Annotated in this window: 91 protein-coding genes, 2 tRNA genes and 1 pseudogene (1 of these 94 running past the window's edge); 29 read left to right on the top strand and 65 right to left on the bottom strand. The window is 43.4% G+C overall.

What is annotated here, in order from left to right; genetic code table 11:
- The 5 genes from NTX44_12745 to NTX44_12725 form a co-directional block, all read right to left on the bottom strand.
- Positions 1-1,396, bottom strand: partial view of a PAS domain S-box protein gene (locus tag NTX44_12745; protein MCX6122468.1) — the 5' portion only. Its footprint begins 20 nt before the window's first position; only the first 1,396 of its 1,416 coding nucleotides appear in the window; its start codon is at positions 1,394-1,396; its stop codon lies beyond the left edge, outside the window.
- A gap of 452 nt (positions 1,397-1,848) precedes the next feature.
- A complete protein-coding gene (locus NTX44_12740; protein ID MCX6122467.1) occupies positions 1,849-3,390 on the bottom strand; it encodes a sulfatase-like hydrolase/transferase in 1,542 nt (513 codons plus the stop codon).
- Complete coding sequence (locus NTX44_12735) at positions 3,359-4,744, bottom strand: class I SAM-dependent methyltransferase (protein ID MCX6122466.1); 1,386 nt, start codon at positions 4,742-4,744, stop codon at positions 3,359-3,361. Before NTX44_12735 ends, NTX44_12740 begins: the two co-directional genes overlap by 32 nt.
- The gene (locus tag NTX44_12730) at positions 4,741-4,950 is read right to left on the bottom strand and encodes a hypothetical protein (protein MCX6122465.1); all 210 of its coding nucleotides are present in this window, start codon (positions 4,948-4,950) and stop codon (positions 4,741-4,743) included. The genes NTX44_12735 and NTX44_12730 overlap by 4 nt, the downstream gene beginning before the upstream one ends.
- A 376-nt stretch (positions 4,951-5,326) precedes the next feature.
- Positions 5,327-6,313: a PDZ domain-containing protein gene (locus NTX44_12725; protein MCX6122464.1), complete on the bottom strand. Its 987-nt coding sequence runs from the start codon at positions 6,311-6,313 to the stop codon at positions 5,327-5,329.
- Positions 6,314-6,524: 211 nt separating this feature from the next.
- On the opposite strand from NTX44_12725, the gene NTX44_12720 reads away from it, so the two are divergent.
- A complete protein-coding gene (locus NTX44_12720) occupies positions 6,525-8,030 on the top strand; it encodes a glycosyltransferase family 39 protein (protein ID MCX6122463.1) in 1,506 nt (501 codons plus the stop codon).
- Between the two features lie 94 nt (positions 8,031-8,124).
- Here the strand turns inward: NTX44_12720 and NTX44_12715 are convergent, their stop codons facing one another.
- The 12 genes from NTX44_12715 to NTX44_12660 all read right to left on the bottom strand — a co-directional run bounded on the left by NTX44_12715 (position 8,125) and on the right by NTX44_12660 (position 23,549).
- Positions 8,125-9,738: a glycosyltransferase family 39 protein gene (locus NTX44_12715; protein ID MCX6122462.1), complete on the bottom strand. Its 1,614-nt coding sequence runs from the start codon at positions 9,736-9,738 to the stop codon at positions 8,125-8,127.
- A 194-nt stretch (positions 9,739-9,932) separates the two neighbouring features.
- Positions 9,933-10,649 carry a glycosyltransferase family 2 protein gene (locus NTX44_12710; GenBank protein ID MCX6122461.1) on the bottom strand — a complete coding sequence of 239 codons (717 nt, stop codon included), beginning with the start codon at positions 10,647-10,649 and terminating at the stop codon, positions 9,933-9,935.
- A 224-nt stretch (positions 10,650-10,873) separates the two neighbouring features.
- Positions 10,874-11,287 carry a hypothetical protein gene (locus tag NTX44_12705; GenBank protein ID MCX6122460.1) on the bottom strand — a complete coding sequence of 138 codons (414 nt, stop codon included), beginning with the start codon at positions 11,285-11,287 and terminating at the stop codon, positions 10,874-10,876.
- A gap of 293 nt (positions 11,288-11,580) precedes the next feature.
- Positions 11,581-11,979: a hypothetical protein gene (locus tag NTX44_12700; GenBank protein ID MCX6122459.1), complete on the bottom strand. Its 399-nt coding sequence runs from the start codon at positions 11,977-11,979 to the stop codon at positions 11,581-11,583.
- Between the two features lie 295 nt (positions 11,980-12,274).
- The gene (locus NTX44_12695) at positions 12,275-13,333 is read right to left on the bottom strand and encodes a glycoside hydrolase family 5 protein (GenBank protein ID MCX6122458.1); all 1,059 of its coding nucleotides are present in this window, start codon (positions 13,331-13,333) and stop codon (positions 12,275-12,277) included.
- Positions 13,334-13,402: 69 nt separating this feature from the next.
- Positions 13,403-16,288 (bottom strand): DUF4982 domain-containing protein, encoded by a 2,886-nt coding sequence (locus tag NTX44_12690; protein MCX6122457.1) that lies wholly within the window; start codon positions 16,286-16,288, stop codon positions 13,403-13,405.
- A 62-nt stretch (positions 16,289-16,350) separates the two neighbouring features.
- On the bottom strand, positions 16,351-17,439 hold the full coding sequence (locus tag NTX44_12685) for a cellulase family glycosylhydrolase (GenBank protein MCX6122456.1): 1,089 nt from the start codon (positions 17,437-17,439) through the stop codon (positions 16,351-16,353).
- Positions 17,440-17,809: 370 nt separating this feature from the next.
- Positions 17,810-18,364, bottom strand: a complete 555-nt coding sequence (locus NTX44_12680; GenBank protein MCX6122455.1) for an RNA polymerase sigma-70 factor — start codon at positions 18,362-18,364, stop codon at positions 17,810-17,812.
- A 539-nt stretch (positions 18,365-18,903) separates the two neighbouring features.
- Positions 18,904-20,247: a hypothetical protein gene (locus NTX44_12675; GenBank protein ID MCX6122454.1), complete on the bottom strand. Its 1,344-nt coding sequence runs from the start codon at positions 20,245-20,247 to the stop codon at positions 18,904-18,906.
- A 612-nt stretch (positions 20,248-20,859) separates the two neighbouring features.
- Entirely contained in the window at positions 20,860-21,336 is a 477-nt protein-coding gene (locus NTX44_12670) for a GNAT family N-acetyltransferase (GenBank protein MCX6122453.1), read from the bottom strand.
- A gap of 227 nt (positions 21,337-21,563) precedes the next feature.
- A complete protein-coding gene (gene lysA / locus NTX44_12665) occupies positions 21,564-22,832 on the bottom strand; it encodes a diaminopimelate decarboxylase (protein ID MCX6122452.1) in 1,269 nt (422 codons plus the stop codon).
- A gap of 42 nt (positions 22,833-22,874) precedes the next feature.
- Positions 22,875-23,549 (bottom strand): site-2 protease family protein, encoded by a 675-nt coding sequence (locus NTX44_12660; protein MCX6122451.1) that lies wholly within the window; start codon positions 23,547-23,549, stop codon positions 22,875-22,877.
- Between the two features lie 206 nt (positions 23,550-23,755).
- Between NTX44_12660 and NTX44_12655 the strand changes: the two genes are divergently transcribed.
- The 5 genes and pseudogenes from NTX44_12655 (at position 23,756) to clpX (ending at position 29,121) form a co-directional block, all read left to right on the top strand.
- On the top strand, positions 23,756-25,669 hold the full coding sequence (locus NTX44_12655; protein ID MCX6122450.1) for a tetratricopeptide repeat protein: 1,914 nt from the start codon (positions 23,756-23,758) through the stop codon (positions 25,667-25,669).
- Between the two features lie 141 nt (positions 25,670-25,810).
- A tRNA-Leu gene (locus NTX44_12650) sits at positions 25,811-25,892 on the top strand.
- A 33-nt stretch (positions 25,893-25,925) separates the two neighbouring features.
- Positions 25,926-27,191, top strand: a complete 1,266-nt coding sequence (tig, locus tag NTX44_12645; GenBank protein ID MCX6122449.1) for a trigger factor — start codon at positions 25,926-25,928, stop codon at positions 27,189-27,191.
- 23 nt (positions 27,192-27,214) lie between these two features.
- Entirely contained in the window at positions 27,215-27,841 is a 627-nt protein-coding gene (clpP, locus tag NTX44_12640; GenBank protein ID MCX6122448.1) for an ATP-dependent Clp endopeptidase proteolytic subunit ClpP, read from the top strand.
- Between the two features lie 41 nt (positions 27,842-27,882).
- A pseudogene (gene clpX, locus NTX44_12635) lies at positions 27,883-29,121 on the top strand (ATP-dependent Clp protease ATP-binding subunit ClpX).
- Positions 29,122-29,307: 186 nt separating this feature from the next.
- Here clpX and NTX44_12630 read toward each other — a convergent pair.
- The 14 genes from NTX44_12630 to NTX44_12565 form a co-directional block, all read right to left on the bottom strand.
- A complete protein-coding gene (locus tag NTX44_12630; GenBank protein MCX6122447.1) occupies positions 29,308-31,860 on the bottom strand; it encodes a putative LPS assembly protein LptD in 2,553 nt (850 codons plus the stop codon).
- Between the two features lie 112 nt (positions 31,861-31,972).
- On the bottom strand, positions 31,973-32,566 hold the full coding sequence (locus tag NTX44_12625; protein MCX6122446.1) for a hypothetical protein: 594 nt from the start codon (positions 32,564-32,566) through the stop codon (positions 31,973-31,975).
- Positions 32,567-32,661: 95 nt separating this feature from the next.
- The gene (locus NTX44_12620) at positions 32,662-33,963 is read right to left on the bottom strand and encodes an anion transporter (GenBank protein ID MCX6122445.1); all 1,302 of its coding nucleotides are present in this window, start codon (positions 33,961-33,963) and stop codon (positions 32,662-32,664) included.
- The gene (locus tag NTX44_12615; GenBank protein ID MCX6122444.1) at positions 33,950-36,115 is read right to left on the bottom strand and encodes a VWA domain-containing protein; all 2,166 of its coding nucleotides are present in this window, start codon (positions 36,113-36,115) and stop codon (positions 33,950-33,952) included. Before NTX44_12615 ends, NTX44_12620 begins: the two co-directional genes overlap by 14 nt.
- Before the next feature lie 9 nt (positions 36,116-36,124).
- On the bottom strand, positions 36,125-38,206 hold the full coding sequence (locus tag NTX44_12610) for a S8 family serine peptidase (protein MCX6122443.1): 2,082 nt from the start codon (positions 38,204-38,206) through the stop codon (positions 36,125-36,127).
- Positions 38,207-38,247: 41 nt separating this feature from the next.
- The gene (locus tag NTX44_12605) at positions 38,248-40,386 is read right to left on the bottom strand and encodes a S8 family peptidase (protein ID MCX6122442.1); all 2,139 of its coding nucleotides are present in this window, start codon (positions 40,384-40,386) and stop codon (positions 38,248-38,250) included.
- Positions 40,387-40,410: 24 nt separating this feature from the next.
- The gene (locus NTX44_12600) at positions 40,411-41,415 is read right to left on the bottom strand and encodes an AAA family ATPase (GenBank protein MCX6122441.1); all 1,005 of its coding nucleotides are present in this window, start codon (positions 41,413-41,415) and stop codon (positions 40,411-40,413) included.
- 38 nt (positions 41,416-41,453) lie between these two features.
- Entirely contained in the window at positions 41,454-42,728 is a 1,275-nt protein-coding gene (locus tag NTX44_12595) for a peptidylprolyl isomerase (protein ID MCX6122440.1), read from the bottom strand.
- Between the two features lie 8 nt (positions 42,729-42,736).
- Entirely contained in the window at positions 42,737-43,585 is an 849-nt protein-coding gene (locus NTX44_12590) for a peptidyl-prolyl cis-trans isomerase (GenBank protein MCX6122439.1), read from the bottom strand.
- On the bottom strand, positions 43,572-45,566 hold the full coding sequence (locus tag NTX44_12585) for a peptidylprolyl isomerase (protein ID MCX6122438.1): 1,995 nt from the start codon (positions 45,564-45,566) through the stop codon (positions 43,572-43,574). Before NTX44_12585 ends, NTX44_12590 begins: the two co-directional genes overlap by 14 nt.
- 215 nt (positions 45,567-45,781) lie before the next feature.
- Positions 45,782-46,672, bottom strand: coding sequence for a DUF4340 domain-containing protein (locus NTX44_12580; GenBank protein ID MCX6122437.1), 891 nt, complete (start codon positions 46,670-46,672; stop codon positions 45,782-45,784).
- Between the two features lie 35 nt (positions 46,673-46,707).
- On the bottom strand, positions 46,708-48,270 hold the full coding sequence (locus NTX44_12575; protein MCX6122436.1) for a GldG family protein: 1,563 nt from the start codon (positions 48,268-48,270) through the stop codon (positions 46,708-46,710).
- Between the two features lie 105 nt (positions 48,271-48,375).
- Positions 48,376-49,125 (bottom strand): ABC transporter permease, encoded by a 750-nt coding sequence (locus NTX44_12570; protein MCX6122435.1) that lies wholly within the window; start codon positions 49,123-49,125, stop codon positions 48,376-48,378.
- Positions 49,126-49,271: 146 nt separating this feature from the next.
- Positions 49,272-50,219: an ATP-binding cassette domain-containing protein gene (locus tag NTX44_12565; protein MCX6122434.1), complete on the bottom strand. Its 948-nt coding sequence runs from the start codon at positions 50,217-50,219 to the stop codon at positions 49,272-49,274.
- Positions 50,220-50,782: 563 nt separating this feature from the next.
- Here NTX44_12565 and NTX44_12560 point away from each other — a divergent pair.
- The 13 genes from NTX44_12560 to NTX44_12500 all read left to right on the top strand — a co-directional run bounded on the left by NTX44_12560 (position 50,783) and on the right by NTX44_12500 (position 65,475).
- The gene (locus NTX44_12560) at positions 50,783-52,177 is read left to right on the top strand and encodes an Ig-like domain-containing protein (GenBank protein ID MCX6122433.1); all 1,395 of its coding nucleotides are present in this window, start codon (positions 50,783-50,785) and stop codon (positions 52,175-52,177) included.
- 57 nt (positions 52,178-52,234) lie between these two features.
- Complete coding sequence (locus NTX44_12555) at positions 52,235-53,623, top strand: hypothetical protein (GenBank protein MCX6122432.1); 1,389 nt, start codon at positions 52,235-52,237, stop codon at positions 53,621-53,623.
- A 240-nt stretch (positions 53,624-53,863) separates the two neighbouring features.
- Positions 53,864-55,111 carry a hypothetical protein gene (locus tag NTX44_12550; protein MCX6122431.1) on the top strand — a complete coding sequence of 416 codons (1,248 nt, stop codon included), beginning with the start codon at positions 53,864-53,866 and terminating at the stop codon, positions 55,109-55,111.
- Between the two features lie 369 nt (positions 55,112-55,480).
- Complete coding sequence (locus tag NTX44_12545; GenBank protein MCX6122430.1) at positions 55,481-56,968, top strand: SUMF1/EgtB/PvdO family nonheme iron enzyme; 1,488 nt, start codon at positions 55,481-55,483, stop codon at positions 56,966-56,968.
- 164 nt (positions 56,969-57,132) lie between these two features.
- Entirely contained in the window at positions 57,133-57,528 is a 396-nt protein-coding gene (locus NTX44_12540; GenBank protein ID MCX6122429.1) for a hypothetical protein, read from the top strand.
- A 320-nt stretch (positions 57,529-57,848) separates the two neighbouring features.
- Positions 57,849-58,283, top strand: coding sequence for a hypothetical protein (locus NTX44_12535; protein ID MCX6122428.1), 435 nt, complete (start codon positions 57,849-57,851; stop codon positions 58,281-58,283).
- A gap of 273 nt (positions 58,284-58,556) precedes the next feature.
- Positions 58,557-59,039 (top strand): GNAT family N-acetyltransferase, encoded by a 483-nt coding sequence (locus NTX44_12530; protein MCX6122427.1) that lies wholly within the window; start codon positions 58,557-58,559, stop codon positions 59,037-59,039.
- An 88-nt stretch (positions 59,040-59,127) separates the two neighbouring features.
- Positions 59,128-60,027, top strand: a complete 900-nt coding sequence (locus tag NTX44_12525) for a hypothetical protein (GenBank protein MCX6122426.1) — start codon at positions 59,128-59,130, stop codon at positions 60,025-60,027.
- 17 nt (positions 60,028-60,044) lie between these two features.
- The gene (locus tag NTX44_12520; protein MCX6122425.1) at positions 60,045-60,998 is read left to right on the top strand and encodes an alpha/beta hydrolase; all 954 of its coding nucleotides are present in this window, start codon (positions 60,045-60,047) and stop codon (positions 60,996-60,998) included.
- A 113-nt stretch (positions 60,999-61,111) separates the two neighbouring features.
- Entirely contained in the window at positions 61,112-62,131 is a 1,020-nt protein-coding gene (locus NTX44_12515; GenBank protein ID MCX6122424.1) for an NAD-dependent epimerase/dehydratase family protein, read from the top strand.
- Positions 62,128-62,850: a type II CAAX endopeptidase family protein gene (locus NTX44_12510; protein MCX6122423.1), complete on the top strand. Its 723-nt coding sequence runs from the start codon at positions 62,128-62,130 to the stop codon at positions 62,848-62,850. The genes NTX44_12515 and NTX44_12510 overlap by 4 nt, the downstream gene beginning before the upstream one ends.
- 101 nt (positions 62,851-62,951) lie before the next feature.
- Complete coding sequence (locus NTX44_12505; protein MCX6122422.1) at positions 62,952-63,863, top strand: phosphatase PAP2 family protein; 912 nt, start codon at positions 62,952-62,954, stop codon at positions 63,861-63,863.
- Between the two features lie 88 nt (positions 63,864-63,951).
- Positions 63,952-65,475 carry a hypothetical protein gene (locus tag NTX44_12500; protein MCX6122421.1) on the top strand — a complete coding sequence of 508 codons (1,524 nt, stop codon included), beginning with the start codon at positions 63,952-63,954 and terminating at the stop codon, positions 65,473-65,475.
- A gap of 143 nt (positions 65,476-65,618) precedes the next feature.
- Here NTX44_12500 and hpnE read toward each other — a convergent pair whose 3' ends face one another.
- Entirely contained in the window at positions 65,619-66,995 is a 1,377-nt protein-coding gene (gene hpnE / locus NTX44_12495; protein MCX6122420.1) for a hydroxysqualene dehydroxylase HpnE, read from the bottom strand.
- A gap of 167 nt (positions 66,996-67,162) precedes the next feature.
- Here hpnE and NTX44_12490 point away from each other — a divergent pair, with 167 nt between their 5' ends.
- The 8 genes from NTX44_12490 to cydB all read left to right on the top strand — a co-directional run bounded on the left by NTX44_12490 (position 67,163) and on the right by cydB (position 78,904).
- Positions 67,163-70,027, top strand: a complete 2,865-nt coding sequence (locus NTX44_12490) for an AAA domain-containing protein (protein MCX6122419.1) — start codon at positions 67,163-67,165, stop codon at positions 70,025-70,027.
- Between the two features lie 118 nt (positions 70,028-70,145).
- Entirely contained in the window at positions 70,146-71,468 is a 1,323-nt protein-coding gene (locus NTX44_12485; GenBank protein MCX6122418.1) for a hemolysin family protein, read from the top strand.
- Positions 71,469-71,734: 266 nt separating this feature from the next.
- Entirely contained in the window at positions 71,735-72,361 is a 627-nt protein-coding gene (locus NTX44_12480; protein MCX6122417.1) for an endonuclease III, read from the top strand.
- A 122-nt stretch (positions 72,362-72,483) separates the two neighbouring features.
- Positions 72,484-74,964, top strand: coding sequence for an AAA family ATPase (locus tag NTX44_12475; protein MCX6122416.1), 2,481 nt, complete (start codon positions 72,484-72,486; stop codon positions 74,962-74,964).
- A gap of 38 nt (positions 74,965-75,002) precedes the next feature.
- Positions 75,003-76,004 carry a potassium channel protein gene (locus NTX44_12470; GenBank protein MCX6122415.1) on the top strand — a complete coding sequence of 334 codons (1,002 nt, stop codon included), beginning with the start codon at positions 75,003-75,005 and terminating at the stop codon, positions 76,002-76,004.
- Positions 76,005-76,065: 61 nt separating this feature from the next.
- Positions 76,066-76,437 (top strand): cupin, encoded by a 372-nt coding sequence (locus NTX44_12465; protein MCX6122414.1) that lies wholly within the window; start codon positions 76,066-76,068, stop codon positions 76,435-76,437.
- Between the two features lie 118 nt (positions 76,438-76,555).
- Positions 76,556-77,875: a cytochrome ubiquinol oxidase subunit I gene (locus NTX44_12460; GenBank protein MCX6122413.1), complete on the top strand. Its 1,320-nt coding sequence runs from the start codon at positions 76,556-76,558 to the stop codon at positions 77,873-77,875.
- Between the two features lie 12 nt (positions 77,876-77,887).
- A complete protein-coding gene (cydB, locus tag NTX44_12455) occupies positions 77,888-78,904 on the top strand; it encodes a cytochrome d ubiquinol oxidase subunit II (GenBank protein MCX6122412.1) in 1,017 nt (338 codons plus the stop codon).
- Positions 78,905-78,978: 74 nt separating this feature from the next.
- Here the strand turns inward: cydB and NTX44_12450 are convergent, their stop codons facing one another.
- The 7 genes from NTX44_12450 to NTX44_12420 all read right to left on the bottom strand — a co-directional run bounded on the left by NTX44_12450 (position 78,979) and on the right by NTX44_12420 (position 87,630).
- Complete coding sequence (locus NTX44_12450; GenBank protein ID MCX6122411.1) at positions 78,979-79,668, bottom strand: response regulator; 690 nt, start codon at positions 79,666-79,668, stop codon at positions 78,979-78,981.
- Positions 79,665-82,334 carry a sensor histidine kinase KdpD gene (locus NTX44_12445; GenBank protein ID MCX6122410.1) on the bottom strand — a complete coding sequence of 890 codons (2,670 nt, stop codon included), beginning with the start codon at positions 82,332-82,334 and terminating at the stop codon, positions 79,665-79,667. Before NTX44_12445 ends, NTX44_12450 begins: the two co-directional genes overlap by 4 nt.
- 119 nt (positions 82,335-82,453) lie before the next feature.
- Complete coding sequence (locus NTX44_12440) at positions 82,454-82,636, bottom strand: hypothetical protein (GenBank protein MCX6122409.1); 183 nt, start codon at positions 82,634-82,636, stop codon at positions 82,454-82,456.
- Between the two features lie 26 nt (positions 82,637-82,662).
- The gene (gene kdpB, locus NTX44_12435) at positions 82,663-84,765 is read right to left on the bottom strand and encodes a potassium-transporting ATPase subunit KdpB (GenBank protein MCX6122408.1); all 2,103 of its coding nucleotides are present in this window, start codon (positions 84,763-84,765) and stop codon (positions 82,663-82,665) included.
- A 30-nt stretch (positions 84,766-84,795) separates the two neighbouring features.
- Entirely contained in the window at positions 84,796-86,538 is a 1,743-nt protein-coding gene (gene kdpA, locus NTX44_12430; protein ID MCX6122407.1) for a potassium-transporting ATPase subunit KdpA, read from the bottom strand.
- A 198-nt stretch (positions 86,539-86,736) separates the two neighbouring features.
- Positions 86,737-87,330 (bottom strand): potassium-transporting ATPase subunit KdpC, encoded by a 594-nt coding sequence (gene kdpC, locus NTX44_12425; protein MCX6122406.1) that lies wholly within the window; start codon positions 87,328-87,330, stop codon positions 86,737-86,739.
- Positions 87,331-87,360: 30 nt separating this feature from the next.
- Positions 87,361-87,630: a hypothetical protein gene (locus tag NTX44_12420; GenBank protein ID MCX6122405.1), complete on the bottom strand. Its 270-nt coding sequence runs from the start codon at positions 87,628-87,630 to the stop codon at positions 87,361-87,363.
- Positions 87,631-87,994: 364 nt separating this feature from the next.
- On the opposite strand from NTX44_12420, the gene NTX44_12415 reads away from it, so the two are divergent.
- Positions 87,995-90,046, top strand: coding sequence for an APC family permease (locus tag NTX44_12415; GenBank protein ID MCX6122404.1), 2,052 nt, complete (start codon positions 87,995-87,997; stop codon positions 90,044-90,046).
- 71 nt (positions 90,047-90,117) lie between these two features.
- Here NTX44_12415 and NTX44_12410 read toward each other — a convergent pair whose 3' ends face one another.
- The 16 genes from NTX44_12410 to NTX44_12335 form a co-directional block, all read right to left on the bottom strand.
- Complete coding sequence (locus NTX44_12410) at positions 90,118-91,044, bottom strand: prolyl oligopeptidase family serine peptidase (protein MCX6122403.1); 927 nt, start codon at positions 91,042-91,044, stop codon at positions 90,118-90,120.
- A 35-nt stretch (positions 91,045-91,079) separates the two neighbouring features.
- On the bottom strand, positions 91,080-91,493 hold the full coding sequence (locus tag NTX44_12405) for a TerB family tellurite resistance protein (protein ID MCX6122402.1): 414 nt from the start codon (positions 91,491-91,493) through the stop codon (positions 91,080-91,082).
- 80 nt (positions 91,494-91,573) lie between these two features.
- On the bottom strand, positions 91,574-92,455 hold the full coding sequence (gene cyoE, locus NTX44_12400) for a heme o synthase (GenBank protein MCX6122401.1): 882 nt from the start codon (positions 92,453-92,455) through the stop codon (positions 91,574-91,576).
- Between the two features lies 1 nt (position 92,456).
- Positions 92,457-93,824: a hypothetical protein gene (locus NTX44_12395; protein ID MCX6122400.1), complete on the bottom strand. Its 1,368-nt coding sequence runs from the start codon at positions 93,822-93,824 to the stop codon at positions 92,457-92,459.
- Positions 93,825-93,828: 4 nt separating this feature from the next.
- On the bottom strand, positions 93,829-94,488 hold the full coding sequence (gene coxB, locus NTX44_12390; protein MCX6122399.1) for a cytochrome c oxidase subunit II: 660 nt from the start codon (positions 94,486-94,488) through the stop codon (positions 93,829-93,831).
- A gap of 14 nt (positions 94,489-94,502) precedes the next feature.
- On the bottom strand, positions 94,503-94,832 hold the full coding sequence (locus NTX44_12385; protein ID MCX6122398.1) for a cytochrome C oxidase subunit IV family protein: 330 nt from the start codon (positions 94,830-94,832) through the stop codon (positions 94,503-94,505).
- A 24-nt stretch (positions 94,833-94,856) separates the two neighbouring features.
- Positions 94,857-95,471 carry a cytochrome c oxidase subunit 3 family protein gene (locus tag NTX44_12380; GenBank protein ID MCX6122397.1) on the bottom strand — a complete coding sequence of 205 codons (615 nt, stop codon included), beginning with the start codon at positions 95,469-95,471 and terminating at the stop codon, positions 94,857-94,859.
- On the bottom strand, positions 95,468-97,105 hold the full coding sequence (locus NTX44_12375) for a cbb3-type cytochrome c oxidase subunit I (protein ID MCX6122396.1): 1,638 nt from the start codon (positions 97,103-97,105) through the stop codon (positions 95,468-95,470). The genes NTX44_12380 and NTX44_12375 overlap by 4 nt, the downstream gene beginning before the upstream one ends.
- Positions 97,106-97,112: 7 nt before the next feature.
- Positions 97,113-97,880, bottom strand: a complete 768-nt coding sequence (locus NTX44_12370; protein MCX6122395.1) for an SCO family protein — start codon at positions 97,878-97,880, stop codon at positions 97,113-97,115.
- Between the two features lie 12 nt (positions 97,881-97,892).
- Complete coding sequence (locus NTX44_12365) at positions 97,893-98,828, bottom strand: cytochrome c (protein MCX6122394.1); 936 nt, start codon at positions 98,826-98,828, stop codon at positions 97,893-97,895.
- Positions 98,829-98,847: 19 nt separating this feature from the next.
- Positions 98,848-100,032, bottom strand: coding sequence for a quinol:cytochrome C oxidoreductase (locus tag NTX44_12360; protein ID MCX6122393.1), 1,185 nt, complete (start codon positions 100,030-100,032; stop codon positions 98,848-98,850).
- Positions 100,029-101,168 carry a DUF3341 domain-containing protein gene (locus NTX44_12355; protein MCX6122392.1) on the bottom strand — a complete coding sequence of 380 codons (1,140 nt, stop codon included), beginning with the start codon at positions 101,166-101,168 and terminating at the stop codon, positions 100,029-100,031. The genes NTX44_12360 and NTX44_12355 overlap by 4 nt, the downstream gene beginning before the upstream one ends.
- A 13-nt stretch (positions 101,169-101,181) precedes the next feature.
- The gene (gene nrfD / locus NTX44_12350; protein MCX6122391.1) at positions 101,182-102,552 is read right to left on the bottom strand and encodes a polysulfide reductase NrfD; all 1,371 of its coding nucleotides are present in this window, start codon (positions 102,550-102,552) and stop codon (positions 101,182-101,184) included.
- Positions 102,549-105,584, bottom strand: coding sequence for a 4Fe-4S dicluster domain-containing protein (locus NTX44_12345; protein MCX6122390.1), 3,036 nt, complete (start codon positions 105,582-105,584; stop codon positions 102,549-102,551). Before NTX44_12345 ends, nrfD begins: the two co-directional genes overlap by 4 nt.
- The gene (locus NTX44_12340; protein MCX6122389.1) at positions 105,574-105,813 is read right to left on the bottom strand and encodes a hypothetical protein; all 240 of its coding nucleotides are present in this window, start codon (positions 105,811-105,813) and stop codon (positions 105,574-105,576) included. The genes NTX44_12345 and NTX44_12340 overlap by 11 nt, the downstream gene beginning before the upstream one ends.
- Positions 105,797-106,366: a cytochrome c3 family protein gene (locus NTX44_12335; GenBank protein ID MCX6122388.1), complete on the bottom strand. Its 570-nt coding sequence runs from the start codon at positions 106,364-106,366 to the stop codon at positions 105,797-105,799. The genes NTX44_12340 and NTX44_12335 overlap by 17 nt, the downstream gene beginning before the upstream one ends.
- 295 nt (positions 106,367-106,661) lie before the next feature.
- Between NTX44_12335 and NTX44_12330 the strand changes: the two genes are divergently transcribed.
- Positions 106,662-106,736, top strand: a tRNA-Val gene (locus NTX44_12330).
- 139 nt (positions 106,737-106,875) lie between these two features.
- Here the strand turns inward: NTX44_12330 and NTX44_12325 are convergent.
- The 10 genes from NTX44_12325 to NTX44_12280 form a co-directional block, all read right to left on the bottom strand.
- Positions 106,876-107,364: an asparaginase domain-containing protein gene (locus NTX44_12325; GenBank protein MCX6122387.1), complete on the bottom strand. Its 489-nt coding sequence runs from the start codon at positions 107,362-107,364 to the stop codon at positions 106,876-106,878.
- 34 nt (positions 107,365-107,398) lie between these two features.
- Positions 107,399-108,763, bottom strand: a complete 1,365-nt coding sequence (locus NTX44_12320; GenBank protein ID MCX6122386.1) for an ATP-binding protein — start codon at positions 108,761-108,763, stop codon at positions 107,399-107,401.
- Positions 108,764-108,895: 132 nt separating this feature from the next.
- Positions 108,896-110,866 carry a PAS domain S-box protein gene (locus NTX44_12315; protein ID MCX6122385.1) on the bottom strand — a complete coding sequence of 657 codons (1,971 nt, stop codon included), beginning with the start codon at positions 110,864-110,866 and terminating at the stop codon, positions 108,896-108,898.
- Positions 110,867-110,972: 106 nt separating this feature from the next.
- Positions 110,973-112,082: an ATP-dependent 6-phosphofructokinase gene (locus NTX44_12310; GenBank protein ID MCX6122384.1), complete on the bottom strand. Its 1,110-nt coding sequence runs from the start codon at positions 112,080-112,082 to the stop codon at positions 110,973-110,975.
- A gap of 196 nt (positions 112,083-112,278) precedes the next feature.
- On the bottom strand, positions 112,279-112,857 hold the full coding sequence (locus tag NTX44_12305) for a YceI family protein (protein MCX6122383.1): 579 nt from the start codon (positions 112,855-112,857) through the stop codon (positions 112,279-112,281).
- Between the two features lie 63 nt (positions 112,858-112,920).
- Positions 112,921-113,217 (bottom strand): hypothetical protein, encoded by a 297-nt coding sequence (locus NTX44_12300; protein ID MCX6122382.1) that lies wholly within the window; start codon positions 113,215-113,217, stop codon positions 112,921-112,923.
- A 55-nt stretch (positions 113,218-113,272) separates the two neighbouring features.
- Positions 113,273-113,644, bottom strand: coding sequence for a DoxX family protein (locus NTX44_12295; GenBank protein MCX6122381.1), 372 nt, complete (start codon positions 113,642-113,644; stop codon positions 113,273-113,275).
- A 36-nt stretch (positions 113,645-113,680) separates the two neighbouring features.
- Positions 113,681-114,295 carry an NAD(P)H-dependent oxidoreductase gene (locus NTX44_12290; GenBank protein ID MCX6122380.1) on the bottom strand — a complete coding sequence of 205 codons (615 nt, stop codon included), beginning with the start codon at positions 114,293-114,295 and terminating at the stop codon, positions 113,681-113,683.
- A complete protein-coding gene (locus NTX44_12285; protein MCX6122379.1) occupies positions 114,292-114,756 on the bottom strand; it encodes a MarR family transcriptional regulator in 465 nt (154 codons plus the stop codon). Before NTX44_12285 ends, NTX44_12290 begins: the two co-directional genes overlap by 4 nt.
- 174 nt (positions 114,757-114,930) lie before the next feature.
- A complete protein-coding gene (locus NTX44_12280) occupies positions 114,931-115,302 on the bottom strand; it encodes a hypothetical protein (GenBank protein MCX6122378.1) in 372 nt (123 codons plus the stop codon).
- Positions 115,303-115,343 lie beyond the last annotated feature (41 nt).

Below are 115,343 nucleotides of genomic sequence, written 5' to 3'. Positions count from 1 at the left end.
ACGAGACGGTGAAGGTGCTCCCCTTTTCGGGAATACTTTCAACAAACACATCGCCGCCAAAACTTTTAACGATACCATAACTCACCCACAACCCCAGCCCTGTGCCTTGGCCGGTAGTTTTTGTTGTGTAAAACGGTTCGAAGATTTTTTCCAATGCTGAAGATTCAATTCCTTTTCCTGTGTCATGCACGATCACTTCAACCGCATGTTCATTTTTACGGCTATGTACAGTGATCGTACCGCGGCGTTCATCCAACGAATCCACGGCGTTCATTAAAATGTTGATAAAGACCTGAACGATTTGATCTGGCACTGCGGCAATCTCCGGAAGGTGTTCATCCAAATCGAGTGCGAAGGTAATATCCTTTACTTTTTTTCCGTACTGAACGATATTCAGCGCTTCTTTAACAATTCGATTGATATTCGTCGGCTTCACCACGTGTGTAGAGGGACGCGAGAAATCCACTAGTTCGCGTATGATGCGGGTAATACGGTTCACTTGACTGTTGATGAGCTCTAATTTCTCTTTGGCAAATTCATCCGTGCTCGTACGTTGAATAACTTGCACGAGTGATGAAATAGCAGTGAGCGGGTTGCCGACTTCGTGCGCAATACCTGCTGCGAGTGTACCGATACTTTCCAAGCGCTGTGAACGGACAAGCTGTTGCTCCAAAATAATTTGTTCCGTGATGTCACGATGCGCGCCAAGATATCCCACGATCTTGCCCTGGGAATCGACGATCGGCGAAATGACAAGCTCTGTGAAAAACGGACTCCCATCTTTCCGTCGGTTTTCGATCTTCCCTACCCAGACTTTACCAGAAATAATGTGCTTCCACACTCCAGACCAAAATTCTTTGCTGTGCTTACTGCTGTTTAAAATATTTGGGTTCTTCCCAATCAATTCTGTATTGTTATAACCAGTCACTTTTTCAAAAGCTGGATTGACATAAATCATTGTTCCATTTGCATCGCTAATCTGAATGGGGTTAATGGTATTGTGGATGACGTTAGAGAAACGCAGCAAATCAAGTTCTTTCCGCTTTTCTTCTGTTACATCGCGCATCACTAGAACCCAGTACTTCGTTTGGCCCGAATGCAGCACGCGGACTGTTCCCGTGACATCGATGATCGATCCGTCACGATTACGAAATTGAGTTTCCAAATTCAGTTGGTCGGCAAACGGAAGCAGGCCTCTAAAACTATTCCGTTTATCTTCCGGGAGTATATCGAAGATATATTTCGGATGCGAGGGTCGAACAACCACTCCTAGTTTGTCGGCGGCAGTTTTGTTGGCATCGAGAATCCTGTTTTCATCATCCAGGATGAGCACCATCTCGGGCAGCAAATCAACAACACGCCCATATTGAGAGAAAAGAAAAGACGCTTCAGACATAGTTCACAATGCAAGGTACGTCAAGGTTCGATGATTGGCAAGGTGCCTGGCAAACAAAAGAAATCCGGCGTCCGCTTCTGGCACGCCTGGCATTTTTCACGAAGATGATGTAAAATAAATAAACTACAATTTCACCTGTTTGGACATTGGTAGTGTAAACAGTATACCCGCTTTTATAATTCCCGGTCGATCTCTTAAGCTTTCGTTATACTTGATCTATTTCGAGTTTAGATTCGTCCATCTCTCGACACATTTCTGCATCACGATACGAGGACAATAATTCCTTTCTTTCATTGTTCCTTCTTTACAGTCGGACGGACATAATCCATACCATGAATAATGGGAGCGGTCCGAATTTCTTCGATCTTACCAAGTTCATATTGTTTCTTTAATTCCACATACATCGTATAAATGACTGATTATTTATTTATGATTTTTGCAGTTACGATCCTTCAATCTTCTGTTTTAATAAGTGGACATACATTTGCAGAGCTATCTTTTACCATGCTGAGATCGATCCCCCACAAATCACGAAACAATATTCGGAACGTATTCACAGAACTCATGCCATTATAGAACTTTCCCTTTGAATATTTGGGCCAAAGCACGGCATTCAATATCCCGAAGGACGACCTCCGTCGGAGATCTGTTCCGCCCTTCTGCAAATATCTCGGCCCATGATCTGCTTGAAGTATCACCAGGGTGTTCGACCTTTGATGAGGAGACAAACCATCGAGACCCTTATGCAATAAATCGAGGACGGTGCTGTCAGTATATTTTACTTGAGACAAGAAGGCTTGATCATCTTCAAGTTCGAAATACTGTTCTTTGTTCTGGGAGGATTTTTGTTCCAATGGCAGATATGGACCATGAGGCATAATTAAATGAGCATAGACAAAGATTCGCTGATCATTTTTTGGATTAGGGTTCATAAAAGCATACAGCCTGTTAACAATTTCCCAGTTATAAAATCCTAGAGACGTGGCATGCTGATTGCCAAATTGGGAAAGCAATGCGCCCAGAGCACTCGAACTAACAATTTCTCCGCTATATGTAACTATTTCTCCTCGATCCGCATAAAATAATTTTTTAATAGCAGCACCCGTAAATGAGAGAATATGAGTTTCGTACCCTTGCTCTCGAAAGAAGGTCAAGACCGGCGATTGTCTTATCCTTTGTCCCAATAAGAACCATTGTTGGACAGTGAGACTTTGGTGCCCGTTTATTGGCAGCATCGCACCATACGTTGTTGCTGCAATACTAAACGGTGTATAATTGTAATTCGAGATACATGAGTCGTACACGGTAAACCCAAGTGATTCGAGTCCGCTCCGGAATGTCGTATCTTTATATCCCCATACTTCATCCAATACTAATGAGCTTGGATATTCATCGAGTATGATCCAAAATATTCGTTGCGGAATTGCTGTTTGGTTCACAGCAGTATTTGATTGATGAATATCGAATAGATCAGAATCGAATTTATACTTTGGCGATTGCAGTACATCGATAAACGGAACAACGGAAAGAACGAACGTCGTAAAGAGCAGGATCTTGAGATTCTTTGCCTTCTGATTCATTATTCCCAGAACCCACATCATTCCAACGGTGCAAAAAGCCATTGTTACAATAAACATTGTATGCTGCGCGTTATACAGATGCAGCATCACCCATCGTTTAGCAAATTGTTCCCATGTTGCGAATATTGCCGAATACTCGAAAAAGATATAGGTAACACAGATGAGTATCAACGCTACTTTTGATTCGTCATCGAACAATTTTAATCTTGAAAGAAGAATGCCTGCCGGGATCATGAACAATAAGTATCCGGCATACAGAAGCAATCCTTCCTGCATCTGTTCAAAGGGCAATAATGCAAGAACACTTTTTCGGATACAAGAGAGGACTATGACGAAAAGACTTGGCCATACCCAACGCAGTGTTTTTTTAAGGAAACCGGCGCTACTCATCTTTACCGACATCTTTTTTTTCAAAGAGATAAATCATACGATCGGTCGGTTCAACTTTCCATCTGTTTTTAACAGTAAATAGATTTGCGAATACTTTCAACAATTCTTCCTGGGTATACCAGCTAAATTGATTCACACGTGAACGAAAGAGTTCTTCAAATTTAGCATCAGTATCTGGAATGAACTCATAAAATACATATTTCGTGGTTTTTGCACAGAGATCTGTGAGCATGGGAAATGTAATATTCGCCTGCCCTAATAAATGATGGGAAATTCCTAACATGAGAATGACATCAGGATTTATTCTCTCTAAGAACGAACTCCTTTCACAACTCATCCATCCCAGAGAAGGTGAAGGATTGAGAATGTCTATTACTAAGGGTATGAGATTGGTAATCTTCTCTTTTTTCGTCAGACTGTATAAAAACTCAATCGAAGAAGGATCACGATCAAGTGCGATTACTATTTCTGAATGCGCAGATGCAATTTTTGAAAATATCCCTGTGTTAGAACCGACATCAACTACTGCCTGCGGTTTGATCTCGGCCAATGCTTTTTCCATAATTTCAATTTTATTTTTCAGGTAGAGAGGATGTACACAATCGCCAGAGTAATAACTTGTCCAATTCAAAAATGATTTACTCTTCGGAAGCGAACGGACGGCATTTTGAAGACTGAATATCAATCGTGCTTGATTGGCTGGATTTGAGACACTCCCTGCAACGGGGTTTGCTTTATCGGATCTTTGAGACCTGGCATGTAGATGGAGATGAACAAACAAGGATGGTCTCAGCCATGTTCGGCACGGCAGCATGGTGCTTGCCAAAGGAAGCGGCATTCCATTATGATATTCTCGCCCAATTCGTCCGATATCATGATCTATAAATGCCATTAGCGCTAGAGGGGCAAGGAAACTTTCACAAAACTGTTTGTACGCAACCCAGATATTTTTATCGTCAAGAAAAAAAGACAACGTATCGATGAGCTGAGGTTTTCCATGCACAAATTGGATATTAAATGGAGTAGCATCCTTGAGGCTGAATCCATATGAAAGCGAGATTTCTTGAATTCTTAATATGGAGAGCGCTGCGTCCCTCAACTGCTCATACGACCATTCATACGGATAGCTTATATGTTTTACTTGAAACGGTTTTATGATGAGAGGATGATTGGGAATGGTAATAGGAAATCCCTTTTCCTCCATATGGGGTATAAGCAATTCTTCTTTAACGAGCTTCTCATACAAGCCGCTTGAAATTACTTTCGTGTAGGCAGCTATATAACACTCGTTGATAGCTCGATAGATTGAACCCTCGAATTCAAAAATAAATCCATCAATGTCTCGAAATGAAGCGGGATTTTTTTTAAGACCATTCATTTGGGAATATCTTTCCCAAAAAGTTTATTCCAAACTCGAACAATAAATAAACGGATCTTTTGAAAATAAAAGACAATAAATGCGAATATGATTAATAAGAATTGAAAAATGAAGCTCATTGAGCCCGGATCATTATACTGTGCTTTCAATGCATCCGGCAAGAGAATTACAAGGATTCCTAAAAGCAGAATAATTTTTAATTTCATTCTATCACCTTTTGAGAAATAATTCATTATGTCATTCCCCTCGTAAATCCTCATTCTGTAAAAATGTATGGATAATTCAGGAGTTTTCAAACCTCAAGAGAGCAATCACGCTGCCACCAATTAATGCAACGCGGTTTCGTGGAAGATTTTCTCTCGTATTATTTCATCAACGGAGAAGTAACCTTCCTCTAATATTCATGTCAGGGTTCTTCGTTCCTTTCGACCGTTTTATAGTATATTGAGAACTCTCGTTTAAAAAATCACGTCTGGGTTTATTGATTGAAACAACACCTGATGGACAATAAAAAATCCGGCAACCATGATTGGTTTACCGGATTATTATGACGGTTAAATATATAATAAGGTGATTATGATTTTACAAATCGAGACAGTGATAATAACAACCGCAGTTCATATTTCTGAATCTTAAGGGTATTTTATTAATGTCCTTGAGCGACTCTCTCAGATCGATTTGTACTTGATCCAAATGAGGCCGAAGGTCATCCATATCCAAATGCATTTCCGCTTCATCGCATGGATCCGTCCGGAACATCCGCATGTGTGGTTTTTGGAAAAAGAATTTATGGGGAACAATTTGATCTTCCTCCATTTCGACGCTTAATACTTTCTTCACACCCTTTCGCATAACCTCAAAGTCTACTTTATCACCTTCATCATATTTACGAAGTTCCCTTTGAACTTTCTCCACTGCATCTATTGTTTTCGTACCAATCCGGATAATAATATCACCCGCCTTGAAGCCAGCTTTCTCGGCAGTACTTTCGCGTTCTACTTTCTCTACCAACACTCCTTCGTTATTCGGTACACCGAAATACCCGCCGAGTTGCTCATTGAGCGTAAGAAGCTGCAATCCAAGGATATTATTACCGAAAAATACGCGCATATCCGGTATATTGGGCATACCCCCGAACATTTGATGTTTTGATACTTTTTCACTGCCGACCGTCAATGTAAGTGTTTTCTTTTGACTATCACGGATAATAACAATATCAACTTTCGTTCCCGGCAAAGTTCGGTGAACTATTTTTACTAATTCATCTGCGTCAAACAGTTTTTTGCCATTATACTCTACCACAATATCACCTTCCTGAATACCAGCTGAATCGGCAGGGCTGTCTTTAATAACGTCTTTCACAAGGACACCTTCTGCGGAGTCGAGCTTTGCTTTTTGTGCAGTTTTTTCATTCACATCCTGAATCGTAACTCCAATCCACCCGGTGCTTTTTGTCTTCTCTTTCTTGTGGGTCTCACCCGTAAGTTTTCCGCCTGCACTCAATATCGTACCTATTGACAGGAAGAGCACTATCGCAAGACACCATATCATTTGTATCGTTGTTTTCATGGCTGCCTTTCCTTGTATTAAATTGTCGAATCTCAGTGAGTTCAATTCTATAGACGATACCGGGGAGAGATAGTTCCAAATGACGAAGGGATGTACTTAAGGATAAAAAAAAGAGACAATGGTAGGCAACATTGCTATGCGGAAACCTTTTCCCTTCCCACTTGTATACTTTCTTTATTTACCTTAATATCTTCTATCACACTAAAGCGATATGATACCTGACTGGAAAAAATATACAATAAATTATTTTGTACCTTTATTAATTCTTATTGTATCAGCGTTTGTTTTTTTACCTAACCTTGGCAGACATTTCCTTTGGCAGGACGAAGCTCAGACGGCATTAATATCCAGATCCATACTTACCAGTGGAATCCCGTATTGCCATGATGACAAAAATTCTTTCTCGCAAGAATTAGGTGCGGAAAGCGGTACCGGAGGTGTTTATAAATGGCATCCATGGATACCGTTTTATATCCATGCCGCCTTCTTTCAATTATTCGGTCAATCAGATTTTGCAGCTCGCTTGCCGGATGCCCTCTTTGGCATAGGAACAGTACTCTTATGTTTCTGGACGGTCCGCTCAACGGGAAAGGGAATACGGGCATCACTCATAGCCGCCGGTATATTGATGCTGATGGTTCCTTTCCTGCTTTTGTCCCGCCAATGTCGTTATTACAGTATGGTAGCTTTCTTTTCGATGGGATGTATATTGACATATTTTTTATTCCTGAAGTCTAAAAAATATGCAAGGCTCCTTCTGGTCTCTTCTACAGTCATTCTTTTTCACATCCAGATGATCTATGGCGCTATCTTTCTCGCAACCGTGTTGATTCATGTAACTCTCATAGGAAAGGAATATTTCAAACGCATGGTGGTTCCCATGGTCGGTGTTCTCTGTTTTGTCTTACCATGGATATGCTATACCTCTGAAATATCATACCAATCGCGTTACAGTCAATTTCTTTTTAATCCCTTTTTCATTAAAAGATTCTTTTTTGATTTTATCGTTCAATTGGAAATGTATGTCATTCCTCTCTATTTCATAATTTTTCTATTGGTCATAGTGATTTGGCATAGAAAGAGTACATATACTTTTTTAAGTACTACGATGGTATACATGACTTTTTATTTTTTATATGCGGCAATGCTAGTATGTATTCTTTCTCTTACGGCTCCGAATTCGTTTTTTAGATATCTCGCACCTGTCTTACCTCTGTGTGCCATAGCGGTTGCTGAAATTATCGAACTAGGATTTCAAGTACATCCCGTTGTGGGAAGTATTGGTTTGGTTCTATTCTTTTTACATCAACCAATGTTAAATTATTATTTTGAACTCACTCATGATTTCAAGGGACCTATGGAGGGATTGGTCGGCCATTTACGTCACCATGCACAACCCTCTGATACTGTTGCGATTACCTATGGCGATATGCCCATCAAGTGGTATACTGGTTTGCATGTTATCGGAGGGTTGACCGGAGAAAATTTGGAGAAGGCCAGCCATGCTCGTTGGGTGATTTTCAGAAAACACGCCATTTGTGAAAAAGATGAAATGGTTGCAGAATATCTTTCTGCCAAACTATCTTTGTCAAAATATCGTAAACTTATTATCGATGCACCTGACACTCCGTATGAGAATCGAGAAGACCCTCAAGAACATTTGTACCGAACAGCAACAGAAGAAGATCGCGTGATCATATATGAAAGAATACCGTAACTGTTAAAGCATGAGGCATCGAGAAGTGTAGGAATGTATGATAAAGGATATTTATGTTCTTTCGAATTACCATGAAGATAGAATAAAAGCTTATTCAATCTTTTTGTAGTTCGTAAATCGAGATCCAAAACAAATGTGTTGGTTTCTTTGTTATAAGCGTTGGATCTGTAACGAGTATTGTGTCCTCACTACTGGAATATTCAAAACGAGCAACCTGGGTGTAATGTAACTTCGCAAAATTATAGAACCATCTATTTATTTCCTTTTCTCCATTCGATATTGTATACCATTCGGGTATGACTTGTGGAAAGATAAGAAGTTTAGGAGTTGCTGATTCGACTTGACGGATCATTTCAGAGCGAAATTGTTCAGCAAAAGGTTGGTCTTCGACAAGAGCGTATGTATAAATAAACGATGTCACCGACCGGCGCTGAGAATAGAATAAGAACTGCGGCTCGCTTCCGATAATTGCTATTCGATCGTCTTTTGATGTTTTTTCCTTTATAAGTTCTCCGATCATAGAAGAATAAAGGAATGGATTTTGACCATACCGTGTCGTGGTCACTTGAGCAGGTGAAAATTGAACAAGAACATCCCAATGGGCAGCAAGGGTGCCAAGAATTGCTATTGTAACAATAAAAATGGGTGGGAAATAGCGTATGATGAATGACGAGGCAGGTGAAAAAACACGGAAAATGAAACGAACTCCAATTCCAAAGAGCAGGGCTACGGCTGGCAGTATTAAAATGAAATAATGCGGCCTGAAATAAAAGCCTACGGAAAGAGCAATGATACTCGCAATGATCATTCCCATAACGATCAGATACGATTGTTTGTCGGGAACGTAAATAAATAAAGCTATAAGTCCAATACCGGCTATTATCCAAATGAGTGTTGTGTGTTGCCAAAGAGGGAGAAAGGATGAAAAAAAATAGTATGTAATATACGTCGTTGGTACAAGCGAAGTGTACTCCTTGGCGTAGGCAAATGTCCAAAGATAGAAATTATGAAAAACTCCTGCATACGCGAGATAGAAAAAGCATAAGAGCAATGGAATAATAACTCCCGAAAAATAAACCACAAGGTACTTCCAGTATTGGTTTTTATCGAGTGCTTTGTTTTGCCACAATGAAATAAGCAATGCCGCAAATCCAAGGAGACCAAAAAATGCGCCGTGTTGTTTCACAAGAGCAGCACAACCAAACAGAAGAGCACCGAATAAAATATAATCTATTCGGTTCTTCCGTAGTCCCACAAGTAATAGAAGATTTGCACCTATGATGAAAGGCAAAATAAAATGTTCTGCGTTTGCCCAAAATCCTTGAACGTGGTAGCTCATACTCAATAACGCAAAAGCACCAGCTGCAGCCGCTGCAACCCAATCATCATACGCTGTGCGCGCAAAAATGTAAAGAAGTATAATCGATAATACATTGACAATGAGCAGACAAAAATGGATAGCCGTATGTGTCTCACCAAAAAGCCATAATATTCCCGCATAGAAAAAGTAGATGCCGGGGAATTTCATATTGTACGCTTCGGAGTAAGGTGGGGTCCCATCGAGAATAAGTTGACCTATATAGGCATATTCGCCTTCATCGCGCTCGAGGGGAACATCAAGTAATCGCATTCGCAGAATAATTGTGGAAAGAACAATGAAAAAGAGAAAGAGTAAAGGAAGATAAATATTGAGTGTTTTCGATTTCATATTGAATGCTGCCAGTGCTTTACAATTCAATTATCTGAAATTACTCAGCGAATTATCCATTCTCTTCATTTCATCGTGAGACCACAAAACTCAATCACCCTCAAAAGCCTTTGCCATTCCCCCAAAACAATGTGATAGTCTGACCCTGGATTCATTTTGACTTCGTTGAGATGGGAGTGATAAAATATGAGAAATTAAAATATTCTTCTGAGTAAGTATTTTAATGCGGTTCCAACGGTTCCGATTCCATATCGCATACTACGAAAGAAATTAATGCTGGAAGCTTCTGGAAAATACCGAACAGGTACAGGAATCTCTCCCATGCGAAAACCGTGCTCCACAATTTGAAATAATACCTGGCTATCGAAAACAAAATCATCTGAATTTTTCAAATAATCGATTGATTCCAATACTTGACGGCTGTAGGCTCTCATGCCCGTATGCCATTCAGAAAGATTTTGTCCGGTTATGATATTTTCAAAAAGTGTCAAGAGTCGGTTTGAGAAGTACTTATAGCGCGGCATTCCTCCGGCTAAGGATTCCTTTCTTGTACGTATGCGAGTGCCAAGCATAACGTCGAAATAGCCGTTTTGGATAAAGTCGACAAAATAAGGGATGAGCTTCGGATCATATTGATAATCAGGGTGAAGCATAACAACGATATCTGCATTTCGACGAAGGGCTAATTGGTAGCATGTTTTTTGATTTGCACCATAGCCTAGATTTTTTGTGTGCTGCTCGATAATGAGATTAAATTTCCGTGCGATCTCCACTGTATGATCATTACTCATATCGTCGACGAGAATAATTTCATCGACGACAGAGAGCGGAATATCGCGAACAGTGAGTTCTAATGTTTTTTCGGCCTGATAGGCTGGTAAGACGACAATAACTTTGGATTTTGGTTTCACAAGAGATATATACAATAAAGTTTTTAAAAGAAAAAGTGTTTCCCCTCATTATGCGGGTAACGGCATTGTGCGGGATAGCCAAAAAAGAAAAATACACGTATGAATAAGTAAAACAGATAAAAGACGGTTCTTTGACGCACAGAACAAAAAAAATTATCCCCAATTTCTTATCTGGATGATAAGGAATATATACGAAACAACTTTGCCATAGTCTGGCTTGAAACTTAATTGAAGTCTGGACCAACAATAACCCAACCGGGAGCCACAGGTTTACCATCAACGCCGATTGTTAAAGAAACTGAATTGCCTGGATAGGAAGTAGATTTACCTGTAATAGTACAGGTAGTTGGTGTAGTGACAGCCTTGTATATGCCATTTTCATTAGTCGTCAATAACGCCGGTATCGTATATGCGACACCGCCCTTACTATTATCATAAGCGTATGAACCGCCTCCCATGGACGCAGGACGAAGATAGTGTTGATATGCGCTTGCCGCAAAAATATTAAGAACATCATGGATGATTGCATCTTTGTTCGACTCAATGCTGTTTGCGCTAAACAAACTCAATCCAACAGCCAGTGCAATTCCAATAAGGGCCAATCCAAGTATGATTAGCAATAACTGTTGTTGTCCCATGATAAATTCTCTAGTGAATTGCTATAAGCCATATCAAAAATATATTGTCGTTCCATCACAGTAGGCAATAGTCTAACGGGATCGGAACCTATCTAATGTCTTGCACCTATATGCTGATCCCGATAGAATCGGGACAGCTTGACTGCTTAATCTGTTTTTAAAATATGTTATTGTCGACAACCAAATTACTGTATGGTTCAACTTTTTTAACTTCTAAAAATAAATCCCAACCACTTGCAAAAAGATGGTTGGGATATATTGAAAAACGACTGTTCTATAATCAGAATTATAGCTTACCAACCAGTAGCTTTTATTCCAACATGTCCTTGGTTATCTACTGTCGCTGTGACATCTGCACCAGTTACTGAACTTGATTTACCTGTAATAGTACACGCGGTTGCTGTATTCTTTACTGTGTATGTTCCATTTTCGTTAGTCTGCATTCTGGTTGGTATTGAATACGCAGCGGCACCAGCGGCGCCTGTACCATCGTAAGAGTTTGCGCCACCACCCATAGAGGCAGGACGAATATAGTGTTGATATGCGTTTGCGGCAATATTGTTTAAATCATTGATAATTGCATCGTGATTCGACTGAACACTTTGCGCGCTGAATAGGCTCAATCCTACGGCAATTGCGATACCAACGATGATAACGCCAAGGATGATGAGTAATAATTGTTGTTGTCCCATGATAAATCCTCCAATAAAATGTTGATTATAAAGTTAATTAAATTAATTAGGTTAATTATTCGTTTCTTTGTTCAACGATTATACTATCCCAAGTATTGTACCAACCGGGCAAGATCGAATAGTGTTTACATTACCCTCGTTTTCTGCGTAAAAAGCTTCAACGGTTTCTTGAAGGAGTGGAACAATTTACCATACACAGTCAAGATGACACAGCACGGAATTACCTTTATCAACAATCAATCCGGTCTATAAATATGGATTTTTCCGAGAAATCAGGATGCATTTAATGAATACATTATTTAGCGAAAGAATGAATGACTTCGAAAAGCGGATTATTGAGACTACGAATCCGACTCCGGATCATTTTCCCGGAAACACTCAAGTCAGAATTTTCCCACGATCCATTTGGATGAACACCCGGGACGAACGCAGCAGAAGTCTCGTTTTTATCTATGACCGACCAATTGCAAGTGCTTAACTTATACTGATCAATAAATGAGAACCATTTTGTTGTTTCCGCAGTATCGATTGTACCGTTTCCATTAGCTTCACTTATACCGTATTCAGTGATAACTATCGGTGCTCCTTTTTGTAATGCAGCTACCACCTTGTCCCTTAAATTTTGTTTGTGCCATCGATCGCTGCTATAAAAATGAAATGCATAGGCAATATTCATGTCGATAATCGGCTGATCTGCAGCAACATCGACATCCTGCGACCAATGCGGTGATCCCACAATAATGAGATGAGCAGAATCATATTGACGAATAATCTTAATTACTTCTTCCGCATATGGTTTGACAACGTCATTCCATGATACTTTGAGTGGTTCATTATATATTTCGTAGATAATATTTGGAGCGCTTCCATATTTTTGTGCAATTCTGCGGAAAAATCCTTTCGCTTGCTGCAGATGATTTTCCGCGCTATGATCATGCCAATCAACAACGACATATATCCCGAGGTTTATACATGCATCAATCACTGTTGTTACTTTTGAGAATTCTTTTTCCGGATTCGCAAGGTACCCATCTGATTGAATACCGCAGACGGCTCTTAGAATTGTACACTTCCAATCATCCCGCAGCCACCGAATACAATCTGCATTGTAGAACCGGCCTCCCCATTGACTCCAGAACAAACTCATCCCATGAAGTGCAACAGGATTATCATTTTTATCGACAATCCTATTTCCTTTAACATGAACGACACCAAAATAATCGACGACCGTTTGTTTTCCTTTATCGGTTTGCAGCGTAACAACATCTTGCGCTTTCGAATAAAAGCTCATCACCGCCACCATCATAAACAGTGATATCATGCTTGCACTATCGTTCATGCAACGAACTCTCATTGATCATTCATTTACTTGTTCATGTTGCGAAATTACTATCGCACGATCTTTCATTATCCATCTCTTGGCTCATTTGGCAGGTACTGCCGGACGACACTCCACACGGTGAGTTTGAATTCTCAGATCGCCTTGCGATAAACCGTCGGATGAAGCTGTCATAACAATTTCACCGGCTTCTTTTGTCGACTGCACAATCACCTGTGCCAAACCATTAAAGACTTTACGCTTCCATGCTTGCGGCGGCTGAGAAACTTGAATAATTCCGGGATCGGTATTCAGGTTGTCGTACTGAAATCTTTTTTTCAATGGAACCGCAACGGCAGCATAGATATTTTTCCCATTGCGCAGTATTGCATGATCGAGTTTATATTCCTGCACTAGATCATCACGTTTCATATTCTTCGCAACGAGATGACCGTTCAAATATATGGATTGTTCTTCGCCAAGACTTTTCGGCCAGAGTGAAATCGTGGTTTCATCTGTGACTGTCTTCAGCAAGAAATTCCCGCGAATAATAACAGCTTTCATTGAGTCAACTGCTTGTATATTATATTCACCCTGCTCACCCAAAGCCGACGCCCAAGCGGAATCGTTGCATTCCCAATCTGTTTCTCCATAGTGATCCTTTTTATCGATAGTTTTTGCTTTGAGATCTGCAATGGGAATCTGAAAAACATGTTCAACGTATGTATCAGGCTCATGAGAAGATGGATCACCATTACCGGCACCGATAATCCGTCCCGGCCCGGAGAGTTGAAAGAGTATCTCATTGCATGCTGTCGGTACTATTCGTCCTTCTGAATCATTCACTTGTATCGTAACAACGGAAATATCTTCGCCATCAGCTTTCACCGTCGAACGATCAGGGTTCATTTTGATTTGTGCCGGTTCTTTTGTTGTGGCGATTTGATCTGTAACAACATCTTTCCCGTTCTTATATCCCCGTGCACGAAGGATTCCCGGTTCGTAAACAACCGGCCATTCAAGGTGGGAGTTCTTCTGCATGAGCTTGCGTCCCAAACTTCTTGCATTGAGAAAGAGTTCCACTTCTTCACAACTGCTATATGCCCAGACTTGTATCGTATCTCCTTCTTTCCCATTCCAATTCCAATGAGGAACAATGTGCAGCACCGGTTCGTCTGTCCACCATGATTTGAGAAAGTAAAACATGTCTTTCGGAAAACCGCAAAGATCAAGAATACCAGACTGCGAACTCACCTGAGGCCATCCGTATGGATGAGGTTCACCGCGGTAATCAAAACCCGTCCAGAAAAACAATCCAGAGAGAAAAGGACGCGCGGCATAGAATTTTAGTCCTTCTTCAACACCATGCCCCGGTGGCTTTCTATCAACAGGCGCTAAATGTGCATGCAGTGAATCATCAATATACACTCCTCGTGTACTTCTTGATGTCGTTTCCTCCGTACCCATGCTCGGCTGATGAGGAAAGCGTTCATGTTGCTTGTCAATATCCCCATTAAAAATGTAATTGAATCCCATAACATCCTGGACGGTGGAGATGCCGTGTTCTCCCCAACCGCTGTGTGCATACGTGACGCGGCGTGTCGGATCGATCTTCCGTACAAACGCTTGCATCGTAGAAGCAATGCGCGCACCGGTTGTATTCCCTTCAATAGCCCATTCTTCATTTCCGATTGACCAGATAAACACACTTGGATGATTTCTATCTCGCATAATCATTCGTTTCAACAGATCGAGATGCTCAGCGTTTGTTCCCATCAAACGATTCTCATCGATGACCAGCATACCGAGCCGGTCGCATGCATCTAAAAGTTCAGGTGTCGGGGGGTTGTGAGAACAGCGGTACGCGTTCGCTCCCATCTCCTTCAACCGCTTGATACGAAACTCCTGAAGTGCATCTGGGATTGCAGTACCCACTCCGGCATGATCCTGATGGTTATTCGTGCCTTTCAGGAGAATATGTTTCCCATTTAAGAAAAAACCTTCCTTCGAGTCAAACCGAAGCGTGCGCACACCAAATATTGTCTTGCATTGGTCAACAAGAGAATCTGCTGAATACACAGAAGTAATAAGCGAGTAAAGATACGGTGTCTCAATCGACCACAAATGAGGATGTGGAAGTTGGATGAGGGTTGAATATTCGTTTGTCTCGCCGGGTCCTGCAACAATATGTTTCTTCGTTCCATGCACTATGGCTGAACCGTTGTTATCTACAATAATCTGCTCTATAGTACATTGTGCTTTTTGGGATCCATCATTTGTGATCAATGCACGGGCTGTTATCTCGGCAGAATATTTTTTAACCTCCGACGATACAAAAATACCATGCGGTGCTATGTGGAGCGGAGCTGTTTTTTCCAACCAGACGTGACGATAGATTCCCGCTCCTTCATAAAACCATCCTTCTTCCATCGTTGCATCAACGCGCACTGCAACGACATTTTCACCGCCATAGTTCACATAGTCGGTAATATCATACCGAAATCCGTTATATCCGCTATGTTCCTCGCCCAGATAGAATCCATTGAGCCACACCACGGAGTTACGATAAACTCCATCAAATTCGATACCGATCCGTTTCCCAAGGTCAGATGCCGGGATGGAAAACGTTTTTCGATACCAACCGATACTTGTCTCCGGATAATTACGACCAACCGTTTTGAATCCATGGCTGGAACTTGCTTTTGCATCGAAGGGAAGTTCCACGGCCCAATCGTGCGGAAGATTCAGCAATCGCCATGCACGATCGTCAAAACCCCTCGCCGCTGCTCCATCTCCAAAACCTGTTTTTGTGACATAAGAAAAATATCCGGTATTATAATTGAAGTCTTTCTTGACATCATATGCATGTCCAAACGCGAATCGCCATCCAAAATCCATGAGCAGCCGGTCGCGTACTCCTCCTGCATTCGATGGAACAGATTTCTGCTGCGCCATAAGAAACGAAAGCGTTGAAATGAGAACTATGAACATGCATTTCAATGAAAAGTGAAGGAGGTGCGAAAAACAATTTTTGCAAAGCTCAAGAAACATTTTTATTTCTTCGCCTCGATATTTTTAGAAAGTGCCTGCTCGAAAAATTTTCCGCTTTCGGTCAACTTGAATGTATCCCACGATTGCAATAAATTTGGCGTCCACAACGGATCAAAGACCCAGCACACCCAGCTCATTCCTTTGCCTTCGAGATAAAAAATAATTTCTTTCCCATATTCACCATTATCGGCGATACCAAGATTGCCAAGGCCGAAGCTAAATTCTGTCGCAATCACCGGATAACGTTCTGCTGCAAATCCAAAATCCTCTTCCCATTTTGGAACGTACGGCTTACTTCTTTTATAGGGATACGGATGTGTGACATATCCAATACCCTCTGCGTCGATGGGTTCTATATGAAGCGGTGTAAGATCATACGCCCAATCAAAACCAGCAACGAGCGGAATCCGTTCATCGTCATAGGCGCGAATAAGGTGAATCATATTCTCATTGATCTTTTTCCATTCACTCCACGACATACTGCCGAGCTGTCCATGAAAGAGTGTCGGTTCATTGAACAGTTCGTAGAATGCTACCGTGTTATTGCCTTTGAAATGCAGGGCGATGGTGCGCCAAAATTCGTAGGTCTCCTGACGCGTGGTGATGTATTCCGGATTTTGGAACAATTCCATCCCGAGGTTGCCGATACAATGCCAATCGATGATGACATACATTCCAAGTTCCGTGCTCCAAGCAACCGCCTGGTCAAGAAGTTGAAGATATTTTACAGGTGTGCGCATACGCCATGAAACAGGATGGACGGGAAGACGAATCAGTGTTGCCCCGAACTCTTTTGCCTTAACAAACAAATTTTTATTCCACTGTCCCTCCTGTTCGATCTTATCCGGATCGGCAATTGCCACTCCTCGAAAGAGCATGGTATCTCCCAGAGAATTGACAAATTTGTTCCCTTTTACTTTTATCAGAGGGAGTTTTTTTGCATTCGGATTGTTGACAGGTTGATGTTCCGGATCAGAATTATTGATCCAATCAAATAGATTCTTTTGCTTCTTGTCGTGTTGCGCACCGGCAATGTTGATCGAAAGCATCAATGCAGTGATCATAGATAGAATTAGAATATTTTTCTTCATCACAGCTCCACGTTTGAGAATGAGAGATGAAAGGCATTTTTCGCACCGTAATAAACAAAGATCTTGCCAATAAAACCATATTTCATGGGTCTAATTATCCACCTCTTTTAATCACTCGAAAATTTCAATGTCCCCCCAATATAATGAGCGATACCTTTACCTCATATATATTTCAGCGTATTGTATCATTGTACGCACTCTTTGTCTTTTTTTGTTTCCAAACGGACCGCATGAAATAGAAAATCATATTTCCCGTGAAGTACCAGGCTACTTTTAGAGAGAACAACATCTGTTTCATTCAGAATCATTTTATCAGAAGCTGTCGAAGAGTACATTATTAAAGCAATGATAGCATGAGCTTGATGTGCGGTTATTGATAACGCGGTTTTTGATCTATTAAAAATTTGACGGCAGCTACCATTTGGTTTTGTACGGTATGGATGGAAATTGAGAGAATCTCTGCAATTTCTTTATAGCTCAAACCATCGAAGCGATTCATACTGAAAATAATTCGTCTTTTCTCCGGCAGTTGTTGAAGTAAATTGTCAATGGCATTTTTCGATTCTTCGTAGACAATGAATTTGTCTGCACGCAAATCGGATGTTATATTTTCCTTAACGACAGTTTCGATGCCCTCTAAATGAATTTTGTTTTTCTTGAGATAGTTTAACGATTGGTTCTTCACTGCAGTGTACAGGTACATTTTCAGGTTGGTTGATAATTCAATCTTTTCCTTCTTGAGCCATATATTGAGAAACACATCCGAAACAGCTTCTTCAGCAAGAGTTGCATTCTTAACAAATTTGCACGCGAAGTGACATAATGCAGAATAATGTCTTTCGAATAGAATTTTTAACGCCTGCGCATCATTACTCTTGATGCGTTGAAACAATTCCTCATCATTTATTAATATATGGCTTCGCATTTAAAAGACGATTCGTTTTGGGCTGTAAGAATATGTTCCAGACCTAGTATAAGAATTATTCCCGATAATCGAGATAATTATTTAAATAATGAACAATATCCACTATTAATAGTACCACTCCAATGATTCTCAAAAATTTTATTTGGGATGAGAATCTCTGCCTTCACAATGTGAGTCGTCAATGGTTTTTTTATATCCACTGTAATACACGAAATAAATAGTATCCTTAAATGAATCTTCATTTCCTTTTTAACAATACTTCCAGTTGCAATCCTCATAGGATGGAAAGAACCGGCATCGCTGATCCCGATCTTTATAATGACACTCTTGTTAAGTTCCGGGTTGGGATACGGTATTGAGAGGTATGGCAATTGACGTTATACAAAATTGATAGTTTAATAAGCAATATTCTGAGTGTGTACTCAGCTTGTTCACAATAACACTTCAGAAATACTTTTTGACTTTAACACTTTGGACAAAAAGAACTACTACCTGTCCTGCTATTCTGAATCAGATTTTTTTTGCAAGTGGCTAAAAATCTACCACACGTACGTTCCTACCGCTCCGCCGGATAAGTACGAGGTTATTGTTTTAGTGCCTGTGAGGATCTTAAACGCCTGAGGAATTTGGTTGTCGTTCAAAACGATCAGAACATTTTTCCCTTCTGGAGTTTTGAATGCAACGTTCTGTAATCCATCCGGAATTGTCGAAGCAATTCGTACGGAACCCGGACGGACAAATTTTGATGCGTGAGCAATAATGTAATACGCAGGATTGCGAATAACGGCACTGCCGACGATGGTGATCGCACCAAGACATTGCGTACACCCGCCATTCGTATGTGGCTGCAGATTTAAATCGGATGCGAGATTCCACTCCAGCACAGTGCGGCACCAGTTGCGTGTTCCACCGATCGTCAACGTTTTGATGTGCCAACTCAGGTTACTGGCAAAGTTGCCGGGGGCGCCGATCCATTGTTCGGTGAAATATAGATTTTTGTCAGGGTGCGCGTTATGCACCGTGGAAAGATCCGTAATGCTTCCTCCATACAAATGAAATGCCGAGCCATCCACATATTTTCTCGCATTAAGATCGTTCAGGATTGCGATTGGGTAATCCGTACGATCGGCATTGTGATCATAGATGATAATTTTTGTATCGATAGTGTTTGCCGCGAATGCAGGACCTAGATTATTTTTGATGAACGTCGCTTGCTCTGCCGCCGACATAAGCATACTGGGATTGTTTCCCCCGTAGAGCGGCTCATTCTGAATTGTAATCGCATCGATCCGAATTCCTTCTGCTTTCATTCCCTGAATATATTTTACAAAATACTGAGCATAGGCGCTGTAATATTGCGGCTTCAGACTTCCGCCGATGGAATTGTTATTCGTCTTCATCCATGTTGGTGCCGACCACGGTGATCCAAGAATTTTGATGTCGGGATTGATCGCGAGAATCTGCTTCAACACCGGAATTAGATCGGTGCGTTCAGGATCAAGGCTGAAATGCGCCATTGTTGTATCGGTTTGTCCGGTGGAAAGATCGTTATAAGAAAAAACATGATCGCTGAGATCTGAAGCGCCAATGCTGATACGCAGGTAACTAATACCGATGTTGTTGCCATCAGTCGCAAATAACTCCCTCAACAACGCATCTCTTGAGGCATCGTCCATGTGGTGAAGAAGGGTTGCACTTCCACCGGTAAGCGCACATCCGAAGCCTTCGACCGTTTGAAATGTCTGGGTTTCATCCACTTCGATAGTTGCAAAAGTACTCGCGGTGATGGTTTGGCCATCATTTTGTTTTTGAAACAATACGGATTTATCCGGATTGGTGAGCCAGAATTCTGTCGATGAGGCGGGGGGAGGGTTGTTTTTCACAGAATTACTAGAATCTGCACTGCAAGAGAGCAACGTTGTTATACTCAAGAAAAAATAAAGAGATTGCAATACATATCTGGAGTTCGTTTTCATGAGATATAATTTCGATAAATACAATAATTTTTGGATGATCACTGCTGATTATAATATGTATATATGGAATAATAGCAACATATACTACTGGTAAATATATTTCTATGTTGCTCGGTTATCGTTTGAATCTGGCTTGCAAATCTGTATCTCGGATCCCACAACATTGACAAGAAGTCGTTTAGGTGGAATAAATTCTTCCGAATGTTTCACCTTCAGTATACTCATTATTAAAATCGATAAAATGTTTTCCGAAAATATTAACGCCTTTTCATAATTACTCTTGATCTGTCAAAATAATTCCTTGTTGGCAATATGTTTGTTTTCTTGCATCTAAGATTGCAGATCTTTTTTAAATGACATTCACTTCGACAAAGCTTGTTCAACTGGTAAAAATATGTACTATAACAGAAGTAACATTCAAATTCCGTAGCGGGCTCTTTTCACATAATCCATTATTTAAAAGATAGATTCCCGATACTCCCGACAAGCTGGGATGGGAATCCAACATAGCCCGTTACTTTAGATTCGCTCGTAAAGCGGCAAGGAAAATTCTTTAGCAACGGAGGCGGCTAACTTCTTTCCTTCATTACTCAATGCCCAATAAAAAAGACAAGTAATGGGATGCTCCTTCTGAATGGACTTAATTGCTTTGATCATCAAGCTTTTTGCCAATCCCCTGCCACGATACTCCGGCAGAACGAGTGCCGAGCATAAGTATATGGAATCATACTTTACTCGTAAAGGATTTTTTTTTAACAATTCCCGTTCGGTTATTTTGCTCGTAATAAATTGTTCCATCAATGTATGCGTCGTTGGAATGACCAGAATCCAGGCAATCGGTCCCTTGCTTGTGCTCTTCTCTGTCATCGTATTCGGATGAATTCTTTTGAGCCTGAGCATAACTTTTCTATCGATAGAAATTTGCGAGGGATCTTTTTTTGTCGCGAAAAAATCTTCTGCAAGCTGCATCATTCTGACGAGATTATTTTTGGGCATGGTGTTCATGATCGTATAAACAAAGTAAGAAAGAGTTATGAACAACTCAAAACAGAATGAGCAGTTTTGTGTGTCACAGTTGCTGGCATGAAGAACGATAATGATAGTAACTACTTCAACAGCATAGAATTTAATTTCTGCAGGTTATGCTTTCTCGTTTTTGGACTCACGGGCGGAAACACGTATCGCTAAAAACAAACGGAATAATTCTCGTGTTACAATAACGATTATTCCAACTCTCCCATCAACTGCCGAGGACGGATGACGCGAACACGGTCTCCATTCACAAGAATTTCTGCCGGACGCAGCCGGCCATTGTAATTAGAGCTTAACGTAAAACCATATGCGCCAGTGGTAAGTACCGCAAGATAATCCTCGGCATTGCTTTTCGCGAGCAATCGATCCCGGGCAAAAAAATCGGTGCTTTCACAGATCGGACCTACAACGTCCACCTTTTCGGTTTCGTATGTATTGATGGACAGAGGAACAATTTGATGGTACGCTTGATAGAGGCTGGGTCTCAGTAAATCATTCATGCCGCCATCAACAATAACAAATTTCTTATTCGTATTTTCTTTAATGGAAATGATGCGCGTGATCAAAACGCCGGCATCAGCAATAATTGAACGGCCTGGTTCAATCCAGAGAGAACAGCCCGTTGTTTGCAGAATGGGCAGCACTGCCACAAGAAATTCCGCCGGGGTTGGCACATTGTTGTTCGATGTTTCCTCTTGTGGGAGCGCCTCATGTGAAACGGCATTGATGTATTGAACGCCAAAACCGCCGCCGAAATCAATGTGCGTAAGGTTGATACCAGTCTCACGCAGTTTCCCGATCAACCCGACAATATAGTTTGCTGTTGCGACAAACGGTTCCACTTTCGTGATTTGTGAACCGATATGCGTGTGAATGCCGACCAATTCCAAGGATGACAACGTTGCGGCATACGTGTACACTTCTATCGCCTTTGATGCTTCAATGCCGAACTTCGACGATTGCAAACCTGTCGTGATATACGGATGACTTTGTGCGTCAATATCTGGATTAATGCGCAATGAGATGCGGGCTTTCTTTCCCATCCGAAGCGCTACACGTGAAATGGTGTGCAGTTCAGACACCGACTCAACATTGAAAGAAAATATATTCTGTTGTAACGCAAATTCGATTTCATCTTCTCGCTTCCCAACACCTGCAAAAACAATCTTGTCTGGAGAAAATCCGGCTTTTAACGCCAGATACAACTCACCCGCAGAGACTACATCCGCCCCGGCACCTTCCTTGACAAGTAATTGTAAAATATGATGGTTGGCGTTTGCCTTCAGTGCATAGCACACGTGGTGGCTGATGTCCCCCATCGCGCTCTTGAGAGAACGATATTTTTCTATAAGTTGGTTCTTACTGTACACATACAGCGGCGTGCCGTACTCTTCTGCCAATTCACTCAACGGAATATCTTCACAATAGAGGATATTTTCTTTATAGGCGATGTACTTCATGTGTCAAGTTCAATCTTCACTGGATCATCGAGTGTCAACAACTTAAATTGTGAATAAAAATTTGTTGATAAAAATTTCATACGGAATACGCACTGTCATGACGACCGTGAGAATAAAATTCCGAAACGGATCTAACCGCATCAACATAATAACAAGAAGTATTCCGAAGAATCCTATTTGCCGATACCGTTCGCCTATTTCAGCCGGCAGTATCGCTGACAAAACATGCGAACCGTCAAGCGGCGGCACTGGAATTAAATTAAAAACCGCCAGAAAAATATTTAATGTAATTCCAGCCGCAAACATATGAATCAAAAACGATGCAATTTCACGTTGAAAACTATTTTCAATCAGTTCTAACGGGCCGAAAAAGCGTTCCGAAAGGATGTATAATACTGCGCAACAAAACGCCACGAGCAAGTTGGAAAACGGCCCAATAGTAGATACCAAGATGTCATCGCGGCGAAAATTGCGGAAGTTTGCCGGATTGATCGGTACCGGTTTTGCCCACGCAATAAAGACAGAACCAGCAGCGAGATATGAAAGGAGCGGAATAGCGATGGAACCAATCGGGTCAATGTGGGGAATTGGATTGAGCGTCAATCTACCGGAATCACGCGCAGTAGAATCACCAAGATGCAGTGCCATCCAGCCGTGTGCTACCTCGTGCACAACGATGGAAAATAAAAGAATCGGTAATATGTAGAGAGAATCCAATGAAGCGCCCTTTCAAATACAATCCGTCCCGCAACAAGGCGGGACGGGCATAAATCGTTTTCTCCACGTATTTTATATGTACCTAAAAATGTGGAGGAATTCAAGGAGTTAACCATTTGAATCGTTGCATCTACAGTTCTGTTTTTCTATATTCTTTTCGTAAGAGTTTAGATTTTTCTATTCACTTAGACTGCCCGAGGTTTCAAATGAATACCAGGTTCTTCTACTTGCTCACTGGTCTCTTTTGTATTGCAGCACTTCTCAATGCACAAGTTCCATCTGTTCAATTGAAGATAAAAGAAAAGTCCGGTTTCTTGGGGATGGGCGGACCACGCACCGTAAGGATAGATTTATCAAACGAGAGCCGGCAGCAGCCTCTCACCAGTGACAACGTGAACAGCGGACAGTATTTCTACTTTCTAGTAACGCCCGTAGAAGATTGGCAACTCGATCAGGATTTTGTAAAAGATCAACTTGCCAAGGTGAACATTTATCAGAACGAGAATAAAATACTTATTGCATGGAAGGGAGAGTTAATCACAGGAGATAAAATTTCAATCCTTATCGGATTTCCAAAGACAGTAAAACTGAATCAGCTCTTTCTTTTTCAATGTCCTGTTGATGAAGCGATGAGTCAAGCAGAATTTAAAGTTCCGACCGAGCTTTGGCCCGGCTATACACTGATAACGAATCTCTCTATGCAGGCTGAGGCTGCCGCATCAGCAAAACAATACAAACCGGCGATTGGAATCTTTGAACAAATTTTAAGCAACAACAATCTGCAGATCTTTCCTCAATATGATGAATCAAAAAATAAGCGTACGAAATGTTTCGATGGACTCTGCACCGAGACCTCGACGTCGTTTAATTCAGTTGCCACAAATGCACAATTGGATTTGAAGTCACGGATTGCGCAGGTCGATGGTTTCAAGCCCTCATTCAAATTCCTTCTCGATTCTTTACCGCGGACAGAGTGGAATATTGGTTCACTCGATCCAACGGTGGCGCCAATTTTAGATCAATGCCGAAATGCAATTTCTCGAATCGCGGAAATTCGCGATTCACTTCAACGTGTGCTGGACGATCAAAACGTGCGATGGATTATCGAAGGATCGTCGACGAGTAAAAACGGCTACCTGTACGCTGCAATGATCGAAGCGTTGGCATCAGCATTTTCATCGCTCAACTTTGCCGACACTGTTGCTACAGATTTGAAAGTAAAAATTCCAGAGGATCTTCAGGCACGGCTGGCGAAATATAATATCACAGAATCATATGAAACATTCATACGAATTTGTAATGAACGATACCAGACACATCTTCCTATCTTCCAGATTGATTTTCTTCCGAATTTGAAAAAAGACACAGTTTCTTTTTCATTGCCCTACTATTCCATGCTGAAGGCGGTGAATGATTATTACTACGGCAATTTCACCAGCGCGAAGGAAGAAATTTTCCGCATCTTCCGTATATGCTTTGAACCGGAGATCAATAGCCGATTTGATATGATGCGGGTGGTTATTGCCAACCGCGAACAGAACATTTCCCAAGAGGTGATGAAAATGCTCGACGAAGCGGCGCAATTTGAAAGAGCAAAAGATCTTCAGAATGCCCTGGATAAATACCGACAAGTCACACTCATCGCACCTAACTTTGCCTATGGGCATTTCACTGTTGGGAAGTACTACACTCGCACCGGTGAGCCAATTCGCGCCATTTATTCTTACCAACGAGCATATCAGATTGATACACTCTACTTGAGCGCCTATCGCGAGAGTTATAATCTTTACATGAGGCAAAGCAACTTCAAAGAAATTATAAGTTTTCTGACAACAGCAATCGCAAAAGGAAATGATTATTGGGAAATCAATTTTGACCTTGGCATTGCTTATCTCGGTGACGCTGATCCAGCACGTGCTATTCAAAGTTTTGAACATGCGCTTGCACTGAATCCGAAGAGTTATAAAACCAATATTTTACTGGGTAAAGCGCACCAAGATGTGAAAAATTACCAGAAGGCGCGTGAGTATTTTAACAACGCTATTGGTCTCGATCCCACGAAACAAGAGGCGGTCGATTTCCTCACAAAACTCAATGACCTTCAGCGAACCGGCAAGTAGTTCTTAATTTTGGAGGTGTGATACAAAAAGGGATTCATAATGAATCCCTTTTTGCTTTTCACTCAATCGGTTCTTATATTTATAAACGCCCAATTTCAAGCGTTTTGAAGAACGTCCAGCGTATTGGGCATTTTTCGCAACGGGCACGTGGCGAAACTGGCAGACGCGCTAGCCTTAGGAGCTAGTGGAGCAATCCGTGTGGGTTCAAGTCCCTCCGTGCCTACGGATTCATATCAGTATGTAAAGGAAGTCGGACGTGGAAGTTACTGTTGAGTCGTTGTCAGATGTCTTGCGTGCGGCGGAAATTACAGCTACACCGGAAGACCTCGCACCTCATTTCAACAAAGCATATTTGGAATATCGCAAGAAGATTGAAATTCGCGGATTCCGAAAAGGCAAAGCGCCGATTGATATAGTCAAGAAATTGTACGGTGATCTCATAGAGAATGATTCTCTTCATGAAATTGCAACGGAATTTTATCGGCAGGCTGTGAAAGAGAAAGAGTTAAAACCAATCGGCGAACCCATCCTTGTTGATATGGATTACAAACATGGTGAAAGCTTTCGATGTAAAATCCAATTCGACGTCCGGCCTCAGATTACGATCAAAGATTACAAGGGCATTGAAGTAGAAAAGATCGTTCACACGATCACAAAGGATGAAGTGGGAAAAGAACTCGTCCGCCTCCAGCGAGCCAATGCAACACTGGAAGAAGTAGAAGCCGTCGCTTCTCCAGAACACATCGTCACAGTTACTTTGCAGGACTTGGATGAAACGGGAGCACCGCTGATTGGTATGAAGAGTGAAAATATTCGTTTTTATCTCGCCGACGACCAGCTTGAACAACCGTTTAAGGATGCATTAAAAGACGCCAAGAAAAACGGCGAGTACTCTGTGCAGTTTGAGCACAAACATGATGAACATACACATACCGTCAACACGCAAATCATCGTCAAGAAAATAGAAAAGGTAACGTTACCGACTTTAGACGATGCTTTTGTCGCCAAAGTCACGAAAAACAAATTCACGACAGTCGAGACATTGCGCACGAATATCAGAGAAGAGATTATCACTTACTGGAAAGAAAAAAGCGAGCGGCAAGTCATCAATTCGCTGACAGCGGAAATCATCCGTCGTCATGAGTTCCAGGTGCCGGAATCGCTCATTCGTAGCGTGTTGGAAGGATTGTTGGAAGAAGTCAAGAATGAATATCCGGATAAACGCCTGCCATCCGAATTTAACGAAGATAAGTTTAAAGAAGAGAACCGCGCATACGCAATCTATCAAGCAAAATGGGCTCTCTTGCGTGAAGAATTAATCAAGACAGAGAACGTTGCTGTTTCAGATGAAGATTTAGAAAAGCTGGCAGAAGAGGAATCGGCCAAAATTAAAATTCCAAAAGATCGCCTTATCAACTATTACAAATCTTCCGAGCAAATCAAAGACCGGTTGATCGGCGATAAATTATTAAAACTTCTTGTGGAGTCCGCGAAGATCAAGGAAGTTCCAGAAAAAGTATAAGCAAGCAGAAGGAAGAATTCATTATGAACTATCCGGAAATTTATAATCAACTCGTTCCAATTGTCGTGGAACAAACCGGCCGCGGTGAGCGGTCGTTCGACATTTTTTCGCGGCTCTTAAAAGAACGCATTGTATTTCTCGGTACTCCCATCGATGACACAGTTGCCAGTTTGACAATTGCCCAACTGTTATTTCTTGAATCGGATGATCCGGATAAGGATATCCATCTGTACATCAACAGTCCTGGCGGGAGTGTGTCCGCCGGACTTGCCATTTATGATACGATGCAGTATATTCGACCAGATGTTTCCACAATTTGTATCGGCATGGCGGCAAGTATGGCGGCTGTGCTGTTGGCAGGCGGAATGAAAGGAAAACGTACGGCGCTGCCCAACGCACGGGTGATGATTCATCAACCGTGGGGAGGCGTGCAAGGTACTGCATCGGATATCAGCATTCAGGCAGAGGAAATTCTTAAAACGAAAAAGCGTATAAATGAAATTCTTGCCGTACATACAGAACGTCCATTGGCTGATATTGAAAAAGATACAGATCGTGACTATTACTTAGCCGCCAGTGAAGCGAAAGAATACGGAATAATCGACAATATCCTTGTGAAGCGGACGGCTGAAATAAAGAAAGAGAAATAATCGTTCACCTAATACGGCAGTGGTACGAAGCCGAAAATTATATGGCACAAAAACCTAGGCAGGGCGAAAAAATAGCGTGTTCCTTTTGCGGACGCACTCCAGAAGAGGTCAACAGCATCATCGCGGGACCGGATGTCTACATCTGCGATCTCTGTGTTGCCAGTTCCGTTGATATCATCAAAAATAATATGGCGGCAATTAATGCTCGGCGGTTTGGCTTCCGTCGTTCGCTGACACCTGTTGATATCAAGAAGGCACTCGACGAATTTGTGGTAGGTCAGGATTTAGCCAAGCGCACGCTTGCAGTTGCCGTGTACAATCATTACAAACGAATCGACGCCAGCGATCAGATGGCAAATCTTGATGAAGTGGAAATCGAGAAGAGCAACATTTTGCTTGTAGGCCCGACCGGAACCGGCAAGACTCTGCTGGCACAAACACTTGCCCGTATTCTTGATGTACCATTCGCCATCGCGGATGCGACAACACTGACGGAAGCCGGCTATGTAGGGGATGATGTTGAAACGATTCTTGTCTACCTCCTGCAGAACTCTGATTACAATGTTGAGAAAGCCGAACGCGGCATCGTTTATATCGACGAGATAGATAAGATTGCACGCAAAGGCGACAGCGCGTCTATCACGCGCGATGTCTCCGGCGAAGGCGTACAGCAAGCGCTGCTGAAGATTCTTGAAGGCACCATTGCGGGCGTTCCACCGAAAGGCGGACGCAAGCATCCCGAACAGAGTCTTATCAACATCAATACAAAAAATATTCTTTTTATTTGCGGCGGTGCGTTTGACGGATTAGAAAAAATTATCGAGCATCGCATCAGTCAAAATCCTGTCGGGTTTGGTGCCGATTTGAAAGGTAAAAAAAGCAGGTCGCGGGAAAAATTACTGCAACAGGTAGAACCGGGCGATTTGCTCAAGTACGGACTTATTCCAGAATTTGTAGGCCGCTTACCTATCACCGCTACACTTGATCCGCTTGACGAGGCGGCGCTTCTCAATATTCTTACTCAACCGCGTAACGCCATTGTGAAGCAGTACCAAAAACTTTTTGCGCTGGAAGGTGTAGAGTTAGAAATAGAAGAAAATGCTCTCAAGTCCGTGGTCGATAAAGCGATGGAACGCGGTACAGGCGCTCGCGCTCTTCGTTCCATCATCGAATCGGTGATGCTCGATGTCATGTATCACTTACCCTCTCGAGAAAATGTCTCAAAGTGCATCATCACCAAAGATACAATCGTCAAAGCGAAGGATCCGGTATATTTATACGAAGAGCGGAAATCTGCATAACAATAATAGGCTCTCGAAATCTTCCAGTACGTTATCAGTGAGTCAAACAAATGCCCGCAGGATATTCTCTAACGGGCATGTTGTTTATTGCAAGAAATAATTTTCTTAAGATTATTTTTTTACGATGCGGGGATCCCCGTTCCGCTAACACAATGAATCTTTATATCATTGAAAAGTACCGCGATTACTGTTTTGTTTCGTTACTTTTAAATCCTGAAGCTGCGGTGCTTTCACTTTCAATTCAAATCTGTACCCTTCAAGTGTTCCCATCGGGAACCATGAAAAAGACATTGTCCAGCAATGGAGATCTCGTGTGACGCTGACAGATGAAAAGTAATGCTGTTTCGCGACAAAATTGTACCAGCCGCTCGTAGAAATCTGCCACTTCTCTGTAAGATTAAACGAAAGACTTGCACTCAGTTGGGAAGTGCGAGAATAGTAATTCGGATCTGGCTGCGATTGTGAAAAGTTGTAACCGAGTGTGACATTCCAAGGAATGCTGAAATCGGCATCTTCCCTGTCATAAATGGAATAGTATATCTTTTTCTGACTTGGCTGTGTTGATCCCTCGCCTGATGCCGCCGCCTGTTCTTGCTTTACTTTATCCGGAATACCTGCCTCACTTGGCTTCTGCTTCTTATCACCCTTAAATGATGTGGATAAGCTGAGCGAGAAGGCTGTTAAGTCGCCGAACCTGCCTTGTTCTTTCAAAAGAAACTTGTTCACGCGAGCGCCATGTCCGTTGTTGGCTGACGGATCAAAGGCATAGAGATTATAATTTGCACTTCCACTAATGCCGAGGTACTGTCCAATATCTGTTCGGTAGTTAATATTGACATCGGTGAAATTCATTGAGTCCGCTGCAAAATTATAACTCACACCTCCGCTAATATTTAATAATTGGATTTTATCTTCTGTTTTCGCGCTGTCGTTCTTTTGATATTTCATCTCGAAGTTGTTTCCGACACCGAAGGAACCGGTCATCGAATACTTCTGCATGTTGTCGCCGTAGATTTGCTTATTATAAAACAAACCGAATGTTGGCGTCACCGTCTGGCGGAACGCTGTAACACCAAACATATTCGGCTGGAACATCCCAAAGAATCGTGTGCTCACATTAACACCGGTGTTGAGGTTTCCATTAATAATCCGATCCCGAGTGCTGTTATAGACACGCAGACTGTCGCCCGTGTCGATTGCCGGCGTCGTTGTCTGCGTCCACGTCCTCGTATCACTCATCGAGAAAGAAGGCGACACCGTAAAATAGCCGAGCTTGGGAGATATACTCAGCGAAAAACTTTGGGAGAGTGCTTGCGTGTGAGTATTGGTAAAATCGTTCATGGAGCTGAGCCCCACTTGTGTTGTATCCAGCTTGGCTGAAATTGTTGATGGGCTTTTATGAAGAGTATTGTTAAAGTTTGCACTGTAATTAAATCCTAAAAGCTCGACAAAACTCAAATCGGCTTCTGGCATCGTTGAAAGTCCGCGTGTTTTCGTTTTCTTGCGAAATGGAAAGACCGTTCCTTGAGTAAAAGCAATCGAGGGAAGAACTTCGCCGGTCTCATCAGTAACCAGGTTTTGATCACGCGACAGGTTGATCGATAACCATCTGTTAGAAGATTCCCAGCTCTTTGAATAGGCGGCATACGAGTACATATTCTGCTGAAGAATTTCACTGAGATTGAAGCTATTGTTCTTGAAAAAGTTTCCGTCCATAAAAGTGAAATTCACACTGAGATTTGATGACGGAGTAATTTGCTGGCCGTGTGTAATATTGACATAATACTCGCGCGTTTTGCTGTAGCCTGGATCGCTGGGTTCGCCCTCTGGAGAGCTTGTGATCCGGGCTGTGATACTGCCGCCAAATTTGTACCGAAGTGCATAGCGTATGTTTGTTTGATTTTGCCATCGTCCCCGCGAGTAGAGATCGAATATCGTTGCCAGATCCCAATAATCGCTGGCAGCCCAATAATATCCTAAATGGCTTAGGTACCATCCAAACCGATTGTCGTTGCCGTATGCCGGGGCGATTAAACCGGACGACCGTCCGCCGTGCGCCGGGAAAACTCCGAATGGTAAAGCAAAGACGGGAACATCAGCAACATATAAATATATGGGCTCCGCCACAACTTTATCACGCACAAATACTTTCATCTTTGGACTGCCAAAATAAAAATGAGGATTTTTTAAATCGCACGTAGTATAAATGCCGTCTGCGACACAAAGTACGTCGGGGTCAACTTTTTTAATCTGATCACCGACGTAGTACCCATTATCCATCTGCGTGTTGCCAATAGTAATCTTTCCTTTCCGCGTGCGGAAATTATATTTCACTTGATCGCCTTTGTACTCTTCACCGCCATCGCGCATAATCGGCTTGCCAATGACAGAATCGGCTTTCGCCGTATCCGGTACACCATGTGCAATCAGAGTAGCATTATCCCAATTCACGTTCACACGTTCAGCCTTCAAACCGGTAGTTTGGTACTGCATCTCGCTCTTACCGAACAAATTCATATAACGCGTACGGAGAGAATAAATAATAGAATCTTTCGCGGAATAATTTATAACAGTGTCAACGCCTGCGCTTGCACTACGTTTTGTAGTGTCTTGAACAGACGTCTGTATCTTCATTGTATCGGCTGACACTTTTTGAGCGTGTGCCTGTTCAACAACAAGAAGAATAAGAAAGAATAATAATGAATGAACCCGAGTCATAGTAAAATTAAGATAGAAAAAAATGCAGAGAAGTGCATTGGATGGTGTATCGTTGGTTGCATCGTATTCTTCATCAACAGAGATGATTGATAACTATGATGGCTATCGCCATTCACCAAGCTCCGAGTTGAGCGCACACCATCACGCCATAGAACTGCTTTTCAAAATTTAAGCTTGCATACGTATACACACCAAGTCCGGCGTACGCAGTGAAACGCCAGAACCATTGCGCTTCAACCGGTACACTGATGCTTGTATTCGTCGTAATATCGGTTTGAGTCTCGTATGCTGCGCGCACCAATCCAAGGCCGGCACCAACAGAGACATAACCGTAATCCATTTGCCAAATGGGTCCGTAAAGAATTCCATAGTCTGCCATTTTGTAGATTGTATATGACTGATCAACCTTTTGCACGGTTGGATTATTATTTGTCACGCCAAGCATTCGTGCACTCATAATGCTTCGGTCAAATTGATAACAGTATACCATACCGCCATTCATCGCAAAAGTTTTGCCAACTAAAGCCGGGCCAGCGCCGAGATTTACCCACCATGGATGGTGCTGACGAACGGGTTGAGAGTTCAGATTGTCAAAATAGAGCGAAGACCCCGCGTTTATTTCAGTAGTGATTTGTGATTGTACTTGACCAATCGGAAATAAAATAATAATCCCGCAGAGCAATCCCACAGAGCATACCTGATTCATGAATTCCCTTTTTCGCTTAATCGTTCACTTACATAGTACACAATATAGGAAAAAGTCCGTACGACGGCACGTGTTCTTCTCCTCAAAAGACGAATTCAGAGTACGGATAGAAACAGCCAGTATACTGCAGTATTCAGCATGGTCAATGGAATACCGATTTTTGCAAAATCCCAGAATGTAATTGTATGGTGAGATTTCTTTTCGGCATTTTGAATAATTATTATATTACTTGCCGCGCCAAGAATAAAAAGATTACCAGCAATTGTACTGCCTGCTGCCAGCGCCATGAACCCCTTTGTCATTGTACCTGCATGTATGAGCATTGGCTGATATAGTGCCACCAGGGGCACGTTCGAAATGAGCTGGCTGAACACAATGCTTACGCTTAATATCATCCCTGTCGAGGTAACGTCTTGTTTGCTTTCTGCAAGAATATGTTGAAAGAATCCAGATTTCCAAACCGAATCCATCAGCACAAACATCGATGCGAAAAATAGTAGCGTATGCCAATCAATCTTTCTCATGATGATCCACCGCTGCTTACTTCCTATGAGAATTGGCAATGCAGAAGCCAGTGCGATGTAGGTTAAGCGAAATTCAATGTCGAATCGAAGAACGACTGACAGTATTTTCAGTGCAATCAACATTGCAACAATTTGAAATGAAAATTTTGATAGAAACGCAAGTTCTTGATTCCGAATCGGTTCCTGCGAATATTTGAGCGGTACATCATGAAAGTCGCTTCTGTAGAAAAGCTTGAGCAAGATATACGCAATACATAAGTTAAGAACTGTAGGAATGAACAGCCATCGGAAAAACGTACCAAACGGATCACCAATTTTTCCGTTGAGCGCAATAAGCAGGTTTTGCGGATTACCGATTGGGCTTACAACACTTCCGATCGTGACAGAGAACGCAAGCGCCAACAGCAGAAGTTTCGGCGACATTTCATGTTTTCGGGCAAGGAGAAGCACCACTGGTGTTCCGATGATGGCAAGTGTATCGTTCATGAGAAGAGCGGAAGCACCGCCGAAACCAAATATAATAAACAGTATGAGAGAATCAACAGAGTGCGCTCGTTTGAAATATTTGTACGCCGCATGCGCGAGATATCCGCTTTCTTCCAGCGCCTGTCCGATAATAAACATTCCAAACAAAAAAATCATCACGTCAAAGTTCATCGCACGGAGAGCGTCGAATGGAGCAATCTGTCCGGTAAGAAGCACTATTCCAGATCCCAACGTCATTACTTGCCAGATCTGAAGCCGGATGTTTCCAATTTGCCGAATTGCGATAAGAACAAAAACCACTGCAAGCGTAAAGACCGAAATATTCATGAAGTAAACGATAATTGCATTTTTGCGTTCTGAGGTATTCTCTCTCTCATAACATTCCATTCCGTTTTCTCAAAAACCATTCGAGCGCAAAGACTAAGATAACAAGTGCAAGCATCCATCGGGAATTCCAGATTTCAATTTCTGCCGACTTGCTTACATCATGCGATTTGAAATTTGGCATCGTTGTCACATCATGATCAAGCGACCCTAAATTATTGCTCTCGTAATACCGTCCGCCTGTCTGTGCGGCAATCTGTTGAAGCAATGGTTTATTCATTCGTGTCTCAAGAAATTCTGCGTTTTGACCGCCGACAGAGAATGTGCCTTGATCACTGCCAATTGCCGCCCCGTTCACCATCACTGTTGCTGTAAATTTATATTCGCCTTCCTGCAAAGATTCAAACGCACCCTGATATTGACCGCTGCCAAGTGCGTCCAATACTATCGAACTTGTCTCACTTTCATGCCTGACGCGCACTTCTATCTGAGCTTCATCCAGCGGCTGAAAATTGTCATCATACACTTGAGCCATGAACTCAACCGCATCCTGCGTTGTGTAACTATGCTTTGATGATTGCACTCGAATCCTGCGCGAATCTTCCTGTGTTGTCAACCAGCGAATTGCGTTGCTGATAAAATGCTCAAGCATCAGTTCTGCTCCGCTTCCAGCATCTGACAACATGTTCCAACGCCATACACCATACCCGAGCACTGCGAGAGATTTCCTTTTGTTCACATTCCTTACTACAATAAATGGGTCAGTCAGCGGCATCGATTGTAATCGAACAGTGGCAAGCACCTCCGATTCGATCTTCGAACGGAAGTTCCCTTGTTGGCGGAACACAGGTGGAAGTTTGGACCAGAACCCAACGGTGTTGATAGTATTGCCAATTTTCAGGATCGGGTTATTCCGCTGCGTTTCTGGAATCGCGGCAAAGATTTGAAGCTCATTGCTTATAGCGCTTTCTACACTAAACGGTAAGAGCGGATCCAGTGTGTGCAGTTTTCCAAGTTCAATTGTTCTGCTCAAGAGTATGAAAAACGGTTTCCCTGCATCCGCAGCATCTAAAATCGCTTGCAAACTGCGCGGAAGACTGTGCTCTGTCGGGAATCCAACAAGCACAATACAATCAACCGTTTTCAGCGCTTCGGCATTCAAAGTGTTTTCATGAAATTGTCCATCGTTCTCCTCAATGAACGGCATGAGTTCGACATTCTTGTCACTCGCCATTGCACGCCGGATAAACGCTTCATCCTGACTTGGTGCACCGGCAATCAATGCCACGCGCAACTTGTTCTTTAAAACCTTGACGAAGAAATTCATACGATTATTTTGCGGCGTGAGTTCTCCCGGAAGACTCGAAACCTCTGCCGTAAATTTCTGCATCCCCTCTTTTTCCGTTATGAACGAGAGCGGAACAAGATAATCACGTGTACCACTTTCTAATGTCAACGACTTCTCATCAAGCAGTGTTGCACCGTCACGAAGTGATACCTGCACTCGCTCGCCGCCGAATCCAGAGCTGTGCACCGTTACATTGACAGGTAATTTGATTCCAGCGTATGTAATCTCATTCGTCAGCGTTTTTCGGATGAGAAGATCTCTCTGCTCGATTGTATCGCCAACACCAACGGTGAACACCGGCACACCCAATGCTTCTGCTTCATACAATGGATTCATCCCAATGGTTGAATTGCCATCTGTGATTAACACAACGGCTTGCAGGTTGGATGATACAGAAGTCTGTTTTTTCGATTTCAAGGCTTCAGCTATATCGGTCCCTTCACCTTTAAATGTCAACGAATCATCGGTAATAGCTGCGAGACTTCTGGCTTTTACATCGAAGAGCGAATATATCAATCTTCCATCTTGGCTGATGTGTTTCCAAACATCATACCCTAGAATTGATTTTACTGTTTCATCACGCCGCCCTGTACGGTCTGTTATTGCCATGCTCTGAGAATTATCCACCAGTATCGCAACAATGGGCTTATCGACAGAACGAGTAACGAGTGAAAGCAGCGGCTCGCCAAGAAGAAGAAATAATAAAAACAATCCGATACTACGGAGAGAAATGAGACCGTACCGTTTTGCAGATGAGACAGGCGGCACCGTACTACGATACACAAATAACGACAACAGAATGGAACACACAGCGGCAAGCAGAAGTAAAACAAAACGGAAGAGAATGGAAAGATGAAGCTCCGGCATTTGCAGTACTTACTTGAGATACAATATTTTGATCGAACGTATCGCGTTCGGTGTTTTCAGGCGAGCAAAATATATTCCAGATGCAACTTGGCGTCCATCATTATCTGTTCCATCCCAATGTTTCGTTCCTTGTGTACTTACTGCACCTTGAAAAATATTTTTAACACGCTGACCAAGAAGATTAAAGACTTCCAATTCTACATTCGTTGGTTCAGGTACTTCAAACATAATGAGAGTGGAACTGTTAAATGGATTGGGATAATTCTGATAAAGTTTGTACTGAGTAGGTACTACTTCTCCATTTGGAATAGGAAATCTTTCGATCAAACTATCTGGTGTCGGCTCAAGAGAAAAATAATCGGTTGGAGCACCCGATGGCGCCCTCCAAGTAACACCTGATTGATCCCGTGCGGTGACATATCCGACAGCTGTAGAATTCAGTTCAGTGAAAGGAAGTGTCATGAAATACTCGTCATTACTTGTTGCCGGAATGAACTTTGCAAGTTTGAACGTTGCGTCCCATGGTTGTTTGAAATAGAGGAAGACAGAATCCATACGAACAGAACCATTCTGTTTGATCCAAATAGTGATTTGATAGGAAGAATCGGTTTTCGTCACCATTGGTCTGTTGCTGAATACCGGGCCCAAGGACAATGCAGCAGCATTCACATCCACAAAACCACTGCCGTAATAATTATTTGGATACGTGGCAGTTTCAGATGTCCCATCTTTTCTCTGACTTGTCGTTCTCATCAACGCATCCCGCACTTGCATATTCGTCATTTGGGGATGAGCAGAAAGTATTAACGCCGCTGCACCGGCAATTAATGGCGTCGCACAAGAAGTACCTGAAGCATAATAATACCCAGTCGTGGTTGACCCGTCAGCCCAATACACTCCCATGCCTTGTGCAACGAGTTCCGGTTTGATTCGGCCATCAGCAGTCGGGCCACATCCGCTGAACACCGCAAGTTCACCATCCGATGATGTTGCACCTACCGAGATGATACTGTCAGCGTCGGCAGGAGATTCGAGTGTCGTATCTGCCCGTTGCGACTGGTTACTATATCCACTGATATATCCTGAATTTCCCATTGCTGTAACAACGAGCACACCTTTTCGTGCTGCAATCACTGCAGCCCGAGCAACTTTTGTTGTTCTTCCGTTCATATCGGTATTTGTATAGGTCGGCGTTGATACGAACTTCTTATACCCGAGGGAAGACGATGTAATATCAGCACCAAGACGTTCTGCCCATTCGAGAGCCGCTATGTACGTATCTTCTTCGCTGTTGAAATCGGCCGTGGTTCCGCTACTGTCCATTTCAGTCTTTGCAAGAAGAAACGCAGCACCGAACGCAGCACCTATCATATGCCCGTTATCAAATCCGCCGATAGCGGACAACGTGCCTGCACCGTGATCTCCTTGACCTGGACTTGTCGTGACTTCCCATGGTTGGAGCGAAACATCATCGATGTTATGAATAAAGTCATGTGTCGCAATCACTTGTACGTTTTTTAATGCCGCATGCAATCTGTAATTATTGAATCCATCATCCAGCATACCGATAAGAACACCAGTACCATTTACACCAAGAGCATGAAGATCAACAGCTTTCATATTGGTGAGTTGTGTTGCTGATGACCCATAGTTTATTCTCTGTACTCCCGATAATTTCTCAAGGGGGAGCAGCGGCATTGATGATGGCAGCGGTTGTAAGTGTTGAAATTGCACCACGTGTTCTATTTGAGAAACCACAGGCAAGGCATTGAGCATTTGGCATTGCTGCAGTGACGCTTCGACCGACACAGCGTTCAACCATCGTGATACTGTTCGTATCTTGACTCCCGTTTGTTTGATTTGAGATAGGACAGCTTCCGAAATTGGAACATCAAGTTCATCAATCAGCCTAACAGGAGGAAGAGATTTCGCGCGCCGATTGAGCGCACGTTCTGTAATACCTAATGATTGGGCAGTCTTTTGGGATTGCAAATTCGACATTGGTGACTTCGGCGTCCGGAGAATAATCCAATATGACCTGGTTTGATTTATCTGCGCTTCTCCATGACAGAATAAAAGCGAGACAGTCATAATTGCAATCCTGATGTGCTGGGAAGAGATCATCGGATTTATTACTTCAACAAAATCAATTTTGTTGAAAGTATGTTTGATTTCGTTTTCAAGCGCGCGATATACATTCCTGCTGCTACCGACATGCCGCGTTCATCGACTCCATTCCACCGGTACTGCTGGGTTCCTGATTGGAGAACACCGCGGAAAAGTGTCCTTATCAATTGCCCCATAATATTAAACACCGCAATCTCCGCTTCTTCGCTATTCGGCATATCAACAAGAAGTGTTGTGGAAGGATTAAAAGGATTCGGAAAATTACGGAGAACATATTTTGAGGGAATACCATTCGGTGTTTGCGATACGACCTTTGATGTATCGTTTTTGGGATTTAGACTAAATAATTCATCAGGAGCGTCAAATGGATTTTTTCGAGTCGATCCAGAATTATCCCGCGCAGAAAAATATCCTATCGAGGTCGAATCGATCTCTGCCTTCATCACAAAAGCGTCATATTCATCGGTAGTTCCGGTTGCTCTCAGCGCAACACGTTGGTATGTTCCTGCTGATGCTTTCTTATAAAATAAAAACAAAGAGTCCGCTATGAGTGATGTCTTTGATTTAATTTTTGTTGAAACAATATATGCGGTATCATTTGCAGTGATCGTTGGACGATTACTAAAAACCAGTCCCCAATATAAAACGGCATCAAGCGCATTGACATATCCCGAACCATAGTAATTATTTGGATATGAGAGCGAACCAATTCTACTATCATTCATAATATCTCGTTGTGCAGTGTTCATGAGCGCTTCCCGCACTTGCATCGGCGTCAAATCCGGATGGGCAGAAAGAACAAGCGCAGCTGCACCTGCGGTTAATGGTGTAGAAAAGGAAGTGCCGGCTCCGACAGAAATAGCGTTCGTTGATCCGCTTGCAAAATAGACGGACGAGCCTTGATTTACTACCTCCGGTTTTATGCGGCCATCGGCAGTGGGACCGGTCGAACTAAAGCTTGTCAGCATACCAGACGCATCGGTCGCTCCCACCGATACAATGCTGTCTGCATCCGCTGGAGTCAAAATCGATCCAGTTCCGGGTTTGGAACCCCATACAATTTTAACAACAGTACCATTGATATTGCGCTGGATAATTGTATCGGTTTTCGTCCAACCTTCATTTCCCATCGCCGACAATAACAGAACTCCTTTACGCGCCGCGATTAATCCGGCAAGAGATGTTGTACCCGTACGCCCATCCTTCATCTGATAGACAATATCACCGGCATTATAAATTCCAGCTGGATCAAAATCATCATAGCCGAGCGATGTTGAAATGATATCGACGCCGAGACGTTCCATCCACTCGAGGGCTTCGACGTAATTATCTTCTTCGAGTGTAATTTCGACGCTGTCGATTTCCGTTTTTGCGAGAAGAACAGAAACACCATAGGCAGCACCGATCATGTTTCCGTTTTGAAAGCCTGCCGCGATCGAAAGGGTTGCCTCTCCGTGATTTCCTTGACTGGAAAATTCTCCTGGCGCGATTGAAGTATTGCTGTCGCGTTGGACAAAATCATACTCAGCTACAACAGGAAGATTTTTCAATGCAGCATGTGTGGTGTGGTAATTAAAACCATCATCGTCCATACCAAGCAGAACACCCGTACCATTAATTCCGAGTGCATGGACATCAACAACTTTTGACCGTGTATGCTGGGTAAGCGAAGGACCATAGTTTATTCCATCGACATTTGTCTTCTGGAATGGCTGCTGCTCGTAATTCGTTTCCGGGTTCGAACGCTTCTGCACCATAACCTGCATGACCGATGCAACAAATGGTTGAGCTCTTAGAAGAGATACCTGTGACGGTGCTGCTTCGACTGAGGCAGCATTCAACCAACGCGATAGACTGTGAACAGTAACACCAAGCGTACGGAGCTGGTTCAGATATTCTTGCGCAACGGGGAGATCAAGTTGGTCAATAAGACGATGTGGAGAAATCACTTTTGCCCGGCGCTTGAGTGCCCGTTCGGAGATACCAAGAAGAGCGGGAGTGGCTGATTGAAGATTGATTGCTCCTTTATCGCGGAAGAACACCCACGTGCGCTGCAAAGAAGAGGACTGTGCACCAGCAACATCTGAAAGCAACAGTATCACACAGAATGCTATCTGCATTTGATTTTTTATCTGTGTTTTCACTTTGTTTCGCAATCAACTCTTCAGTTAAGACTTTGCATCTTGAACTAATTTTTCTACAATCTGGATTGCCGAAACACCTTCTGCCTCTGCATTGAAACTTGTCACAAGACGATGACGCAGCACGGGTCCGGCAATCGCTTTGACATCTTCGATGTCTGGTGTGAAACGTCCATGAAGAATTGCGCGCGATTTAGCGCCAAGAATTAAATATTGCGATGCGCGCGGACCGGCACCCCATCGAATCCAATTTTTAATGTATGCAGGTGCCTCTGACGAGGATGGCCGCGTGCGGTCTGCTAACCGAACGGCAAATTGAATGACGTTGTCTGCAACCGGCACACCGCGCACAAGATTTTGAAACTCAACGATATCGCCGGCAGAAAGAACGTGATCTACCGACGCATCATATCTGCTTGTTGTCGTTTTAACAATTTGAACTTCTTCCGCAAACGACGGATAGTCCAGCCAGAGATTGAGCATAAACCGATCGAGCTGGGCTTCAGGCAACGGGTACGTTCCTTCTTGTTCAATCGGATTTTGCGTGGCGAGAACGAAAAACGGTTCATCCAGCACGTACATTTCTCCGGCAGCCGTTACGTGATGTTCCTGCATTGCTTCTAACAGAGCGGCTTGTGTCTTTGGCGGTGTGCGGTTGATTTCATCGGCAAGAATAATGTTTGCAAACACCGGTCCATGGATAAATTTAAATGCCTTTGTCCTGGTGGAAACATTCTCTTCAATAATTTCCGTCCCGGTTATATCGCTCGGCATTAAATCGGGTGTGAATTGAATACGGCTGAATTTTAATTCCAGCGCCTGTGCCAACGTTTTAATGAGAAGTGTTTTCGCTAACCCCGGTACGCCGATGAGCAGGCAATGCCCGCGAGAGAGGAGTGTGATAAAGAGATGCTCAATGATTGTGTCTTGACCGACAATCACTTTGCCGATTTCTGTCCGCAGGTCTGCGTACGCCTTTGTGAGCCGTTTGATAGATCCAACATCGTCAGCTGGTTTTATTTTCGTTGCCACATGTTCACCACTATTTCCTATTGTATGTGCACTGCAGATCAGAGACGGATATCGACATAAATAGTTTTCTTCAGTTCATCGATCCATTCTGCATTTTGTTTATTGCGCTTCATGTAGAGCGCCAGCTGTTGGATGCGCTTGAAGTCGTCCTGCAAATTAATCGCATGCGGTGCCGTTCGTTTACGCATCCAAACAATATGGAAGCCGTACGAGGATCCTACCACCGTACGAAGCGGTTCACTGATTTCTCCTGCATTCATTTCTTTAATTTGTCCGGCAAAATCCGGTTGGAGCTGGTCAGCGGTCAGTGTACCTAAATCGCCGCCGATGGTTTTCGTGTCCTCATCCTCAGAATATTTGCTCGCTAATTCTGCAAATGATTTGCCATTGAGCGCTTGCTGCCGAACAGCCCGTAGTGTGTCGACTGCCGCAGAATCACTTGCGGGCCCCTTATCGATCTTCATAAGAATATGGCGTGCATGTACCGATTCACCGCGCCTGCCGAGCAATTGGATGATGTGAAACCCAAATTGGGTTTTCACAATGCGCGAAACATCGCCTTCCTTCATCGCAAACGCAGTTTCTTCAAATTCACGAACAAATACTCCGCGTTTTTCCCAGCCGAGGTCGCCGCCGCTCGCGGCAGAACCCGGGTCCGTTGAATATCGTTTAGCAAAGTCTGCAAAATCTCCGCCTGCTTTTATACTGTCAAGAATAGATTGCATAACCTGCCGCGTTTTTGCTTCTACCGCCGTGTCAGGTTTCGGTACAATGTAAATATGGCTCAATTCGAATTCTTCCGGAACCTGCGGTAAACTATCTTTAAACGATACAAAAAAATCTTCTACTTCGCGGGGCGTTACCGATAATGCGGCTTCGCGCTGCTGGCGAATCTTCTGTACCAGAAGCTGGTTTTTAATTTCGGTTCGATACTCACGTTTTATGCGGGCGATGGATTTCCCGTACATCTGCTCTACACGCTGTTCGGACCCAACCTGCCGGACGAAGTTTGCTATCTGCTGATCAAGCGCACGCGTTACTTCGTCTTCTGTCACTTCGATACTATCAATCAACGCTTGGGCAAGAACGAGTTTATCTGAAACCAATCCTTCGAGCACTTGCATGCGCAACCCGGGTTGGTTCGGATCCATACGATTTTGCACTGCAAGGAATGTAACGCGCTCGTTCAACTCCGATTCGGTAATAATCTCTTTGTCTACAACCGCTACAATCCGATCGACCAGTGTTTGAGCCGGCAGAATAGCAGGAATCAGGAGAGAAAGAGACACTAAGAATTTGCAAACTTGCTTCATACGTTTTCCTATTCTTCTGTTTTTGCCTTTCCTGAATCGGATGCCAAGTTGATAAATACTTGAATTGCATGTTTTGAGCGAAGGTTCTGAACGAGTTGATCATACATCTGCCGCCGCCGTTCTACAGTCAGCCGTCCGCGGATTTCTTGTTCTACGAATGGTACATCTGCTGTCTGTCCTTGCTTGATAAATTTCCATACAACAATAATATAATAACCATTATCAGTGCTTATGGGAAACGAAAGCTCGCGGTTTGTCGATTTTGATGCGACGCGCCATAACTCTGCCGGTATCAGCGTTGCTTCAGTCCGGTACGATGAATCTACACGCAGTACGACCGATTGCGCATGTTGATTGATTGCAGAATTCCATTGCGTTCCTTTCAGCACAAGATTGCGAAATTGTGTTGCAGCATCTCGGTTCTTAAAAAGTGCAAAGCTGACTAATGCCATGTCGTGCATAACGTTAAATTCTTTACTATGTGCGTCATAATATTGACGAACATCCTGCATAGTAAAATTCGATGTCTGCTGGGAGTACACTTCTTTCTCTAAGAGTGCATTGATTGCCAATTGTCTCCGCACATCCTCTACTTTTTGATTCATCTCCTCCGTACGATCGAGACCGCGATCTATCGCCTCACGATACAGCGATTCTTCTGTGAGCCACCGTTGTATGTACTGCTGAATTTGTGCTTGCGATGGCTCACGCGTTGTATCAATATGTGCACGGATTTCTTCTAAGGCCAGCGTTTGCTTGTCGATGCTGGCGACAGGTGTTTTATCCGGTTCATTCTTGGAACAACCGATCGCCGTGAGAGCAAGAAGAACAGTGAAAAGATACTTATTGGGATTCAACCCGTTTCCTTTTAAACGCTTCTGACAATGCTTCTTTATTAATGGTCACCGGAAACTTTTTCTTGAGAGCAACGGTCCAATCCTGTTCGCGCTGTTTGGACGCTGCTTCTTGATACCCGCTTGCAACTTCCGGTGTTGCATCTTCAAAACTCTTCACATGCGCGCTGTCTATGGCAAGCGTTTTAACAATTGACCAGCCCGATTTATATCTAAATGGTTCGGACACGCTGTCCATGGCCATTGTTGAGGCTTTACGCGATAAATCGTTTGCTGCAAAGGGCTGAAAGCCCCACACACCTTTTTTCTCCTGATACCCTGTACGATTTGTGTATTCTTGCGCGACATCCAGAAAGTTTTCACCATACTGCACCTTCCAGTATGCCGCCTTTGCTAAGCTATCCGATACAGTATATATTTCGGCAAAGTTGACACGTTCCGGCCAGCGATATTCTTCTTTATGCGCATTGTAATATTCTTTCAGCAGTGAATCATTCACCATCACTTTCTTCCATACTTCGTCTTGTTCAATACGATAGAGAAGAATTCCTTCTTTATAGTCCTTAAGAAGATTTGCCAGCAACGGATATTTGTCCACGGCATGCCGTGCATGTTCATCGAGCGCCACAATATCAAGCATTTTATTCGTGAGCAGCCAAATATTATCAGGCGTTAACACATAGCTCTTGAAATCGTTCGTCGCGAGAACCTTGTCTGCAAAATCATTTACCGTGAACGAACGTTCTGTGCTGTGGATAAGTGTCATTTTCAAAATTTCGAGTGAAAGTGTATCTTTCCATCCTTCATTGCCGGATAGCTTGGTTGTATCCAACGATGAAATTAGTTTGCGTGCGACCGAAGAATCAATACTCACATGGTACTGCGCTTTCAATCTCCGCACATAGTTATCGTAATCGTATTGGTACCGTAATTGTTTGTACTGTTCCTTCAAGTCATTTTGCATATCCGCAAACGATGGTAATCCCTTTTTCTCTGTACATTTGAAAATGTGATACCCGTAGTTGAAACGGATCGGTTCGGAAATTGAATCGACATTTAACTTAAAAAATACATCTGCAACATTTTGCGGAACCCGACCGCGTTCATAGAAACCGATGTCGCCCTGGTTGGGTACGCTTCGCGGATCCTGGCTGTACTTGTGTAACATATCTATAAAACTTGCCCCGCTTTTAAGTTTGCGGTAGATCATCCAAACGGTATCACGTACTGCGGCGGTATCCGTCAACCCTTGATTAAAACGCACAAGGAGATGAGTGATGCGCACCGAACCGGAGTTCGGCTGGCGACCCGTTACTTTAATGACATGATACCCGTACTGTGTTCGAACCGGAGTTTTAGTATACTCACCAGGCATCATTGAATAACACGCATCTTCGAACTCCGGCACCATTTTGCCGCCGGAAAAGAACCCTACGTCACCGTAATTGGTTTTCACGGTTGGATCTTCCGAATATCGAATTGCAAGCGAATCAAAAGGGACAGTTGGGATTTGTTCGATAACATTCTTTGCGCGTATATATGCCATTAGTGTGTCATCAGGCTTTGCATTAGGTTTAAGGCGAAAGATTATATGACTGGCGCGCACCTCATCTTTTTTCTTGTCATACATTCGCCGCACACCCTGGTCTATAATTTCTTTCTCAATCATATAAGACTGAGCCACAGAAGTGTTATAGGTTTCCATTTCACTAATAACAGCAGAATCTTTCTCAAGCCCCTGAGCATATGCTTCTTTTACTTTTAGCTTGAAATTGACAAGCAAGTCAAGAAACCGTTCCCGGTCTTCTTTCGTTGAGACAGTGCTCGTGTCCCAGCCGCCGTTGTTTTTGGCATAGTTATCTTCAAAGTAGTTCAGTGTGAGTTTTTCATCGCCAATGGTGGCAATTGTTGGATTCGATGCCCCGCATCCAAACAACAAGAGAATAGGAATCAGGCTGATTCCGAAAATGAGTTTATGCGTCATAGTTCTCGTAACCTTTGATTTTAAGATGATAGGAACTGTTGCTAATTAAAAAAGTAATCAAAAATGCCTCCGCAAGCAAGGAATTGTGCAGGTGAAACAAAAATCAGAAAGCCCTCCTTATCGAAGGGCTTTTTCATTTTGGTCTGCTTATTCTCTTCCGCTGTCCGCTCTGGGTATTCTGTCATCTGTACCTTTACCTCATACCTTGTTACTTTCTACTTTTTATTTGATTCTACAATTTCCTTCTTCCGTTTTAAAATTTGGCTTGCTTTCCATTGTTCCAACACGAACCATTGCGGTGAATTAGAAGATTGAATGTAATACTTGTTTAATGCTTTGTCGAACGAGAAGCGAAGTTGAACTCCAGCATACGCTATCATTGCCGTCACTTTTGGCGACACAGTGCTGTCAATAAAATCATCCGCTTGAAGATGGGAGAGCGAAGAGACAATACCTTCTACCACAGACTGCTGTGCCTTATCTTTTCCGGCAAACCATGCACTGTCACTCAACGTTATGGTAAATGCCGTGTCACCGTACTGGTACCGTATTTCCTTAATGTTTTCTTTCGGTGTTGTCAAGATCGTTTTATCGCGCCAATCTTTTACCTGACGATTGAACATATAACTCGATGCACCTTCAACGAGGAATACATCGTTAGAGTTCAGTTTGCGCGCGTACGATTCTGAATAACTTGCAGCCATCTTACCGAGAATGAACGCCGCCTTCTCAATACCTTTTTCGTACAGTGTCACTTGCGTTCCGGTTTGATCAACTTGAAATACGGATTGCTTTTCCGGTTTATTGGAAATAATACTTTTCACCTCAAGATTTTTTATCTGGTGAATGAGTTGGCCGATATTTGCTTGATCGGCTTTATAATTAATCGGTTGAGCAACAAACCACTCGGCACCGCGCTTTTCCAGCACAAGGGCAGAAGCTGACGTCTTAATTTCAACTTTATCCACCAAAAGTGAATCAACCGTGAACAGCAGTCCCGTGCTGGCTGAATCTGCGCTGCGTTCTCCGGGTTTTTGCAGAACAAGATATGCGATGATGAAGAGGCAAACGAATAGGCCGACGAGAATATATATGTTCTTTTTCATTTTAATCTACCTTCTACACTTTTCAAATCTCAAGTCTATACCTGAGCTTCAAAGGAACGTTTCAGTGCCACACGCCGTCTCCACCGCAATAAACCATACGCGATAACGAGTAATGGCGGTACAAGCAAGTCGCCATACTTCAACAGTTTTTTTGTTCCATCTGAAATTTGCTCAAGGGGAGGCTGTGCAACATTCTTTGAACGAATCGTAATCAAGCCGGCATCATCTGCAAGATAATCTATGATGTTGATAAAGAACGTCAGATTGCCGCGGCTGCTCGCGAAGTCATCCCTCATGAAATCGCCATCACCTACTACCACGATACGCGTTTCCGGACTCTTCGTCGCTTGCGGAACAAGGGTGCTGCTCGCTCCGCCTTTCGCGGAGAAATAACTCTTGAATGATCCGCTCACGACTGCTGCCATGGGAATATTTGATTCTGACAACTCATCCTGTGTATAACGATGGAGCGGATCAATCATCAAGAAACCTGTTTGTCTGCCGCTATGTTTGGAGGAACGCAAGAGCACTTCCGCCTTCAATCCTTTGTTCACCGCCAAACTTGTGTCGAGCGAACTTACAAAGTAAAGAATCAATCCCTGCAAATCTTTGACAATAGGATTTGAGCGATCCACATTTGCTACATTCGGCAGATAGGGGAATGGAATCTGACTCTGCATCTGAAACTGTCCCTGCTGCTGCATCACGGTCACATTGGCGCACTGAGCATCACGGACTAAATCACTGTTGATACGGATGCCGTAATTCTCCAGCATATCTTCCAGCCCAAGCTCAACCGGCTGCGTGTAACGCTGCTGGAGCGACGCATTCACTTTGTTCAGCAGGAACGCGACCTTACCGCCGCGCATGAGATATTGATCGATTTGATATTTTGCTGTGTCTGAAAATTTTGTCTGCGGTGCAATAACCAGCAGTGCTGCTAAATCCTGGGGAACCGTTGCGGTGTTTGAACTGAGGTCAACTGGGACCACTTCGTATTGCGCGCTCACCTCTTGATTTGCTTTTTGCATGCTCTTCAGTTCCGGTTCTTGATGTCCGATAGTATAGCCGATGCGCTTCTTCGCTTGCATCGTCAGACGTTTGATGGCAGCGCTGATGTCATATTCCAACGAACCAAGATTTTGCACAACCGGCAGTAATTCCTTTTTGTCTTCGTACATCAGAACGAGACCGAGGAACGCGCGCTTCACTTCAAATTTATCTTCCTTCACGATCTGCACTTCGACCGGAGGAATACCTGCTTGCTGCGCTTCGCGTTCATTTTTCTCTCCTTCCGGATTGATGAACTCAAAATGCAGATTGCCTTTGGCGTATGCTTTGTACTCATTCAAAATGTCGAGCACTTGCCGCCTGTTATTATTGTACGGAGACGGCAAATCTTCTGTGAAGTACGCTTTCACTGTAATACGATCATCAAGATTGCGCACAAGATTTTTGCTCGCATCCGAGAGCGTATAAACGCCTGCCTTCGTGAGATCTAACCGGCTGAACAGCCGCACAGAAATGAAATTCAAGAGAATGAGGATGCCTAACACCAACAACACCCGGAACATAGTTTGAGCTTTTTTTGTATTCATAGTCATCAATGCAAAATGGATAAATTCAAAATGAAAAAGTCAATAATTCTGGAAATACATATTTCTCACATCGACCATCGAACATTACACGATAGAACATTCCCTTCACCACTTTCTTCGTTCTAGAGAGATCACTGAAAGATAGAGCGTGAAGCCGAGCACGGAGCCGAAGTACACAATATCCCGCGAGTCGATGACGCCGCGTGCAATATTGGAAAAGTGAAAATCAATACCAAGATATTCGACCACGCTTGTCATAAAATCCGGTACGAAAATGAGCACCTTATCCATCATATAGAATACAAACATCAGCAGCAGACCGACAATGAACGCAACTATTTGATTCTCCGTTAAACTCGAAGCCAGCAGACCGATCGCCACATAGACACCCGCCATAAATAGTAAGCCAAGGTAGCCGCCAATAACAGGGCCGTTGTCGATGTCGCCGAGAAAGACGACCGTGATATAATAGATGAGCGTAGGGAGAAGTGCAAAACCGATGAGCGCCCATGCAGCAAGAAACTTACCTGCAACTATTTCCCAATCGTGCAGCGGTTTGGTTGTCAGCAATTCGATGGTGCCAGCCTTTTTTTCCTCCGCCAGGAGGCGCATGGTTACCGCAGGAACCACAAACAGAAATACAAGCGGGATCAATTCAAACATCATGCGGAGCGATGCCACGTTGATAAGAAACATGCTGCTCGTGTACATCCAGCCGACAATGGCGAGGAACACGACAATGACGACATATGCTACTGCCGAGTTGAAATAGGAACGCAATTCTTTTTTAAAGATTGTTCCCACATTGGAAAGCTTGCCGAGATGCGTTGGTAATTCTTTGATGTCAAATTTCATAAATGATTTCCCAGATTACACAGATTGAACGCAGATTACTAATTTCGCTGATAATTTTTTCACTCTTCATTAGTCACTGATCACTCTTCGCTGTATATTGCCGGCTGCTTGCTCCACTCCTGACACCTCAGATACTTTATACTCAACTACTCTGAAGTCGTTAGTTTATGGAAGACTTCTTCCAGACTCGTCGCCTTACGCGACATTTCCATCAATACCCATCCTTCAGATACTGCACGCCTGAAAATTTGTTCGCGAATGTCAAATCCTTTTTCTGTGAGAATGGAGAACTTGTGCACATCGCCTTCCTGCCCGACATACTCTACCGACTCTACATGCAAGATTTCTTTGAACTTTGGATACATCGCCGTCATTGCATTTGTCGTGTTGGCTTTTAATTCCAATGAAATCTTTTCGGAGCCGCGGAAATCTTGCTGCAATTGCTCCAGCGTCCCATCGGCAACGATTGTTCCTTCATTAATGATGATGACGCGGTCGCAGGTTGCCTGTACTTCTGAAAGTATATGCGTGGAAAGCACAACTGTTTTTGCGCGGCCAAGCTGGCGGATAAGATTACGTATCTCCACAATTTGATTCGGGTCAAGACCGCTGGTCGGCTCATCAAGAATGAGCACCTCGGGATCGTGAATCATCGCCTGCGCAAGTCCCACACGCTGGCGAAATCCTTTCGACAACTCGCCGATGTCTTTGTGCCTCACATCGGCAATGCCGCACACATCGATCATTTCCTTCAACCGGCTTCTCAACAGAGCATCTTTCAATCCATGCAGGCGTGCGGAGTAGTCTAAATATTCCACAACATTCATATCAAAGTAGAGTGGATTCATCTCAGGCAGGTACCCGATTTTTTTCCGCACGTCAAACGAATGTTCGGCGATATCCAAACCTTCCACTTCAACCTTACCGGATGTAGGCGGCATGTAACAGGTGATGATTTTCATCGTCGTGGTTTTGCCGGCACCATTGGGACCAAGAAAGCCAAGAATTTCGCCTGTTTTCACATCGAACGAAATATCGTTCACCGCTTTTTCGGTGCCGTAGAGTTTTGTCAAATTTCGAACTGCAATAGCCATAGGTTTCTTACAAGTTAGTGAATGTTCGCCTTTCAGAGCGGAACAATTTTATGAAAAATGAACCACATTTCCAAGCACTGATTTACAAATTCGTAACGGACTTCCGCATGAACCATTGCAGAGAAGTCAAATGCACGAATGATGGTAGACGCAGCATGGGTTCCCAATGTTCCAACATTGAGAACAGATTTTTAGCATTTTTTTTTATTGGCTGACTCGATGCAAAATTCACTTTATCGTACTTTCGCTTCGCGAAATCCTTTAATAAATCGTGCATACTCTGTTACGTCTATTACTGTTATCATACCAATGCCGTATTTAGCCCGATTTTATTACAGGTGTCTTGCTTTGTATTTACAGAAGGAAGCAGCAGCGGGCTCTTTTTACTTGTTGAATTTGAATTATGAACGCCGTAATAGGTGTAGAAGGTTCATTAATCGTTTTATATACGTAGGAATAATTCTTTGACGAGAGAAGTTGACCTTCGGTATAGGATTGAGTACAATACCGTCAGAAAATTTCCCGCAGAAATCAAATTCACGATCAACAAAGGAGAGAAAGCCATGAAACGGCTCTTCGTTTACCTTGCAGTTATCGTATGTTCATTTGGATGCCAGGATAAAATTGTTGAGTATAACTACGATAGCGAAAAAATCTATCACAATGATTTACTCCATGGTGATTTGCTCGGCCGTGTTCTGCAAAAGGAGAGCAGTGCTATGGCGATTGTTTCCCAGCTCAGCCCGGTGGATTCGATAGCAATCAATCCTGTGGATGGATCTTTTACGTTCCGTGATCTTCGCGCCGGAAATTACACACTCACGATCCGCACAGACCAATACCGGATTTACGAGCGTCAGAATGTTGTTATCACGGGTGGTGCGATCATGTATCTGGGGGATGTCGATCTTTCAAAAGTGCCGGAATTGGTCTCAACCTATTACCCGAATGATAAAGACGAGATTGTCTATGACTGGCGCTATGGCCGCATCTCGATTTCCATTACCTTTACCCAGCCTATGGATCGGGCAAGTGTTGAACAGGCGTTTTCAACGTTACCGGCAACGGATGGTGTTTTCGTTTGGGGTCAGTATACTTGGGCGCCGTATACGACTATGTATGCGGACAATGCATCGGGCGTTCGCTCTGAGAAAGGGGCTACGATTACTACCTACAGCAAGGTGTCCTCGTTTACATATGTGATCGCAAAAAAGGATTGCTTCGCCGACACAAATTACTCGGTTACCCTGTCAACCGCGGCAAAAGATACCGCGGGCAATCATGTACGATTCCCCTTAACATTTAATTTTAGAACTGTTCAATCTTATACAACGATTTATGGGATTCAATCAACGCCTATGTATGGTGACGAGGAAGTAGATCCTCTCTCCAATTCGGGTATCCGAATTACCTTCCCTCGAAGAATGGAACCAACATCAACCGAATCTGCAACCATTGTCTCTCCGAATATGAATAAATTATTCCTCTGGCCGGAAGAGAATGTTCTCCTGATCTATCCCGGCGGGCCATTCCTGACAGATACAACTATATCCGTGCATATCGGCGGCAATGCACTTGACAAGGACGGTATTGCGTTAGGAAAAGATTACGACATGTGGTTCCGGACCGCTGCCTTTGCAATAACCAATGTCAGTCCGCAGAATGCGCAGCTCTTTGTATCACCAACTCAGACAATTAGTATAACCTTCAATAGTTATGTAAAGCTAGCGTCAGTACAGTCACAATCCGCAATCCAGATATCTCCACCAGTAGCGGGGAGTTTTTCATATTACAACCCATACTCCTCGTACGATTATCCTCAAACGATAATATTTACGCCTTCATCAGGAATGGCGAGTAATACAAAGTACACTGTCACTGTTTCAACAAATGTCCGGGATATGTACGATGTACCATTGAAAAAACCGTATGTGTTTTCATTTGTCACACGACCATAACTATGAATACCTGTCTCTACGTACATCACGATATTCGGCGGCAGAAAGAGAAAATATATGATATATAAATTGGCGGTGGTATGTGTGGCATGCTTATTATACTATCCTGTATCTCAAGCAAGTGACACGACTGTGGCGATTCAAGGAGGGTATGCAAGAACCCTCGCGTTAGGCGGTGGTCCCGCAAATTACTTTCTTAACGATTATACGGATTTGTATATCAATCCAGCATATATCGAGCAATACTCCAATCTTGTTTCTGTTGAGTTGGGTACGGGATTCGCCAGCGGCTCCGGTTTTTCATCGACCAACCAATTTTATGGAGTGAGTTTTGCACTTGAAAACGTCACATTGGGACTGACTGTTGGAAAACGCGAGGGTCCTATGTTTTCGGAGAACTCCTATGGATATCAAACCGGCGGATACTATTCTGCGTGTGACTACATGAAATCTGCCCTCGATTCATACTTGCAAAATATTCTTGTTCAATCTTCCAGTGAACCGTTAACGCCGCTCCAGCTCATCGCCGGGTTTACACTTGGTCATGCGTCAATCGGGATCGCTCTCTATGAATCCAGCTGGAGCAGAGATGACGATGGAACAGGAACTGTTTCTCAGGGGAGAAAATGTTCTGCCGCTCTCAGCCAGTACGGAATCAAAGCCGGTGTACTCTATCCTCTCAACGAAACTACTACACTCGATCTTGCCGGATGTTTTCGATTGAACAGTGCTTCCTCCGACTATTCAGATAATAACACAAATGCTCCGGTTGTGGAATCTTCGTTTTCTGCGACAGGATATGAATTGTCTCTCGTCGGAAGAGTATTCTATAAGATTTCACCGAGACTCTCGATTGTTCCAATAGCCCGGACAGAATATTTTTTCTATGAGCCGGAAGTAACCAGCAAGCCGCAGTCTAATTATTTGCTGCCGCTGCCGAATAGTTATTCAAAATGGGAATGTGAACTCGGGGCAGGGCTTCAATCTCGATGGGAAAACGGACTGGCGGTGATGGGGTTAAGTATTCAATATATTACTCTCAAGAATGATGTAGCAAGCTACAATGGAATAATTCACCAAACAACAAGGTATACGCGATCATGGTTTGACCTTCCCAAGATCAATGCCGGAGTTGAATTTGCGGCTGCAAAGTGGTTATTGATACGTGCAGGTTTCTTTAAACGGATTTCCATGCAACGAACACGAATAGAACCACCTTCCCCCCTGCCGTCCATCGAATCCAACATTACCGTGGAACCGGGATTTGTGCCATCGTTTGGACTTTCATCATCGAAACAAGCAGTTTCTCTCGGAGTTGGCATCGTCATCAACCAATTTGTACTCAACGGATATTTGGCAGAGCAAATCCTGGGAAAAGGGATATATCTGTTGAGCGGAATACAGCAAAATATTTTTGGTGTTGTCTCTCTGAATTATCATTTTTGATTGGATAACGATTGCTGCGATATTCTCGAAACGCTTGGATTGACATCAGCAAATTTTCAGTGATTGGCTATTCTTACATAGATTATTATTAAAAAGTTAGATTCCCGATTGAAACATTCGGGAATGACAAAGGTGGCTCATTGGTTTTCTACTCATCGGCTCCTGCCTTCTCTTAAGAGCTTTTTCTTTGTGTCTCAGATGGCTTTTATCTACATTTGATTAAATACTTCGCCATTGTAGATGCCAAATAAACAGAAACGATATCAAGCAACTCCACCGAAGAAAACAATACCCCGCATAAAGTATTTTATAATTACCGCACTTGGTCTGTTCGCATTACTCGCAGCGGTTTATCTTCTTACGAGAGATAAATTCTTCGGAACGAAGAATGAATCTCCGTCCATTGTTCAACACGCACCACCGCAAGGATCTCGTACTCCCGATCTCCTTCATCGTACAATACAGCGCGCCTATGCGATTGACATCCTCTTCCATCAAGTGTATAATGCGGAATGGGAAGGAGCGTACGGTGCTATCGGAGATGCCCATCTTTATGCTGCGACCGGCGATCAAAATCTGCTGGCGCTCTACACCGACACATACCGGCTTCTCGATATGAAGAATGGAACATGGGTGGACGACCGTGCTTGGGTCTGTTTAGCAGAAATGTACTGGTGGGATATGTCCGGGAGGAAGAATATTCAATGGGTGGATGATGCAAAAAAAAGATATTTAGAAGCGAAACGCGAAGGACGGCTTTCCAATCACGAGGGCTTTTGGAGCTGGTATAATTATACTCCCGGCGCACAAGGCAATTTTAGAATATTCACAAACAGCAATATGAACCAAATGGCGGCCGTGGCATGCTGGCTCTTTGAAGCAACACACGAGCGGCAATTTTTTACGGATGCTATGCTGGTATGGAACGGCGATGCGAAGTACCCGGGAGTGGAGAAAAAATTTTATCGCGGTCATGGAATATGGAAAGGGGACGAAGGAAAGGCAGCATTCGGCAGGCAGTTTCCTTGGGAAGGTGCAGGCATGTGCTCAATCGGGGCGGCAATGTTCCGGATGACCGGCGATAAAAAATATAAAGAGATCGCCGCAGCAACAGCACATCGCATTATGGATCCGGCGAACGGCTGGGTCGATTCGCAGGATTTTTATCAACTGCGGATGGATGGAAACGGCGCTTTCGTTCATTTCATATTAGATGCGTATCAAATTGCTCCGGACCGTCTTCCCGATATTCCGTACAAAATTGAAAAGATGCTGGAACACGTATGGACAAACCATCACGGCAATGCATTGATCACGCTCCATCGCCCGATAGACGACGGCATCAGAAACGGATGGAATCCGAGTGGCGGTGAAGATGGTTACAAGGTGAATGAAGTTGGGACGGTACACGCGCAATCAGAAGCAGTGCGCGCGTTTGGTGTGTTCGCGTATGTATTACATGAGATGAAAGGAACTCCGCGGAAATAGCAGAAAAATAAATAACCAGGAACAAGCAGCAAATTGTGATGGCGCTCAATGGCGATCTATTATTCCTTGACAAAGTCGATGGTCTACTGTAAATTTATATCGAGTGGTTGATTTCGGGAGCACGGGAGTTACAACAGAACCACTACATCTCTAAAAAGGCAATACTAAGGAAAATAGTTTCGCACGTTATTAACAATTCGTGCATATTGAAGGCAAAAGACTAGTTCAATCAACCCCATCATCGCATATCCTGAACTCTGAGAGGAAGATAAGCATTATCGAAACATTGTGCGTTATTGGTTTGATTGTTTGTTATAAACAGTTCAATAAAGCGGCAAATATTCATCGTCTCTATTAAGGAGAAATCCTATGAAACTCATTCAACATACTTCCATATACATGAGAGAATTAACGATGACTATGTTCAAAGTGTACCTCCCGTTCTTCATACTTTTTGTGTTTGTCTCATGCAAGGATAATTCAACTCAGCCGACGGAGACAGAAAATCCAGTTGTTGCCGTTGTATCACCTGCGAATGGATCAGAGATAAAAGCTGATACTGTCTATAAAATTATTGTTGATGCTACAGATAGTAAAGGCATCACAAAAGTAGAGTTTTATATTGATGGACAATTTGCAGGTGTTGATCGTTCTTCACCTTATGAATACGATTGGAACACAACGGGCTTAAGCGGAGAACATACTGTTATGGCAAAAGGAACCGATCAGAATGGCCAAAGCGGTTCTTCGTCAGTGGTCAACATAAAAATCAAGGTTATCACAAACAATGCACCTACTGTACCTGCCAATCCGTTTCCAACAGATAATGCAAATTCAGTTTCCTCCCCAATTAATCTTAGTTGGTCATGCAACGATCCCGACGGAGATACATTAATATATGATGTCTATCGTGGAACGGTTAATCCGCCAACAACAATTGTCGCAACCCAAGAATCTAGTACCTATATCATTCAAAATGATTTGGTAGTAAATGCTACCTATTATTGGAAAATAGTAGCGAGAGATAAGAAAGGCGCAATAACAAGCGGTCCAATATGGCGGTTCACAACAACAGCGACATTTTCCTATGTATCGATAGCCGGCGGCACTTTTACTGCTCGGACAACTCCAATCACTATTAGCAGTTTCAAGATGGATAAATACGAAGTGACATATGGGTTATGGACAGATGTGAGAAATTGGGCATTAACTCATGGCTACACGAACACTGATATTCCTGCAGGAAATAATGGAAACAACGGCACAATACATCATCCCGTTACTCAGGTGAACTGGTATGAGGTTGTGAAGTGGTGTAATGCCCGATCAGAAAAAGAAGGATTGACACCAGTCTATTATACGGACAGCACACAGACAACTGTGTATCGCACTGGTGAAATTTCAATTAATAGTAGTGCGGTAAAATGGACCGCAAACGGGTATCGGTTGCCGACAGAAACGGAATGGGAGTTTGCCGCGCGAGGAGGAATCTACTCTCATAATTATTCCTACAGCGGCAGTAACACTATCGGAGAAGTGGCTTGGTATAACTTAAATTCTTTAGGCACTACTCAGCCTGTTGGACAATTAAAAGCAAATGAACTCGGTCTATTTGATATGAGCGGTAATGTTTATGAACTGTGCTGGGATTGGCTGGTTGATAATACATATCCAGTAGGTGGAGCGATTGATCCTAAAGGACCTTCGACACCAGGATCACAAATCGAGATGCGAATCGTGCGAGGTGGTTGTTACAGTGCTGATAAGAGTTATTGTGAAGTGGGCCAACACTTCGGCGGTTTCGCTCCAACAGTTCGGTATAGCACCGATACTGGCTTTCGATGTGTACAAAAATAACATTTACAGTAATCCAAAATTTTTTACATCTATTCAGCGCCGCAGTCCGATCCTGCCAAGCGTGATCGCGATCGAATCCCGATATGTATTATCGGGACGGACTTAGCCGCCGGTCCGTTAGGCGTTGCTGACAAATGATTCGTTAATATTAAAAGGAGGATAAAATGATTCGTCGAACCGTAGTTCTGTTTATTGGATCTATCTTCTGGATAATTCCCAGTATTTCCCAAACGAAGTCGCCTCAAAACAATCACGAGATATTTTTAACAGTGCAAAATACAGTTCAAAATTTTCTCGAAGGAAAATCTGACAATCAAGTATTAATGATTGTCTCTGATAGCCTTTTTTCAGAAACTACACCGAGTAAAGTTGACTTGCAGAAAACCTATGAAGGCTGTCACTTCTTTTTTTTCAAATTAGTTGTCTCTGCTGAGGCAAATACAGCTGTGATGGCTCTAAAAACTACTACCGTGGCAAACGATGTGCGGTTTCATACTTTTGCGTTAATGAAGAACAAAGATGGCGTTTGGGGAATTACAAGTTGGCATTCGAGCCATTAACAACTGCAACGCCTAACCAGGATCAAGCTGACGGTTGCCAGCCCGCCAAAAGGTGAAGCATGGCGGGCAGGCTGGATACGTTAAGTCCCGCTGTACGGGATGCCGTAAAGCGGCACATGGCTCGCATAGGTTTCGTTCTTAATAATTTCTTTTTCAGCATGAACTCATTTCGTTGGTTGCATTACGAAAGTTATCAACGCGGCAGTCCGATACCGCCAAGCGGGATCGCGATCGCGTCCCGATATGTAATATCGGGACGGACTTAGCGCCGGTCCGTTAGGCGGGCGCACAAGAATAGCCACATTAACTGAATGCACAAGTTGACGACCATAGTAATTCTTTTTCAGATCCTCATTCAATTTGGCTGTAAGACATTGGACGACGGAGGAACCGTTGGGCCATGCGTTCACATCTATAAAGAGGCAATATTGCACGTCGAGTCAATTACCAATTCAGTCACAGGTAGTTTAATTCCGGCTGTTGCGATTTCCAATATCTTCCTCGACAGCACAAAAACAAATCCCCAATTGCTTACTCCGATTAGTACTAATGTTATTCAACTAGATAGTATGTTGATTTGCAGTCCACCATTCTCATTTGGCACAGAGGTACACAAATATTCATTTACTGTTTCAACGCGCGGTTATTTCGACACAACGATAATATGTAATCCATTCTATACGACGAACAAAGGTGGCTGTCCTTCGAGTTCTGACGGAGGATTACGCATTCGGTTTTCGATGAGACCAATGTAATATATTTGGTATGCGCCAGAGGCTCCCCGCAAAAAGAGGGGGTTTCACACAAAACGTTCAACAAGCTGACCGGATGAGCGTTGGAACGTTAAGCATGGCGAGCATAGGTCATTACAAAATTGAAAGAACCAGTGTGAACTCGCTTCGCTGGGTGCATATTGAAACTTATCAGCGCCGAAGCCCGATCCCGCCATGCGTGATCGCGATCGAATCCCGATATGTAATATCGGAACGGACGTAGCCGCCATAAGGTGCACCGCGTATAAATTTCTCATGAACTCGATTAGTATCCGACATATTAATGATACTGATAAATCGTGGATTAATCGCATTCTCACTGATCGATGGGGATCACCTACAATTGTTTCTCGAGGCGTCCTTCATGCTGCGAACGAATTGTCTGGTTTTATTGCCATTGATAGAAATGTTCCTGCGGGCCTTCTCACGTATAGATTCGAGGAAGGAGCATGTGAAGTGGTGTCGCTTGACAGTCTTGCTGAAGGTCGTGGTATAGGATCAGCCCTTTTGAAATCTGTTGAAGAAGTTGCAAAAGAGAAAGAAAGTAATCGAATTTGGCTTATTACAACAAATGATAATCTGCATGCTTTGCGATTTTATCAACGGAGAGGATATGTTCTTGTAGCAGTGCATCGCAATGCGATTGAAAGATCCCGTCAACTTAAACCACAAATTCCAATAATTGGCAAAGACGGCATTCCCTTGCGTGATGAAATCGAACTGGAAAAGAAATTATGATGTATGTATCTTGCGGTAAGTTAACCTCCACCCGTTATACCGCTTGCGCTTTTAGATAGATCGCGGTAATTTGAAAAACAATTGAATTATGTTAAATGCCATATCACATATGCCGATCATTTTTCTATTTACTCTCTTGTATAGTGGATCAACCGTTACAAATGACAAAATAATAACAGGGTACAATCTAACTTCTCCCGACGTTTCCCTTGTGCTCCCAGATATTTTGCGTGAAATATCAGGACTCACTTCTATTGATTCCACCTCTGTTGCTTGCATTCAAGACGATAATGGAATTCTCTTTATTTATGACATCATAATAAATAAAATTAAAAGGCAATACACTTTCAACGGTGACGGTGACTATGAAGGGATAGCACGGGTTCACAAGACAATATATGTTCTCAGAAGTGACGGCACCTTATTTGAAATTTCAGAATATGAATCAAACGATTTTCATGTGACCACGTATGCAACAGGCATTCCATCAAGCAATAATGAAGGACTCTGCTACGACCAACATAATAACAGACTGCTCATTGCGTGTAAGGGTAAAATTGTAAAAGGCCATGCCTACAAAAAAAAACGAGCAATATATGCTTTTGATTTACAATCAAAAACGCTCTCCAAGAAACCTGTCTTCGTCTTTGACCTTCAGGAAATTAAAGAATTTGCACGTGAGAATAACATTCATCTCCCAGCACGGACAAAGAAAAAAGGACAAACAACAGAACCGGTAATGAAATTTAAAATTTCCGCAGTCTGTATACATCCATTGACGAATAAACTTTTCCTGCTTTCCGCTTCCGATTACCTTCTTTCTATTTTCAGCATGCATGGTGACCTTGAACATATTGAACAATTGAATCCAGCACTGTTTAATAAAGCAGAAGGAATTACATTTCTTGAAAACGGGGACATGCTCATATCAAATGAGGGGCAAAGCAAAAAACCCACCGTATTGCGATTTAACTACAGAAAGAAATAAATGAGAGGAAATGCAGAATGCCAAGAATGCTATGCTCTCAAGTAACGGCTATTCAATATATATCGTATTATTTTCTTGTAACAATTATTATTCTCATTCCAGCTTCTGCACAAGAATTCATTCCACTGTGGCCGAAAGGTTTAATGCCTAACTCCAAAGGTACGATCGTTGAAGATAGTATTGCCAATGATCGGATTTACAAAGTAGGAACACCGGGTATGTGGGCATTCTTCCCTTCCGTGCAAGAAAATAAGGGAGCCGCAGTTGTTATTTGTCCCGGCGGTGGATACGACCATTTATCAATTCATGCAGCCGGATTCCAGATTGCGAAATGGTTTAATACTTTCGGGGTGATCGCATTTGTTCTGAAATACCGCCTTCCCAACGCACCCAATCTTCAGAATAGGTACATTGTTCCGTTGCAGGATGCACAACGTGCAATGCGTTTTATTCGCGCTCATGCAATTCACTGGCGAATCCTTCCAGACAAAATAGGAATATTCGGTACATCAGCCGGCGGCCAATTGGCTGCAACACTTGGAACGCAGATGGAAAATGTATCTTCCATTGGAGATTCACTTGATAATGTGTCTTTCCGGCCGAACTTTCTCATTTTGATTTCTCCGGTAATTGATTTAGGAAAATACGCCCATAGTGGAACCAGGGATAACCTTCTTGGCACTCATCCGTCAAAAACTCTTATTGAAAAGTACTCTGCACATTTGCAGGTAACTTCTACAACACCTCCAAGCTTTATTGTGCATGCATTGAATGATCCAGCGGTTTCTGTTCGCAATAGCTTGCTTTTCTATCAAGCGCTTCTCGACAGTAATGTATCGGTGAGTTTTCATGAATTTCCACTGGGGGCACATACCATCGGACTTCGCGATAATCTTGGTTCAACAGAACTGTGGACAAAACTTTGCGAAATGTGGCTGAACGAGATGGGATTCATATCAGAGAAAAAATAATGTCTGTATGAGATTTCAGAGTTCTTCGTTGTCTCTCGCACCATTTTTTTCTACCTTAATCACAGTCTAAATATAACTATGGCGGTAATCCTGCCGCTTCAAAGAAAGAACAAATGAAGCCAACAACTTTTTTTGTGACCGGCGCGACCGGTTTTATCGGCACAAAGCTTGTCAACGAACTGGTCCGTCAGGGGCACTCGGTTCATGCATTGACACGCGCCAAAAGTAATCGCGAAGGACTTCATAATGAAAATATTAAGCTGGTCCAAGGCGATATTATGGATCGTGATTCTCTTATTGCAGGGATGAGTGGCTGCACGCACGTTTTTCACCTTGCGGCATATGCCAAGAACTGGGCGCGAGATCCAAAAATATTCCATGACCATAACGTCCTCGGTATGCAAAATGTATTCGACGCCGCCAGGCAAGCCGGCATTCAGCGGGTGGTGTGGACATCCACCATCGTTACTTTTGGACCTACGACGCCCGGTATCATCGGCAACGAAACAATGCTTCGCATCACATCGAAATACTACACAGAATATGAAGAGACAAAGGCGATCGCAGAAAAAGAAGCAATCAAAATGGCGACTGAAGAATTTCCTGTCGTCTTGGTAAATCCCACACGCGTGTACGGCCCCGGTAAACTGACGGAAGGAAATTCCGTCAGTTTAATGATTGATCAGTACGATCGCGGTTTGGTGCCAATTCTTCTCAACCGCGGCGTTAATATTGGGAATTATGTTTTAGTAGATGATCTCGTACGTGGACATATCCTTGCAATGGAAAAAGGGCGCATTGGCGAGCGGTATATTATCGGCGGCGAAAATGCATCCCTGAAACATTTCTACGAACTGGTGGATGAAGTAAGCGGCAGGAAACATTTCCAGATCAATCTTCCACCTAAAGTAGGACTTGCGTACGGTGGTATCCAGAAATTCGCAGCAGAAAAATTCGGCATCTACCCGCAAATCACTACCGGCTGGGTGGAAACATTTCTACAGGATTGGGCATTCTCGTGTACCAAAGCCGAACGTGAACTTGGATACACGTTTACTCCGCTGAGGGAAGGCGTACGATTGACGTACGAATGGATTTTACAGCAACGTGAACTTCGGAAGAATAAATCATGAAGAGTCTCGAGAATTTTTTTTCGCTCCCTGCATTTTTTTCCAAAGAGAACAAGAAACCGGCAATCATACTTCTCCTTGCACCGCTCGTTCTTACAACGTGGAAATACTACGGTTCTAAATCATTTTACCTGGCTCATCTCAGCGACAAACTTCTCATTTTCAATAGCGCTGCCATGACAGCGGAGTGGTACAATTATCTTTCCGCCTTTGTTCTGCTCGGCGTCATTGCAATCGCCGTCATCAAGTTTGTTTTTAAGGAGCCTCTCGCTGATTATGGATTACAAATTGGAGATTGGAAATTCTGGATTCCTGTAGCGCTGGTTATCGGAGCCGTGATGGTAGCGCTGTCCTATCCTTCAGCAAAGGATCCACAGTACATTGCAGAGTATCCTTTGTACAAAGGCGCCGGTGAGTCGATGCCGATGTTTGCAATCCATGCCGTTGCCTATCTCATTTTTTACTTCGGCTGGGAACTATTTTTCCGCGGATTTATGCAATTCGGATTAACCGACCGCTTCGGCGTTTGGGGTGCAATCCTTGTGCAGGTAGCGCTCTCGTGCATAGTCCATATCGGCAAACCGGATAGCGAGATTTACAGTTCTATCCTTGGCGGACTTGTATGGGGAATTATGGTCTATCGATCAAAATCAATCTGGCCTTCAATCGCAACACACTGGATACTCGGAATCTCGCTGGATTATTTTATATGCTTTGGCTAAGAAAACCTTCCGAAGGTTTTCTCTAGAATTTGATGTACGCTTTGCGTACATCATTTTTAGGCTTCCAGCCCTTCGGAAGGTATCCTAAGATTAGAAAGACTATGACGAACAAACGATTGACAATCGGCAAACTCCAACTTCGTGCAACAGATGGATTGATTCTTGCAACGCTTGCTGTTTTCAGTTTACTCGCGATCATCTTTTCTTATCGGATCGATGGTTGGTGGATACTCGTTCTCAAGAATATCGCCGTCGCCATTGCGTATATTCTCTTCAACCAATTCAGCGAACACGCAACGAAAAAATTCTGGAAGTTTTTTCTCCGCATGGTTCCGATTGTGCTTACCTATGCGTATCTCTTCGGGGCTGTCGATAAATTCCAGTTACTCATTTACGGCAGATGGATGGACGATTATGTGCTCGATTTTGAGCAATGGGTATTCAATGTGCAGCCAACGCTGTGGATAGAAGACTTTATTTCTAAGCCGCTGACGGAATGGATGATGTTTTCTTACGTCATTTATGTACCGATGTATCCAGTTCTATGCGGAATCATTTATTATTTACGCGGCGAGCTGGCAATGGAGGATTACTTCTTTACACTCGGATTCACTAACATTCTCTGTGATATTGGCTTTATTCTTTTTCCTGTTGCAAGTCCGATGCATTATATCAAACAGTTATACACTGTTCCGTTAGACGGTTGGATGTGGACATTTCTTGGTGAGTGCATGCGGAAGTACCTGCACTTTGCCGGCGGATCGATTCCCAGTCCGCATACAGCCGCCGCAACCATTATGTGGGTGATGGCTTATCGGTATCATCGTCCATCATTCTGGGTTCTGACGCCAATTATTCTTTCACTTTACATTTCCACATTTTATTGCCGTTACCATTATGTGACTGATGCTGTGGTTGGAGTATTAGTAGCATTTCTTGCACTTGCTATCGCACCGGCTTTGATGAAACTGTGGGATATAATGGCAACACGCAAAACCGTTACGTCTACTTGATAGAATAAATTTGGTAACAGAGCTACTTCACATTTTATATATTATCTGCATAAACTCTTAGCACTCTACATTGAACAGGGAGTCGGCTATGAAAAAGAATGTCTATTTGTCATTTCTCGTTTTTTGCTGGTTGATCGTCATTGGTTCTCATTCTCCAGCACAAATAAAACAATCTGCCAGTGAACGAATATCAGTCGATCTGACAATCTATAACCAAAATCTTGCGCTCGTGCGCGAAGAACGTACAATTGATTTATTAAAAGGATTGAATCGTATTACCATTCCTGATATTCCAGCTACCCTCGATGGCACATCGCTTCACTTTTCCAGTCTTACCGATCCGTCGGCAGTAAAGGTGCTGGAACAAAATTACCAGTACGATCTTGTTCACGAAGCCAAGCTCATGGAAAAATATATCGGCAAAGAAGTGGAGTTTATCAGGACAGACAATGAATCAAAGAAAGAGTATACCGTCAAAGGGAAACTCCTTGCTACGGGCTGGCAGCCTCAACCGGGATATAATCCGTATAGCGGCAGTGCACCGTATTATATGACAGGACAAATGATTGCGGAGATCAACGGAAAGATTGAAATCTCTCCCGCAGGCAGGCTCATCCTTCCGGCGTTGCCGGAGGGATTGATCCTCAAGCCTCAGCTCGAATGGCTCGTGACAAATTCCAAACAAGGTGAACATAAAACAGAAATCAGTTATTTAGCTGGACAGTTGACGTGGAGTTGCAACTATGTCGCACTACTCGATGCAAATGATGCACAGGTGGATTTAACCGGCTGGGTGACAATCATAAATAATTCCGGAACAACATTTAAAAACGCAGGATTGAAGTTAGTTGCAGGCGATGTGAATCTTGTAAAGGAAGCACAAGCCGGTTTAGGCATGAGAAAATCTATGAGCATGATGGAAGCAGACGCAGCAGCCCCTCAATTCCAGCAGAAGGAACTTTTTGAATACAAGCTTTATTCGCTGCAACGCAAGACAGACATCAGCAACAACGAGACAAAACAAATCGAACTTACTTCGGCAAAAAATGTTTTCACTAAAAAAGTTTTTATTTATGACGGTTTGTCCAATCAGTGGCGGTACTGGTCTAACAATTATTCCTACCGCGAGCAGGCGAGCTTTGGTCAGCAGTCCAACAAAAAGATTGGTGTGTTTGTTACATTCAAAAACGAGGAGAAAGACGGACTTGGTATTGCATTACCGAAGGGTAAAGTGCGCGTCTATAAACGCGATGATGACGGCAAAGAACAGTTTGTGGGCGAAGATGAAATTGACCATACGCCGAAGGACGAAGAAATAAAACTCTATCTCGGTAACGCCTTTGACATCGTTGGCGAACGCACTCAGCAAAATTTCCGTGTCATTGTACCTGGACACGTTGTTGATGAGACGTTTGAAATCAAAGTACGCAATCATAAATCCGAACCTGTGGAAGTCATGGTCTATGAACATCCATGGCGCTGGAATGAATGGGACATTACGAAGAGCAATGCTATGTGGGAGAAGGTGGATCAGACGACAATCAAGTTCCCAGTGAAACTCAAGAAGGATGAAGAAAAAGTAATTACCTACACGATACGATATAACTGGTAAGTGATTTCACAGATGGAACAGATTTTACACAGATTACAGATTTCGCTGATTGCTTTTTTAGTGGCGTCAGGAGTTACCTCCTGACGCTAACATTTGTGATTTCTTGGACAAGTCCTGGTAACTCATATCCGCGAAGCTCCCGATCACCCAATCAACTCCGCTGCTCTTCTTCCGCTCATGACAGCTCCTTCGATCGTGGCAGGATACCCGGTTGCAGTCCAATCACCGGCGAGAAAGAGATTTTCACATTTTGTTCGTGCGTTTGGACGAAGCGCTTCAAGACCTGGTGAAGGTAAAAACGTGGCTCGCTTCTCTTTTATCACCAATGAGTGAATTACTTTTGCGTTCTGTGCGTGCGGTAGGACTCGCTGTAAATCTTCCATCGCAATTTCTGCTAATTGCTTTTTATTCAATTTAACAAATTCCTCCGCACCGCTGATAACGAGCGAAAGATACTGACAGGCAGCTGATACTTCTTTCTTTTCATTCAACAACGTACTCTTATTGAAGAACCATTGGATGCGAGTTTCCAGTAATGAGGCGAAGTCGAGGTCGGTAACTTCCCGGTCAAGCCAAAGATGAATGGAGATGATAGGTGAAGATTTAAAGTTTTCTCTTACGCGGTTGTCTGCAATGAAAACTTTTTGATCACTTTCGAATTTCGAATCTTTACGACTTGCCGATAGAATTTCTTCGAACGAATACCACGGAATTGCACTGATGAATGACTCCGCATGAAAATCCTTCCCTTCTGAGGTTCGTACTGATCGAACATGTGTTCCCTCCACTATTATACGCTCTACACCCATACCGGTGCGCACTTCACCACCGTGAGCTTTGATAAATTGCACCGCCGGATCCACAAATAACTCACTCAGACCTACACGCGGAATCAACAGACTGGCATTTTCAGTATTTCCAAGAAATGCCGCTCGCAGAACGCGGAACAACATCAGCGCCGAAACATTCTTTGGATAATTATTCAGCGAACCAATCGTAATAACATCCCATAAAAACTTTCTACTGATGTCAGACTGCCTCAGCTTAGTGAGCCATGCTTCTACGGTAAGATGATCCAATTCCAGCTCTTTTTCAGGCGACGTGTGCTTCAATTCCTTTGCAACCAGAAGCATTTTTAAGCGGTCTTTGAATGGAATTGCGGTGAATCCAAGCAAGCCAACAAGTAGGTTGAAAGGTGCAGGAAACCGGTGACAATCAAGATGATTGTATTTTTGAGATGGACGCAAAAAATCAATATGAAGCGCCGGCTGGAGCAATGCAAGATGCTCAGTGCCAATCAATCGCAAAAATCGGCGTGTTGCGTGGTAGCATCCCATCATCAGATGCTGACCGTTATCCACTGAGCTGCCTGTTGCGGCATCGAGAAAAGAATGCGTCCGTCCGCCGCAGTACCCGCGTTGTTCCAATAATAAGATTCTACGGCCGAGGGCCGATAATTCCACTGCCGCGCTTAATCCGCTTATCCCACCGCCGAAAATTATAGTATCATATGTATGCATACACTTCTCTCATTATGAGAATAATAAAATATCAGTTCAAATCCTTGAGTTTTTCGGAAAGCATACGTATACGTATCTTGACTTTGTTCACAAAACTTATACTTTAAAGATGAATTTGTGCTTTAAGAAAGTGAAGTGTACCCACCGAAGAAGCTTTCAAGGCAAACGTGAAAGAATTATTTATACAACTGGCCGAAGCACTTCAGAAAGAACTTGAGCAGCTCAAAGCTACTCGCCGGGAGATACGACTGTTCAGCGGCGAACGCATCGGTGCATTTGCCGGATACACGTACTATCGTTTTGAAATTCCTGAGGACATTCTTCTCCGCACCACAGAACGTGCCACATTCACGTTTGGGCAGCAACAACCCATCAGCGTCATCGGCAATGTTATTTCCATGGAAAATCAATTTTTCATTGTAGCGTTGCCGCAAGATTTTGGTGCTTCTCTTCCGGAAACAAACTGTTCCTGGAATTATGAAGACGAACACAAACCAATTATTGATTTACTCCAAAAGCTTGATGTGAGATCTCTTATTCCGCATCTCCTCTTTGAACCGACAGATAAAAGAAACAGTCACATCGTGAGTTTTGAAACAAATGGTGTCGCGACAACATCTCATGAACAACTCGAGACTGTGAAAAAAATTTTACAGAACAGAGTCACGATGGTGTGGGGTCCTATTCTTTCCGGCAAGACACACGTATTAGCGCTCACTGCGCTCAGCTATTTAAAAGCCGGCCGAAAAGTACTGTTTGTTGCGCCATCGAATGATAATGTCGATTCAATGCTTTTAAAAACCGTAAGTTTTGGTGATCAACTTGGCATCAAGATGGCAAAATTTGCTGCGCGTGTCGATCTCCCGTCACCTGGTGTCTTCGATACCATTGCACCGTACTCGTTTGAGCACCAAGTGGAAACTGCAAAAGCTGAAAAGCGTAAGGTGTTTCAAGAACGAGTTGCATTGTTGAACGCGTACTGGCAAATTAAAATTAAGCAAATTCTTCATGAAGACTTCTATCATAGGGTACAGGAGAAACGCGACCGACTGGCAGAGCTTCGCAAACAAATCGATCAAGCATCGAATGAAATTACTGAACTTAATCAAGTCATCGTTGAATTAGAAAACTCATCGCTCCTTGAGCGTATGAAGAAGGGATTTTCCAAGAATGATGTTGAGCTTGCACACGAACAACTAACGCGCGAGCAGCAGAACTACAAGCGATTGCTCTCCATTCAGCAAACGATCTCGAATGAAATCACAACTATTGAACTTGATGCACCAATCACGCCGCGGGAGCAAATGGAATTTAGAGAAATCGGCAAGAGAATTGATGATTTAGGCGGCTTGGAAAAAGTAACAAAAGCAGTGGAAGATTTTATTTCTGTGGACGAACAAGCATTGCTTCGTTCAAAGCTCTTTATTGCCACCGGTATTTCTGCAGCATTAATAGATCCTGCCATACGGAATCAGCAGTTCGATCTCGTGATTGTGGATGAAGCTCAACGCGTCAACCTGCCAACGCTTGCCGCATTATCAACGCTGGCGAAAGATAAATTTGTTATTGCAGGCGATCCGTTTCAGGTAGAACCCGAATCTGTTTCTTCAGATGAGCAAAACGAACATTGGCTTCAGAGGGATATTTTTCTGTACGTAGCAAAGACAACTGAACTGCATCGGCTCTTCGATTGGTCCGAACGGAATCCAAGCTGGTCTATTTTCATGAAATCGCTTAATGCTACAACTCCAAAATTATCGTTGTTTATGGCGTCGGTTTTATTTGATGAAAAGATCACTGTCCATGCCTCGCCAAAAGCAAATGGTAAAATTTATTTTATTGATACAAGCAAGGTCCGATCTCGATGTAAGCAATATGCCGGTAAGAAAAAAATCCTGCCCTATAATGAACTCCACACAAAGCAAGTTATCGAATGTGTGAAGCATGCGCTCATGGAATCCGATCGAGGTGCATTGGACGTGGGAGTCATTCTTCCGTTTACCGGTCCAACACTTTACACGAAGCTGCAATTACGGGTTCAGGGGATTAAAAATGTTGAAGTCGGCACGCCACAAAGTTTTTGCAACCGGCGTAAAAACGCAGTTATTTTTGACACAACGATGGCAGGTGTGGATTACACCATGCGCTCCATCGATGATAAAAAGATCGGTGAACACAAAATTGCACGTCTCTTCAACACGGTTTTTTCCTGCGTCGGCGAAGACTTGTATGTCATTGCAGATATGTCGCACTTCAGATCTTTGTATCATGATCGACTCTTCACACGGTTGTTGATGCTGCTTCAGGCGCAAGCAGATGAACAGCAATTATCCTGTAGTGGCGCTGTAAAAAAATTCGATGATCTCAATCAAATGCAGCGCGAAGAACTTTATAAGCTGTACCGCAATAAGCCACAAACAGTTGTTCCAGCGGAATCGATGAACGCGCCAAAAGAGAAGGTGGATCACGAACTCGAAATCTACATGAAAATGATGTCGAGACAATGGGAAACGAAAGCGGCCGCCAACACCGGACACGACAAGGATCAAGAGGTTTTCACTGCAGTACAGCGTGTGCTCGGCTGGCGCACCGATGTAAATCTTGTGTCGCAATTCGTAGGAGGCGATCTGATCTTCCGCAATTCCTTTGCAACGGAACAGGCATTGCGTAAACTGCCTTTGGATCTATGCGAAAATGAAAAGCATTTCCGTGGTGTGATGGAAAAATGGAACATGCTTATCTACGAAATGTCCGGCGGACAGAATACAGATTTATCCTTCTTTGCAAGCAAGGGTCCAGAAGCTCGCGTTCGCCAAGATATCCGAAATCTGCGCGCGTATTATTCTTCCGATGTCGAAGCCGTCATTGAAGAGGGTAAAAAGAAAATTGCCGTTGAAGTATCGCGCGTATTTCAAGAGTTGCTCGGTAAAAACAGACCCGACAATCCAGCCGATTGGTCAACTGCGTATCTCAACTTCCTTACACGCTTAGAAGCATACCTGAGCTGGGTTTCGGAACAGGTGCGCCGGTAACACGGCGGCCATGCAGCCAAAAATCAAGGGAACGCTATCATTTTCCCGCCTTGCACTACTTTCCTTGAAGCATGAGACATAATCGGTTATATTGACGCGAACAATTGAAAGAGTATTCATGGAATTCTGGCAATACGTCATTGATGTGTTCATAATTCTTTTCTTTGTCTTCCTTAACGGATTTTTTGTTGCTGCAGAGTTTGCCATTGTCAAAGTGCGACTCACACAAATTGAGCCGTTAGCGATCAAAGGAAACTGGCATGCCAAGATCGCCCGCGATATACTTCTCCACTCGACAGCGTATCTTTCAGCAACACAATTAGGAATTACCATGACGTCCTTGGTCCTTGGATGGATCGGCGAACCGCTTGCCGCAAACATGCTGCGTCCAACATTTCACTGGATTGGAGTTACACAATCGGAAATTGTTCATGGTGTCTCGTTCGCTGTTGCATTTGCGTTAATAACAGCAGTCCATATTGTCGTCGGTGAACAAGCACCGAAAGTACTTGCCATTCAAAAATCCCGCGAGACCATTCTTCTCGTTTCTTCACCAATGCGTATTTTTTTCTTCTTATTCAAACCGATTATCACTTTACTGAACTCTTCCTCCAATGGCTTGCTTCGGTTCGTCGGAATTAAAGTATCCACAGATTCTGAATTAGCTCATACGGAAGAGGAACTACGCTTGATTCTTGCCCAAGACAAGCACGTCTCCGCCACGACGCGCAATATCGCACTGAATGCCATGGACTTTCACCAGAAACAAGCACGGCATTCGATGATTCCCCGAAGAGAGATTGTCGCTTTGTCCGTTCAGATACCGGTCAAGGAGACCATAGCTATTATGCGTGCGAACAAGTTTTCCCGTTTCCCTGTTTTCAAAGATACCATTGACAATATTATCGGCATCGTTTATACAAAAGATATATTCAAACATGACAAGCATCTGCAGCCAGATTTTACGCTGAATTCTGTTCTTCGGGACGCTACGTTTTTACCGGAAACAGCCACGCTCGAAAGAGTGTTGACTACAAGTCTTCAGAAAAAAACGCACATGATCATTCTTGCAGATGAATATGGAGGCACAGCAGGTCTCATCACGCTCGAAAATGTGCTGGAAGAACTCGTTGGCAACATTCAAGATGAGTTCGACCGAGAAACACCTGACGTCGTAAAAATTGGTGAGAATGAATTTATGGTCGCTGGTTATATCACCACAAATGATATTGAGCGACTCTTTTCAATTGAACTGTCGCCTCTCGACATCCGTTCCATTGGGGGATTTGTGATTGAACAACTTGGGCATATTCCCGCCGCTGGCGAATGTTTGCGATTGAATGGCCTTGAGTTCACAACAGAAAAGGTTGTCGATAACGCCGTCGAATCAGTCCGGATAAAAAAAACACCAATATCGAATGAAGAAGAACCAGGACAGTAAAACTTTTTTGAGTTTCCGTTCTGAGAGATCAATCAAATTCCTTGATGCCAATGAATACGTAACCAGAGACAGAAACACAATCTGTTTCCGATATCTTTATCGGCATGGACGGTTGGGAGTTGCCGCCATGGAAGAGGGCATTTTATCCGTCAAAACAAGAGAAAGGTTTTTCGCATGCGAGAATTCTATTTTCATGCTGAGAATTCGGTCGTTCAAACAGTGCCATCACCAAAACACATAATCAAATACTAGAGGCACAAAAAGTCATGAAGTATCTTCCTCAGCTTCAATTACTTTTTAAGAAGTACGGAAAGAAAAAACATCCGTTGGAGTACGCAAATACGTACCAGCTCATGGTCATGGTAGTACTTTCCGCACAAACAACCGATGCAGCAGTGAACAAGCTTGCGCCTGAATTATTCAATCACTTTCCTTCGATGAAACAGCTTGCTACTGCGCATCCAGAAGAATTATTTCCATTCATCAAATCCGTAAGGGGATTTCGGAAAAAGGCAGATTGGCTTATTCGGATTGCTCAATGCTTAGGTGATGAGAAGAAAATACAGCTTACAATGAAAGAATTAACGGAACTTCCGGGTATCGGCAGAAAATCGGCAAACGTGATTATTCGCGAAGCCGGTGGAGTGCCGCAAGGCATTATTGTTGATTTGCATGTTTTACGTGTCGTACCGCGGCTTGGCATCACAGCAGAAAATACACCTGAGAAAATGGAGAAAGCGTTGATGGATACTATTCCAGAGAAGTACTGGAATGCAGCAGGTATGTCGTTTTCCTATCTTGGCCGGGAACTTTGCAGGCCGACAAAACCAAATTGTGTAGAATGTGTTATGAATAGTGTGTGTGAGTACTGCAAAGACAATAAAGTGATCTGACCGCCACAGTGCCCAGGGAGAATCAATTGATAAATTCACCTGGATGATGTGTTTGAAACTTATACCTCTTTTCCGTACTATCGAAGGAACATAATACCTGCCACCACAAACGTACGCGAGCTATGAAGAAGAAAAACAGTATTCAAGCAACTCGTCTTAAATCTGCGCCTGCACACGCACCGTTACAAGTTCACAAATTGCGCTGGCAATGCGATCCAAAATCGCTCGGCATTAAATCCACAAACGACATCCATCCAACACGTGAAATTATCGGACAGGAACGCGCTGTGCGTGCACTGCGGGTCGGATTAGAGATGGAGCATGACGGGTACAACATTTTCGTTACAGGCGGCACTGGCACCGGACGCACAACTACCATCAAGCGTCTTCTGCAGGACTTTAAAAATAAACCGGGTCAGATGAAGGACCACTGCTATGTGTACAATTTTAAAAACCCGGATACGCCCATTGCCATCTCTCTTCCTTCGGGTCAAGGACGAGGCCTGAAGCAGGATATGGAAAATTTTATTAAGGAATTACTGCGGGACATTCCCGCTGTGTACGAAAGCCAACGCTACCAGCAAACACGCAAGAAATTAGTATTGCATTTTCAGGAACGGCAGAAAAGTGTTTTGAAAGATTTCGAGCGGCGTGTGAAGGATCGAGGGTTTGATCTCGTACAAGTGCAAACCGGAAATTCGATGCGGCCGGACATTGTCCCGGTGGTCAACGGGACACCTATGGGATTAGACCAAATAGAAGCACTGGTTCAGAAAAACGAGTTCAGCAAAGAACAATTCGATGCCATGCGCGATGTATTGACGGATTTAGAAAAGCAGATGGCGACTGTTTTCCGTGAACTGAGAAATATTGAAAATAAAGTACAATTGTCGTTAAGCGAATTAGAAGAACAGCTTGTCATGCCGGCGGTGGATGAAGCCATGCGTGTTTTGCATGCGACATACGAACATCCCAAACTGCATGCGTACTTTGAAGAAGTGCGAATGAACATTCGAAATAATCTTGAACGATTTCGCAAACAACAAATAGCTTTTCCAAATCAGAATGTGCAACAAGAAGAGGACGGAGAAGGCGGAAAAGAAGAAGATACCTTTTTAGAGTTTCAGGTGAACGTACTGGTAGATAATTCAGAAACACAGCATGTTTCCATTGTTATCGAAACAAATCCAAAATATAAAAATATCTTTGGTGTTGTGGAACGCGAAATTGAAAAAGGCGGTGTCTGGCGTACTGACTTTACAAAAATTAAAGCCGGCTCACTTTTACGTGCAGACGGCGGGTACCTTGTTCTTAATGCACTCGATGTGTTGATCGAACCGGGTGTTTGGCAAGATTTGAAACGCACGTTGCGCACGAGATTGATTGATATTCAAACGTACGAGCCATTATTTGGATTCTCCGCCGCAAGCTTGAAGCCTGAGCCGATTGAGATTAACGTGAAAGTGATTATGATCGGTGAAACGGAGATCTACCATCTGCTCTATTTCCGCGACAATGACTTCAAGAAGATATTTAAGATTCGCGCTGACTTTGATTTTGAAATGCCTAAGACAAAAGGCACTGTGGCGCAATATGTACGCTTCATTAAAATGATTTGCGATGATGAGAAACTGCTTCCTTTTAGTTCTTCCGCTTTAATACAAATCATCGAGTTCGGAGTGCGGCTTGCAGGACGCCAGAAAAAAATTTCCACCCGGTTTAACATCATTGCCGATATAGCACGTGAAGCGAGCTACTGGGCGCGAAAAGAGAAAGCCGAGCTTGTTCTCTCTCATCATGTCGAACAAGCGTTGGAGGAGCGCATTTATCGTGTAAATTTGATAGAAGAAAAAATTCAAGAGATGATCTATACCGGTACGATTATGATCGACACAGAGGGTGCACAGGTAGGACAGGTGAATGGTCTTTCTGTGTATGATATTGGCGAACATGAGTTTGGTAAGCCATCCCGCATCACGGCACGCACATCACTTGGACGCAACGGCATCATCAATATAGAACGTGAGGCCGAGTTGAGCGGCCCAACGCACAACAAGGGTGTAGCGATCCTGAGCGGATATTTTCGAAGCATGTTTGCGCAAAACAAACCGCTGGTGATGGATGCAAGCATTACCTTTGAGCAATCGTACGGCGGCATCGACGGCGACAGCGCATCCTCCACGGAAATCTATGCCATCCTTTCCAGTCTTTCAGAAATTCCCATTCGTCAAGACATTGCTGTCACTGGTTCAGTCAATCAGAAAGGTGAAATTCAACCGATAGGAGGAGTGAATCTTAAAATTGAAGGATTCTACGATGTCTGTAAAGCACGCGGATTGACAGGTAAACAAGGTGTTATTATTCCATTCCAAAATGTAAACGATCTGATGCTGCGTGAAGAAGTATATACAGCAGTTGAGAAAAAGAAATTTTCAATTTATGCTGTAAAATCCATCGATGAGGGAATGGAAATTCTCACCGGACGGAAAGCAGGAAAGAAGAAATCTGACAACACTTTTGAACCCGGCACGATCAACGCGCTTGCCGATGAGAAAATTCAACGGTATGCCAGCGATTGGAAAAAGTTTGAAAATCGGAATTAACTTTTTACAGGAAGCGATAAGGAAATTCGAAAAAGAATATGAACGCTGCACGAAACGCTCTTCAAATAATTTTTTTACTTGTGCTTATCCTCATTGCGGGTACGTTAGGCTATCACATCATCGAGGGCTGGTCGCTCTTTGATTCGTTGTATATGTCGGTGATCACGCTTGCTACGGTTGGGTACGGAGAAACCCATCCGCTGACTATTGCCGGACGTGTCTTTACCATATTTTTGATTTTAGGCGGTATGGGCATTATCCTCTACGGCATTTCGGAGATAACACAATTCATCGTGCAGGGAGGCATAAGCGGAATTCTTAGGAGACGCAAAATGGAACGTAACATTAAAAAAATATCATATCATTATATTCTTTGCGGCGCTGGAAAAAACGGGCATTATGTTTTGGAAGAACTTATCAGAACAAAGCGGAAAGTCGTCGCCGTTGAGAAAGATCCTAAAAAGGTGCAAACTCTTATCAACCGCGGCATTCCAACTATTGAAGGCGATGCCTCAAACGATGACGTTCTTCGGTCGGCAGGGATAGATCGCGCTATTGGTCTTGTCAGTACATTACCAGAAGACAAGGACAATTTATTCGTAGTTATCACGGCGCGCGGATTGAATTCGAAGCTTCGCATCGTGGCAAAAGTAGATGATATTGAAGTGCGAGAGAAATTTTTCCGCAGCGGCGCTGATTCGGCTGTGTCTGCTCCATATATTGGCGGCTTACGGATGGCATCTGAATTGATACGTCCGGATACGACAACATTTTTAGATTCGATGATGCGCGATAATTCTTCATTGCGAGTAGATGAAGTAAAGATTGGCCCAACAACAAATTATCGTGGTAAGTCAATAAAGAGTTGCGATGTACTTGCATCTTCTGACATTGTGCTTGTTTCAATGCGGCGTGGAATAGACGAACGGGATTTTATCTTCAATCCCCCGCCGCACACTATCCTTGATACAGGTGATACGCTTATCGTCATTGGTAATCCAGAGCAGCTTGAAGTTCTGCGGGCAAAGTTATCAAAGTGACGGTTCCTGTAATGCTCAATTGGTGAAAAGAGTTCTTCTCTGTAGAAAGGTTTTATTTTTTATGCCAACGCTCATTCCATCACCATCTATCGTGAAAGCTGCCGGAAACAAACCAAAGATTATTGAAGAATTTATAGGCAGGGTTAATTCTAACACAAGTGGTGTAAGCATTGCACGGATGAGAAGTCCTGGCGGATGGGTAGAACCAGGTCAAACACCTGAATTTGATGAGTACACAGTAGTCCTTCGCGGCACATTGCGCGTCGTGACAAAGACCGGATCAATTAATGTCTCAGCCGGTAAAGCGATCATCGTTACAAAGGGAGAATGGGTTCAATATAGTTCTCCGGAACCGAATGGCGCAGAATATATCGCCGTTTGTCTTCCGGCTTTCTCGCCCGACATTGTACACAGAGATATTGATCCGAATTAATTGAGTTTTCATTTTCCGATTTCTTACCACGCTGTATTTTTCTGATTTGGAATCATTAGTTTTATTTCTACGTATGAATGCGGTACCTGGTTCCCTCAACATTATTGGAGAACTTTTTATGGATGCACTGTTACTTGCACGTTTGCAATTCGCGTTGACAATCGGATTTCATTTCCTCTTTCCACCGATCTCCATCGGGCTCGCATGGCTCCTGGTGATTATGGAAGGCATTGGCTGGCGAAGGAATGATGAAGTATATGTGCGTATGGGTAAGTTTTTTGGGAAACTACTTGCATTAACCTTTGCCGTCGGCGTGGCAACGGGTATTGTTATGGAGTTTCAATTTGGAACTAACTGGGCTGTGTATTCAAAATTTGTAGGCGATATCTTCGGTGCCCCGCTTGCCGCTGAAGGTATTTTTGCTTTCTTCCTTGAATCTGGTTTCCTCGGACTCTATCTTTTTGGTCGCAGCAAAGTCGCTAAGAGTGTTCACTGGTTTTCAATTCTGATGGTATCAGTTGGTGCAACCATCTCGGCATTCTGGATTATTGTAGCAAATTCATGGCAGCAAACTCCGGCAGGATATGTACTAAGAAATGGGAGAGCAGAACTGACCAGCTTCTCCGAAGCCGTCTTCAATCCGTCAACTATGATTCGTTATCTTCATACTATGGATGCTGCGTTGATTGCCGGAGCATTTTTTGTGGCAGGTATTGCGTCATATCTCCTTCTCAAAGGGAAAGAAACTGAACTTGCGCAGCGTGCGTTAAAGATTGCTGTCATTTTCGGATTAATTACTTCTCTGCTCGAGCTGATGCCGTTAGGCCACGAACACGCAAGACAGGTTGCGCGCACACAGCCGGAAAAGTTTGCCGCCATTGAAGGACTTTATACAACGCAATCGGGAGCGCCGCTTGTCTTCTTTGCAATTCCATTCACAAAACCGCCAGAGTTAAAAGCCAAAATGGAAATTTCGGGCATGCTGAGCTGGATGGCATTTGGCGACGTCAATGCAAAAATTAAGGGCATTAATGAATTTCCGCCGGAAAACATTCCACCGCTCTGGCTGACATTTGTTTCATTTCACAATATGGTCGTGCTGGGAATGTATTTCATTGCCGTTACATTCTTTGCCGTCATACAGCTTCGGAGGAAAAAATTATTTGAAACGAAGTGGCTGCTCCGACTTTTTGTCTGCTCTATTCCCCTGCCGCTCGCAGCATGTCAGCTTGGGTGGATTGCCACTGAAGTTGGTCGTCAGCCATGGATTGTCTATGGTCTATTACGAACGGCGGACGCGCACTCCGCTACAGTCACTGCAGGTGAAATTGGATTCTCCATCATTCTCTTCGGTCTCATTTATTTATTACTTGGTATTTTGTATATCTATATTCTGGTACGAGAAGTAAAACATGGACCGCAGCATACACATGCATAGGAGTTTATACTTATGGATCTAAACACGATTTGGTTTTGGCTTATCGGTGTGCTCATTATCGGTTACGCGATTTTGGATGGATTTGATTTTGGCGTCGGTATTTTGTCGCTCTTCAGTCGTGATGAAAAAGAACGGCGTATCCATTTCAACGCCATCGGTCCTGTGTGGGATGGAAACGAAGTCTGGCTGATCACTGGCGGAGGTGCATTATTCGCAGCGTTTCCGGCTGTCTATGCAACAGTGTTTAGTGGCTTCTATATCGCATTCACGCTGCTATTGGCAGCGCTTATATTCCGTGCGGTGTCTTTCGAGTTCCGCAATAAAGTTGATTCGCCAACATGGCGGCGTGCATGGGATTGGGCATTCGGACTCGGAAGTCTGCTTCCAGCCCTTCTCTTTGGTGTTGCAATTGGAAATATTCTTCACGGGGTACCAATTGATGCGAATGGCAATTATCTCGGCACATTCTTTGGTCTGCTTAATCCGTATTCCATCGGTGTTGGTTTGTTGAGTCTCATCCTTTTTACGATGCATGGCGCAATCTACCTCGCAACAAAATCCGAAGGTGATCTGCGCGATCGTTGTCAGAAATGGGCATCGCATCTTTGGATCGATTATGTAATACTCTATGTCATTGTAACAATATGGACGTGGCTTGCGTCTCCATTTCTCTTCAAAGATTCACCCGGCAGTCCAATGTTCTATGTATTTCTCATAGCATTATTAGGAAGTATCGTGTACCTGCCGATTCTTCTAAAGTCGGGAAAATTCAACCGTGCATTTCTCATTTCGTCATTGATCATCGCGACGATGTTAGGCCAAATGGCACTTAGTCTCTATCCACGACTCGTGCCGTCGTCCATCGATCTTCAGTATAGTCTTACGATCTCTAACTCCTCCTCCAGTCCATTGACATTACAGACGATGCTGGTCATTGCTGGTATTGGCATTCCAATTGTGATCGTGTATTCAATCTTCATCCACTATGTTTTTCGTGGGAAGGTTGAGATTACCGAGGAGAGTTACTGAAACAATCAGGATAAATACTTCTGAATAACCAGAGCGTTCATTCATCTCGTTTTTCCCTCTGGAAAAGCTCTGCCTTACTCTTCAACATTCATCCGGTAGCCGATGCCAGATTCTGTAACGATAATTTTCGGATTTGATGGATCGTCTTCTATTTTTTTTCGCAGCTGACCTACATAGACACGGGTATATTGTGCTTCTTCAGCATAGGTCGGTCCCCAGACCTGTTCAAGGATATATTTATGTGTCAGAACTCTTCCTGCGTTTCGCACAAACAATGTTAACAAGGAATATTCCGTTGCTGTCAGCTTTACAACGTCATTTCCTTTTTTTACAAGGCGTGTTGTCAAATCAACGGTAAGGTTGTGGGAAGTAAAAAGTTCTTTGTCCTGAATTTTAGGCCTATGGCGCAATGCTGTTCGTACACGCGCTATTAATTCTCCCGTACGAAATGGTTTTATCAAGTAGTCATCGGCTCCTGCATCGAGGCATGAAATAATATCGCTTTCGTCATTCCGGACAGAAAGAATAATAATAGGAATCGTGGCCCATTCACGAATTTTTTTTAAAACGGCCAGCCCGTCGATATCCGGAAGTCCGAGATCAAGTATGATGAGTTCAGGCCGCTCGGAGCCGGCCATGACAATTCCATCGTTTCCTTTCGATGCAAATTTCAGGTTATAACTATTCGGCTCGAGGGTGAGTTGAAGCAATCGCCGCATTTGTACCTCATCATCGATAACAAGAATTTTTGGGAGATTGCTCATAGAGATGCCGGTTCTGTTTTGATTGGTATGGTGATCGTAAATTCTGCACCGCCGCTTGTTCTGTTCCGGACAGACAGCGTTCCCCGATGGGCTTCGATAAATCCTTTTGCGATAGGAAGGCCCAATCCGGTTCCGCCTGTTGTCGTTCCTTCAGCGCGATAGAATTTATCAAATACTTTCTTCATATCCGACGGTGGAATGCCAGGTCCGCTGTCGGAAACGATAATGTTGCATTGATTTTCCTCCACCCGGGCATCTATTTCAATTTGTGTACCGGTTGGCGTGTGCACCGCTGCGTTATAGATGAGATTCGTGAGAGCTTGCTCCATGAGACCGAAATCCAATTTCACCAATGGCATATCCTCTTGAATGCTCATAACGACATGGTAGTCGACAACCTCTCGTTCAAGCCCTTTCACGGTCACATGGATTAAGTCACGCACATCGCACCAATCCAATTTCGGTTTAATCATTCCAGATTCGATTCGTGTCATATCCAGAAGATTCGCAACAAGCCTGTTGAGACGTTCAGCGGCAATATGAATTTCTTTGCTATGTTCCTTGGTTGTCGCAGACACTTGTGATTGAGAATCCGAAAGTAAATTTTCGGACGCTCCCATGATGGAAGCAATCGGAGTTCTGAGCTCATGGGAAATAGAGCTAAAGAGTGTTTTATATAAACGTTCTGATTCTGCAACAATAACGGACTTTTTTGTCATATCGTTTAAAAGCTCACGTTCCACAGCCGAGGCAATCTGTGCAATGAAATTTTCGAGCAAGGTTTCATAATCAAGCGATAGTTTTTCATCGCTCTGAAACCTCACGCCGAGAACACCCAATGGATAACGCGGCCCCGACATGGAATAATACGTCGCCTGTGCAAACGGAAGTGTATCGGTATATTTACCGGCTTTTTTTTCATTCCAGTATGTCCACGCAGCAACACTACGGTCTTTTTCATCAGGCTTCCATGAACTTGCAGTGTGCGGCGTCGGGTTCATATCACCATCTGCTTCGCCAAGAAACACTGCCACATCTGCATTAAAAAACTTTTTGATGTTCGATACGGCAGCTTGAATAACTTCGTTCTGCGAATGTGCCGATGAGAGATCCTTCGTGAGGGCAAAGAGTGCCGATGACTTGATTTCGCGCTGCCGGACAGCTTTTTCCCTTTCACGGACACGGGCGGAGAGCGTTCCTGTTACTGCAGCCACAATGAAGAACATCGCGAGCATCAAAACATCTTCCACATGGCCAATGGAAAATGTGAACAAGGGAGCAATGTAGAGAAAATCCCACGACAATGCTCCAAACGCTGCGCCTAAAAGAACCGGGCCGCGTCCCATCCTCAGAGGCAGCAAGGAAACTGTCAAGAGAATGATAAACGAAACGGTTCGATAACCGATCCATGCTGTAAGGGGAAAACAAGCGAGTGCCACGCCGAACACAATGAGTGCGGCAACGAGGTACTGAACAAATCCGGATTGAATCTTTGGAATAAAAAAGCGCCGTGCGGGCGGTTGCGCATCATCTTCATGTCCAACAATATAAATATCGATATCCTGACTTTTCTTCAGAAGGTCGTCCACAAGCCGTGATGTGCGAAAAAGTGTTTGCCGTTTTGGTTTTCCGATCAGTATTTGTGTCGCATTTTGCTCGCGCGCTACACGCAACAGCGCACCGGCAATATCTTCATCGGATGTTGTGATAATTTCTGCGTCAAGTTCCTTTGCAAGTTTGAAGTTCTTTGCAAGTTGTTCTGTTTCTTGTTCCGTTATCCTTGCCGAAGTTTCAACGTGGACGACCACCCACGATGCATCCATCGTGTAGGAAATCCTACGCGCCCAGCGGATGACGGAAAGCGACTGCGGATCGACACCAATACCGACGATCAATCGTGTTCCGGATTTCCATGTTTCTGAAATCCGCTTCGTTTGTTTATATTCCCGTAACTGTTGATCGACGCGTTCAGCCGTCAAACGGAGAGACATTTCTCTCAGAGCGGTGAGATTTCCTTTCCGGAAAAAATTCTCACCCGCTCGTTTTGAACGTTCGGGAGTGTAGACTTTCCCTTCAGCAAGCCGTTTCAGGAGCTCATCCGGTGAAATATCTATCACTTCAACTTCATCTGCGGCTTCAAATATCGAATCAGGAACCGTTTCATGGACAAGACTGCCGGTGATCTGTGCAACTGTTTCAGCGCGGCTTTCGAGATGCTGAACATTTAGTGTCGTGAAAACATCGATGTCATTATCGAGCAGCTCAAGCACATCTTGATACCGTTTTGTGTGCCGGCTTCCGGGAACGTTTGTATGCGCGAGTTCATCCACAAGCACTAGCTGCGGTTTTCTGGAAAGGACAGCATCTAAATCCATCTCCTCGAGTGTGGTCCCACGGTACTCGAACGTCTTTCTTGGAATAATCGGCAGGCCAGAAAGAAGAGCTTCAGTTTCAGGACGTTTATGTGTTTCTACATATCCTATCGCAATATCAAGGCCTTTTGAAAGGGCAACCTGCGCATCCTTCAGCATATCGTACGTCTTCCCCACACCTGCGCACATGCCGAAGAATATTTTCAGCTTTCCCCTTTTTTCCTTTTCTTCTTCCTTTTTTATAAGGTGAAGAAGCGTATCGGGATCGGGACGCATATCGTTAGTTGCTGGCATAGGGAAATATAATTACATTCAAAACAAGATACATCACCATAACTTCTGTATGATGCACCTAATGGCTTATTTTAGCTGATAAACGGAGAGATAGAATGTTATAATGAACATTCTGGATTTTACCGTGGGTACCAACTCTTCCAATCCAAATGGTCAGGAGCGAAATGGACCAGGTGATCATGTGAAAGAAATCCGGCCAAAAATCCAAGAAGAAGCGCTAGTACGATAACAATTACCAAGTGCTGAAATTGGCTTTCTTCTTCAGGTAATTTTTCTCCCGCTACATCTTTTTGTTCGTTCATATCCTCGATCCCCTTTCGTGGCTTAATTAAACAATCCTCATTGCGACCATAAGCATATCGATCAGCTTGATTCCTATAAATGGAGCAATCACTCCTCCCACTCCATAGATGAGCAAATGCCTTCTCAACAATTGAACGGCGCTGACCGGACGATATTTTACTCCTTTCAGTGCCAAGGGAATCAACGCAACAATGATCAACGCATTAAAGATGACTGCAGAGAGAATGGCACTTTCGGGCGTGGCAAGCTTCATAATGTTCAATGCGTTCAATACGGGATACGTTGTTGCGAAAGCGGCGGGAATGATCGCAAAATATTTTGCAATATCGTTCGCGATACTGAATGTGGTAAGAGTTCCGCGCGTCATAAGAAGCTGTTTGCCGATTTCGACAATCTCCATCAGTTTTGTCGGGTTACTGTCGAGATCTATCATGTTTGCAGCTTCACGGGCGGATTGCGTGCCGGTATTCATTGCAACAGCGACATCTGCCTGAGCGAGCGCCGGAGCGTCGTTGGTACCGTCGCCGGTCATTGCAACAAGCCGTCCGCCTTTTTGATAATCACGAATAAGTTTAAGTTTATCTTCCGGTTTTGCTTCTGCAAGAAAATCGTCTACACCCGCTTCAGCAGCTATGGCAGTTGCTGTTAACGGGTTGTCACCAGTGATCATTACAGTTTTAATTCCCATTTTTCGCAGGTGTGCAAATCGATCCTTGATTCCGCCTTTAACAATATCTTTCAAATGAATCACGCCGAGTACTTCTTTATTCTCTGCAACGACGAGGGGCGTTGCTCCAAGCCGGCTGATATCCTGAACGGACTGCTGAACTGCCGGCGGGAATACGCCTCCTTGTTCTTCGATGTACGCTTTCATTGAATCTGTTGCACCTTTCCGTATGATCCTTTTGCCGTTACGGCCCTCAGGAAGAATATCGGCGCCGCTCATGCGTGTTTGAGCACTGAAGGGAACAAAATGCGCCGCGATGTCATGGATATCACGGCCGCGCAATCCGTATTTTTCTTTGGCAAGAATAACTATTGACCGCCCTTCCGGTGTCTCATCTGCAAGAGATGCAAGCTGCGCTGCATCAGCCAGGCGTTCCTTGGAAATTCCAGGTGCAGGCGTGAATTCAGTCGCCATGCGATTTCCAAGTGTTATTGTACCGGTCTTATCCAGCAGCAGAACGTCGACATCGCCGGCAGCTTCAATAGCACGTCCGGATGTTGCAATCACGTTATGACGGATCATGCGATCCATACCTGCTATTCCAATTGCAGAAAGAAGGCCGCCGATGGTTGTAGGAATCAAACACACAAGAAGAGCAACAAGTACGGTTACTGTTATCGGTGTTCCCTGTCCAGCTGCCGCTACACTAAAAAGTGAAAACGGAAGCAGCGTTACACATACAATCAGAAATATTATTGTGAAGGCAGCCAAGAGAATATTTAACGCAATCTCATTCGGAGTCTTTTGCCGTTTGGCACCTTCAATCAAATGAATCATCCTGTCGAGAAAACCACCGCCGGGTTCTATAGTTACGCGAATAATCAACCAATCGGAAAGCACGCGTGTGCCGCCGGTAACCGCACTGCGGTCACCACCAGATTCACGAATGACAGGGGCACTTTCACCGGTGATGGCACTTTCATCCACGGAGGCGATGCCTTCTAGTACCTCACCATCAGCCGCAATGATATCTCCAGCTTCGACGAGATACATATCGCCCTTTTGTAAATCCGTGGATGTGATGATATCAAAGGTCGATTTCCGTTGAGGATTGTGTAATCGTTTTGCCGTGGTATCTCGGCGTGATCGGCGCAATGCTTCAGCTTGTGCTTTTCCACGTCCTTCTGCGAGTGCTTCTGAAAAGTTTGCAAAGAGAACCGTGAACCATAACCAGAGTGATATGAAGCCGATGTACCATGCCGGTGCTTCTCCGGTACCGAGCAATGCTTGAATCCATAATGCCGTTGTGAGAATGCTTCCTACTTCCACGACAAACATCACGGGATTCCGCGCCATTGATCTTGGATTCAATTTCACAAACGAATCAATTATAGCACGACGAAACATTTCACCGGTAAGCCCTAGCGGTTTCTTTAGCGGTTGTGAAGATTGTGTTGTCATATAAGTGTTGCTTTCTTTTCTCTCAATAAGCTATTGTATCATTATGAAATGTTCGACAATCGGACCGAGCGCAAGAGCTGGTAAAAAGTTCAACGCACCGACAATAAGGACGACGGCAATAAGCCAAAAGATAAACAGCGGTGTATGTGTCGGCAGTGTTCCTTCTCCCGCAGGAACAAGTTTTTTTCGTACAAGAGAACCGGCAAGTGCGAGTGTTGGAACGGCAAGCCAGTACCTGCCGATCAGCATTGCCAAACCGCCGGTCAGATTATAAAATGGTGTATTTGCACTTACTCCAGCAAAGGCACTTCCATTATTATTCGCTTGAGATGTAAAGACATAGAGAATCTCGCTAAATCCATGAGGACCGGGATTCATGATCCCTGCTTTCCCAGCAGCCGTGACCACGGCAATTGCTGTAAAAACGAGAACCGTGATCGGCATAATAAGGATTAAAAGGGATGCCATTTTCATTTCATATGCTTCAATTTTGTGGCCGAGATATTCCGGCGTCCGTCCTACAAGCAATCCTGCAACGAATACAGCCACAACGACAAAAATGAGCATACCGTACAAACCCGAACCAACCCCGCCAAAAACGACTTCTCCAAGATGAAGCATAATGAGCGTTATCATTCCACCGAGTGGAGTGTAAGAATCGTGCATTGCATTCACAGAGCCATTCGAGGCAGCTGTTGTTGCAGTTGCCCAGACTGCCGAGTTGGGAATACCGAATCGGACTTCCTTTCCCTCCATATTACCACCGGGATTAATTGAAGTCGATTGTTGATCCACGCCGAGTGCGGTTAGTTTAGGATTGCCCGATCCTTCAAGACTATACATCCAAAACACTGCCGCGACGAGTATCAACATCATTGCAGCAAAGATTGCCCAGCCCTGACGCGTGTCTTTCACCATTTTACCGAAAGTATAACACAATGCCGCAGGTATAAGCAGAATTGCAAGCATCTCTAAGAAATCTGTCAACGGCGTGGGATTCTCAAACGGGTGTGCTGAATTGACATTGAAAAAACCCCCGCCGTTGGTTCCTAATTGTTTAATGGCAATTTGAGAAGCCACCGGCCCCATCGCAAGAACCTGATCTGCTACTTTCACGCCGCCTGTGTCGGTTGTCGATTGAAGAAAGGGAATAGAGACATATGCAGAATTATTTTGTATAACTCCTTGCGATACGAGCACAAGTGAGAAGATACTAGCAAGAGGCAGAAGTATGTATAATATACTGCGGGTCATATCGACCCAAAAATTTCCGAGTGTCTTTGCCGAATGGCGAGCAATTCCACGGATGAAAAGCGCAAGCACCGCCATTCCTGTCGCTGCGGAAACAAAATTCTGGACAGTCAGACCGAGCATTTGTGTCAAATAACTCATCGTCGTTTCACCGTTGTAGCCCTGCCAGTTCGTATTCGTAGCAAAGCTCACAGCGGTATTGAATGAAGAGTCTGGAGTAACGGCTGCCATCCCCTGAGGATTCAATGGAAGAAATTGCTGTAAACGTTGCAACGCGTATACAAACAAAAAACCGACAACATTAAAGAGAAGCATTGCAAGAGCATTCGCTTTCCAATCCATCTCCTCGTTGGAATTAATCTTTGCGAGACGATAGATAAGGCGTTCGATCGGTCCAAGGACAGGATCAAGAAACGTTTTTTCCCTCTGGTATATACGAGCCATAAAAACACCGAGCGGTTTTGTAAGAAGAGTCAACACCGTAAGATAAAATGCGATTTGAATAATTCCGTTGATTGTCATTCGAATATCTCCGGCTTTAAAAGCGCCACAAACAAGTAGATCAAAAGCCCGATGGAAATAATTCCCGAAATACAATAGAGCCCGCTCATGATTTCCCTCCTGTTTTATTTTCTCCAAGGAATTCACACATCTTCATAAGCCCCCAAGTAAGAAGAAAAAATACAACCGCAATGCAGATATAGATGATGTCGTCCATAGTTATTTTCCTCTGGTAGATAATTGCATTGCATCGAGTGCAAGATTCAATTTGAGAATATTCACTCGTGGCTCTCCGAGAAAACCGAGGGTGCGTTCTTCAGTGTATTGATCGATAAGAGAGCGAATTTGCGCGACCTGCACATTCCGTTTTTTTGCCACACGTTCTAATTGATAGAGGGCAGATGCAACACTCATATGCGGATCAAGCCCACTTCCGGAAGCCGTCACAAGATCGATAGGGACCGGTTGAGTATTTAATGAATCTGCAGCTTTCAGGTCCTGAACTCTCTTACGAGCTCCATCAAGAAATGCCGGATTGAGCGATCCATAATTTGATCCGCTCGATGCCCCTGCGTTATAGGGGAACGGCCCTGTTGACGAGGGCCTGCTCCAGAAATATTTTGGGTCATGAAACGGTTGCCCGATCAATGCGGAGCCGAGTATTTTTCCATTTTTTATTAAAATACTTCCGTTGGCTTTCTCAGGAAAAAAAAGCTGTGCAATTCCAGTCACAAGAAGCGGGTACAGCAAGCCGGTGAGCAATGTAAACAGCACAATGGCGATAAGCGATATACGAAGATTTTTTATAAACATATATCAACATCCTTCCACTTGCATTCTTAGCTAGTATGTCAGCGATTTATTGAGCCAGTCGATTGCCAGCTTTGATCCATATGCTTCGTACGGCCGCTTCAAGGTTATGACGTACAAGTTGTCGTTCTTCTCAAGAAATTTTATTAGATCTTCACATACAATCTTCGGTGTTTTATCTGTTATAATAACATAGGAAGATTCCGAGAGCTGAATATTGGAGTATTTCTCTATTCGCGAGAGCAGCTCTGAATGATCCTTCTCAGAATTTTTGATGTTAAATGAAACGATGAGTAATGCCATAGGGACCTTTCTTGAATGATGATGTTTGCTGTGTTCCTTTAGATCGTGCAGGAGTAATTTCACGAGTAAGAATTAAAAGCGCAATTCAGGAGATATAAAAAGATGATGTAAGGCTATAAAGAAGTTATAAGAGGATATCTGAAACTGAAAAAGCGAAACAAAATCTTATATAAAGAAAATATAAAGAAATGGCTCTCAGCTATAAAAAAAATATAAAAATTTAAAAAACTAACGTTTTTTAGATATGAACGATAGTATTCATTGTTGCAATTTTACTTCATTTCCACCGATAATCTATCCTTTCTGCTGATTACTCTGTACCTTAATAGAGTAAAATATTTAATATGTTGTACATTTTGGAAAGATGATGGAACAAGGCAGTGCCGATAATTCTTCAGATGGTGATCCCTCATCTCTTGGTGATGATTCAGAAAAAAGGTTTTCTACTAAAATAAAACGCGCCATTCTTGGTGCACCTCGAAGCATCAAAGATCCTGGAGTTTTTCATCGCATTTCACTCATTGCATTTCTTGCCTGGGTTGGATTAGGAGCAGACGGACTTTCTTCGTCGGCGTATGGTCCTGATGAATCATTCCGCGCTCTCGAGAGCCATGCATACCTTGCAGTTGCACTTGCTTTAGCAACTGCCTTTACAGTATTTATTATTTCATATTCCTATTCACGTATGATCGAGCATTTCCCTTCCGGCGGGGGCGGCTATACGGTTGCCAGTCGGTTGCTTGGTCCTCATTTCGGGGTGGTATCGGGTTCAGCGCTACTGGTCGATTATGTTCTGACTATTTCTGTATCAATTGCCAGTGGTGCAGATCAGATGTTCAGTGTCCTTCCACATCAATGGCACCAGTACAAACTTATTGTCGTTGCTGCCGTTATTTTCCTGCTCATGATAATGAATCTCCGCGGCGTGAAGGAGTCGGTCACGATTCTTATGCCGATATTTCTTCTTTTTCTCGTAACGCATATTGTATTAATTTTTGGAGGCATTGGATTCCACTTAACAGAAGTACAGCAAGTTGCTGGTAAGATGCATAGCGACTTCACCAATGGTCTGCAAACATTAGGTTTTCTCGGGATGACGGCAATCTTTGCTCGTGCCTATTCCATGGGTGCAGGAACGTATACTGGTCTCGAAGCTGTCTCAAACGGTATCCAAATTATGCGAGAACCGAAGATTGATACTGCCAAACGAACAATGGTGTATATGGCTATTTCTCTCGCTGTAACTGCAGGAGGGATTATGGTTTGCTACCTGCTCTATCATGTAACCCCGGTAACCGGTAAAACCATGAACGCAGTCCTACTCGATCGGTTTGCCGGCAGCTGGTTGTTGGGAGGAGTATCAGTTGGGTGGATGTTTGTTGTTCTTACACTTGCTTCTGAAGCTGCTTTGCTATTTGTAGCAGCACAAACTGGATTCATTGATGGTCCGCGTGTAATGGCAAATATGGCCGTGGATTCATGGTTGCCGCGACGGTTTGCTTCGCTTTCAGATCGATTAACCATGCAAAACGGTGTAGTGTTGATTGCTGCCGCCGCCATTGGTATCCTCGTTGTAACAGGAGGTGGTACACGAACACTTATTCTTATGTACTCGATCAATGTGTTTCTTACATTTTCTCTCTCACAAATGGGTATGGTTCGATATTGGATCAAGAATCGCACACAATATCCTGATTGGTCGCGGCACATCGTTATCCATGTTATAGGTTTGGTTCTATGTCTCTCCATTCTTATGGTTAGCATCTATGAAAAATTTTCTGTCGGCGGTTGGGTAACTCTTGTTATCACAAGCGGCATCATCCTGCTTTGTTTCAGGATCCGGCGTCATTATAGAAAAGTCGGGAACCACCTCAAACGACTTGACGATATTCTTTCAGACATTCCCCCTGTCGTAGGTTGGACTTCAATAAAAGTTCTTCCTCAGGCAAACACCGCAGTTTTAATGGTGAAAGAGTACAGCGGACTTGGAATCCATTCTTTTCTTTTTATCCAAAAACTTTTTCCGAATCACTTTAAGAATGTAATATTTATCTCTGTTGTGAATATTGATGCAAGTACCTTGAAAGGTCAAAGTGAATTGGATGAATTAATGGCGGCACAGCAAAAATATTTAGAACAATATGTTAATCTTGCAAATCAATTTGGCTTAGGTGCCGACTACCGTCTCGCGGCAGGAACAGATGTTATCGAGGAAATAGAAAAATTATCTGCATCTATTGTAAAAGAATACCCGCGATCAATTTTCTTCGCTGGCAAGTTAGTGTTTGAGCGTGAAAAATGGTATCAACGCATTCTTCACAGCGAGACAGCGTATGCAATCCAGCGGCGCCTGCAATTCGGGGCAATGAACTGTATGGTGCTGCCTGTTCGCATCTTTGCTAATGGAAAAAGGTAGGTTCTTTATAGAAATGAGATTTATGCAGAGAATAGGAGGCAGGCATCGCATCATTCTTCGCCAAGTGATATTCAAAGGATTTTTAATCTTTTAAGTTCTTCTTTCAATGTAGTGATGATACGTCGAGTTAAATCTTCATTCTCGGGACGCACGTGTTGGGATTTCAGCCAGATGAGTTTCTTTGGTTCTCTGGCAGCATGAAAGAATAATTCGGTATTGTAACGCGGAATTTGCTCATCATTTGCACCGTTGATCATAACGAGCGGCGTTGGAGAAATTTTATCAGCATATCTCATGGGTTCCAGAGGATGAAGAAGCACTCCGCCGAGTCTTCCAACAAATTCACTCAGCCACGCTGATTCATATCGTGCCATATTGTGGCGAATTATCGAAGTCAATTCCCCACCGCCGTACACCATGATTGCCGCCGCTGCTCGCCTGTCGTGAGCCACGATAGCAGGAACAAAAGGCGCGCCAAAGCTGTAACCGAGAATCACTAATCGTGTTGTGTCCACATCGTGACGGCTGAAAAGATAATCTGCTGCAAGTATCGCAGTCGGCACCATATCAAGAAGCGCTTTCCTTACACGAGGCACATCCCACAGAATTGTCCAGAAGGTATATGACTCGCGTGGTTCGTATGGATAATCAAGCGCAAGGATAACAACATTGTCGATGTCGAGCGCGTAATTGACAGCGTATTTGCCTGTTGCCTTACCGCCGAGAAGAATGATAGCAGGATATCGCTTGCTCGAATCGCGTGGGGCGAGCAATCCAGCTTGTACACGAAAGCCGTTGTCAGCCTTTATGGTCAGCCACGATTTCTGAGTATGAGCATCAGATGCATACTGTTGAATGGAAATACTTGTCTGTGCGCCGCGTATTGATCGGAAATAACGTGAGTAATCTTTCAATGAAAAGAATATGACGAGGAGGCATACAAATAAGGAAAGGAAAAGAAGAATTCCTAGGAACCATTTGAGCAAGGCGCGTTTCACCACTGTATGCCTCAACGCCACTTACAGTGTGCAAATTATTCGAACGCCGCAAGATTATATTTATGACTTGGCATATCTTTCACCGATGAAATATATTTCTTGTCTAGCCTGAATTCTGCAGCATACTGTTCGAGAAGATCTTGTTCGGATAGTGCAAAATCACGATCGACCTGTGCAAGGTCGTAGAGAATATGATATGTTATCCGTTTTTGTTCATCGTTCAACTTTGCAGTAACTACTTTGATACAAACATCAAGAGGCCGTTCATTATAGAAACTGATCGCTTTTACAAATGCCGACTCATCCGTGTGAATCAAACTGCGAAGCTTTTGTAATTCTTCTTCCTTGAATTCTCCATCGATTCCCACCATTGTAAATGCTGCAACACACAGTGCCATCTTGGCGGATAGCCCAGATTTTTCTTCTGATGTAGAATTTGCGTCTATCATGGTATTTTCCTAAATAGTAAAAACATTTACAGCAACAAAAATCTGATGCTTACAGTTAATATAATCAAATTCTATTTCTGTTATGCAAGTATCAACAATGTGAATAGGAGTGAAAGAACTAGCAGCGAAGTATAAAAAATCCTACGTGCAGCAAGAGGCGATTGTTTCCGAAAAAAAGCAATCCCCGTTATTAATAAAGATATCGACAATATGAATGCTCCTGTAAAATATGCGTACCCAGAAAATCCTATTAACGTCGGCATCAATGAAGCCGGAATAAGTGCACAACAATAAATAAGAATCTGCCGGCTTGTGATATCTCCCGTTTGATCTAGCACAACCAGCAATTTGTATCCCGCACGAGCATAATCCTTCCGATACATCCAGGCAAGCGAAAGAAAGTGCGGCATTTGCCAAAAGAAGAGAATAAAAAAAAGCGCCCACGCCTCCATCGAAACACTGCCGCGCACAATTGCCCAACCGATGAGCGGCGGTAATGCCCCGGGAATTCCTCCGATTACTGTCGCGAACGGAGTCTTTCTCTTGAGTGGAGTATAAATTGCTAGATAGCTGACAAGCGTTAACACCGAAAGTGAAACAGCAACCCAATTCGTGAAAATTGCAAGATAGGATAGTCCGGCAATGCCGAGCAGGATCCCAAAGAACAGAGCTTCTGCAGGTTGAACGCGTCCAGCGGGAATTGGACGGTGTTCTGTTCGTTTCATCATCGCATCATATTGGCGTTCAATATATTGATTCAATACTCCGGCTGTACCACCAACGAGTATTGTCCCGAGAAGCGTATGAACGAGAAGAAAATAATGCGTCGAGCCTTGAAGTGCTATGTATGCACTGCCGACAGCCGTTGATACGGAAAGCAGCGTCAACTCCGGCTTCATCAGCACTGCGTAATCAGAGAGTGTACTTGTATGACGAAGAGCCAGCGAACTTAAATATTTCATGTTATTGTGCTCCACGTGGGAGAGAAGATGCAACTTTCCGCATGATATAATTTGCAACGGAATCTGCTTCAGCTGACCGTAATCCCGGATTTTGCATCGGTGGATAATCCGTGTTCTTTTTTATGGGATGGAGAATGAACGAAACCAATTCTGCTTTCTTTCCTTGATATTTTGGAATCGTTTCATAATATGGCGGGCCTACTTTTTTCTTGTCAAAGAGATGACAAGATTCGCATCTGGTAGTATAGATTCCTTCTCCTGTGAATGATACTGTCGCTACTCCGAGCGCAGCCTTTAATTCTTCTATAGATTTATCATGGGAGTTTGCAAGGAGTGCTACCTGACTGCGCGTTGCTGTACCAAGTGAAAGGTTGTCGCTTATCACGAGCATTCCCATTGCACACAAGAACAGTGCGAACCCCACCGTAAGTGCAATGGATTGCGGCGATCGATAGTATCCATAGATGAAATGCGCCGATAAAAAAAAGAAAACAATTGCCGCACCTGTAAGCGAATAGATCGATCCTGAGAGTGCTTCATCGGAAATCACTGTAACATTCAATAACACAGAAGCCGGCAGCCCCAACAATCCAATAACACTGAACCGAACGCCGAGCTTTTTTACTAACGTTGAATAATCTTCTATATGTTCTTTCCGATTCTCCCATGCGAACGAGAAAAAAAGTATCCCGATGCCCGTTACTCCTATACTGAGAAATAAAAACTCGACAACCTTTAGCCACACATTCAGAGAAATAATAAGAGTAATAACGGAATCCAATTCCCAATTGATGGGATTTGCCGTGACACTTAGAGCTGCAGCATAGAGTATAAATGCTGCACAGAGAAAGAATATTCCAAATCTGCCTGAACGAAAATGTGCCCGTGTGTTCGATTCCTGATATGCGACCACTGCCTTTTCAGATTGCTTGTTGGGCTGGTCCTTCAGTAATTGCTGATAAGATCCAAGTATTTCCTGCACGCGGAAAGTGTACTTGTAGGAATAAAGAAGCACCATCCCTATGAGGAGGAATAAGAAACCAAAGCCGGCGAGACTCACTCCGATGGATTGTGTCCCTTGCAGGAATTGCGCATACACAAATACCAGCGATAATCCAGGAAGAATCGACAGAAATAGAATGAGGCTTTTATTGAACAGTGCACGATCAATAAGTTCATGTGCGAATTGGAGAAAAACAACATTATTATCCTTGCGCCCTCGGTGGTTATACCACAACGATAAAAGAGATGATCCTGCTACAAAACCGAGATAAGGAATAAACACAAGGGAGCTAAGAGTCGAGATAAGCACAAGCAGATGGAAATGTTCCAATGATTGGGGTATTGCAATATCTTTGAGAACTTCCATAGTATTAATCCGGTTGCTTCATGACATTGACAAATGGTAGATAGGGTTTTGATTGTTGTGCTGATATATCCCGATACCAATGGTCAAAATCGGATGAATCTTGCGAGATAACCTTTGTATACATATAGGAATGGTCAAGCCCGCAGTACTCCGCACATGCAATGTCGTAAGAAGCCTTTCGTACTGTTTTGAACCACATGACATTTTCACGATTAGGGATAACATCTTTTTTTATGCGGAACGATGGAATATAAAACGAATGATTGACATCCATCGAGTGGAGAGTGCATTTGATCGGTATATTCATTGGAACATACAGAGTGTCGGTTTGTACGCCATTGGGATATTCAAAAGTCCACTTCCACATTTGAGCGGTTACCTTGATTGGCATCGCATTGTCCGGCACCTTTAGTTCTGTCAGGTAATCCCGCCATCCCATATAAAACATGCCCATAAAAAGGACAAGAGGAACAACTGTCCAGGTGATTTCCAAGGGAATGTGTCCCTCGATATTTGTAGGATGTGGATTTTTCTTACGGCTGTATCGTATAACAAAGTACACCATCGCAATCAACAATCCCAACAATACAAGCAGAGAGATTCCCGTGATCGTTAAAAACGTGGTGTCAACATTATCTGAAAATGGAGATGATCCTGAAAACATTTCAATAATCCTGTTCAGTAAAAAGCATAGTCAAAAAAGGTTAATGAAATGAAGATGATAAAAGTTACAATGGCTACTCCGACAAAAATTCTGAATAATCGGTCTTCATATTTCAAATGCATAAAAATATTAAGCATCAACATTGATTTGATAGAAGCAATGGTAAGAGCTGTAATAATAATCCAACGACCCAGATTGATGCCTGCAAAGGTTACGGTCGTACACGTTAACGCGAGCAGTCCCAGCCAGATAAGGACGTACCTGCCATAACCAATGATCTGATGTTGTTGATGGTCAGCTTGTTGTGCTATTGCTTTATTCGTTTTATCACTCAATTTTTTCAAGTCTTTTCACCGTCGAAGAAAACGTTACTGAATCAAGTAAAACAGAGGAAATAAAAAAATCCAAATGATATCCACCAGATGCCAATAGAGTCCTCCAGCTTCAAGCCGGACAAATGAATCCTTATTGATCTTTCCATTTCTTATATATGCCATCATAACTGCAAGAATCACCATTCCGATGATAACATGCAGAGCATGCAGCCCTGTCATCACATAGTATAATCCAAAATACAATATTTCTCCCGGCGGTTTATTTATGAGATCCGGCGATTGAGGATAGATGCCGAGAGATATCTTATGACTCCATTCGAAGTACTTATTCACCAAGAACACTGCGGCAAAAACAATCGTCATCCCTACCAACGACATCGATAGATTTTTCTTTCCTTCTTGAATAGCGGTGATGGACATCGCCACGGTTAAACTGCTTGTCAATAGGATAATTGTATTTACTGTTCCTATGAAGGGGTCGAGTTCCTCCGATGCAAGATGAAATTCTACGGGATGCTTGAAGCGATAGACTGCATAAATAATAAACATTCCTCCGAAGAGGATTAATTCGCTGAAGAGGAACAGCCACAATCCCATCCTTGAACCGACATCATCTCGGTGACTATGTTCTATTGCTGATGATGTCACCTTGCCTCCGGTGCGGTTCGTTCATATTCTGAATAGTCATAGGGTCCTGTAGTGACGACCGGAATCGTATGAAAATTTTCTGAGGGCGGCGGCGACGAGACTGTCCACTCAAGCGTTCGTCCGCCCCAGGGATTCGCCGATGCTTTTTCCCCACGTTTTAATGAAATGATGAGATTAATAATAAGAAGAAGAATACCGGCAACCATAATCCATGAACCGACCGTTGCAATACGTTGAAGCGTTTCATATTCAGAAAGGTAATGATAATATCTTCGCGGCATACCCATATATCCCAGAATGAGCATCGGGAAATAAAGAATGTTAAATCCAACCGTCATAAATAGCCAACCGATAAACGCAGGCCGCTTTTTGTACATCTTGCCGAACATTTTCGGGAACCAATAATGCAACGCGCCAAAGAGGGCGAATCCTGTCCCGCCAAACATCACATAATGAAAGTGGCCGACAACGAAATAGGTATCCGTCACATGAATATTCACCGAGAGTGCTCCAAGCATCAAACCGGTAAGTCCGCCGATACTGAATTGCACGATGAAGGCAAGCATAAAAAGGAGAGGAACTTCAAGTTCAATCGATCCTTTGTACAGGGTTGCAACCCAGTTAAAGACTTTGATAGCGCTCGGAATTGCAACCAGAAAAGTCAAAAGTGAGAACACAAACATTCCTGTATTACTCATTCCAACCGTAAACATATGATGTGCCCACACAAGCGAACCGACAGAAGCAATTGCTAAACTGGAATAAGCGATAAATTTATATCCGAAGATCGTTCGTCGTGCGAACACAGGAATGATATCCGATACCACTCCCATCGCAGGAAGGATGATAATATAGACGGCAGGATGAGAATACATCCAGAATAAATGCTGATACAAGACAGGGTCACCTCCGAGCGTTGGATCGAAGATTCCCACACCAAACAACCGTTCAATCGTGACAAGCAACAATGTAATACCAATAACGGGTGTGGCAAGAACCTGTACCCATCCCGTTGCATATAATGACCATGTGAACAATGGCATTTTAAACCATGTCATTCCCGGCGCTCGCATGCGATGAATAGTAGTGATAAAATTCAAACCAGTTAAAATTGAGGAAAAACCAAGGATGAATGCTGCCATCAGTGCCGGGATAATATTCGTATTGGAACGAATGCTGTACGGAACATAAAATGTCCATCCGGTATCTGCAGCACCGCCTGGAAGAAAAAGCGAAACAAGTGCAAGCGTTCCACCGGCAATGAAGAGCCACCAAGACAAAAGATTTAAACGCGGGAAAAATACATCTTTCGCACCAATCATGAGCGGCAGAAAAAAATTACCAAACACTGCTGGAAACACGGGAATAAGAACCAAGAAAATCATAATGATGCCATGCAGCGTAAAAAACATATTGTATGTTTGCGCCGTAACGATAGTATTTTCCGGATATAACATCTCCAACCGCATCAACACTCCGATCGTCATCCCGGTTAAGAAAAATGTGATTATGGCAATGAGATAGAGGATGCCGATCCGTTTATGATCGGTACTGAATATCCAGCCGAAGATTCCTTTGAATCTTGTCTTCTCGTGATAAAAGTCCGGTTCTGCAGCAACAGTTGCAGTTGTCATATCCTTATTACCTTTCAGCTTTCTTTTTTGGCTTTACAACAAAGACAAACATAAAGACTGCTACGAGTCCAATAATCACGACACCGCTGATGCGGACAACATTGAATGTATAATGTTTCCCCTCCGGATCGTACGCATAGCAGAAGTTGAGCACCTTGGAAATCGTCGGACTTGTTTTTCCTTCAGACGCCTCCATCAGTGCAAGTTTTACATCCAATGGAAGTTGATGAATTCCGTAGAGATAGCGCGTCACTTTCCCCTGCGGAGAAATGGCAATAAGTGTAGCGGCATGAATCCAATCATTCCCGCTTTTGGCAAAATAAAATCCTGCTGCATCAGTAAACCGATGGATGTTCACGCTATCACCGGTGAAGAATCTCCATCCATTAGGATTGACCGTCTTTTTAATCTCCGTGAGATAGTTATCCTTCTTCTCCTGAGCAAGTTCCGGGCGTTCATTGTGATCGAAGCTCAATGTAAGAATCTGATAATCCTTGCCGAGTTCGAGATCCATTTTGTCAACAATCTTTGCCACCTCTGTTAAGAGAGGACTGCAAATACCGGGACATTTGTAATAGACGAAGGTAATGATAGTCGGTTTATCGATGATTGACTTAAGCTGTACAAGGTTGCCCGATTCAGCATAAAGCTCAACATCCATTGGTACATATTGCCCAAGTTTTTCGATGATACCGACAGGATGCTTTGCCTGCTGTCCTATTCCCTTCATCGTAAATATGAGGAGTAGAAGAACAATAATACTTTTCTGTTTCATAGGTATATGTCTCTATTGAATGACTGAATAAATATATCGATACAACTCTATCCACTCATCGTGGGATAGCAAAATGACGTTTGTTTTAAATCCATTATGAATCGGATCTGAAGATACGGTTCTGATAAACTCATCCACATTCTTCACGTTATTTTTCATATGCAGGGCGCTTATTATTACTTTCGTTTCATTGAACGAGACAAGTTTTAATGTCTCCGCGCCGACGGTCTCTGATGCATCCATCTTCCTTTTGATTTCCTGAATCTTTGCGATCAAAGGATCATCTTCTTTTATTACAATTTGCATTGCCTTTTTAATGGGAATCTGTCCGGTAACGTTCATTCCCTTCGAAAGCTGATATGCAGCATCAAGCTGATTTAATTCATCCGGAGAATCCTGTGGTTGGTTATTCGCCAACGTTCGTGTGTAGTGAATAAGAGCAAACCTATCCTCAGGCGGCATATAATTGTATGAAGCCATTCCGCCCCCAGTAATTCCCTCTTCCAGTGTTTTATACATCTGCGAAACTTTTGAGCCGTTTTTCCAACCTGCAAGTGAATGAAAATTACGCGGCTTCGGATTCAGCATCGATGCCGTTGGTCCGTCGCCTTGACCGTTCTCACCATGGCATGCAACACAATTTGCCTTAAACAATTCCTGCCCTTTTTTAATGAACTCCGGCGTTGAGACACCAGCTTTCATCACATCGAGCGGTGGAATGAGCCGCGGACTCCGAAGAGGAATATCTTTTATCAAGGCCGTGGAGTCTTGCAAAACTGTTGGATTCACTCCGTTCTTCCCAATCGTATTCAGATTCCTGACGTAGAGTAATCCAATGCCAACCAAGGCAGCAAGAACATAGATATACGAATAACCAAATAACTTCTCCGGTTTTCTTGCCAAATCCCGCCAGTCGATCTCATCTTTATAGTGTGGTGTTTGATCCATTCGTCTTTTCTATCATCAATTACAATCGAAATTCTAATCCGCGTTCGAGCTTCGGGTCGCCGATTGGTATCAAATTCTGTCGTTTCATTTTCCATGAAAATGTTACTATAACTAAGCCAACAATGAGAAGAGGAAAACTAATTTCCATCCAGCTCACTACCGGCGATGTACTATAACTCGGCATGACAAGCCAATACAAATCAAGCAAGTGTGCAAAGAGTACCCATATGGACATAAACTTCAGACGTTTTAGATCCATCTTTGAATCCTGAGACAACAGCATAAAATACGGTACAGCAAAATGGACAACAATAAGGAGCATCGAGATATACTCCCAGCCATTTTTCCAGCGGGCGATGAACCAGTACGTTTCTTCCGGAAGGTTCGCATACCAGATAAGCAGAAATTGACTGAATGCTATATATGCCCAGAAGTTGACAAAAACAAATATCAACGTGCCGAGACTGTAAAAATGATCGCGCCTTAGTTGCGGAAAATATCCATGCTCATGTAGTTTTACGATGATATACGTTGCTGCTGATATTCCCGCCAAAATAGTGCCGGAGAAATAATACACACCATAAATTGTTGAATACCAATGCGGCTCCAGACTCATTGCCCAATCAATTGCAATAAGTGTTAATCCGATCGCAAAGATTGGCATGAAAGCTGCGGCAAGACCTATATTAAATTTTGTATGTTTCTGATCTTTATCGATATCCTGCCTCTGCGAGTTCCGTGTAAACAAATAAAGGAACAGTGTCCACAATCCGAAAATAACAACAAACCGAAATGTAAAAAAATTGACGTTGAGGTACGGTTCTTTTACTTTTAGTACGGCATCATGCGCAACGGTTTCTGCCTTCACCCATCGATAGAGGTCATTGAGATGAAAATAAAGCGGCAATGCCATCAGTGCTGCGATAGGAGTTAACGTGGCAAGAAACTCGTTCACTCGCCGCATCGGAACACTCCAGACGGCCCCGGCGATATATTCAAGTGCAATGAGGAACAAAGCGCCAATGCCGATACTCGTTAGGAAAAGAAAATTCACTACGTGAACAAATGCTGCATGGCGTGCATCCACCAAATAGCCAAGTGCATAACACGCTGCTCCTAATAAAAGAAATCCCCAGCCGACACTGTTGATAATCGTAGGCAATGGTTTCTTCAAAGATTCTATCGAAGAATACTGATCGCTCATTTCAAGTCGGACTCCTTTGCATTCTGCGCCCGCTGGAGTACACGAATATAATTGATGATTGCCCAGCGATCTTCCGGAGAAAGTTGAGGAGCATAACTCGGCATCGCATTCTGTCCTTCCGTGATAACGTGATAAATTCTACCATCAGGCCAATTGCGTACTTTGTCAGAATGGAGAGTCGGCGGATTTGGGAATTGCCCCTGCAAACGGCTGTCACCGCGTGCGAAGTTACCGTGACAAGGACTGCAAAAGGTAAGATATTTCGACTTTCCCCGATCCAGAACTTCTTTTGTCGGGAGCAACGGATCAACGAGATATTTTCCGGCATCCTCCGGTTTTCCTTTGAAAGGATACGGTATAAATCCTCGAGCGACAGTTCCCTCCACTGGCTGCCGCATTCCAATGCCATCCTTAAATAAATCGCTCGACTGCTGTGGTTTCAATTTGTTCTGCACCATCATCCAGTTGAAGGGCTGCATGTACATGAACTTATTGAGCGTGAAATATGTCGCTGCCGAAACTGTAAGCGCAACAACCGCGAGAACACCGATAAACTTCCAATCGAACAGCTTTTGCCCATGGTTGATTTCTTCTGGTTCGAAAAAGACAGCAGTAATCTCTTTTCCGCCGACTGACTTTAAAAATCCTCTTACTAGTTTTTCATCGAACTTTGGGTCTTCTGCCTGGATGCTAAGACCAAATTTGTTGGACGAAATATGTTTCATATACTGTGTGTCATGCAGTGGATGTGCAGTGTTCGGAAATTTGAAGTAGAGAATAATCATTGTAAGCGTTGAAAGTACAGATGCACATAAGACCGTCAATTCAAATGAAACAGGTACAAATGCAGGCCACGACCAGAATGGCTTTCCTCCGATGACGAGCGGATAATCAGAGATCGTTATCCATGAAATGAATATAACAGCACTCATTGCACCAAGCAGACCGAATACGAATGCAAAATAACCGATCTTCGAGGTTTTCAATCGCATCGCATGGTCCATGCCATGAACAGGATATGGTGTATGCACATCATACTTTGTGTATCCCGCTTTGTTTGTTTTTTCTGCCGCTTGAATAATTTCATCCGGCGAATCGAACAGGGCTGTTATAGAATACAATTGTTTTTGCATCATAGACGTTTCTTGTTCAATGCTTCTTTGGTTGTGCGCCATCGACCACCGCTTTCAACTCTGCCATCGCAACCGACGGCAGGAAGCGGACAAAGAGCAGTACACAGGTGAAAAATAAACCGAATCCAAGCGATAGAATTCCATAATCATAGAGTGTCGGTGAAAAATGTCCCCAGCTCGACGGCAAAAAATCACGCGAAAGAGATGTCACAATGATAACGTACCTTTCAAACCACATGCCGACATTCACCAATATTCCAATCACAAACATAACAGGAACGTTCGTGCGAATCTTTTTAAACCAGAAGCCCTGCACAAAAATAACATTACAGGTAACCATCGTCCAGTATGCCCACGCGTACGGCCCAAGTGCACGGTTGAGGAACACAAACCGTTCGAACTGGCTTCCGCTGTACCAAGCCATGAAGAATTCCATCGCATATGCATACCCGACCATACTGCCAGTGAGAAGCATGACTTTGTTCATATTTTCAAGATGTTTTATCGTAATGATGTGCTCGAATTTGAACATCTTCCGAACAAGAATAAGCACGTTCTGCACCATCGCAAAACCGGAAAAGACTGCACCGGCAACAAAGTATGGCGGAAAGATTGTTGCATGCCAACCCGGCATAATCGAAACTGCAAAATCAAAACTCACAATCGTATGTACCGAGAGCACGAGCGGAGTAGCAAAACCTGCAAGGATAAGATACAACCGTTCATAGTGCGTCCAATGACGATTCGAAAACCGCCAGCCAAGACTCAGGATCGAATAGATAATTTTTTTATACTTATTTCCCGCCCGATCACGTAATGTTGCAAAGTCCGGTATGAGACCGAGATACCAAAAAACGAACGAAACGGTGAAATATGTCGAAACAGCAAACACATCCCACACGAGCGGCGAGTTAAAGTTGATCCACAACCCATGTTGATTGGGGTACGGGAAGAGATATCCCATCAACCAAACACGGCCAAGATGTGTCACTGTCACAAACATGCCGGCGCATATGACTGCGAAGATAGTCATTGCCTCCGCAAAACGTGCAATGGCATTCCGCCACCGCTGGCGCATCAGAAAAAGTATAGCTGAAATAAGCGTACCTGCATGACCGATGCCAACCCAGAAAACGAAATTTGTAACATCAAACGCCCACGCAACGGGCTGATTGAAACCCGCCACTCCAAGTCCTTTTATTTGGATCATTATTACTGCAAAGAGACCAAACGCCAATACAGAAAGTGTAACACCAAATGCGATCCACCACCGCTGCGATGGGAAACGATTTAATGGAGCTTCAATTGTTGCGTCAATGTCCGCCGACGCAACCGGCTTCGTTGTAATCTGTGGTTCTTTTGAATAGTCAATGACTGCTGTAGTCAAGTCGATTTCTCCGATTCAACATTGCGCAACTTGGCAAGGTATGTTACATTCGGACGCACATTCGTTTCTTCCAGTACGTGATACCCCAATGTATGCGTGCGGTATTTCGATACTTCTGAATTCTGATCATTCATATCTCCAAACACTATCGCTGTCGCAGGACACGCTTCCTGACATGCAGTTTTTACATCACTGCCTGCAAGTTCACGCCCTTGTTCTATTGCATGCTGCCGGGCTTCCATAATCCGTTGGATGCAGAAGGTACATTTTTCCATAACGCCGCGTGAGCGAACAGTTACTTCCGGATTGTGCACGAGACTAACCGGCTGCTGTTCGTAATATCCATCTGCGAAACTGTTTCGCCAATTGTAGAAATTAAATCGGCGTACTTTATACGGACAGTTATTCGAACAATACTTTGTGCCGACACACCGGTTGTACACCATCTGATTAAGACCGTCGGGACTGTGGTTCGTGGCTACAACAGGACACACATTTTCACATGGCGCATTATCGCAATGCTGACATAACATAGGTTGATGACTTAACGATGGATTTGCATCGGTTCCTGAGTAATATCGGTCGATACGAATCCATTGCATGGCGCGTCCTTTTGCCGTTTGCTCTTTGCCTACGACAGGGATATTATTTTCTACATTACACCCCGCCACACAAACATTACATCCGATACATTTGTTCAGATCAATTGCCATTGCCCATTTGACACCTTTGTATTCGACTTCGGGGGTGATATTGAGCAATTCTGTTTTTTCTTCGTGAAGGAAATTTGGATTCTTTTCGTATTCTGCAAGCGTTCCTTCGCGGATAATTTTTCTTTTGAGATGCAGATTTTTAGTGAATTCGTCATCAAGTGAATGATGTTCTTGCGTTGAAACAAGTTCGTAGTGACTCGCGGTTTTAGTTATCGTCGCCCCCGTGAACACGCGTGAGCCGGTAAAAGAGTGTTTGGATAGTAATTGGTTTGCATTCACTCCGACATTGTTTCCCACCGGACCGGCGTTTATTCGTCCATAGCCGAGTGATAGAGAAATAAAATCATCTGCTTGTCCTGGCTGTAAAAAGACCGGTATTAGTACCGATCCTTGCGGCAGCCTCACTTCTACCACATCATTGTTATCAACGTGAAGAGACTTTGCCGTCTTTGGTGAGACCGCAGCGTAGTTATCCCACACAATTTTTGAAATCGGATCCGGCAGCTCTTGAAGCCAGCCATTGTTTGCATACGAACCATCACCAAGAAAGGAACTTTCTATCAATGCGACTCCCATACCAGAGACAGGTAAGAGCGCAATTGAAGTGAGCGCACGTGTGTTATACTTTCCTGTGCTTTTAATTGGCTCATGAAACTCCACAATTCCGTCATGCAAAGAGGAGTACCAAAACGTCTTGAAATCAACTTTAAGCTTGAGCATCGGAAATACTTCTTTTTCCCAGCGGCTCATAAGGTATTCGTGGTAGATTGTTTCCTTGTAGGATTCATTTTTATTTATCCACGAAAGCACAACAGCTTCTTTTTGCCGTGTATCATACAGCGGAGCGATGACCGGCTGCTGCAGAGAAAGCATTCCGTTCCTTACTTGATAATCACCCCACGATTCGAACGCATGATTAATCGGCAGCACGAACGTACAATGCCGAGATGTTTCGTTATCCGCCTCGACAAGACCGATACTCACCGGTACGGATTTCAGCGCTTCTTCATAGCCAAATTCTTTCGGAAGATGATAGATAGGATTTGAATCAAAGTGGATGACAATCCCTACCTTTCCTGATTTCATCTCACTGACAAGAGTTTCTATTTCTTCCGACGATGATAAGGGCACAACATTCATTGCACAATGTTCCTTCTGGAAAAGTTTTATATTCCCGAGAAGCTCATTCAAATAGTTCACGGCAATATGCACTTCTTCCGAGAGAATATCCCCGGCGTATATCATCGCTTCACCGCGATAGTTCCTTAAATCGTCAACAAGGTGTTGCAGTATCTCCGTTGAAAGTCCATGTTTCTGGGCAACATCTCGAAGAGACAAACTCGAGGAAAACTTATCAGTCCCAAGTTCCGTTGCAAGCGCTAAAATAAATTCTAACTGAGCATCAGGCCGAAGTCGCAGTCTGTAATCAGCATTAGCCCCGGTAAGAGACATCACGCCCTCAATACTGTAAAAGCGGTTGAAATTCTTCGTTTTCATGACATCCCGGGCATCCGAGAATTTCCGGATTTGTTCAACAACCATTCCATCTGTCCCAAGGAAATCGGATTCCAGCGCGAGAATAATTTTCGCTTTTTCCCACTCAATGACCGGCAACTCTTTTGAACCGTAGCATTTTTGCCATGCCCTTCTGCGCGTTTCATTATTGAAAAGTGAATAGCTATAGACTTTTGTTGTTGGGAACTTCGTTTTAAATTCATCCAAGAGCTTTTTCGTTGTCGGTGAATTGATTGCCCTGGTCACAAGAGCAATCTCTTTTCCACGCTGAACCGCTTCAGAAAGACTACGGATAATTTCTTCATCGGCCTGCTTCCAGGACACATCTCCATGTTTATTGGAAGCACTGCCATACTGTGTTGTGCGCAGACGAAATGGATCGTAGAGATTCAGAATGCTCGCCTGTCCCTTTGCACAAATCTTTCCACGATTGATTGGATGATCGGGATTACCGTCGACTTTAATCGGACGTCCTTCTCGCGTCTTAATAAGAATACCACATGACTGTGAACACCCCGTACAAGTAGAAGCATAGTAATTTGGAATGCCGGGTGTCACCTCTTCGGGTTTTTTTGTATAAGGTACAATTTCACCTTTGTCTCGATAGTTTGAACACCCCGTTACAGTAAAGGCCGCGGAAGCAGCAAGCAACGCAAGGAACTGTTTGCGTGACATTCCGGACATTTCCGATGGAGAAAAATCATCTGTCACACCACCCATAAACTCATCACTATCCGGGGAAACTTCAGGTTTTTTGTTTTCCAACACACGGAGGCTCTTCCAGTATTTCGGATTATGCGCCATGAGATATTGAATCCTTATTCGTGCGTTGAACTGCCAATGGATTGATCTTAGCCTGCACAACTCTCTTACTCCCAGTGCCTGTTGTGCTGCGTACAAGGCTTGAGAACAGATTGCCCACTATCCAACCTCCTGCGATACCGCTAAAAAGTCGCACAAAAAATGAACGGCGACTATGTGAATATTTTTCTTGTGTTGTTTCCATACTCAACCGTTTAACGATGACACGCATAACAATTTTCTGGTCCCATTTTCACTCCATGAATATTTGTTAGCAAAGTTCGTGCATTGCGATGACAATTCAAGCACGCTGCCATAGAAAACTCCGATACCTGCATCGCACCATCCATATCTTCTACCTTACCATGGCAGCTCGCACATTCGATTCCTTTGTTGATATGTACACTATGATTAAAATATGCATAATCGGGTACACGATGAACGCGTTTCCATGGCAAAGCTATACCTTCGTTATAATATTTTGTGAGTTTGACGATTTCAGGTTTATCTTTTCGTGCTATTGCGTGACAATTCATGCACGTTGCCACAGAAGGAATGGTTGCATGGGGAGAGAATGAAACCGCAGAATGGCAATACTTGCAGTCAATTTGCATTGTACCAGCATGAAGCTTATGCGAAAATGCAATTGGCTGAACGGGTGAATATCCTATTCCGTCGCGTTCAGCGCGAGAATAGAAATACGTAGCAATGAACGACAGCACTCCAACAAAGAGAATGATTGGCAGACGAATGCGAAGTGTGTAATCAAGGAGCGCTTTTTTCATAAACGTTCGGTGTACATTCTCCTGTTTTTAATTATACCGGTAGAACACACCGATATGATGATAGCTTTCTGAAGCTATCCTACGAAAAAAAAGGTGCTAAATCAATTAAGTAGCGTGAATTACATTTGAAGAACTGAAATTAAAACAGTCTGGAGACGAAAATGATTCCCACTCGACTCAATATTAAGGATATTATTTTCAGTATAATCAATGCGATTATTTTCTCTCAATTAGTATGATTATTGGAGGTTTGCAATAGCAGAGAAGAATCCGTAAATTTGAATGGTGTTGAAATGGACGCTTAGCTCAGCTGGTTCAGAGCGCTGCCCTTACAAGGCAGAGGTCGTAGGTTCGAACCCTACAGCGTCCACATCTTCAGTTTTAATATCAAATAGAGTAGGTTCTGCGCCAGAGGCGCATGAGCCTTCGGCTCAGATCCCTACAGCGTTCACAAACAAAAAGTCCATGGCGAAACGGGCTGTCGTGTTCGTTAACCAAATATCCTCATATTACCTGGCTTCTTCAAACTCTCCAATTTTTTTATTTTTTTTCACATTATCCCATGTAAAATACCGGCCGTTCATTACAATATAAACACCTCGGGGGAGAGTTTGCGCAAACGCGAGCGCGCTGCCAAGATTGAATAGTCCATCTGAACTGCCAAATTTGTACGGCACCATGGCCCCGGTAAGGACAATGGTTTTATCCAGGCTCGCTTGACCAAGCACCTTTGCTGTTTCTTCCATTGTGTCTGTGCCATGTGTGATAACAATTCGATCTTCCTTACATTTCCGACTTTGTTCAACAATAATCTGACGATCTGCGTCGGTCATTTCTAAGCTATCAACAAGCATCAGTGCACGGATATCCACGGGCACTTTACATCTTCCTAATTTAAGCATTTCCGGAAGGTGTGTATCTTTAAAAAATAGTTTGCCATCCAGCTCATTGTATTCTTTGTCAAATGTTCCACCGGTAATAAAAATTCTAATTGCCATATAGTATTTCCTCTTGATATCAGTCCGTTTCTTTCTATATCGGCAGTGAAAAAGTAAACGTTGATCCTTTTCCAATTTCACTATCCACCCAAATAATACCACCATGAGCATCGACGATGCGGCGCGTAATAGCAAGACCAAGCCCGATCGATTTTTCGCCTGCGGTGGGCTTCACGCTTGTACGTGAAAACTCCTTAAACAGATGTTTCATTTCTTCAACCGGAATACCTTGTCCCTGATCTTTTACGGCAATCCACACCTCTTTTTCAAACACTCTGACATTGAGTGTAACGGTAGTATGAGAAAAAGAATATTTCAATGCATTCGTGATGAGGTTCGTAAGCACTTGTTTAATCCGCGCCTGATCGATTTGCAGAACAGGGAGTACCTCGGGAAGGTCGAGTATGATTTCTATCGACTTCGCATGTGCAAGCACACGAAGTGAAGCCTGAGCAGCGTGAAGGAGTTCGCCGATTTCTGTCGTTTCTCGCTTCAGTTGTAAATTTCCCGTCTCAATTGCCGTCACATCGAGAAGATCATTGATCAACTCCAGCATATGGTCGCTTGACTGATTCATATCATTCAGCACTTCTCTTTGATCAACGGTGAGTTTGCCTAATGCATCGGTGAGGAATAATTCAAGATACCCTTTAATGGTCGAAAGTGGATTCCGCAAATCGTGCGCTGCCATGCCAAGGAATTTATTTTTAAGCTCGTTCAATTCAAGAAGCTGCTGAAGGTACCTGCTTTTTTCTACAATAGTGGATAAATGATTAGCAATTTGAATAAAAATATCCCGATGAATTTTTGCATACATATCAGGTTTCATACTGGAAAAGAAAAGAAATCCGATGGGTTTTCCCAGTGCACTTAAAGGACATGTAAAACTGGAGCGCATTCCTTCTCTTACAATTTTTTGTGTTGAATCGGAGTGAGGGTGCTCGACAAGGTAATTTTCTAAGTTGTTGATAATACGAGGATTGCCTGTTTTCATAATGGTGTGCAAACTACTTCCTTCCAGCGGCGCCGAATATCCTTTCGTTATCACCATGTCTAATGCATCCGAACGCGCCCAATACGCACGTACAATCTTTTCGTTTTCTTCAATAAGTGCGCATCCAATGCGATCGTATGGAATAATGGGTCTAAAGGATTCAAAAACAGAATTGAGCACGTCGTCTAACATCATCCCTGAATTAACATGCGCTGTAATAGCCGAGAGCGTTCTGATTTCTTCAAAACGTTTATCCAATGAACGAGCAAGGTCTTCCAGTGCAGCTCCGAGCTCAGCCACTTCATCCGTTCCTTCTTTTGAAATAGCGACGTTGAAGCTTCCTTTCTTCATTGCATGGGCAACTTCAACATATTTCCGAATTCTTGGATCTGTGCTAGATATCATAACAATTATCCTTTGCTATTTCATACATCTCAGAATATGTCAGGATTGACACTTCACCGACACTCTTATTATTTTATTGAATTACTACCAGGATATAAACACTGATAGCACGGAGAAAACTATTGAATAGTATTAACTCTTGCCGGATTCTGGATGATATTCTTTTTTGAGAACTTTATTTACCATTGACGTAAGCTGGTCGGCTGTGTATGGTTTTGTGAGATATCCTTGAATATCGAGGCCAGCCACACCTGCCGAATTTACATCTGTCAATAAACCGCTTGAAACGACTATCTTTAAAGATGGTGCAAGCCGTCTTAATGCTCTGATGGTCGATGATCCATCCATCAACGGCATGTTCATGTCCGTTATAACGAGGTCAATGGATCCTTTTTCTGCACTGGCAAAAAGGGCAGTTGCTTCCGCTCCATCTGCAGCTGTCAGCACACGATAGCCGCGCACCTCGAGTATTTCTTTAGAAATTTCTAATACAGACAGTTCATCGTCAACAACAAGAATGTTTTCTCCGTTGCCCATTGTAGGTACATCCTCTAAATGAGGGGCAACCTTTTTCTCGGTTTGTTGAGTCGCAGGGAGAAAGATTTTTATTTCTGTTCCTTTGCCAATTTCACTGTACAATTTGATAAAACTATTGTGCGATTTTACAATGGTATAGACCATGGAAAGACCAAGTCCACTCCCCTTCCCCTTATCTTTTGTTGAAAAAAACGGTTCAAATACTTTTTCTTGAATTTCCATTGGGATGCCCGTGCCCGTATCCGCAATTGTAAGCACGACATACTGACCCGGATGAGCACCGAGTATCATGCGAGCAAAGCTTTCATCCATGTACATGCCCTCTACGGTCACGGTGAGACGGCCTCCGTCAGGCATAGCATCGCGTGCATTGAGGCAGAGATTCATCAGCATCTGTTGCAATTGTGCCGCGTCGCCCAAAACAAGCGAGAGATCCTTTGAAATTCCGATGCGTACTTGAATATTCTTAGGAAACGTTCCCTTGATAATAGATTCTATTTCCGCAATAATATATCGTAATTGTTGAGGCGCAAAGTTCTTCTCGGTACCGCGCGCAAAGGTCGATACCTGCTTAATAATGTCGCTGCCCCGTTTGGTACTCGCTTCAAGAGATGCAATAAGCTTTTTAAGGTTGGGATCAGTAAGTTTCATATTTAAGATTTGGATTGACATCAGGATAGGTGCGAGAACATTATTTAAATCGTGTGCTATACCGCCCGCTAATGTTCCTAGACTTTCCATTCGTTGTGATCGGCGAAGCTGTGTTTCAAAATAACGCTGTTCGGTAACATCACGGTCGATGGCGAGGCGGGCGTAAGGTTCACCCTCCCGATTCCGCACAAGAGACCATTGAGAGAGTGTTATTATTTTGCGGCCATTTTTGGCTCTTTGCTGCAATTCAATTTTGCATTCTCCTTTTTCAATAAATTCTTTCACTCCACGTTCGTATTTGGGCTGATCCACTTCTGCGATACACTGAGCGGCTTTTAATGACTTTGCTTCATCGAAGGTCCAACCATATAAGTTTTCAGCTGCTTTATTCCAAAAGATAAGACCATCATTCATATCCCGTAGAATAATTGGATCAAGAGCAACATTTAACAGATGAGCCTGTTCAGCGATTATTCCTTCAGCAATTTTACGCTCGGTTATATCACGGCTTACCCCAAGAACGGTATATGCAGGTCCGAGTTTATCACGGATAATATTCACACTCACTTCAGTCCATACCGTACTCCCATCTTTACATGGCTGCTGCAATTCCCAATTTGCATGAACATCTTGAATCTCATTCTCCGCTAATAAAACATTGATGCCGGCTAACACCCGAATTGCAGAGTCGGACGTAAAAGCTTCTTGGACGGATTGCCGCATCACTTCTTCTGCCGTATAGCCTCTTAAGTGAAAAACAGACGGACTGACGTACGTAAATTGTCCATCCGGATCCATCGTCCAGATCACATCTCGCATGTGTTCGGCAAGCAGTCGATAACGCATATCTGATGCTTGAAGGGCTTTTTCAACTTGCTGGCTTTTTGCGTCGGTGTTTATCGTTGGTCTGGTCACAGTATAGCCCCCAATAGTTTATAATTCGATGTCTGGGTTGAAATAATTTGTACGAAAGAATATACTTTAAATATAGTTGGATTTTCATCTACATTTCATGAATCAACTAATCTCCAAAACTGACTCCCAAATCACGCGCTGTAAGAATAATATCGCAATCGGTAGGAACGGTTTTCATCCGATGGGTTGCATCGGCAAGAGGCACATACCGTACGGTTGGCGGATCTAATGCAACCATGATCCCGGATTGTCCTTCACTTAAGGCGCGGACAGCCGCTGCGCCAAAACGAAGTGAAATGAGCCGGTCAAAAGTTGTCGGGGTTCCGCCACGCAGCAGATGTCCGAGTACCACACAACGCGTTTCTTTTCCAGTAATATCCTGAATTTCTTTCGCAACGCGTTCACCCGCACCACCAAGCTTTTCAGCCCGGCCGATTTCTTTCGAGACAACGGAAACTGTTCCGCCTTTCGGTTTAGCGCCTTCCGCTACTACGACGATAGCAAAATGTGCCCCGCTTTCCCAACGGTCTTCAATTTTATTTGCAATCTTGTGAATATCATAAGGAATTTCTGGGATGAGAATCGCATCTGCGGTACCCGAAACACCGCACTCAAGAGCAATCCATCCAGCATAGCGGCCCATGACTTCCACAACCATTACACGTTGGTGCGATTCCGCAGTCGTATGCAGCCGATCAATGCATGCTGTTGCAAACGAGACTGCCGTGTCAAATCCGAATGTAATAACTGTCTTATCCAAATCATTGTCGATGGTCTTAGGAACGCCGACCACACGTAATCCTTTTTGCGAAAGTACATTTGCTATTCCGAGCGATCCATCGCCGCCTATAGCTATAAGCGCATCAATTTTGTTTTTCTGAAACATCTTTATCAGCTCATCAGTACGATCGATTTCATGCAGTTGACCATCTTTTCCTTTTACTGGCCATTTCAGCGGATTGCCTTTGTTCGTAGTGCCAAGAATCGTTCCGCCGAGATGCGTAATACCGCGCACTTTCGACCTGGGTAGCGGAATGATTCCACCATCAGGATAATTTTTCGGTTCCAGCAATCCATTATAGCCATCGCGTATGCCGTAACATTCCCACCCGCGATTAATGGCAGAAACAACCGCTGCGCGGATGACGGCATTCAAACCCGGTGCATCGCCGCCGCCGGTGTTAATAGCTATGCGTTTGATTGGGTGACGTTTCATTGTGTATTCCTTTCTTACAAAAGAAAAACAATTCCAGCGTCGTAGCTTCTATGAGAATTAAGAAGAAAAACTCTTCATTGAAGAAATTAACTATTGCCTAATGCAATAGCAATACCTGAAATATTCTAGTGCTAATTGAGTGGGAGAATAAAGAGATGGAGCCCGCTGAATAAGCAGGCTCCATTTTGAGAAAGGGTTACTTGTTCAATTCTAAATTTAATGTGATGGTCACTTCTTTTCCAACTATCATACCGCCTGTTTCGAGCGTTTTGCTCCACTTTAAATTGTAGTCAAACCGATTAATTGTCGTAGTGGCTTTCCAGGCAGAAAGCACACCACGATCAGTTTTAAGCGTACCGTTGAGTATTGCATCAAATGTCACGTTCTTCGTCACATCGCGAATTGTCAAATCACCGGTGATTTTATATTTATTATCGCCCAGTTTTTCAAACGATGTGCTCTTAAAATTTATTTCCGGAAATTTTTCAGCATTAAAAAAGTCATCAGATTTAAGATGATTATCCCGCATGGTATTATCTGTGCTGAGGCTGCCGACCTTGATGGTGCTCTGGACTTCTGCATCCGAGAAATCATCCTTTGCGGATTTCAGAGCAATGGTAAAATCTTTGAAGCTTCCAGTGACTTCAGAAATAACCATATGGCGCACTGTGAACGTGACGCTGGAATGGACTTTGTCTAATTTCCAGTCAGATTGTGCCGACACAGACACCGCGGCAACGAAAATGGCAAGAAGGACGATTGTTATTCTTTTCATGATAGTATCTCCATAATTGATGAATGATTTTATTTTTACTACTCTATATTGTAAACTGGAAAATTAATTCATGGATAAATGCATTTGTGTATGAACCGGGCTGTTATGAAACATGAGCTCAACAATATCATAGCGCATAAACTTGAACAACGGCATCATCCTCAGTGTTTTCTCTACCGCCTCTAAAGAAGTCGCGAGCAATGTTACCCAGAGTGTTCCTCGATCAGCTGATAAACTATAGCTAGTGATAATTCCTTTTTCCATGAATCGGTTAATTTGCGCACGCTGTTCAGGAATTAAATTGATAAACTCCTCGTTAAACGATGCGGCAAATCGAATGATGATCATATATTCATTCATACGAAATTATCCGCTCTAAGAAATCATTATTTGTTTTCATTATTTATTCCTGAGATTATGCAAAGGCTTGTGCCAGCAGAATTAATACAGCGCCAAGCAACGCAATATTTTTCATGAAATTAATCATCTCATGCATCTTTGCCGTCGGGTCTTGAACCTTCCAAAAAGCATGCATAATAAATGTTACCGGTATAAGAAAGAGCGCTAAAGAAATAAAACCGACACTCGGCAATATATTAAATAGTACACTTAACCCGCCGATTAGCAGCAATAATCCAGAGAACGCTACCGATAATTTTGGCAGAGGCGTTCCCTTAGACTTCGCATATCCGGACATCATATCAAGCATTTTAAAATGGTTGAAACCGCTATAGGTAAAATAACCACCAAATAATATCCGTCCAAGATAAAGCAATATTGTTTCCATCTGATTCCTCCTTTACGAAAATGACTGAAAATAATTTTATGTGCCAACAATGTCGGCACTCTGTACGTTCTCTAAGCTTTTTCGGCTTTCCTGCTTGCGATAAGCAAGCGTGAGCGTTGCTTCAATCAAATGACGAAGCTGTTGTTTTATTCTTTGATCGACAAGCGAGCCATCCGGCAAGAATGCGGACTGTGCAAAGCGAATAAAAACCTGCGGCTGCGGAACAAGTTCAACATTCAATGCCGCAAGAACTTGCCGCAAGTGAAGCTGCGCCCGCAATGTTCCGAATAATCCATTTGAAGCGCCGAAAATAGCCGCAACCTTTCCATCAAAGGGATTTGTTTTATCGGACGCCCAGTCGATGGCATTTTTTAATACACCGGGAATTGAATGGTTATATTCAGGCGTTGCTATCAGCAGTATATCGGCTGAAGCTATCGCATCTTTCAATTTCTTTACTGATTCTGGAAATCCGTTTGCTCTCAGGTCTGCATCAAACAGCGGAAGATTGAGCGTTTTCAGATCTAAGTCTACGACATTCGTATTTAGTTCGACCGCAATCTGTTTTGCTATCTGCAGCGCTTTACGATTAAAAGATTCTGATCTCAAACTACCGGCAAACGCTAGAATATCGAGTGTTTTGATTGTCAATTCTTGTTCTCTGCTTGCAAACTCGTGCCAAGCTTCTTTAAGAGAAGTCCGAGCTCTGCTTGTTCAGATTCTGAAAGCACTGAAGCTAGTTTTACAATGAATTGCGCGTGCTTTAAAAATATTTTTCCGAAAAGGTGCTTGCCTTTCGGTGTTAATTTTACATAGAAAGCACGATGGTCGTCATCGTTAACTGAACGTTCTACGAGTCCATCTTTTTCCAAATTATCCACTACCACTGTCATGTTGCCGCCGCTGACGAGGTGTTTCTTCGTTAGATCACCGATGAGCATGGTGCCAAGATGACCAAGACATTCTATCACGCCAAACTGCGCCGGCGTCAATCCGAACGAACGGATATTTGCTGCTGTCAGGTGGCTGAATGTATCATGAGCCCGCGTGAGTTTTACCCACATGGAAAGGGCTAGATCGACTTTTTTTCCGTATTGTTTTGTGGTTTTCATGTGATATCCTTTTAAGTTCAAAGTATTTAACAGAAAGATAGTGTGGATAGTTCCCGAGATCAAGAGAAAAGAAAAGGTGTTAAAGGAGAAAAGATAGTTTTGGCTGAACTTGTAGTGGCGATGCATAAATCGCCACGATGAATCTCAATTGTCGATTTTTCCGCTTTTGTAACCCTATTTGTCTAATACCACATCAATAATCGGTACATCCCAATGGCCAATTAATATTTCGAATCGCCGCTGTTCTTCCTTTTTAAACAATTCCTGGTCTTTAAATAATTGCCGGCTAAGTTCTTTTTCATCAAATCCATCGTCAGTTGCTTGTACATTCTTCCAAACAAGAGTGACTCTGTAATCCCATCGGCCGTCTTCAGTTGCATGGAGACGTGGGCGGGCTGCTGAGATTTGAAGGAGTCTTCCTAATTCTACCTGCTTTTTTAGAATGGGATAATGGTTTTTCTTAAACAAACGAATAAACTCTTCGGCATGTCCCCATTGAGTTTTGTAATAATATTCGACCACATACGGTTTGTCCTGGTGGGCCATTGTTGTGCTCCAAATTTTATTTAGATTTGGTTCTTTTTTTA

It is taken from the genome of Ignavibacteriales bacterium (genome assembly GCA_026390575.1).
Taxonomy (GTDB): domain Bacteria; phylum Bacteroidota; class Ignavibacteria; order UBA10030; family UBA10030; genus Fen-1298.
The sequence above is the reverse complement of the archived record's forward strand: the minus strand, read 5'-3'. Positions and strand labels throughout refer to the sequence as shown.

Coding starts and splice junctions, on each gene's coding strand:
- NTX44_12735 (MCX6122466.1), bottom strand. CDS start 4,744: ATGAATGGTCTTAAAAAAAATCCCGCTTCATTTCGAGACATTGATGGA.
- NTX44_12730 (MCX6122465.1), bottom strand. CDS start 4,950: ATGAAATTAAAAATTATTCTGCTTTTAGGAATCCTTGTAATTCTCTTG.
- NTX44_12725 (MCX6122464.1), bottom strand. CDS start 6,313: ATGAAAACAACGATACAAATGATATGGTGTCTTGCGATAGTGCTCTTC.
- NTX44_12720 (MCX6122463.1), top strand. CDS start 6,525: ATGATACCTGACTGGAAAAAATATACAATAAATTATTTTGTACCTTTA.
- NTX44_12715 (MCX6122462.1), bottom strand. CDS start 9,738: ATGAAATCGAAAACACTCAATATTTATCTTCCTTTACTCTTTCTCTTT.
- NTX44_12705 (MCX6122460.1), bottom strand. CDS start 11,287: ATGGGACAACAACAGTTATTGCTAATCATACTTGGATTGGCCCTTATT.
- NTX44_12700 (MCX6122459.1), bottom strand. CDS start 11,979: ATGGGACAACAACAATTATTACTCATCATCCTTGGCGTTATCATCGTT.
- NTX44_12695 (MCX6122458.1), bottom strand. CDS start 13,333: ATGAGAGTTCGTTGCATGAACGATAGTGCAAGCATGATATCACTGTTT.
- NTX44_12690 (MCX6122457.1), bottom strand. CDS start 16,288: ATGTTCATAGTTCTCATTTCAACGCTTTCGTTTCTTATGGCGCAGCAG.
- NTX44_12685 (MCX6122456.1), bottom strand. CDS start 17,439: ATGAAGAAAAATATTCTAATTCTATCTATGATCACTGCATTGATGCTT.
- NTX44_12680 (MCX6122455.1), bottom strand. CDS start 18,364: ATGCGAAGCCATATATTAATAAATGATGAGGAATTGTTTCAACGCATC.
- NTX44_12670 (MCX6122453.1), bottom strand. CDS start 21,336: ATGCCCAAAAATAATCTCGTCAGAATGATGCAGCTTGCAGAAGATTTT.
- lysA (MCX6122452.1), bottom strand. CDS start 22,832: ATGAAGTACATCGCCTATAAAGAAAATATCCTCTATTGTGAAGATATT.
- NTX44_12655 (MCX6122450.1), top strand. CDS start 23,756: ATGAATACCAGGTTCTTCTACTTGCTCACTGGTCTCTTTTGTATTGCA.
- clpP (MCX6122448.1), top strand. CDS start 27,215: ATGAACTATCCGGAAATTTATAATCAACTCGTTCCAATTGTCGTGGAA.
- NTX44_12630 (MCX6122447.1), bottom strand. CDS start 31,860: ATGACTCGGGTTCATTCATTATTATTCTTTCTTATTCTTCTTGTTGTT.
- NTX44_12625 (MCX6122446.1), bottom strand. CDS start 32,566: ATGAATCAGGTATGCTCTGTGGGATTGCTCTGCGGGATTATTATTTTA.
- NTX44_12620 (MCX6122445.1), bottom strand. CDS start 33,963: ATGGAATGTTATGAGAGAGAGAATACCTCAGAACGCAAAAATGCAATT.
- NTX44_12615 (MCX6122444.1), bottom strand. CDS start 36,115: ATGCCGGAGCTTCATCTTTCCATTCTCTTCCGTTTTGTTTTACTTCTG.
- NTX44_12610 (MCX6122443.1), bottom strand. CDS start 38,206: ATGACTGTCTCGCTTTTATTCTGTCATGGAGAAGCGCAGATAAATCAA.
- NTX44_12595 (MCX6122440.1), bottom strand. CDS start 42,728: ATGAAGCAAGTTTGCAAATTCTTAGTGTCTCTTTCTCTCCTGATTCCT.
- NTX44_12585 (MCX6122438.1), bottom strand. CDS start 45,566: ATGACGCATAAACTCATTTTCGGAATCAGCCTGATTCCTATTCTCTTG.
- NTX44_12580 (MCX6122437.1), bottom strand. CDS start 46,672: ATGAAAAAGAACATATATATTCTCGTCGGCCTATTCGTTTGCCTCTTC.
- NTX44_12575 (MCX6122436.1), bottom strand. CDS start 48,270: ATGAATACAAAAAAAGCTCAAACTATGTTCCGGGTGTTGTTGGTGTTA.
- NTX44_12570 (MCX6122435.1), bottom strand. CDS start 49,125: ATGAAATTTGACATCAAAGAATTACCAACGCATCTCGGCAAGCTTTCC.
- NTX44_12565 (MCX6122434.1), bottom strand. CDS start 50,219: ATGGCTATTGCAGTTCGAAATTTGACAAAACTCTACGGCACCGAAAAA.
- NTX44_12560 (MCX6122433.1), top strand. CDS start 50,783: ATGAAACGGCTCTTCGTTTACCTTGCAGTTATCGTATGTTCATTTGGA.
- NTX44_12555 (MCX6122432.1), top strand. CDS start 52,235: ATGATATATAAATTGGCGGTGGTATGTGTGGCATGCTTATTATACTAT.
- NTX44_12550 (MCX6122431.1), top strand. CDS start 53,864: ATGCCAAATAAACAGAAACGATATCAAGCAACTCCACCGAAGAAAACA.
- NTX44_12545 (MCX6122430.1), top strand. CDS start 55,481: ATGAAACTCATTCAACATACTTCCATATACATGAGAGAATTAACGATG.
- NTX44_12540 (MCX6122429.1), top strand. CDS start 57,133: ATGATTCGTCGAACCGTAGTTCTGTTTATTGGATCTATCTTCTGGATA.
- NTX44_12530 (MCX6122427.1), top strand. CDS start 58,557: ATGAACTCGATTAGTATCCGACATATTAATGATACTGATAAATCGTGG.
- NTX44_12525 (MCX6122426.1), top strand. CDS start 59,128: ATGTTAAATGCCATATCACATATGCCGATCATTTTTCTATTTACTCTC.
- NTX44_12520 (MCX6122425.1), top strand. CDS start 60,045: ATGCCAAGAATGCTATGCTCTCAAGTAACGGCTATTCAATATATATCG.
- NTX44_12515 (MCX6122424.1), top strand. CDS start 61,112: ATGAAGCCAACAACTTTTTTTGTGACCGGCGCGACCGGTTTTATCGGC.
- NTX44_12510 (MCX6122423.1), top strand. CDS start 62,128: ATGAAGAGTCTCGAGAATTTTTTTTCGCTCCCTGCATTTTTTTCCAAA.
- NTX44_12505 (MCX6122422.1), top strand. CDS start 62,952: ATGACGAACAAACGATTGACAATCGGCAAACTCCAACTTCGTGCAACA.
- NTX44_12500 (MCX6122421.1), top strand. CDS start 63,952: ATGAAAAAGAATGTCTATTTGTCATTTCTCGTTTTTTGCTGGTTGATC.
- hpnE (MCX6122420.1), bottom strand. CDS start 66,995: ATGCATACATATGATACTATAATTTTCGGCGGTGGGATAAGCGGATTA.
- NTX44_12485 (MCX6122418.1), top strand. CDS start 70,146: ATGGAATTCTGGCAATACGTCATTGATGTGTTCATAATTCTTTTCTTT.
- NTX44_12480 (MCX6122417.1), top strand. CDS start 71,735: ATGAAGTATCTTCCTCAGCTTCAATTACTTTTTAAGAAGTACGGAAAG.
- NTX44_12475 (MCX6122416.1), top strand. CDS start 72,484: ATGAAGAAGAAAAACAGTATTCAAGCAACTCGTCTTAAATCTGCGCCT.
- NTX44_12470 (MCX6122415.1), top strand. CDS start 75,003: ATGAACGCTGCACGAAACGCTCTTCAAATAATTTTTTTACTTGTGCTT.
- NTX44_12465 (MCX6122414.1), top strand. CDS start 76,066: ATGCCAACGCTCATTCCATCACCATCTATCGTGAAAGCTGCCGGAAAC.
- NTX44_12460 (MCX6122413.1), top strand. CDS start 76,556: ATGGATGCACTGTTACTTGCACGTTTGCAATTCGCGTTGACAATCGGA.
- cydB (MCX6122412.1), top strand. CDS start 77,888: ATGGATCTAAACACGATTTGGTTTTGGCTTATCGGTGTGCTCATTATC.
- NTX44_12450 (MCX6122411.1), bottom strand. CDS start 79,668: ATGAGCAATCTCCCAAAAATTCTTGTTATCGATGATGAGGTACAAATG.
- NTX44_12445 (MCX6122410.1), bottom strand. CDS start 82,334: ATGCCAGCAACTAACGATATGCGTCCCGATCCCGATACGCTTCTTCAC.
- NTX44_12440 (MCX6122409.1), bottom strand. CDS start 82,636: ATGAACGAACAAAAAGATGTAGCGGGAGAAAAATTACCTGAAGAAGAA.
- kdpB (MCX6122408.1), bottom strand. CDS start 84,765: ATGACAACACAATCTTCACAACCGCTAAAGAAACCGCTAGGGCTTACC.
- kdpA (MCX6122407.1), bottom strand. CDS start 86,538: ATGACAATCAACGGAATTATTCAAATCGCATTTTATCTTACGGTGTTG.
- kdpC (MCX6122406.1), bottom strand. CDS start 87,330: ATGTTTATAAAAAATCTTCGTATATCGCTTATCGCCATTGTGCTGTTT.
- NTX44_12420 (MCX6122405.1), bottom strand. CDS start 87,630: ATGGCATTACTCATCGTTTCATTTAACATCAAAAATTCTGAGAAGGAT.
- NTX44_12415 (MCX6122404.1), top strand. CDS start 87,995: ATGATGGAACAAGGCAGTGCCGATAATTCTTCAGATGGTGATCCCTCA.
- NTX44_12405 (MCX6122402.1), bottom strand. CDS start 91,493: ATGATAGACGCAAATTCTACATCAGAAGAAAAATCTGGGCTATCCGCC.
- cyoE (MCX6122401.1), bottom strand. CDS start 92,455: ATGAAATATTTAAGTTCGCTGGCTCTTCGTCATACAAGTACACTCTCT.
- NTX44_12395 (MCX6122400.1), bottom strand. CDS start 93,824: ATGGAAGTTCTCAAAGATATTGCAATACCCCAATCATTGGAACATTTC.
- coxB (MCX6122399.1), bottom strand. CDS start 94,488: ATGTTTTCAGGATCATCTCCATTTTCAGATAATGTTGACACCACGTTT.
- NTX44_12375 (MCX6122396.1), bottom strand. CDS start 97,105: ATGACAACTGCAACTGTTGCTGCAGAACCGGACTTTTATCACGAGAAG.
- NTX44_12370 (MCX6122395.1), bottom strand. CDS start 97,880: ATGAAACAGAAAAGTATTATTGTTCTTCTACTCCTCATATTTACGATG.
- NTX44_12365 (MCX6122394.1), bottom strand. CDS start 98,828: ATGGATCAAACACCACACTATAAAGATGAGATCGACTGGCGGGATTTG.
- NTX44_12360 (MCX6122393.1), bottom strand. CDS start 100,032: ATGAGCGATCAGTATTCTTCGATAGAATCTTTGAAGAAACCATTGCCT.
- NTX44_12355 (MCX6122392.1), bottom strand. CDS start 101,168: ATGATGCAAAAACAATTGTATTCTATAACAGCCCTGTTCGATTCGCCG.
- NTX44_12345 (MCX6122390.1), bottom strand. CDS start 105,584: ATGGCGCATAATCCGAAATACTGGAAGAGCCTCCGTGTGTTGGAAAAC.
- NTX44_12340 (MCX6122389.1), bottom strand. CDS start 105,813: ATGCGTGTCATCGTTAAACGGTTGAGTATGGAAACAACACAAGAAAAA.
- NTX44_12335 (MCX6122388.1), bottom strand. CDS start 106,366: ATGAAAAAAGCGCTCCTTGATTACACACTTCGCATTCGTCTGCCAATC.
- NTX44_12325 (MCX6122387.1), bottom strand. CDS start 107,364: ATGGCAATTAGAATTTTTATTACCGGTGGAACATTTGACAAAGAATAC.
- NTX44_12320 (MCX6122386.1), bottom strand. CDS start 108,763: ATGATATCTAGCACAGATCCAAGAATTCGGAAATATGTTGAAGTTGCC.
- NTX44_12310 (MCX6122384.1), bottom strand. CDS start 112,082: ATGAAACGTCACCCAATCAAACGCATAGCTATTAACACCGGCGGCGGC.
- NTX44_12305 (MCX6122383.1), bottom strand. CDS start 112,857: ATGAAAAGAATAACAATCGTCCTTCTTGCCATTTTCGTTGCCGCGGTG.
- NTX44_12300 (MCX6122382.1), bottom strand. CDS start 113,217: ATGAATGAATATATGATCATCATTCGATTTGCCGCATCGTTTAACGAG.
- NTX44_12295 (MCX6122381.1), bottom strand. CDS start 113,644: ATGGAAACAATATTGCTTTATCTTGGACGGATATTATTTGGTGGTTAT.
- NTX44_12285 (MCX6122379.1), bottom strand. CDS start 114,756: ATGAAAACCACAAAACAATACGGAAAAAAAGTCGATCTAGCCCTTTCC.
- NTX44_12280 (MCX6122378.1), bottom strand. CDS start 115,302: ATGGCCCACCAGGACAAACCGTATGTGGTCGAATATTATTACAAAACT.